This window comes from Micromonospora musae, assembly GCF_003626635.1.
GTDB classification, from domain to species: domain Bacteria; phylum Actinomycetota; class Actinomycetes; order Mycobacteriales; family Micromonosporaceae; genus Micromonospora; species Micromonospora musae.
Genome location: NZ_RAZT01000001.1, coordinates 569,933 through 667,345, shown reverse-complemented (window position 1 = coordinate 667,345; position 97,413 = coordinate 569,933). Strand labels below are relative to the sequence as shown.

Sequence of the window (97,413 nt, the reverse complement as noted above, 5' to 3'; positions counted from 1 at the left end):
ACGGGGTGGGATTCTGGGACGGGGGGTAGACGGGGTGGCTTTCCCGGTTGGGCGGGGGCGGCCCCCGGGGGGCCCCCGGGGGGGCCCGGGGGCCACCCCCAAAAAGGGGGGGCCGGCCCCAGGGGGGGCGGGGCGCCCCCCCCCCCCCCCCCCCCCGGGCGGACCGGTGGCGGCGGAGTGTCGTCCGGACCCTGCTGCGGGTCGGCCGAACGGATGGCTTTAAAATGAAAACCGTTGTTGTTAAGCTTGGTCACCGCGGAGCGAATCGGTCGCGCTCTCGGGACCGCCTCGACCGGCACACCCACGTCGTGGCACCGGCCGGTGTCATCGGCCCGGTCCCGCGGGGGTGGCGTCAGGGCCGAGTTGTCGGGCGCCCCTGCGGCGACCCGGTGAGCACGCAGAGCACGTACACCGGCGACCTCGCATCCTTCCTGTTCGGTCAGATTCTCGGGCTCTCCTACGGCGACGTCATCACCGTGGCGGTGGTCGGCGCGCTGCTGATCGCGGTGACGCTGCTGCTGCGCAAGGAACTCGTCACCGTGAGCCTGGACCGGGAGACCGCCGCCGCCTCGGGTCTGCCCGTCTTCTGGCTCGACACCGTGCTGTACGTGATGGTGACCCTGGCGATCGTCATCTCCCTGCAGGCGGTCGGCAACATCCTCGTCCTCGCGTTGTTGATCACCCCGGCCGCCTCGGCCCGGATGCTCACCGAGCGTCTCGGCGTGATGATGCTGCTCGCCGCCGGCATCGGCGTGGTCTGTGCGGTCGCCGGCCTGTACGTCTCCTACTACTACAACCTGGCCTCGGGTGGGCTGATCGTGCTCTGCCTGACCCTGGTGTTCGCCGGGTGCTGGCTGGCCGCGCCTCGGTACGGGCTCTTCGCCCGGCGACGCACCGGCCGACCGCCCGCGGCCGTAGCAGCCTGACGAACGAGTAGTTCTCGCGCCCGCAGCCGTCTGCCACGGCTGCGGGCGCTGCCGTCGTCAGGTCTTTCGCAATCTAACGAAAACGACTATCGTTTTCATTAGACGGTCCGACAAGGACCCAGGAGAGGAGCATCTTCGTGCGTAAGTCCATCCGGCTGTTGCTCGCCTCGGGAGTGACGACCGCGGCGCTCGTCGCCACCGCGCTCCCGGCGCAGGCCGCCGCGGTCACGTTGAAGGCCGGGCACCTCGACGTCGTCGACGTCGCCTACGAGGACGGCGATCTGGAGATCGGCGTCCACGACGAGGAGAACGACGTCGAGTACGCCACCGACGAGGTCAAGCTCGTCGTCAAGCGCCAGGCCAAGGTCACCGTCCCGGACAATCCGGCCTTCGCCTTCCTCGGCCGTCCCGGCGTGGCGGAGGTCTGGATCCTGCCCGAGATCCAGAACAGCGAACTGATCTGGCCCGGAATCGCGGCCGAGGAGATCGAGGCGGGCGTCGTCGCCGCCGACTCACTGACCCTGAGGCTCCAGTCGGTGGCGGGCCCGGGTCAGCTCGCCATCTACACCGAGGACGCCGTCGGGCAGCCGACGATCCTCGCCGACAGCGGCGACGGAGTGCCCGACGCCATCACGCTCGCCGCCGGGGACCACACCCACGCCAACTGGGCCTTCGACCGCTCCGGCGACTACCGAGTGACCGTCCAGGCCACCGGCACCCTCGCGGCGACCGGCCAGAGCGTCACCTCCGCCCCGGCCACCCTGCGCCTCGTGGTCAAGGCGTGAGCGCCGTGCGTACCCGCAACCAGCTCCTCGCCGGGCTCGCCCTGACCGTCGCGCTGCTCGCCGGCGCGTCCGCCCCGGCCGTGGCGGCTCCGATCGTGCTGTCCAGCGGCCACGTGGACGTCATCGACGTGGACTACACCGGCGGCGCCCTCACCGTCGACCTGCTCGACGGCACCGGCACGACCGACGTGGAGCGCAACCCCGCCGACGTGGTTCTCCAGGTGCCGAGCGCCGCCCGGCTCACCGTTCCCGCCGGCGGCGCCTGGTCGTTCCTCGGCTCGGGCGGCCAGGCCTGGGTGCTGCCACAGGCCAGCACCGCCGGCCTGCTCTGGGCGGGCTGGAACACCACCGACGTGCCCAGCGGCGTGCTCCAGAACAACCGGGTGTCGTTCCGGCTCACCAACGTCACCGGGCCGGCCGGCTTCAGCATCTACACCGTCTCCGGCGGTACGCCGACCGTCCTGTTCGACAGCGGCAACGGACTGCCCGGCACGTTGAACGTCAACCGAAACACCCACGCCCACGTCAACTGGGGCTTCGACGCCGCCGGCACCTACACGGTCACCTTCGAGGTCACCGGCACCCGGGCCGGCGACGGCAGCACGATCAGCTCCGGCGCCAAGACCTGGACCTTCGAGGTCCTCGCCTGACCGCCGCCGAGGCGTCACCGCCCCGATAGGCGACGCCCCTGCACGAGCGACACCGGCGGTACGGAGCCGGCCGGCGCGATCTGATCCTCGCGTCGGCCGGCCCCGGCGGCAGCCATGGACGGGACCTTCGACGCACCTTTCGTCGGAGGCGGACAGGAGACGTTGGTGCGACGGGCGAAAGCATCGACTCGCGTCATCGGACGGGCTACCCTCCGGAGCAGACGACCATCGATGCGTGGGGGTGCCGTGTCCCGCCGAACCGGAAGACCCTCCTATCTCACCACCCCGCCCACCCGGCGACCGAAACCGGCGGTGGTCGCGGCCGCCGTCGCGGTCGCACTCGCCCTCGGCCTGCTCGGCGGGGTGATCGGCTTCAACGTCGGGCGGCCGACGCAGGTCGAGTCGACCGTCGACCAGCTGCGTAGGGCGGAGGCCGAGCGCGACGTCCAGCAGATCATCGAGCTGACCGCGGCGGCACGGGGGATCGGCGAGCAGCTCACGCCGATCCTGGAGTCGATCCAGCAGGCCGCCGAGACCGGGCGTATGCCCGAGGCGTCGCAGGCCCGACAGTGGCAGCAGACCGTGCGGCAACTCGTCGAGACGTTCGCCGACCCACCGTCGGGCACGACCGCCACCAATGTGGCGCGTGGCAGCCTCAAGGGCGCGGTGGAGCAGACCGGGGTCGCGGTCGACACCGTGGCCCTGGCCGTGACCAAGCCCGTCCCCGCCCGCAACGAGTACCTGGGGCTGGCGGCGCGGCAGGCCGCGCTCGCGTCGACCGCGTGGTCGGTGGCCGCGACGCAGCTCGACCAGATCAACATCGACTCGGGGCAGGGGCACCAGCACGTCCACCTCGGGCCAGGGGAGGCGGACGGCGCCTTCGCTCCGGACGGTGCCGCCGAGGGCTCCGGCGGCTTGACCGGGCGGTGATGCGGACGGGCGCCAACCACGGCAACGGGTTGAGGTCCCGCTTGCGGTGCTAAGCCGTGTTCAGAAGCGTTCGTTGCCCTCGTTGCGGTACGCCGCCACGGCCAGCTGAGTGGCTGTGTGGGAGGATCTGAGGCGTGACCTTCCGCAGAAGGGGTTGTGCCTCGTAGGCGCCCAGGATCGCTACGTCACCGGGCGTCGATCACGCGAAGCCCGTGGATCCGTTATCGGGACGTTCCTGGACTGTCCGGTCCCGCGAACGCTGCTGTCCGCCTCTTGGAGGGGCGGCGGTGGCTGCCGGGCATGGTGGCCGTCGCGGTCAGCGTGTGGGGCGTGCACGCATACGACAATCGGCGACGGTGGAGACCGTGGGAAGCCGAGTTCACCTGTTCCTGCTGTGGTGAGGGCTGGGCACGAATGCGCTTGGAAGAGGCAATCGCCATGCATGCCTGGTCATGCCGCGCGAGAGCTTCGAGCTTTAGTCGACGGCCTGGATGAGGCCCTGTTGAGGCGCACTCATCACGATCCTCAAACGCCGGGTGACGATCCTTGGTGGCTGCGCCGCTGCTGAGTGCCAACGATCGTGTCGATGGTCGATACGCGGCGAGATCTCCGGTAGATGGTTCATCGACCAAGACAGACCATCAGCGCGGAACCCTCCTGGCCAGGGTACCGGTGACGAGGCGGTTCGACCTGACCGACGTGCAGTGGGCGGTGCTACAGCCGCTCCTGCCGAAGGGCAAGAAGCCAGGACGGCCGCCGAAATGGAGTAAACGGCAGCTCATCGACGGGATTCGGTGGCGGGTCCGGGTGGGCTACCGTGGCGGGACTTGCCGGAATGCTACGGGCCCTGGTAGACGGTCTACGGGCTGTTCCGGCGCTGGCAACGGGCAGGAGTCTGGCAGCGGATCGTCACCGGGCTGCAGGCCCGCGCCCACGCGGCCGGGCTGATCACCTGGGACGTCAGCGTCGACTCCACCATCACCCGGGCCCAACAGCACGCCGCTGGCGCCCGAACTCAGCCGCATTTGCAGAAGGAAACACCGCGCGGGGTTGAGATGGAACCTACCCACCACGCGCTGGGCCGCTCACGCGGCCGCTGGACCACCAAGCTGCACCTGGGCTGCGAGCAGGGCCAGAAACCCCTGGCCATGCTGCTGACCGCCGGGCAACGCGGTGACAGGAGCACGGCGAGCGTGGCCAGGGCGAGCACGGAGAGCACAGGCCGCGCCGCCAGGTCGTTGAGCCAGGTCTGGGGTACCGCCACGTTGATGGTCGCGGCGGCCATGGCGCCGAGCACGAGGAAGCCGCCGGCGTGTACGACGTCGTGCCGGCAGGCCACCCAGAACGCCTCCCACTTCGGCAGCCTGTCGAGGTGGGCGCGGTGGGGTAGGCGGATCCACTCGACGCGGCCGAGACGCAGCCACAACCAGCCCATGAGCAGGGCGACGGCGAGGCTGGCACCGGCGCGGGCGGCCACCATCTCGGGGTTGCGAGGAAAGGCCACGGCGGTGGCGGTGAGCACGATCGGGTTGATCGCCGGCGCGGCGAGCAGGAACGCCAGCGCCGCGGCGGGCGTCACACCGCGGCGGATCAGCGACCCGGCGATCGGCACGGAGCCACACTCGCAGCCGGGCAGGACCACGCCGGCCACTCCGGCGACCGGAACGGCGAGGGCCGGCCGGCGGGGGAGCGCGCGAGCCCAGAACGAGCGAGGAACGAACACCGCGATGACGGCGGAGAGCACCACGCCGAAGACGAGGAACGGCACCGCCTGCACCAGCACCGACACGAACACCGTCAGCCAGGTCTGCAGCCGCGCGTCGGCCACCAGCTCGGAGATCTGCCGATGCAGGACGGCGACCAGAATGAGCAGGACGCAGAGGATCTCGATCGAGCCGAACGCGTGGCGGTGCGCCTGCGGAGCGGATCCGCCGCCGTCGGCCGGGGCTGGTTGGCCGGGGCGTGCAGGTGCCGGGGGGACAGGACCGTGCCGGTTGCTCGTACGCAGCGCAATCACCTACTCCGATGCGGGGAGGAACAGCCTGGAGCGACCGGCGCGGGTGCCCGGCGAGGTCGAAGCGTGCACATATGCGCAGCGCATAATGGGTCGGGCTCCCCGCGTATGCGGGCCGGGTCGGCAGTCAGCGACCGCGCCACGAGCGGCGCGTCCGAGAGCGGAGACGGCGGTACGGTGAACCAGGCGATGCCGAACGTAACCCGCAACACGCGTCAGCGCGGCGAGGTGCTGGCGCTCCTGCGCGAGGTTGACGGTTTCCACACCGCGCAGCAGCTGCACCAGATGCTTCTCGCCCGCGACGCGCGGGTCGGCCTGACCACCGTGTACCGCACCCTGCAGCTGCTGGTCGACGCCGGTGAAATCGACTCGACCCGGCTGCCCGGCGGGGAGCAGCTCTTTCGCAGGTGCAGCCAGAGTCGACACCACCATCACCTGGTGTGCCGTTCCTGCGGCCGGACGGTGGAGGTGGCGGGGCCCGCGGTGGAGCGATGGGCCGAACGGGTCGCCGGCGAGAACGGGTTCACCGATGTCGACCACACCCTGGAGATCTTCGGCACCTGCGCGGAGTGCGCCCGCTGACGTCGGGTGGACGGCGGGCATCGGATCAGACGGTCGCTGCCGCCGGCGGGCTCGACCCGTACGACTCCATCCGGAGGTCAGGACCGATCCGCGCCGTCAGGTAGAAAATGGCAACCGTTTCCATGAGCGGTACTGTAGCGGGCGGATCGGGCGATGGAGGCAAAAGGCGACGCGTGTCGCCGCTGCGCGCTTCCGGCCCCGCCGTTTGAGGTGGGGGCGCTATCGGAAACGAAAACCAATTGCATTAAGCTGCGGTGGCCCCCTCACTAAGGAGAAACCGGTGGCCGTACCGAAGCGCAAGATGTCCCGGTCCAACACCCGGCACCGACGGGCGAACTGGAAGGCGAGCGCCCCGCAGCTCACCCCGTGCCCCTGCCCACGGAAGGAAGCGGTGATGCCCCACCGCGCCTGCCCCCACTGCGGGCTCTACAAGGGACGTCAGATCGTGGACGTGCCGTGACCGGACGCCTGCCGGTCACCGTGCTCTCCGGCTTCCTCGGTGCCGGCAAGACCAGCCTGCTCAACCACGTTCTGCAGAACCGGGACGGGCTGCGGGTCGCGGTGATCGTCAACGACATGAGCGAGGTGAACATCGACGCTTCGCTGGTGCGCGAGGGTGGTTCGCTCTCCCGGACCACGGAGCGGCTGGTCGAGCTGACGAACGGCTGCATCTGCTGCACGCTCCGGGACGACCTGCTCGACGAGGTTGCTCGTCTGGCCCGACTGAACCGGTTCGACTACCTGCTCATCGAGTCGAGCGGTATCTCCGAGCCGATGCCGGTCGCCGCCACCTTCGCCTTCGGCGTCGAGGGCGGCCACGTGCTCGACGACCTGGCCCGGCTCGACACCACGGTGACCGTGGTGGACGCGGCCGGGGTGCTCAACCGGATCGAGGCCGGAGAGTCGCTGGAGGAGCGGGGACTCTCGGCCTACGAGGGCGACGACCGAACGATCGCCGACCTGCTGGTCGACCAGATCGAGTTCGCGGACGTACTGGTGGTCAACAAGACCGACCTGGTCGACTCCGAAGACCTGGCCGTGGTGCAGGCACTGCTCTCCCGCCTCAACCCCAACGCCCGGCAGATCCGTGCCACGCACGGCCGGGTGCCGCCGGCGGAGATCCTGAACACCGGCCTGTTCGACCTGGAGCGCGCCGAGACCGCACCCGGCTGGGTCGCCGAACTCAACGGCGAGCACGTTCCGGAGACCGAGGAGTACGGCATCGGCAGCCTCGTCTTCCGGGACCACCGACCGTTCCACCCCGACCGGCTCTGGGCGCTGCTCTCCGACGGCCTCGACCGCTTCGGGGTGATCCGCTCCAAGGGCTTCCTCTGGTTGGCCAGCCGCCCACATTTCCAGGCGCTCTGGTCCCAGGCCGGCTCCTCCGGGCGGTGCGAGCCGGTCGGAGTGCCGGTCGTCGTCTCCGGTCAGTGGCCTGAGGATCCGGCTGAACGGGCCGAGTTGGAAGCACGCTGGCATCCGCTGTTCGGCGACCGGCAGCAGGAGATCGTGCTGATCGGTGTCGGACTGGACGCGGACGGCCTGCGGGACAGGTTGACCGAATGCCTGCTCACCGCCGCCGAGCTCGCCGCCGGCGAGGACGCCTGGCGCGAGCTTCCCGACCCGTTCCCCGGATGGGACGTCGACGACCTCGTGGATCACCGTCACCAGCACGAGGAGCTGTCGGCTGGTGCTGGGCGCCGACCAGCGCCCATCTGATCGGCGACAGGCGCCCCTCCGGCGACACGCCCCGGACGCTCAGGATCGACGCTCCGACGCGGCCCCGCGAGGCACATGCACAGCATTCTTGGGGTTGTCTCGCGGCACAGCCCGAGCAGAGCGTGCGCTGGTGCCAAGCTCACGCGGACCGAACCGGAGCGCCGGTCCGCGTGAGCTTGACTCGGGCTTCTCCAGCGTCGAGCACCGGGTAGACGTCCCACCCCGGCCTGCGCGGCGCGCATCCCGGCGTAGATGACAGTCGCCCATCAAGGGCGTCGATCCGCCGGACCGGAGGTCATGGTGTGGACAGGGTGGCGATGAGATCAGCGGTACGTCCGAAGAGCGTCGCCATCGCGATGGGATCGATGTAGTCGTCATAGGAGACGATTTCGCCGTTGCGGACCCGGATCACGCCGAGCAGACGGAACCGGTACGGCCTGCCAGTGGCGTACGAGTGCCCGTAATGCTCGACCTCGGCGATCACGATCTCCGGGTCGTCGGTCGCCCGGACGATCACATCGGCTCCCTCGACGTCGAGCATCCGGCTCCGCCGGAGCTCAACGGGGTCGTGGAACGCGCGGATCGCATCGCGACCCCTCAGCTCCCGAGGCGTCCCGGGTGGTGCGAACGGGTAGCGCAGCACGCCGTCGGCGGCGAAGAGAGCGGCGAAATCGACGCTCTCCCCGGCCGCCATCCGACCGACCTGCTCAACGATCTCGCGCGGGGTGCGGATCATGACTTGCCTCCTCGGGTTCGCTAGGAACGAACCATGGCCAGAGACGCGTCCCACAACCGCGCCGCGTCGTCATCGTCGAGGGCGTGGGGCAGGACGGTGGACGCTTCCTCGGGCCGCAGCAGGACGCTGAGGTCCGTACTGAGGTCAGTCGTCAACTCGGCCTCGTTGCAATCCGCGAAGTACCGGCCGGAGACGCCCTCGACCAGTGGCGAGGCCGCGAGCAGGACGGAGGTGGCAGCGCCCTGCTCAAGGGTCTTCCAGGGTGCGTTGTCGAAGTGGGCTTGGGTCTCCGGGGTCATGCCTGCCAGCTGGTGACGCTGGAGGTTGGTCCGGATCGTGCCCGGCATCAGCGCGTTCGCGGTGATGCCGTCATTCGCCCAACGCTTGGCCGCTTCCACCGCGAGGAGCACGTTGGCGGTCTTGGACTGCCCGTAGGCGAGCCAGGGGTCGTAGGCGCGCCGCTCGAAGTGGATGTCGTCGAACATGATCGGCGATGTGCGGTGGCCGCTCGAGCTGACCGAGACGATGCGCGCTCCGTCGGCGGCGGCGAGCGCCGGATGCAGCCCGAGCGCCAGGTCGAAGTGCCCGAGATGGTTCGTCGCGAACTGTAGCTCCCACCCCTCGGGGGTGCGGTGCAGTTCGGGCAGCGCCATGACCCCAGCGTTGTTGACGAGGATGTGCAGCGGGCCGGTCCACTCGGCGGCGAATCGGGCGACCGAGGCGCGATCGGTCAGCTCCAGCTCGGCGGCGACCACCCTGGGATTGCCGGTCTTCTTGGCGATGTCCGAGGCCACCTGAGCGCCGGCTTCCATGTTTCGGACCGCGATCACCACCTCCGCGCCGGCTGCCGCCAGTGCGCGAGCTGTCTCTACGCCGATGCCGGAAGCCCCGCCGGTCACGATCGCTCGCTTGCCGTAGAGGTCGACGCCCGCGATGACGTCATCAGTGGTCGACGTCGCCCCGAAGGGGGTGGTGAGTCGAGCGTTGTACTTCATGCTCCTGCTCCAATAGATGCTGGTAGGCCAGTCTCCGTCTCGACCCCGATGTGGGCCCGGCGCGGGCCACGTGCAGCCTGACGCCGGGCCCGCCGGGGCGCCGCGTCTACTTCGCCAGCCCGAATCCACCGATGGTCGTCGTGAGGTTCTCGGCCAGGAGCTTGCGAATCTGCGCGCCCTGCGGGGTGGCCCAGTCCTTCGCGAGCTCACCGAGGACCGCGGCGGTGGTGATCAGGTTGACGCCGGCCTGGATCATGCGCAGCCGCGCCACCTCTTCGGAGTACTGGAACACCGATCCTCCGGCGTCGAGCACCGCGTACACGTCGTACCCGGCCTGCTTGGCGCTGAGGGCGGTGTAGACCAGGCAGCCGTCGTTGGTGGTCCCGGCCATGATCAGTGTCCGGCGGCCGGTGGCCTCGACGGCCCGCACGAACTCCGGGTCGTCCCAGGAGTCGACGATGCCGGTTCGCTTGATCCGGCTCGCGTAGGCCTCCGGGTCGACCTCCGCCAGCTCGGGGATCCACCAGTCCTGGTTGTCGTCCTCGGTGCTGCTGGTCCAGACGTTGGGGATGTCGAGGACCTTCGCCGCCTTCACCATCGTGACGCTGTTCAGCTTGGCGATCTCGGGCGGTTGGGTCTTGATGAATCCCATCGAGATGACCTGGTGGTCGATCAGGATAAGCGCGCTGTCCTGTGCCTTCAGGTTTGTCATTGTCCGTAACTCCATATCGGGTTCGGTGGGCCCTCGTGGGTCCACTCCTGGTTTCTGGGCGGTTTGGCAGGTGGTGCCGGGTTCGGTTCGGGCTAGACGCAGCCGTCCGGGGTGCAGACGCCGTCGGCGCCGTCGACGACCGGCAGCGACCAGGCCTTGGGGTGACTCTCGTCCCACGCCTTGGTGATCACCGCCAGCAGGTCGTCGGTGCCGATGGCGCCGGGGACGGCGAAGCGGCCGTCGAAGACGAGGAACGGCGCGCCGCGGGCGCCGAGGCGATGCGCCTCACGCTGGTCGGCCGCCACCCGGGCCTGGTAACGGCGGCTGCGCAGCGCCTTGGCTGCCTCCGCGCGGTCCAGACCCACCTCGGCGGCGAAGCCGAGGACCTCGTCGGTGGTCCACAGCTTGCGGGCCTGCCCGAAGTGGGCACGGAACATCGCCGTCCAGATCTCGTTGCCCCGGCCCTGGTCCGCCGCGTAGGCGAGCAGCTCGTGGGCCAGGTCGGTCGGGCCGAGCGTGCGGTCGACCGCGTGGTAGGGCGTCAGCCCCTCCGCCTTGGCGGCTCGCTCGATCGGCCGCAGGACCTGGTTCACGGTCGACGCGGGCGCCCCGGCCATCTCGATCAGCTTCCGCTGGGTCACGCCCGACCGCGGCAGGTCGGGGTGCAGCTGGAACGACCGGTGGACGACCTGCACCTGGTCGCCGTGGGCGAACCGGCCCAGGGCCAGGTGCAGCCGATGATCCATCAGCCCGCAGTACGGGCAGACGATGTCCGACCAGAACTCGATCTTCATGGCACCTCCTCCTAATTCTTACTTCCTGTTCGTAGCCCCATCATGCATTAGAATTTGAGAGCCACAAAAGGCACATTCGTGTGCGTAGCGACCGAGTGACGGAGTAGGCGGAGATGATGAGGGCAGAGGATCTTCGGCGGACCCGAACCAACGTCCGGGCGAACGTCCGGAACGTTCCAGGGCCCTGTGCGCACTGGAACGACGAGGACGCCGACTTCATCCGCGAGGTCCTGGATCTTGTCGGCGACAAGTGGAGCGTGCTGATCATCGGCACGCTCGCCGACCATCCCGTCCGCTACTCGGATCTGGCCGACGCGATCCCCGGCATCTCCCAGCGCATGCTCACGCTGACCCTCAAGCATCTGCAGCGCACCGGGCTGGTCAGCCGGACCTCCTACCCGGAAGTCCCGCCCCGCGTCGAGTACGCCCTTACCGAACTCGGCAGATCGCTGCTCTCCACGGTCCTGGCCCTGGCGGCCTGGTCCGCCGACCACCACGGCGAGATCCGCCGCCACCAGACCGAGTACGACAGCGCCGACGAGACATAGCCGCGCGGGGCGGCCGATCCCCCTGGGGCGCCAGCACTCGGCGATCGACCGGATTTGATCGGTTGGTGTTCGAATCTGGTGGGATCATGTTGACTTTAGATCGATGATGATGGTTGATTGTTACTCATCGATCATTGGCGGCTGTCTACCCGAGCGCGCCGGCTCCTGCCGGCCACCGTCCCGGTTCTCCGGCCCGCCACACCTCCGTCGTGCGAAAGGGACCCTGACGCATGAAGGTATTCACCGCGCTGTTGGCCGCCGCCCTCGTGGCCACCAGCGCCCCCACCGCCGCGCGTGCCGACGCCACCTGGCAGCCGGGCACACCACCGATCGCCACCCCATGGACCGACGAGGTCTCCGCCGACAACGCCCTCCCCGAGTACCCCCGCCCCCAACTCGTCCGCGCGAAGTGGCAGAGCCTCAACGGCGTCTGGCAGTTCGCCGGCGCGACGCAGGGCGAGGCCCCGCCCTTCGGTGAGCAGCTCGGCGAACGGGTGCTGGTGCCGTACCCGATCGAATCGGCGCTCTCCGGGATCCAGCGACACGAGGACCGGATGTGGTACCGGCGCACGTTCCAGGTGCCCAGGAACTGGCAGGTCGGGGAGCGCGGCGACCGGTTGCGGCTCAACTTCGGCGCGATCGACTACGAGGCGACGGTCTGGGTCAACGGCATCGAGGTCGCGACCCACCGCGGCGGCTTCGACGGCTTCACCGCCGACGTCACCGACGCGCTGCGCGGCCGGGGCGCCCAGGAGCTGGTGGTCGGGGTCACCGACCGCACCGACCAGACATGGCAACCCGTCGGCAAGCAGCGCAACGTCCCGGACCGGGGCATCTTCTACACCTCGGCGTCCGGCATCTGGCAGAGCGTCTGGATGGAGCCGGTGTCGGCGAGCCACGTCGAGCGGTTGCAGATGACGCCGGATCTCGACGACAAGAGCCTGCGCCTCACCCCGCACGTCGCCGCCGGCAGCGGTCGGACGGTCGAGGCCGTCGCGTACGACGGCAAGCGGATCGTCGGCCGGGTCTCCGGTCCGGCCGGCACCCAACTGCGGCTCCCGGTGTCGAAGCCGAAGCTCTGGTCGCCCGACTCCCCACACCTGTACGACCTCAAGGTTCGGGTGCGTCAGGGCGGGAAGGTCGTCGACCAGGTCGACTCGTACTTCGGCATGCGCGAGGTGGGCAAGGCCAAGGGCGCCGACGGCAAGCTCTACCTCACCCTCAACGGCAAGATCCTGTTCAACATGTCCACCCTGGACCAGGGGTACTGGCCCGACGGCATCTACACCGCGCCGACCGACGAGGCGCTGCGGTTCGACATCGCCGAGACCAAGCGGCTCGGGTTCAACACGATCCGCAAGCACATCAAGGTGGAGCCCGACCGCTGGTACTACTGGGCCGACAAGCTCGGTCTCATGGTGTGGCAGGACATGCCCTCCATGCGCACCGGCGGCACCCCGCCCGTCGACGCCCAGCAGGAGTTCGAGCGGCAGCTGCGCGAGATCGTCACGGAGCACCAGAGCTGGACCTCCATCACCACCTGGGTGCCGTTCAACGAGGGCTGGGGCGAGTGGGACCGTACGGCGACCGGACGGATCGCCGACGAGCTGCGCGTGCAGGACCCGAGCCGGCTGGTCAACGCCCACAGCGGCGTGAACTGCTGCGCCTCCCGGGGCGACTCCGGCCGCGGCGACATGATCGACTTCCATCAGTACGTCGGCCCGGCGTCACCGGCGCCGACGGCCGACCGGGTGGCCGTCGACGGCGAACACGGCGGGTTCGGCCTGGAGGTCGACGGTCACATGTGGTTCGGCGAGGGCCACGCCTACGAGATGACCCCGGACAGCGCCACCCTCACCCGCCGCTACGTCGAGAACCAGCAGGACCTGCTGACCGTGGCCAACCGGTGCGGGCTCTCCGGCGGCGTCTACACCCAGACGACCGACGTGGAACACGAGGTCAACGGCTTCTACACCTACGACCGCCAGATCAAGAAGATGGACTTCGCCCGGGTACGGGAGATCAACCGGGCCATCGTCCGCTCGGTCGACGGCACCGGCGCGGACCTGCCGCCGCCAGGGTCCGGCACGCCCGGGCTGACCGGCGTGGGCTACTGGCCGCTCGACGAAGGCACCGGCACGGCCGCCGAGGACCTGGCCGGCGACCACGACGGGACCCTGGTCAACGGCGCGAGCTGGACGGCGGGCCGGTCCGGTGGCGCGGTGCAGCTCAACGGCGTCAACCAGTACGTCGACACCGGCGCGGCGATCCTCGACACCACCGGCAGCTACACGGCGTCGGCCTGGGTGCGGCTGGACAGCCTCGGCGGATTCGCCACCGCCGTGAGCCAGGACGGCAACACCAACAGCGCCTTCTTCCTCCAGTACTCCGGCGCGGACAACCGGTTCGCGTTCAGCTTCGCCGGGGTACGGGCGCTGGCCGCCACCGCGCCGGAGGCGGGGCGCTGGTACCACCTGACGGGCGTGCGGGACGCCGCCACCGGCTCGCTCACGCTCTACGTGGACGGCCAGCCGGCGGGTACGGCGAGCTCCTGCGTCGGCGACGCGTCCAGCGGCCACACCGTGATCGGCCGCGCCAAGTTCAACGGCAACCCGGTCGACTACTGGCGCGGCGCCGTCGACCAGGTACACGTCTACGACCGGGCGCTCTCGGCGACCGAGGTGGCCCAGCTGCACACCTCCGGCCAGTGACGCGACGGCCCCGACGAGCGCGCAGGTCGTGACCGGCATCCCCTAGTGGGGTGTCCAGGAACGTTCACCGGGCCGCGCCGGGCCCAGACGACGACCGGCGGCGTTGGAGTCGGGCCTGGATACAACACCGGTATCCGGGCCCGACTCCGCCTTGCCGGATCGCCGCCTGGACCTCGCCGCGACACCGCCAACGTTCCTGGACACCCCACTGGCCGGAACGGGCGGCACGCACAAGGTAGGTCCGGATCGATGTCGGTCCGGACCTACCTTGCGTTCCGGGGTAGGAGACTCGCCTCCGCGCCGGCTGCTCGCCGCCGGCCAGGCTCAGGCGAGGCCGGCGTCGTGGGCGAGGAGCGCTATCTGGGTGCGGTTGTCGAGGTCGAGCTTGGTCAGGATGTGCGACACGTGGGTCTTCACGGTGGCCAGGGTCATGTCGAGCGCGGTGGCGATCTCGGCGTTGTTGCTGCCGTGGCCGATCGCCACCACGACGTCGTGCTCGCGCGGGCTGAGCGCCGCGAGGATCGCCCTGGCCCGGGCGTACGCCCCGGCCTGGACGGCGACCCGGTCCATCAGCCGGCGGGTGATCCGCGGGGAGAGGATCGGCTCGCCGGCCGCGACCTGCCGCACCGCCTCGGCGATCCGGGCCGGCGGGGTGTCCTTGAGCAGGAATCCGCTGGCCCCGGCGCGCAGTGCGTGCAGGATGTTCTCGTCCGTGTCGAAGGTCGTCAGCACGATGACCTCGGGCGGCCGGGGGCGGGCCCGCAGCCGGCGGGTGGCGGCGATGCCGTCGACCCGGGGCATCCGTAGGTCCATCAGCACCACGTCGGGGGAGTGCCGGTCGGCCGCGGCCGGCACCTGGTCACCGTCGGCGGCCTCACCGACCACGGCGATGCCGTCTGCGCCGTCGAGCATCATGGTCAGTCCGGCGCGCACGAGCGCGTCGTCGTCGACGACGAGCACACGCACCAACGGGTTCACGCGGGCCATGGTATCGACGCGCGCAGCCGGAACTCGCCGCCGGCCACCTGATGGTCGAGCTGCCCGCCGGCCAGGTGCACCCGCTCGGTGAGCCCGACCAGCCCGGCGCCGCCGGACCAGCCGGGCGGCGTGGTGCGGTGCGCCGCGAGCGGGTTGCACACGTCGATCTCCAGGCCGACGCCGGGCCCGCCGCGCAGGGCGACCCGCACCGGCCGCCCGGCAGCGTGCTTGCGGGCGTTGGTCAGACCCTCCTGGATCACCCGGTACGCCGTGCGCGCCACCACCGGGGGCGCCTCGGCCGGTTCGTCCACCGCCTCGCGCAGCAGCACCTCCGCGCCGGCGTCGCGGGACTCCTCCACCAGGCGCGGCACGTCGGCCAGCACCGGCTGCGGTCGCCTCCCCTCCGGCTGCGGTGGGTCGTCGTCACGCAGCAACGAGATCACCTCGCGTAGCTCCTCGAGCGCCTGATGCACCCCGTCGCGGACCACCCCGGCGGCCCGCGACAACTGCTCGGGCGAGGAGTCCGGCCGGTACTCCATCGCTCCGGCGAACGTGGCCAGCAACGACAGGCGGTGGGCGAGCACGTCGTGCATCTCCCGGGCGATCTGGCGCCGTTCCAGCATGCGCGCCTCGGCCACCCGGCGGCCCTGCTCCGCCTCGGCGCGTACGGCCCGGTCGTGCAGCGAGCGGATCAGCGCAGTGCGGGCCTGCGCCCACGCGCCCCAGCCGAGCAGCGCGCCGTAGCCGATGGTGACCAGCACCAGCCACCAGCCGTACGACATGCCGCCGTGGGACCGCCAGGCACCCTGCACGGCGTGCGCGGCGAGCCCGGCCACCGCCACCGCGACCGCGACCGGGAAGCGCCGACGCCGGGCCACCTGCAGCGCGCCGATCGTGGCCGGCGGGGTGGCCGCCGGCGACATCGCGGCCAGCACGGTGAGCACCGCCGTGGTGGCGACCGGCCGCCACAGCGCCAACGGCGTCAGCAGCCAGCTCAGCGCCCCGGCCGCGAGGTCGACAGCGAAGAGCGAACCGAGCGGGTGGTCGACCCACCAGGCCAGCAGCGTCGCCGCGACGAGCACGCCCGACGCCCCCAGGACGGCGGCGATGAGCGGCGTGCCGGGGCGTCGGTCGCAGTCTTCCGGGCCGAGGGAGAACCTGTTCACGCGGGAAGGCTAACCGGCTGCCAGCGGCGGCCGACACCTTCCAAAGTTGGTGGTCGACCTCTCCTAGGAGGGGCTCGGCGCGGCTCTCGGTCCGATGTGGGCACCAGGGCCGGACCGCGACGCTCATCGGCATGACGAACGACAAGTTGACCCGCACGACCAGGACCACCGCCCGGCGTACCGGCCGGGCGATCACCGTCGGCGCAGGGGTGGCCGGCGCTCTCCTGCTCTGGGTCGTCAACGACCCCTGGGCCGGTGCCGACCTCACCGTCGGGCAGGGCGACGCCGTCCAGCACATCGGCCCGGACGCCGTCGTGTTGGCCGCGCTGATCGCCGGGGTGGCCGCCTGGGTTCTGCTCGCGCTGCTGGAGCGCACGGTCAGTCACCCGGCCCGGACGTTCCGGATCATCGCGTCGACGGTGCTGCTGCTCTCGCTCGCCGGGCCGCTGGCCAGCGGCGTCGACACCGGCAGCCGGCTGGCGCTGCTCGGCATGCACGTCACCGTCGGCGCGGCGCTGATCCTCGGGCTGCCCGGCCGGCGCGACTGCCGATAACCGCAGGTCCGCAAGGGCGGGTGCGCCGTGGCGCGCCCGCCTTTCGGGTTGGTGGAACAGGAACGACGGCCGGCGGCGGCTCGGGCGTCGCAGACGGAAGCGTCCTCGGCAACAGGTAAGAACCCTTGCCGTAACAAACCATCTGGATATTACGATGTGGCGCTTCTGTTGATCAACTTGAGGAATCCCGTTGCTGCTCTCGCATCGTCGCGGGTACGGACTGACAGCGCTCTGCACGACTCTCGCGCTGCTCGCCCCGTCACCCGCCCTGGCCTCGGCCCCATCCACCGAACCTCCGCCCGGCTCCCCGGCCACGCCGTCGAACTCCCCGGCCGAGCCCACCGTCACCCTGATCACCGGGGAGAAGGTCACCGCCACCAGAACCGCGGACGGTGGCCTCAGTCCCGAGGTGCGCGACGCCGACGGCCGGCTGACCGGATTCACCTCGTCCCGCGACGGAGCGGACACCTACGTCTACCCGCACGGCGCGCTGCCGTACGTCGCCGCCGGACTGCTCGACAAGCAGCTGTTCAACATCACCGAGCTGCTGGCGGACGGCTACGACGACGCCCACCTCGACCGTCTCCCACTGATCGTCACCTACACCGACGCCGCCGCCCGGTCCCGCACCGCCTCGACGCCCCAGGGTGCACGCAGCGTGCGGACGCTGGACAGCATCCAGGGCGCCGCTCTGAACGTCGACCGCTCGGACGCCTTCTGGTCCTCGATCACCGGTGGCGGCGGCGACGTGGCGGCCCGGTCCGTGGGCGGGCAGCTCGCGCTCAAGGGCGGGATCGCCAAGATCTGGCTGGACGGCAAGGTCGAGGCCACGCTCGCCGACAGCACCGCCCAGATCGGCGCCCCCGAGGTCTGGAAGTCCGGCAACACCGGCCAGGGCGTCGACGTCGCCGTCCTGGACACCGGCATCGACGCCACCCACCCCGACCTCGCCGGCCAGGTCGCCGCCGCCGAGTCCTTCGTTCCCGGCGAGACGGTGAAGGACGTCTTCGGCCACGGTACGCACGTCGCCTCCACCATCGCCGGCACCGGAGCCGCCTCCGACGGCAAGGAGCGGGGCGTCGCCCCCGGGGTACGACTGCACGTCGGCAAGGTCCTCGGCGACGACAACTCCGGCCAGGAGTCCTGGATCATCAGCGGCATGGAGTGGGCGGTCCGCGACCAGCACGCCAAGATCGTCAACATGAGCCTCGGCGCCGACCCCACCGACGGCACCGACCCGATGAGCGTCGCCGTCAACGAGCTCAGCGAGGAGACCGGGGCCCTCTTCGTCGTCGCCGCCGGCAACCTCGGGCCCGCCGCCTCCACCATCGGCACCCCCGGCGCCGCCGACGCCGCCCTGACCGTCGGCGCTGTCGACGGCAGCGACACCCTCGCCTTCTTCTCCAGCCAGGGACCACGCGTCGGCGACCACGCGCTCAAGCCTGACCTCACCGCCCCCGGCGTCGGCATCCTGGCCGCCCGCTCCCAGTACTCCACGGGCGAAGGCTTGTACCGGCTGTCGGACGGCACCTCCATGGCCGCCCCGCACGTCGCGGGAGCGGCCGCGCTGCTGGCCGCCCGACACCCCGACTTCACCGGGAAGCAGCTCAAGGAAGCCCTGGTCAGCACCGCGAAGGGCACGCCGGGGCTCACCCCGTACCAGGGCGGCAACGGCCGGCTGGACATCGCCACGACCACCACGGCCTCCGTCTTCGCCACCACCAGCGCCGACTTCGGCTACCCGGACTGGCCCACCGCTCCCGAGGAGCCCGTCCAGCGGGAGGTCCGCTACACGAATCTCGCCGACAGCGCCGTCACCCTCGACCTCGCCGCGACCGTCGACGGTGGCCCGGAGGACCTCTTCACCCTCTCCGCCCGGCAGATCACCGTCCCCGCGCGCGGCGCCACCTCGGTGACCGTGACCACCGACTTCGACCGCGTACCGGCCGACCACCCCTTCTCCGGCCTGCTCACCGCGACCGACGCCGCCGGCACGGCCCGCACCCGCACCGCGCTCGCCGTCGGCCGCGAAGGTGTGCGCCACCGCCTCACCCTCCAGGCCAAGGACCGCAGCGGCAGACCGACCGGGGGAGAGCTCGTCCTGCTCGGGCAGGACAACACCGTCCTGCAGCAGCAGATCGACCAGACCGGCAGCCTGGACCTGCGGCTGCGGGCGGGAACGTACGCCGCGTGGCTCAAGACCGACCTCGAAGGCACCAACGGGCAACACTCGCGGGGACTCGGCCTGCTGCCGGTACCCGAGATCACCCTCGATCGGGACCGCACCGTCGTCTTCGACGCCACCAAGGCCCGCCGGGCCACGGTGAGCACGCCGCAGCCCTCCACCGTTGACGGATCCCGCTTCGAACTGTTCCGCGACTTCGGCGGCAACCCCTGGGTCTCCGCGTGGTACCCGGAGCCCGAGTACGACAGCGTCTGGGTGCTACCCACCAGCGGGAAGGTCACGAAGGGCGACTTCTCCTTCAGCACCCGGTGGCGTACGGCGCAGCCCGCGCTGACCGTGGCGGCCGGAAGCCGCGACTACGACGACCTGCGGGTGCGGCGCGCCGGCACGCCCCTGCCGCGAGGCAAGCACCACCTCGACGCCGTGTACGCCGGGGCCGGCGGCAGCGACGCGTACGCCACGCTGAACGCGCGCGGCAAGGCCGTCGTGGTGCGCCGCGACGACTCCGTACCCGTGGAGCAGCAGGCCGCCGCGGCGGCGACGGCCGGTGCCCGTCTCCTGCTCGTGGTGAACGACGGCATCGGACGCCTCGCGCCCTGGCCGGGTTCGGTGTGGGTGCCCCAGGACCCACCGCCGGTGACCGTGGCGACCCTCACCGCCGACGAGGGGGAGCAGCTCATCACCCGGATCCGGCACGACCGGCGGGTCCGGCTCGACGTCACCTCCCAGCCGGAGACCGAGTACGTCTACGACCTGGTCCGCGACTACACCGGCGCCGTGGCGGCGGATCTCACGTACCGGGTCAGCCTCCGCGACCTGGCCCGGGTCGAGATGTCGTTCCGCAACTGGCATCCCGCGCGGGCGCTGGAGACGCGCGCCAGCCTCGCCCCGTCCGGATCGTCGACCGGAATCGACTTCCACGAGGTTCCCGCGCGCGGCGAGCGCATCGACTGGGTCACCGCCGGGGCGCAGTGGACCACGAACGTCTCGATCCCCGACGAGCAGAACCAGCAGACGGCCCCGATCGCCTACCGGGCCGGCTCGGTGCAGGAGGAGCGTTGGTTCGGCCCCGTGCAGCGGCCCCGGCTGCTGACGAACTACACGGTCTTCCGGGGTGACGGCGACGGGATCACCGCCGTGATCCCCGGCTGGGGAGACTCGGGCACCGCGCACGAGGGCAACACCTCCGGCAACTTCGCCGTCGACAACGTCCTGCGGCTCTACCAGGGCGACAAGCTCGTCGGCGAGACCGACCGTTACCGGACGATGCTCAGCAGCGAGCCGCTCAGCCGGGAGTCGCTGCGCTACCGTCTTGTCTCGGAGAACAGGCGGGACGCCTGGGCCGGGCCGTACTCCACCACCACCCGGACGGAGTGGGGCTTCACCTCCGGCGCGGTCAGCTCCGGAGTGTGGAACCCGTCCCTGATCCAGCTCGACTACGCAGTCGACACCGACGTCGACGGGAAGGCGAAGCGCGCCGCCGACCTCACCGTCACCGCACTGCACCTGCCGACGGCGACCGAGGCGTCCACCATCCGTACGGTCACGCTGGACCTCTCCTACGACGACGGCGCCACCTGGCACCACGCCAAGCTTCGGCGCGACGGCGACGGCTGGCGCACCCGGATCGACGCGCCGCGCACCGCGCGGTTCGTCACCCTGCGCGCCACCGCCCGCGACAACCGGGGCAACAGCGTGGACCAGCTCATCACCCGGGCCTTCGGCCTGCGGTGACCGCACGGAGGACGGGGACCGTCCCGCACGACGGTCCCCGTCCTTCAGGTGCGTGCTCGACGGCTGTCAGCTCGCCCCTCGGACCGGCCGCTGTCGGCGCGTCAGAGATTGTCGATGTAGACCACGACAGCGCCGGCTGGCTGCGGCGATTCCAACTCTGATGGCTTGGCATCGACGTACAGCCACATCTGGTGCGCCGTCCAGTTCAGGATTCCGCCGGGCTCGTGGCGCCCGGAATAGACGGCGCCTTCGGGCCGGAGCGGCCAACCCCGGTTGTGAAGGTGCCCCACGAGTCGGGTCACCGTCATTGCTCGATCGGCACCGTCGGCCGCGGCCACCACGAACTCGGCCGTGCAGTTGCCGCTGCTGCCGCCTGAGGCGCACGACTCGACCGAGACCAGACGCAGCGACGGCGGCAGTGGAAGGATCTCCTCGTCGCCGACTGCGATCCGGAGCGAACCGTCGCCGTCGGCCGCGACGAGGCCGAGCCCGCAACCGCAGAACAGCAGCACGATGCTCAGGGCCGTGACAGAGACGACCCATCGCGCTCGGGCCGCCGTCCCGTTCCATCCGGCAGGAAGGTGGGCCGGAACGGCGCGCACGGCCCGATCGATGATCAGCGCAGCCAGGCACACACCGCCGAGCAGAAGCCAGACCGCGAACCAGTCGAACCACGGCACGGCAATCAGGCCGCGAGGCCATTGCGAGACGGCGAACGTGGCGGCCAGCACAGCGGCGAGGGCGGTGCCGACAGTTAAGCCGAGGCCACCGCCACTACGGGTGCCCCATGCCCAGGCGGCGACCACGATGACGCCGAAACCGGCCGCCACCACGGCGACCAGGGGCGCACCCTGTGCGAGCGGTAGCGCGATCAGCCCGGCCCCGATGGCGCTCAGCCACCAACGCCAGCCATTACCCGACACCACCGCCACGACGGTCCATGAGATCACCACGCGCCGTGACCGGCAAGCGCCCTCGCAGGTCTCTGCAGACCGCCTTGGTGCTCGGCGCCTTGATCGCTGTGCGGATGCCCGGCCGTCAGGTGCGGCCGGAGGACGACGGCCGCCGCATAGGCCACAGCACGGGCCCACCGTCGGGCAGCGGCAGCGGCCGGCCGTGGTCACGGAAGCCGTGGCGCAGGTAGAGCCGGCGGCTGCGTTCGGTCGACGCTTCCAGGTAGGTCGGCAGGTTCTCGGCGTCCGCCACCCGCAGGCCCTCGGCGAGCAGCACGCCACCGACGCCACGGCCGCGCAGGTCCGCTCGGACGCCGATCGACGCGAGGTAGAGGTGAGGCTCGGCGGGCCGGTGCGCCGCCACCAGTTCACTGACCGCCGCGAACCGGTGCGCGATGAGACCGTCGACGTGCCCGGCGGGCGCCGGTGGCGGGGCCGGACGCCGACGCGTCACGTCGTCGACTGGTGGCAGCCACAGTGACATCCCGCCGAGGGAGCCGTCAGCGAGCTCCGCGACGATGACCTGGTTGGCGCCGACCGCGGCGTGCAGCACTTCGCGCACCAGGGGCACGGCACTCGCGGCCCGCTCCACCGGGTCCGGAATCACCCAGGACAGCACGGCCTCGTCCGCGAAGACCGCGAGGTAGGCGGGCAGGAGGGCGTCGAACTCGGCGGGTACGGCGCGACGTGCGCGTACGGCGAGGGCAGCGGACACGGGCGCTCCTCGGATCGCGGGTGGTCAACTCCGAGGCTGTCCGCTCGGGTGCCGTGACGGGGAGTGCTTTCGTCACAGCGGATGCGGTGACGAAAATGTGCCGGCTTCGCCGACGGGTGCCTACCGGGATCCGCCGCGGGCGTCGTGCGAAGGGGCCTGGACCGACCCGGAGACCGTCAGTTGGCCGAGGGGCGACGGTCGACCCAGTCGGTGATGAGCCGACGCTCGGCAAAGAACCACCGACCGCCCTGCCGGACGAAGGTGTCGTGGTAGCGGATCGACATGACCATGAGGGTGCGCTGTCCCTCGTCGGTCCAGAGGTGGTGCGCGAGGCAGTACGTCTCTCCGGTGGCGCGGTCCCCGTCGAGGGTCACGCTGCTCTGACCGTTGAAGTGGGTCGTCTTGTCGTAGTTGCTCAGCGAGCCGAAGGCGGCGGCCAGGTCCGTGCGACCCGTGAGGACCTGCGCCGGCTCGGTCAGGTCGGGGTCGCCGTCGTACACCGCCACGCGGGCGTCGTCGGTGAAGAGCGCCGCCTGCCCCTGGGCGTCGCGTCGGTCCGCCAGGTGGGCGTAGGCGTCGACCAGTTCGCGGATCGCCAGTCGATCGGCGAGCTGATCAGCGAACGTCGTGGGATTGCTCATGGTGCTTCCTCAGGTCAGTGGGGTGGCGGCTCCCTGCGCATAGCCAGGGACGATACTGGCCCGGGCACGTCCGGGCAGGCCAACATCGATTACCTGGCACGGCGGCAGCCGCAGCCTGTGGCCGCGGGTCCTCGGCGGGGGCGTCAGCCGGTGGCGGTGAGGTCGGTCGTGGCGGCCAGCTCGGTCACCACGTCGACGACCCGGCGCAGCGCGGGCGAGGTGTTGTCGGGCCGCCAGATCATCTCGGTCGGCGTGACCTCGCCGGCGAGCGGTACGAACACCACACCGGTACGGCGCAGGTTGTGCGCCGACCAGCCGAGCCGGGTGATCCCGACGCCGGCCGCGACGAGGCCGAGCAGCCCCTGCACGCTGGCGTCGCGGGCGACGATCTCCGGGCTGAACCCGGCGGCGCGGAAGTTCTCGTCGAATGTCCGGTGCCAGGGCTCCCAGGAGCTGCGCGGGGTCATGACCCAACGTTCGTTGACCAACTCGGAGAGGGTCAGCTCGGTGCGGTCGGCGAGTGGATGCCCCTCGGGCAGGACGACGCACACCTGTTCGGTGACGATGGTCCGTGCGGCCAGGCCCGGGACCTGCGGGGGTCGGGTGAACGCGAGGTCGAACTCGCCGCTGAGCACGCCTTCGACCAATGGGGCGATGCTGGTCTCCTCGGTGATCAGCTCCAGGCCGGGGAGGTGTTCCCGGGCGGCCCGGACCACCGGCGGCAGCAGATGGTTCGCGGTCGTGGCGAGGAACGCGAGGCGGAGCCGACCAGTCTCGCCCCGTACGGCCCGCCGGACCACGGCGACGGCCTCGTCGGCGCGGTCCAGAACCGCGCGTGCCTCGGGTAGGAAAAGCGACCCGGTATCGCTCAGCGTGGTGCCTCTGCTGTCCCGGTGGAAAAGTTTCGCGCCGAGAATCCGTTCCAGCGCGTTGATCTGCTGGGAGAGCGATTGTTGCGTGATCATCAGTCGGCTGGCGGCCCGGGTGAAGCTCGACTCCTCGGCGACGGCGACGAAGTAGCGGAGCTGCCGAAGATCAGGGTTCACAGGCCGAGACTACCGCCGTGGCAGGTAACCGGTGTTGGCCGCGCCGGACTGCCTGCGAGCAGCATTGCTCCTGCCGACGAGGACACGAAGTGGAGTGGGGAGCCCCGCCGGGCGGAGAGCGGACGCACCTCGGGCGGGACGACTCATACCGGCTCGCCGACGAAGACTCTGGTCTTCGAACAGGTGACCCGGAATTGTTTGGTGGCACGGCTGGGAATGGATTCCTGGGCGAAATACCTCAGGTGCCGAAGAGCCAGGGTCACAGGAAAATCCTGCCACCACGACAGGCGATAGGTGTTGGACGTGTTCGGTGCGCCAAAACCACTATTGATTTCGGCAAACACCCCATTGAAAGGCACGGAAATGACGAACGAAACGCAGGATCGCGTCTGGTTGATCACCGGCTGTTCGAGCGGGTTCGGCCGGGAGGTCGCGCTCGCCGCGCTGGCCGCCGGCGACCGGGTGATGACCACCGCGCGTCGTCCGGAAGCGCTCGCCTTCCTCGCGGAGATCGGTGGCGACCGGCTCAGCACAGCGGCGCTGGACGTCACGGACCCGGCGTCGGTCCAGGCCGCCGCGAAGGCGACGCTGGCCGTGTTCGGTCGCATCGACGTCCTGGTGAACAACGCTGGTTTCACCATGATCGGCGCCGTCGAGGAGACGTCGATGGAGCAGCTGCGCTCGATGATGGAGGTCAACTTCTTCGGCGCCGCGGAGGTCACCAAGGCGATCGTTCCGCTGATGCGCGAGCAGGGCAGCGGGACGATCGTGCAGATGAGCTCCCTGGGCGGTCGGATGACCTACCCGGGGCTGGGGGCCTACGACGCCGCGAAGCACGCGCTTGAGGCCTTCAGCGAGGCGCTGTCGAGCGAACTGGCGCCCCTGGGCGTTCGGGTGCTGCTGGTGGAGCCGGGCATGTTCCGCACCAAGATCACCAACAACATGCTCCTGGCCCCCGAGAACCCGGCCTACCAGGCGAGTTCGGGAGGTCTTCGGCAGATGGTCGCGGGGATCGCCGGCATCGAACCGGGCGACCCGGCGAAGGCCGCGGCCGCCATCATCAAGGTGCTCGATGCCGAGAACCCGCCACTGCGCCTCGTGCTCGGCGGCGACGCGGTCGACGCGTTGCGTGCCCACCACGAGTCCCTGCTGGCCGACATGGTCACCTGGGAGGCGGTCAGTCGCTCGACGAACGTGTCGTGACGCGCCACTCGCCCACCCCTGAACGGGGCGTCGACCCCGCTGCCACGGCGACGCGCCCGAAGCGGGACGCCAGTCAGCCCCGCAACACCCCTTCTCCTTCAGCCCGCAACACCCCTTCTCCTTCAGGAGGATCTGACATGCCCACTCCACAATCTCCGATCGGCTCCGGCTTCGGCGCAGCCGCCACAACTGCCGACGTCATCAAGGGGATCGACCTCTCGGGCCGGACCGCGATCGTCACGGGCGGCCACTCCGGCCTCGGCCTGGAGACCACCCGTGCGCTGCGCGGTGCCGGCGCCACCGTGGTCGTCCCGGTCCGCTCCCCGGACCGCGCCCGGGACCTGCTCGCCGGCATCGACGGCGTCGAGGTCGAACAGTTGGACCTGATGGATCCCGCTTCGATCGACGTGTTCGCCGACAGGTTCCTCGCGACCGGACGGCCGCTGCACATCCTGGTCAACAGCGCGGGCATCCAGAACGTGCCGCTGACCCGGGACGCCCGCGGCTACGAAGCGCAGTTCGCCACGAACCATCTCGGACACTTCCAGCTCACCACCCGGCTCTGGCCCGCCCTGCACCGGGCCGGGGGCGCGCGGGTGGTCTCGGTCTCGGCATGGGCGCACAACCTCTCGCCCGTGGTCTTCGACGACCCGAACTTCGAACGCCGCGAGTACGACGGCTGGCTGGCCTACGGCCAGTCGAAGACCGCGAACATCCTCTTCGCGGTCGGGCTCGACCGGCGCGGCGAGGCCGACGACATCCGCGGCTTCTCCCTGCACCCGGGTCTCATCATCGGCACGAACCTCAGCCCGTGGACCACGCCGGAGTACCTGCGAACGAACAACCTCGTCGACGAGTACGGCAACCGCGTCGTCGACCCGGAGTCGGGTCGCAAGACCGTCGAACAGGGGGCATCCACCATCGTCTGGTGCGCCACCGCCCCGCAGCTCGACGGGATGGGCGGCGTCTACTGCGAGAACAACGAGATCTCCCCGCTGCTTACCTCGCACGACGAATCCATAGACGTGATGACGGGTCGGGTGGAGACGGCCGTCGGCGTGATGTCCTACGCCGTCGACGCGCAGCTCGCCGACCGCCTGTGGGACCTGAGCGAACAGCTGACCAACAGCGAGATCCAATAGTCTCGGCGTCACCCAGGACAGCGCGGGCTCTCCGAGGCTGACCGTCCGACCGGCCGGGGAGTACGTTCGGCACAGCGGATGCGGGACGAAGAGGTGGTGCCGGGTGGACGGACCACGATGCGTCGAGTGTGGGGTGGGGCTGCCCCCGAGTGCCGGCCGCGGGCGGCCCCGGCGTTACTGTTCACGCGGCTGCCAGGCCCGGGCGTACCGCCGCCGCCAGGATCGGGGCCGCACCGCGCCGGCACGGCGACGGCCGTCGGCCCGCGGCGGCGACCGTGCCGTCACCCGGGACGAGTTGGTCCGCGTCGCGGTGCGACTGGCCGACGCCGACGGTCTCGACGCCGTGTCGATGCGCGCCGTGTCCCACCACGCGGGGCTCAGCACTGACGCGGTCTATCGGTGGGTACGCAACCGCGACGACCTGCTCGCCGCGATGGCCGAGCAGGTGCTCGGCACCGAACGGGCCGGCGACGGAGCGGGCCGGTCGCCGCGTGAACGCCTCGAACGGCTCGCCCGCGCGGAGTGGTCGCTATACCGGCGGCATCCGTGGCTGCTGGCCGTCCTCGCGAAGACCCGGCCGCCGACCGGCCCGGCGGTGCTGGCGCTGGTCGACGGCGCGGTGGACGTGCTCACCGGCGTCGGGTACGACCCGCCCGACGCGTTCGCCGGCTATCTCGCGATGAGTGGCTTCGTGCAGGGCATGGCGCTGCTGCATGTGGCCGAACGCGCGGAGCGCGACGCCGGCGGCGCGGCGTGGGGGAGTTGGTCGACCCGTACCTTCGCTCGGCTGGAGCGCACCGGGCGTACCGCCGAGCGCCCCTGGCTGGCCGCCGCCGGGGCCGTCCCGGCGGACCCGGACCGGGAACTGGAGCGGTGGTTCGAGTTCGGTCTGGCCCGCCTGCTCGACGGCGTGCTGCCGTAACGAGGCGAGGCCGACCGAAGACCGTCGGCGTGGGCGCGCTGCCGTGGTCAGTCGTCGCGGCGGGACACGACGAACTCGGCGGACGGCTGCGGCGTCCTGCCGGTGACCTGCGTGATGATCTCCGCAGCGACGTCACGCAGTTTGCGGTTGCGGTGCTGCGACGCCTGCCGGAGCAACGCGAAGGCCTCCGTGGCGGTGCACCGTTGTTGACCCATCACCACCCCGAGCGCCTGGTCTATCACGCTGCGCGAGGCCATCGCGTCGGTGAGTTGCTGATGTACGAGGGCCTGCTCGGCCTGACGGAGGATGACGGTCAGCGCCGCGGTGCTCTGCTCGGCGAAGGCGACCGCCTGCCGGCGGGCCGTGGCGTCGAAGGCGGTGGCCTCGGTGGCGTAGAGGTTCAACGCGCCCAGGGTCTCGCCGTCGATGGTCATCGGCAGCGACAGCGAGCAGACGATGCCGAGCTTGAGGGCGTGTTCGCGGTAGCGTGGCCAGCGGTCGTCCCGGCGCAGGTCGGGGACCTCGACGATTCCTCCGCTGTACAGCGCATGCAGGCAGGGGCCCTCGTCGGCGCCGTACTGGATCTCGTCGGCCCGCACGGCGAGGTCGTTGCTGGCGGCGACGGTGAAGGCCGGACCGTCCCGGCGCACGGTCATTCCGCAGCCGACCGCGGGGGTGACGACCTCTGCGGCGACCCGCACGACCTGGTCGAGGAAGACGTCGACGTGAGGTGAGTCGGCGAGCAGGGTCAGCAGTCGGCCGTACGCGGGGGCCAGATGCGACTCAGTGGCTTCGGACATCATCGCTACCTCCTCAAGGTGCAGTGAAGGTGGGGGTGACCGTCCTGGCTCGTCCCTCTCGGGGGCGCCGGCGGTGCGTCTCGTTGCCAAGGGGGCCCAAGCTCTGGGCTGGGCAGGGTGCGGATCGGGTGATTCCCGGCTAAGGTCGACGTGGGTTCGGACATGAGCCCAGGACCAGTGCCGCCCACCGCAGGTGGTGGGGCATCGACCCGGTCCGGAGATCCTCACCGAGGAGCAGACTCATGTCCGTTCATCAGGTGCCGCATCCGGCACCGCCGCTCGCCACCGACGAATCTGTTCTCTCCGTCGTGCTCACCACGGAGGGCCCGGATTCGGTGGTCGAGGTCCGGGGACCACTCGACATGGCCACCGTGGAGCTGCTTGTCGACTTCACGATGACGGTTCTAAGCGGTGTGCCGCCGCCGGTGCTGGTGCTCGACCTGAGCGGAGTGAGCTTCTTCAGCGCCGCCGGAATCACCGCGCTGCTGACCGTACGCGAGCGGGCGGCCACGAGGGGTTGCGGGCTGGTGGTGCGCAGGCCGTCCCGGATCACTGTCACCGTTCTGAGCCTGGTCGGCCTCAGCGACGAGTTCATCATCGAGTGACCTGCCTTTCGTTCCCGGTCCGTGCTCTGCGCGAGTTCTCCACCCGTACCGAAGACATTCCCAAAGTTGATCAACCTAAACCTGTGACGTCGGCTCCTCGGCCCCTTGGCCCGTCGGCTGAACGGCCGATGGCTGCGGAAGTTCCATCAGCTGTCTGGTGATTCCTGAGCGGACCCCGCACTAGCTTCTGGTGGCCGGAGAGTGATGCCGGCTGATGAAGGTGAGGTGGGAGTTCGTGAGACTCAAGGTTGCGACCCTGGCGGCGGTGGCCCTGGTGGCCAGCCTGCTGACCGGGGTCGGCCCGGCGAGCGGCGCTCCGGCGGATGGTCCGCCGATGCCGCTGCCGAACCCGAAGGTGCACCCGATCCAGGTCACCGGCCCGGCGGCCGAGCGGCTGAATCTGATCATCATGGGTGACGGCTACCAGTGGGACCAGCAGCAGCTCTTCCTCCAGGACGTGGACCGCAACCTGGCCGTGATGTGGGCCACGGAGCCGTTCCGCACCTACCGCGACTACATCAACGTGTACGCGGTGGAGATCGCCTCGATCGACTACGGCGTACGGTGCGATCCGGACGGTCGGGTGCGCCATGCGGACGGCACGATCCGGGACACCGGTGAGCGCGAGGGTCCGATCAACGCCAAGAACACCGCGTTGCGGATGATCTACCAGAACGGCTGCGCCGACCCGCTGTCGCGGGGCACCGTCTACGGCGGCGCGCCGGAGAACTGTCAGGACTTCGCCGCCTACTACCCGGCCGGGGTCAACCCCTGTGAGACCGGCAACCAGGCGCACAACCGGATCCTCGACAACTACGTGGCGCCGGTGCTGGGCATTCCGCGCACCTCGCAGAACGTGCAGACGCTGGCGATCTTCAACACGTTCACGTACGGCGGGATCGGCGGCACCAACGCGACGACCTCGGGCGGCTCCCCACAGGGCCCGCTGATCTCGCTGCACGAGATCGGCCACTCGCTCGGCACGCTCGCCGACGAGTACCCGTACTCCTCCCGTGACGTGGTCCGCCCCTGCTACACCGGCGGCGAGCCGAACAGCTTCCACCACAGCACCTACACCGACCCGCAGAAGATGGTCGAGGACCAGCACAAGTGGTGGCGCTGGGTCGGCGAGGAGAGCCTCTCCGGCGGCACGATCGGGCTGCACGAGGGGGGTGGCAGCTACCCGTGCGGGCAGCGTCGGCCCAGCGAGCACTCGATGATGCGCTGGATCGGGTTCGACTTCGACCAGATCGGCCTGGAGCACATGGTCGCCCGGGTGACCGGGATGCGTAACTCCGGGCAGATGAACGTGCGGAACACGCCGACCGGCACCGTCGCCTCCGACGCCGTGCTGTGGGTCGAGCCGGGTCAGCCGCGCTACCACGAGCTGCAGGTGACCTGGCGCGTGGGCGGCCCGGAGGGCACCGTACTCGACACGAAGAACAGCCGCGATCTCGACCTCGGCTCGCTCAACCTGCCGGCCGGGACCGTGGTGCACGTCGAGGTGCGCGACCCGGTGGGGCCGGAGGGCACCGACTGGGTACGCAACCCGTCCACCGGCAACACGGCCACGAACTCCGGCTACAACGGTCCGCGGTTCGTGCAGACCCGGCAGTGGACGGTGGGGGAGACCAAGGTGACGCCGTCGTCGCCCGCCGCAACCATCACCAGCCACACCATGAACAGCCAACCGGTCGCCGGTGACGAGGTCGTGTACGTGCGGACCAACCACCCCGACGACCGGATCCTCGACGTGGCCTGGTCGCTGAACGGCAAGCCGGTGTCGAACCCGCACAACAGCCGCAACCTCGACCTCGGGTCGTTGAAGCTCGCCGCGGGTACCCACAAGCTGACCGCGACGGTGACCGACCCGGCCGACCCGGGTGGCGTCTCCGACCAGGTCGAGTGGACCGTCGACAACGCCCGCCCGACGGCGCCCCGCACGCTGTCGCAGCCGCTGACCCGGCTCGCCGGCAACCTGGAGCACCCGGTCTACTTCAACGGGTGGGACATGCGCCTGGATCCGCGGGACGACCAGAGCGGCTACGCCGAGCAGCGTTACGTCGTCGGTCAGCTCCGGCTGGACAAGGACGGCTGGTACAACTACTTCGGCTTCCCCGAGAAGCCGATGCCCGAGTCGCCGTTCCAGTTCCGCCACTCCGGCACCGATGTCAAGGCGCTGACCTACGGCAACCTCGGTACCGGCGGCCTGTCGAAGGCCGCGTTCGAGCAGACGCTGCCGGACGACCACCCCGGCGGTGGGTTCGTGCCGGGGTTCGGCACGCACCTCGTCGAGCACCGGGCCATCGACCCGGCCGGCAACGTCGGCGAACCGAGCTCCTACCGGGCCACCGTGCTGCCGGGCTCCTCGCCCGACTGCACGAGGACGCTGACCGGCACGCAGTTCCGCGTCGTGGCCAGCGAGGGCGTGACCTGCCTGAAGAACGCCCAGGTGGTCGGTGCGGTCTCGGTGCGGCCCGGCGCTTCGCTGGTGGTCAGCGACAGCACGATCACCGGCACGTTGGCGGCGACCGGCGCGCAGGCGGTGCAGATCTTCGGCAGCAAGGTCAACGGCTCGACGCAGATCGCCGGCACCACCCGGGACGTGACGATCGCCGGTAGCACCTTCAACGGTGCGGTGAGCCTGGCGCAGAACGTCCAGGTGACCGCGAACGAGCGGTACACCCGGCTGGCCGGCGCCTACGGGCCCGTCCTGGTCGGTAGCCGGATCAACGGAGCGCTGAGCTGCGCCGGCAACAGCGCGGCGGTCAAGGACTTCGGCGCGCCCAACACGGTCAACGGCGCCAAGGGTGGTGACTGCGCGGCTCTGTAGTGCGCGCACACGGCTCGGCGGAGCAGGTGGCGGGTCGGTGACAGCCGGCCCGCCACCGGCCGTGCCGTAAGGACCGAAAGGCATTTAGATATTTACATCGATGGTGCAGCCGATTACGGTGATCTCAACTCGAGTACCCACAGGGTGGCCACCCAATTACGCAGAGTAATTGCCCTGCCTGTCGGCGACGGGCAACCGACGTGACACCGGGAGATTTGCCTTGGGCTCCGAAGTTTCACCCCGCTCGTCTGATCAGCCGGAATCCGACCACCACGACGTCGTGCCCGCGCACGCGTCGAAGAAGAAGCGCCCTACAGCCATGTTGGCGGTCCTGACAGCGGGTGTCCTCGCCGTCGGGACGGCACCGCTCTGGGGTGCCGGCGGAGGCGCTTCGCTCGACGACGCCGCTCTCTCCGCCACCCCCACCTTCACCGTCGGCCTCCAGCAGGCGCAGGACCCGGGGCCGTTCCCCAGCAGCGTCACCCCGACGACCCCCACCATCACGATCGCCGGCCAACGCGACGGGGAGAGCACCTTCAAGGTCGTCGAGTACGACCAGGTGCAGCCGACGAACCCGGGCCAGATGGACTTCGACCACTTCCACACCGGCATCGAGATCCAGTGGTGGCTGAAGAAGTGGGCCCACGAGCGCCCCGACATCGTCGACCTGTACATCGTCGGAGAGAGCTACAGCGGTCAACCGATCTACCAGCTGACCATCACCGACAAGTCCACCGGGCGGGACACCGACAAGCCGGCCGCGTACTTCGAGGGCAACCGGCACTCCGGGGAGACCTCGTCGGCCGAGAGTTCGCTGTGGTTGGCTCACCACCTCATCACGAAGGCCGGCAAGGACCGGACCGTCGACAAGATGCTCGACGACAAGACCGTCTACATCCGTCCGGTCAACAACCCCGACGGCCACGACATGTACCTCTACACCGCCCAGACCAACCGGTCGACCGTCCGCCCGTACGACAACGACGGTGACGGCAAGCGTGACGACGACTCGGGCGAGGACATCAACGACGACGGCTACCTGAGCCAGATGCGCCAGTACGTGGGCATCGGCAAGGGCACCCACGTCGTCGACGCACGCGACCCGGCCGGAAACGCGATGCTGAGCGTCGGCGCCGGCAACGGCGACTACCTCATGTTCTCCGAGGGCATCGACAACGACGGCGACGGCCGCCTCAACGAAGACGGCGTCGGCGGCCTGGACCTGCATCGCAACTACCCCTACAACTGGCACCCGATGGCCGAGGACGACGCGACGGGCCGCAACCTGACCCAGGGCGGCGCCGGTGAGTACCCGCTCTCGGAGCCGGAGACCAAGCACGTCTACACCTGGCTGATGTCGCACACCAACATCGCCGCGGTGAACAGCATGGACACCCGCGTGCCGATGCACCTGCGCGGCCCGTCGACCTGCGACCCGGTCGAGTGCATGTACACGCCCGACCGCAAGCTCTACGAGCACTTCGACAAGGCCGGCGTCTCGTTCACCGGATACCGCAACGCCGGCAGCGTCTACATCGACTACGCCACCCGCAACGGCGGTGAGCCGGAGGCGCTCTTCGGACACGGCCCGGACTTCGGCTACTTCCAGTACGGCGCGGTCTGGTACGGCGACGAGATCTGGAACGGTGGCGACTTCACCGACTACGACAAGGACGGCCGGTACGCCGACTGGGAGCGGTCGCGGTGGTGCGCCGAGAACGGCAAGACGAAGTGCTTCCTGCCCTGGACGAAGGCGCAGCACCCGACGCTCGGGGCCGTCGAGGTGGGCGGCATCAACCCGAAGTTCTGGTCGCAGAACCCGTCGGACGACCTGATCGGCGAGTGGGCCGCCAACCAGGCCCGGTTCAACCTCTACCTGACCGAGTCGCTGCCGCAGCTCGACCTCACCCGGGTCCAGGTCAAGAAGCTCAAGGGCGGGCAGAGCGACGGGGCCACGCACGAGATCACGGCGACGGTGAAGAACACCGGCCGCATCCCGACCGCCCTGGAGCAGGCGAAGGAAATCAAGATCGTCGCGCCGGACACCATCACGGTCGAGGGCGCCCGCCGGGTCGGCGACGCCCCGCAGTTCTACCTCGACGGCGGTGACGACCAGAAGGTCCGCCTCCGCGTCGCCAAGGCCGACAGCGACACGGTCACGGTGAACGCGGTAAGCGTCCGAGGCGGTCTGGACTCCGCCGCCGTACGCCTGGGCTGAACTCGTGAGGTGGGCGTCGCCCGCGCCCGCGGCGACGCCCACCTCCCGGCCCACAACCGTGCACAACCCCCCGGAACGGAGAAAGTGAACCAGCTCATGAACGACGTGCAGAACGGAAGGCTCAGCCGACGCCGGGTGCTGGGCGGAGCAGCCGGACTGGCCGCCGCAGCCGCGGCCGTAGCGACGGGCCTGCCGTCCGGCGGCGCCGTCGCCGCCCCCAAACAGAACACGTCCGACCTGGCCCGCTGGCGTAAGCAGGCGGCGCGCGTGACGATCACCCGCGACGACTGGGGCATCCCGCACGTGGTGGGCAGGACCGACGCCGACGCGGTCTTCGGGATGATCTACGCCCAGGCCGAGGACGACTTCAACCGGATCGAACGCAACTACCTGGTGAGCCTCGGCCGCCTCGCCGAGTCCGAGGGCGAGAGCGCGATCTGGCAGGACCTGCGCCAGCGGCTCTTCATCGACCCGGGCGTGCTGAAGCGGTACTACGCGGACAGCCCGGCCTGGCTGCGCAAGCTCATGCAGGCCTGGGCCGACGGGCTGAACTACTACCTCGCGACGCACCCCGAGGTGCGGCCACGCGTGATCACCCGCTTCGAGCCGTGGATGCCGCTGAGCTTCTCCGAGGGCAGCATCGGCGGCGACATCGAGCGGGTTCCGCTCAGCCAGCTCGAAGCCTTCTACGACAACCGGTCGGTCGAGATGACCGACGAGGAGCTCGGACTGGTCTTCCGCGAGCCCTCCGGATCCAACGGCATGGCCATCGCACCGAGTCACACCCGCGACGGCCACGCGCTGCTCCTGATCAACCCGCACACCAGCTTCTTCTTCCGCTCCGAGCAGCACGTGACCAGCGATGAGGGGCTCGACGCCTACGGCGCGGCCACCTGGGGGCAGTTCTTCATCTACCAGGGCTTCAACGAGAACACCGGCTGGATGCACACCTCCAGCGGCGTCGACAACGTCGACGAGTTCGCCGAGACGATCGTGACCAAGGCCGACGGCCGCCACTACTACCGCTACGGTGACGCGCTGCGACCGGTCACGAAGAAGACCATCACGCTGTCGTACCGCACGACCGACGGCGGGCGGGCGAAGCGCACCTTCACCACCCTCGCCACCCACCACGGGCCGATCGTGCGTGAGGCGGACGGCAAGTGGATCGCGTTCGCGTTGATGAACAAGCCCGTGGAGGCGCTGCTGCAGAGCTTCCTGCGCACCAAGACCCGCGACTACGCGGACTTCATGCAGGTGGCTGGCTACAAGGCGAACAGCTCGAACAACACGCTCTTCGCCGACTCGAAGGGCGAGATCGCCTTCCTGGTGCCGCAGTTCATGCCGGTCCGCAACGACCGCTTCGACTACCGCAAACCCGTCGACGGCAGCGACCCGGCCACCGACTGGCGCGGACTGCACAGCCTCAAGAGCCTGCCGCAGGCGGTGAACCCGAGAAACGGCTGGGCGTTCAACACGAACAACTGGCCGTGGACTGCCGCGGGCCCGTACAGCCCGAAGCCGGAGGACTACCCGCGCTACTTCGACCAGGCCGGCGAGAACCCGCGCGGGCCGCAGGCGATCCGGGTGCTGACCGCGCAACGCCGCTTCACCCCGCAGAGCCTGATCGACGCGGCCTTCGACACCTACCTCACCGCCTTCGCCCGGCTCGTGCCGCAGCTCGTCGAGGCCTGGGACAAGCTGCCCGAGGGCGACCAGCAGAAGGCGGACCTCGCCGAGCCGATCGACCTGCTCCGCCGCTGGGACTACCGGTGGGACGCCGAGTCGACGGCGACGTCGCTGGCCGTGTTCTGGGGCGAGGCGCTCTGGGCCCCCCTGTCCCAGGCCGCCCGGGACGCGGGCATGTCGATGTGGGACTACCTGGCCGAGCGGGCCACCGACGCGCAGCGGCTCACCGCGCTCACGGAGGCCGCGGCGCGGCTCACGCAGGACTTCGGCAGCTGGCAGGTGCCCTGGGGGCAGATCAACCGCTTCCAGCGCAACGACGGCGCGATCACCCAGACCTTCGACGACACCAAGCCGAGCTTCCCGGTGCCCTTCACCTCCGCGCAGTGGGGCTCCCTCGCCTCGTTCGGCGCGCGGCGCTACCCGGGCACGAAGCGCTACTACGGCACCAGCGGCAACAGCTTCGTCGCCGTGGTGGAGTTCGGCCGGAGGCTGCGCGCCTGGGCGGTGACGGCCGGCGGCGCGAGCGGCCACCCCGAATCGCCGCACTTCGACGACCAGGTCGACCGTTACGCGAGCGGCGACCTGCGGCCGGTCTACTTCTATCCGCAGGACCTCAAGGGCCACATCGAGCGGGTCTACCGCCCGGGTAGCTGACCACCGGCGGCGGGGCCGGCGACCACGCGAGAGACGTGCCGCCGGCCCCACCGCGAGCACCCCGCCGACGCCGAGGCGCAACCGGCCGACCGGTACGCGCCTCGGCGTCGTCGCCTGCGCCGTACCGGAATCGGCCAGCCGGGCGACCCGACCCGCGTGATCCCACGCCGGATTGTCACCGCCGGGCGCTAGCCTGTGCCGATGCGGGAGCGGACATCCGAGCGAGACCTCCGTGGCTGACGCCGAAGACGTACGTCACCTGGCGCTCGCGCTGCCCCACGTCGTCGAGATCGACAGCGACGGCTTCGACTTTCGGGTCGCCGACAAGGGCTTCGTCTGGTCCTATCCCGAGCCGCGACCGGGCAAGCCGCGCCTGATCCGCAGCGACATCGCGGTGCTCTACGTCGGCGACGAGGCGGAGAAGCAGGCCCTCCTGCTCGGCGAGCCGGAGCGCTTCTTCACCACCCCCGCCTACGACGGCCTGCCGCTGGTCATGCTGCGGCTGGACCAGGTGACGGTCGAGCGCCTCAGCGAACTGGTCACCGACGCGTGGCGCATGCGAGCGCCGGGGGAGATCGCCGACGAGCTCGACGATGACGCCGGTTCGTTGAGCTCTTCGCTCGGCGCCGAGCAGTAGCTCCTCGGGCCGAGGGCCCCTCCGGGTCGCACCAGGCGAGCCGGACGCGTCGACGGCCGCGCCGACGCGTCCGGCGTCCGGTCACGACAGCCGCAGCCGAGGCTCCAGGATCACCTCGAAGAGCCGGTCCCACGGGAGCCTGACCCGGGCCGACTCGAAGCAGGCCAGGGTCGCGGTGAACACCCGCTTGCCCCGCCGGCCGAGCACGACGCGGTGCCCGACGAAGTGGTCGGCGAAGTAGCGCTCGGTCAGCGGGACCAACCGCTCGCGCACCCAGCCGTCGAAGTAGGTCTTCTGCTCGGCGGTGAGGGCGAGTGGGTCCCAACCCTGTGCCCGTGCGTGCGCGTACGCCTCGACCTGCACCACGTTCTTCCACGGGTCGTCCTTGACGAACCGGTAGAGCAGGTACTCGGCGTGCGCCAACCCCGGCCCCCGCATCTCCGGTACGCCGTAGCCACTGCCCGAGGAGCGCAGGTAGGCCCACCGGGCGGTGCCGTGGCCGAGGGCCAGGCCGAGCGCGTTGCCACCGGTGTTCCACCCCGAGTACGACAGCAGCGCCGCGAGGTCCAGTCGGGCCTCCATCCGGGTGACCAGTTCGTGGTCCGCCTTGTTCACGATCAGCGGGTCCACCACGATCACCGGGGTCCCGGCGGAGAGCAGGCCGCCGATCGAGTCGACGAAGGCGTCCAGGTCGGCGGCCCGTTGTGTGGCCGCCGCCGAGGGGGTGTTGACGGCGAGCACGATGTCCGCGTCGCCCGTCACGACCCGCCCGCCCACCGCGGTCACATGCCGCCGGATGTTCTCCGCGAACGGGATGCCCTCGAGCTGCGCGGTCCACTCCTCAACCGAGACGCCGGCGTACTGGACCCGGTAGGTGGGCGCCGTCCCGGCGGCGAGCACCCGGGCGACCAGCAGCGCGTCGACCTCGTCGGCGCCGGGGAAGATCTCCACCCGATCGCCCACGTCGAGCTGCTCCACCAGGGCCTCCAGCTCGACCCGCTCAGCCCGAGCCAGGCCGACCGGTGCGGTGTCGTCCTCGGAGAGCACGAGGTGGGTGATGGTCCCGTCCGCGACCCACTCGACCATCAACCGGTTGACCTGGTGGTTTCGCGCCCGCGCGGCCAAGTAGTCCTCGACGACCTGGTCCGGGATCTGGGCCCGGACGGCGTCGAGTTGGGCCCGCAGCTCCTCCTGCCCGAGGTTGACCACCTGGTCGTAGAGTTTCGCCCAATCGACCAGAAGCGTCCGGTAGTTGTCCAGGTCGGTGCCGGTGCTGGTGATGGCCAGCCGCTGGATCGTGTCGTGCACCTCGATCACGGCGTCCGGCCGGGTCGAGCGCAGCGTGCGGATGGCGCCCACGTTCTCCAGGGCGGAGGCCAGGGTCGGGCCGGCGGTGCGGGAGGCGATCAGGCCGCCGTAGGCGAGCATGCTGACCGAGACGACGTATCCGTCGACCCCCTCGACGGCGGTGAGCCAGCGGGCGATGGCAGCGCCGTCGCCGGGGACGAAGAAGCGACCGAGCAGGTCCCGGGGCGGCAGGCGCACCTGGGCACCTGCGCTCGCCGCGGTCATCTCCGGGCAGTAGGTGTTGACCGGCCGGTCGTCCAGCGGCACCAGGGCCACCGTTCGCTGCCGCCTACCGGGCCCGGCCGACGCGGGTCGGCCGATGGCTGCGGTGGTCACGCCGGCCACACCGGCGGCGAGCAGGGCACGTCTTCTCATGTCTCGTCCTCTTCTCTGGATCGCCCGCCGTGCGGAGACGTGCCAGCACGAGCCGTGCGTGACTCACCACAGGGAAACGTCGGTCCTCGCCGATCAGGACCGCGTGCGCGTCGGCCCCGGAGGGCCGCGCCGACCTGCTTCCCGGTGTGGTGCGGCCCCTCGGCCGTTGCCGGAACCGGTCTCAGCGCGGCGGGTCGCGTCACGAGCGTGAGACCGGGCCAGGCGGTCTGCCGGCCGGCGTGGAGTGGTCCCGGTGGCGTCCACGGTCGACCGGTCCATCCGGACGAGCGCACGGTGACGTGTGCTCTGACACGACGTGGTGCGCTCGGCACGGCGGGGCATCCTCCTGCTGGCTAATACGTATTAGCACGCGGGTTGCGTTGGGATGCTGCTCGGTTCACCGGAGCAATGTCAAGAGCCGGCGAGGAGCGATCCTCATCGGGGCCTCAGTTGGCTCAGGCGCCGAGGGATCCTCCGCCTCGCCGGACCGTCGCCTGGCCTCGGCTCGCTCGGGCGAGCCTCATGAGACCGGCCCCAGCCGGTCGAGGAGCGCGACGGTCACCGTCCGAGTGTCGGCGGTGCCACCGAGGTCGCGGGTCCGGGTGCCCGGTTCCCGCAGCGTCGCCTCCATGGCGGCTACCAGGTCCTGCGCGGCCGGAGTATGGCCGAGATGGTCGAGCATCAGGGCCGCCGACCACACCGCGCCGAGCGGGTTGGCCACCCCCTTGCCGGCGATGTCCGGCGCGGACCCGTGGACCGGTTCGAACATCGACGGATAGCTCCGGGTCGGGTCGAGGTTGGCCGACGGGGCGATCCCGATCGAGCCGGCCACCGCCGCGGCCAGGTCGCTGAGGATGTCGCCGAAGAGGTTGGAGGCCACCACCACGTCGAAGCTCACCGGCTGGAGCACGAACTTCGCGGCGAGCGCGTCGATGTGCTCACTTCGCCATCGCACGTCCGGGAAGGCCGCGGCCCGTTCGGCCACCACCTCGTCCCAGAACGGCATGGTGTGCACGATGCCGTTCGACTTGGTCGCCGAGGTGACGTGCCCGCGGCGGGTGCGGGCCAGCTCGAAGGCGTAGTCGGCGATCCGGCTGACCCCCGCCCGGGTGAATACCGCCTCCTGCACCGCCAACTCCTCGGGGTGGCCGCGGCCGAGCCGGCCGCCGATCTCGCTGTACTCGCCCTCCACGTTCTCGCGTACGACCACGAAGTCGACCTCGCCCGGCAGCGCGCCGCGTACCGGGCTGTCGACCCCGTCGAAGACCCGCACCGGCCGCAGGTTGACGTACTGCCGGAAGGCCCGCCGGATCGGGATCAGCAGGCCCCACAGCGAGACGTGGTCGGGTACGCCGGGCGCGCCGACCGCGCCGAGCAGGATCGCGTCGTACGGCCGGAGCACGTCGAGCCCGTCGGCCGGCATCATCGCGCCCGTGCGCAGGTAACGCTCGCACGACCAGTCGTACTCGTCGTAGTCGAGCTCGATGGCGTGCCGTTTGCAGACGGCGTCGAGCACGGTGCGGGTGGCCGAGATGACCTCGGTGCCGATGCCGTCGCCCGGGATGACGGCGATGCGGTGACTCATCGGCCGACCCCGGTCAGGCTGAGCATCACGGGTAGCAGCAGCAGGATGACGATCGCCCCGATGACGTCGAACGAGGCGCCGGATCGGATCATCCGGGTGATCGGTACGGTCCCGGAGCCGTAGACCACCGCGTTCTGCGGTGTGGAGACCGGCAGCATGAACCCGAAGGAGGCCGCGAAGGTGGCCGCGAGGGCGGGTACGAACGGGTCCACGCCCGCGGCGACGGCGACCGGGATGATGATCGGTACGACGACCGCCGCCGAGGCGGTGTTGCTGGTCGTCTCGGAGATGACGATCGCCAGCAGCACGGCGAACGCGGTGATCGCGAAGACGCTGGTCAGGCCGAGCCAGTCGGAGCTGGCGTTGCCGATGGTCGCGGCGAGGCCGGTGTCGTCGAGCAGCGCCCCGAAGATGATGCCGGTGCCGAAGAGGAGGATGGTGCCCCAGTCGATCCGCGCGGCGTCGCTCCAGTTGAGGGTGTACTCCCGGTTGCGCCAGTCGGTGGGGAGCAGGAAGAGCAGGGACGCACCGAGCACCGCGACGACACCCTCGTTGAGCCGGCCGCTGACCGTCTCGTAGACGCTGGAGTCGGTACCCGCGATCAGCGCGACGACGCCCGGGAAGATCCAGAGTGTCACCGTCACGGTGAAGGCGATGAGGGTGTTCTTCTCGGCTCGGGACAGCTTGCCCAGCCGGGCACGTTCGGCGGCGACGTACTCCTCGACCCCCTCGATCCGGCGGATCTCCGGCTTGTTGAGCAGCAGCAGGATGGTGGCCAGCGCCACGAACATGACCAGGCAGATCGGGAACGCCGTGGCCATCCAGCCGGCGAACGAGATCCGCTCGCCGGTGGCCTCCTCGATGAGCGCGCGGCCGATCAGGTTGGGGGGCGTGCCCACCGGGGTGAGCAGGCCGCCGACGCTGGCTCCGTAGGCGAGCATCAGCATCAGCGCGAAGCCGATCCGCAGGCGGGTCGGGTCCCAGCCGGGCTTGGCCAGGCCGCGGCTCTGCAGCAGCTTGGCGATGACGGCGAGGATGCCCAGCGCGGTGGGGAGCAGCATCGCGACGGTCGCGGTGTTCGACACGAACGCCGACAGCAGGCACGTGATGACGCCGAAGGCGACGACCACCCGGCCGGTCGTCTTGCCCACGCCGGGCAGCGACAGGACGCGGAACGCGAACCGTTGCGCCAGGCCGTGCTTGAGCATGGCCTGGGCGAGGATGAACGCGCCGATGAAGGTGAAGACGGTCGACGAGCCGAACGGCGCCAGCACGTCACCGGCCGGGGCGACGCCCATCAGCACGATCACGCCGACGCCGATGAGACCGCCGACCGGGATCGGCACCGCCTCGGTGATCCACAGGGCGATGACGCCGATCAGGATTCCGGCCAGGGTCTGCTGGCTGGGCGGAATGTCGAGCGGCAGGGCGAGGAAGATCAACGCCAGTGCGGGCGCGAGGATCAGGCCCGACGTCCGCCGCCGCTTCTCGAAGCGTTCCTCGGCGGGGGAGAGGCGCTGCTCGGCGAGGCCCCGGTACGTGGCACCGCCGAGAAGTGCCTGGTCGACGTCGACCTGGGCCGGATCGTCCGGCTGGCCGTCGCGTCGCTGCTCCGGCACCGCCGTACGTGAATCACGTCCATCAGCATCGATGTCTGCCATCGTCCGATGATCCGACCAGTGACCTGGCTCACGCAAGCCCCTTGGGCCGACCGGCTCCGCCGGGTCGTCGTCCACCCGGGTTCCCTCGCCGAGTGTCACTAGAGCTGCGCGAGCTACGCGACCTCCTGGAGCAGGCGATCGCCCACCCCGCCTGACGCGCTGGTCAGGCGCTGTTCCAGCCCTCCGACACGCCGTCGCACCCCGAAGGCGCTGTTTCGTCGTACCCTCCGGGTACGACTGACATCGACCGATGAGTCTTCGGCGTCGTGGAGGGTGTCACCCGAGGCCACCGCCGAACCGAGCGGAAGGAATCGGCATGAGTGGCGTACGAGTGCTGGTGGGAACACGCAAGGGTGCGTTCGTGCTGACGTCGAATGGCAGACGCGGCGACTGGACGGTCGAGGGGCCGCACTTCGGTGGCTGGGAGATCTACCACCTCACCGGATCGCCGGCCGACCCGGACCGGCTCTACGCCTCCCAGTCCGGCGGCTGGTTCGGGCAGTTGATCCAGCGTTCGGACGACGGTGGTAGGAGCTGGACCACGGTCGGCAACGACTTCGCCTACGACGGTGACGTCGGCGAACACCTCTGGTACGACGGAACCCCGCGCCCGTGGGAGTTCAAGCGCGTCTGGCACCTGGAGCCGTCCCGCGACGACCCCGACACGGTCTACGCGGGCGCCGAGGACGCGGCCCTCTACCTCTCCACCGACGGCGGCGCGAAGTGGACGGAGCTCACCGCCCTGCGTACGCACCCGACCGGGCCGTCGTGGCAGCCCGGCGCGGGCGGCCTCTGCCTGCACACGATCATCCTGGACCCGGCGCAGCAGGGCCGGATCTACACCGCCATCTCGGCCGCCGGCGCGTTCCGCAGCGACGACGGTGGCGTCAGCTGGCTGCCGATCAACAAGGGCCTGCGCTCCGGGGAGATTCCCGACGACGACGCCGAGGTCGGCCACTGCGTGCACCACATCACCCAGCACCCGTCCCGTCCGGACACCCTGTTCATGCAGAAGCACTGGGACGTCATGCGGAGCGACGACGCCGGTGCGAACTGGCGCGAGGTCAGCGGCAACCTGCCGTCGGACTTCGGCTTCCCGATCGCTGTACACGCGCACGAACCCGAGACGATCTACGTGGTGCCGATCAAGAGCGACTCCGAGCACTACCCGCCGGAGGGGAAGCTGCGCGTCTACCGCAGCCGCACCGGCGGCGACGAGTGGGAGCCGCTGACCCGGGGCCTGCCCCAGTCCGACTGCTACGTCAACGTCCTGCGTGACGCGATGGCGGTCGACGCGCTCGACCCGTGCGGGATCTACTTCGGCACCTCCGGTGGTCAGGTCTACCACTCGGCCGACGGCGGTGACAGCTGGGCGCCGATCGTCCGGGACCTGCCGCCCGTACTCTCCGTGGAAGTCCAGGTGCTGCCGTGATCCGGGTGGTCCTCCCGGCCCATCTGAAGACCCTGGCGCACGTCACCGGAGAGGTGAGACTGGAGGTGGCCGGGCAGGACAGTCCGGTCACCCCGCGACGGGTGCTGGACGCTCTCGAGACGCGGTATCCGATGCTGCTCGGGACCATCCGGGACCGGCACAGCGGCGAGCGCCGACCGTTCGTCCGCTTCTACGCCTGCGAGGACGACCTCTCCAACTCCTCGCCCGACACGCCGCTGCCCGAGCGGGTCGTCGCCGGCGAGGAGCCGTTCATCGTGCTCGGCGCGATGGCCGGGGGATAGCCCCAGCTGAACGCCCCGGGCCGGGGGTTAGCCCCCGGCCCGGCCGGGGGTAGACCGGCGGGCCGGTCGGGGGTAGACCGGCGGGCCGGTCCGGGGGCGCATCGGATGGTTGCCCGGCGCGCGCTCGATGAGGCTGATGGTCATCGTCCAAGGCCGTCCAGCGGAGCTGGGAGCGGCCGATCCTCGTGGGGAAGCCGATGACCATCCTTGCCACATCTCTCCGCGCGATGCGGGGCTGGCACCGCCCGCTCGTGGTGAACGCGACGCTCATGTTCACCCTGACGCTCTTCTCCGCCGCCGCGTTGTTCGTCGACGATCGCCTGCTGCTGGGGGAGTCGGTCTGGGTGAAGCCGATGAAGTTCGGCTTCGCCATGGGGGTGTACGGACTGACCCTGGCGTGGCTGCTCAGCAAGCTGCATAAGGGCCGACGCCTCGGCTGGTGGCTCGGCACCATCTTCGCGGTCGCCGGCCTGCTGGACGTCGGCGCCGTCGTCCTCGCCGCCGCGCACGGCACCATCAGCCATTTCAACAACAACGCCGAGCCGGTCGCGGAGACCGTGCGTACCGTGTTCTCCTTCGGCGTCGCGCCGCTTCTGCTGATCACCCTGGTCATCGCGATCCTGGTCCTGATCCAACGCACCGGCGACCGCGCCATGACCAGTGCCCTCCGCGCCGGGCTCGGGCTCGCCGCCGCCAGCATGGTGGTGGCCCTCTGGCTCAGCAATTCCGCGGGACCCCGCACGGTGACCGACGCCGACGGCGATCCGGTGTCGATGAACGGCGGCCACGGCATCGGCGACCCCGACGGCAACGGCATGTTCCTCACCAACTGGAGCACCACCGGCGGGGACCTGCGCGTACCGCACTTCGTCGGCCTGCACGCGATCCAGGTGCTGCTGCTCATGACGGCGATCCTGGGTGTGCTCGCGACCAGCCACGGTTGGCTCCGCGACGAACGGGTCCGGGCCCGACTCGTCCGCATCGCCGGCCTCGCCTACACCGGTGTCTTCGCCGCGCTCACCTGGCAGGCGAAGCGCGGCATTCCGGTGACCCAGCTCGATCGGCAGACCCTGATGGTCTTCGCCGGCGTGGCGGTCTTCACCATCGTGACGGCCGCCGCGGTGGTCGCCGGTGCCCGTCGGCGATCTGCCTCGCCCATCGGGCGGGAGCAGCGCTCCGAAGCGCGGGCGAGGGTGTGACTTCGCGTCGGAAGTTCCGAGTGTCCCGTTCCGGCGGGACTGGCGTCCCCCGGCCTGACTCGTCCCGTCTCGCCGGCGGGTCTCCCGTGGCAGCCGCTGTGACACCACGCCGGTGACGGGTGCCGGCCCCGCCCGGCACCCGTCTGCCCGGCCCGCTCCGGCCCGTCTGCCCGGCCCGCTCCGAAACCGAATCGATCATCGGCGGGCGCAGGGCGATGAGCGCACCGTGTCCGGTTTGCGGGCCTGGAGGGGCGGCGGGTGGTGCCAGCGACCGGGCTCTGCCCCGGGGGTGCCAGCCCGATCCGCGCGAACGTCCATTCGAGGGCCGCGCGGGCCGCAAACCGGGCATCGTTCGCCAACCACCCCGGCCGCACCCGGTGATCGACTCGGGTTCCTTGAAGTCGGGTCATCACACGGCCGGGACACCCCGACATCAAGGAAACCGAGTCGATCATCGGCGCGCATGAGGGCCGCCGGCCGCCCGGTTCGTGCGGTGCTCCGCTCGCTGCACGGTGCCGGGCGACCCGCGTCAGCCCCGCGTTTGGTAGCTCTCCGTAGCGGATCATGAATGTGACTCATTCCACGATTTTTCCGACTTGGAAACTTTGCCGGTCCGGAAGGGCGCGCGGATAGTTGTGCCGTGACCTCGGACGTTGGCCTTCGTGAGCGGAAGAAGCGCGCGACCCGCGCGGCGCTCAGCGATGCGGCGTGGTCGCTGATGACGGAGCGTGGCATCGAGGCGGTCACCGCCGAAGCGGTCGCGGCGGCGGTGGACGTCTCACCCCGGACCTTCCGCAACTACTTCGCGAGCCGCGAGGAGGCGATCCTCGACGGGATCCTGCAGCGGGCGAAGACGTTCGTCGAGGCACTGCGCGCCCGACCGGCCGGCGAACCGGTGTGGGACTCCTTCGCGCACGTCCTGCCCGACATGATCATGGGACTGCTCGGTGAACGGGAGCGCGACGCCGACGCCATGGCGCGCGCCTGCGCCGAGAATCCGGCGATGTTGGCGCAGCAACTGGCGGTGCTCGGGCGCGTCGAGCGAATGATCGCCGAGGTGATCGCCGAGCGGACCGGCGCCGACGTCGAGCGCGACCTCGCCCCGCACCTGCTGGCCGCCGTCCCCGCGATCACGATGCGCGCGGTCGTCACCCGCTGGGCCGGGGGAGCCACCGGCGACGCCCTGCCCGACCTGGTCCGGATGAGCATCGCGCAGCTGCGCGACGGCCTTCCCCTCGGCCGTGCCGCACCGCCCACCTGACCTCGGGCGGGAGGCGGCCCGGCCTGCTCTGATCGATCCACTCCGCCTGCGGCTCGACCTCGAGCCGGACCTCCGGGGCGCGTCCCCCCACCTGACCAGCCGGCCGGTGGAAGGGCCGCCGCCGCTCGCAGGCGACGAACCAGTCCTGTCGCCCGCCCGAACCTCGTCGCGCGAAAGGAAAGCTGTGGGTGCCGACGACCGCGGGAAGCGCCCGCACCCCCTCCGGGAACTGCTGCTCGTGGCCGCGCTCTTCCTGGCGTACAAGATCGGCCGGCTCTTCGTCGTGGGCGACCTGTCCACCGCGTACGACAACGCCACGCACATCTGGGCGCTGGAGCGCACGCTGGCGCTGCCGGACGAGGCGACGTTGCAGCAGGGCGTCCTGCCGCACGACGGCCTGGTCCGCGCGGCGAACAGGTACTACGCCTCGGTGCACTTCCCGGCCACCGGGGCGCTGCTGCTCTTCACGTACCTGTTCCGCCCCGCCCTGTACCGGTGGGCGCGGACGCTCCTGGCGGTGCTGACCGCCGTCGGGTTCGCCATCCAGGCGCTCGTACCCATGGCCCCACCGCGCCTGCTCTCCGCCACCGGCGTGCTGGACACCGGACAGCTGGTGGGGCCGCGCGCCTACGGCGACCCCGCCACCGACACCCTCTCCAACCAGTACGCCGCGATGCCCTCCCTGCACGTCGGCTGGGCCACGGTGGTCGCCATCGTCCTGATCGCCGCCGGCCGCAGCCGGTGGTGCTGGCTCTGGCTGCTGCACCCGCTGCTCACCCTCAGCATCGTGGTCCTCACCGGGAACCACTACTGGCTCGACGCCGTGGCCGCCCTGGCCCTGCTCGGCGTGATCGTGCTGGTGGTGCCGCGTCCACGCACGGCGCTCGCCAGGGCGACAACGCCCGCGGCGACGCGAGCCGGCCCCGTGCCGGTGCCGGCAGCTGTCCCTGTCGCGGGAACCCGGCTCGCCCCGGACGGGTACTGGCCCACCTCACCGGTGCGGCAGGCTGGCCGGTGGCAGAGCCGCGACGATCTGGTCGTCGGCGTGCGCGCAGCTGATCGAGCCGCGCCGACCGTCGACCTCCCGGCGCTCGCCGAACTCGTCCGCCGGACCGGCCCGCGCCGCCTCGACCTGCGGCAGGGCGACCTGGAGCGGGGCATCGTCGTCGCCGGCGACCACGAACACCGGCAGTACCTCGGCTAGCGCGGTCGACGGCCGCGGGCGCGGGCCGTCACTGGTGCGGATCGCGGGCCTGGACGTCCCGGAGCCAGGCGGGACGCGTACCCCCGAGGTCGAGCGACACGCCCCATTCGCACTCCGGTCCGAGGTCCTGATCGATCGTCAACGTCGAGCTGTCGGGATCGGCGGCGAACAGCTCGAGATCCTCGGCGTAGCGCACGAGCAGCTGAGTCCAGGACGGCGCCAGCACGTCCCACGAGGCGCATTCGATATCGACCCGAACCACCTGTCCGGGCGTGCCTCCCGGCGCTGGATCAAGGTCGAGCAGCCAGTGCACGTCGCCGTTCATGTCGCCCACCACCACCGCGCCCGGCGCACCCACGACCGGCCGCACCGGCCCGTTCAGAAGGAGCGTCCCCTTGTCGACCAGGTGCGCCCAGACCTGCGGGTCGTCCCAATCCGGCTCCGGATGATAGCCGTCGCGCCACATCCGGGTCGCCTTGATGATCTGGTCGGTGTCGTAGAGGTGATCCAGCGGTACCGGGCTCGGCTGGCCGGAGCCGGAGTGGGGCCACCCCGTTCCGTCGTGGATGCGGAGACTGGCGCGGAAATCCTCCGGCAGCGACACGGCCAAGGCGACCTCCACCGCGTCGATCGCCGGCAGCTCGGCCGGTGCCGCAAGCTGCGGTAGGGAAGCCGGCAGGACGCGACCGAGCCCACCCTCGACCCGCATCCACGCCTCGCGAACGCGCTCATCGGCGCCGATGCCTGTCACGACGCGAAGTCTAGACATCGTCGTTCCCTTCTTCTCACCCGTGTTTGAGCTCGCGCTCGACGGTCGTCCCTGAACTGCGGAGAAAGCGCTCTCACAAATGGCGATAGACCGCTTGACGCTCGCCACGCGTATCGCAACGATGCAGCTAAATGTCTCAGGCTCGTAGTGGCGTCGGCGCGCCGGGCGAGCGGCAATCAAGGCCCCGACCATCACCCCCTCCACACCACCGAGGCGTGATCGGCGCACGCCGTCCCCACCGCGCGAAAGGACCCACCGTGCGCAGACCCCTGAGAGCGTGGCTCGGTGCCGCGCTGAGCGCGATCCTCGTGCTCGGCGGCATCACCGCCCTTCCGCCCGCAGCCAGCGCCGCACCCTTCACCGTGCTGGTGTTCAGCAAGACCGCCGGATTCCGGCACGGCTCCATCGGCCCCGGCATCGCCGCCATCCAGCAGCTCGGCGCCGCCAACGGGTTCACCGTGGAGACCACCGAGGACGCCGCGCAGTTCACCGACGCCAACCTGGACCGGTTCGCCGCCGTGATCTGGCTCTCCACCACCGGTGACGTACTCAACGCCGCCCAGCAAGCCGCGTTCGAGCGCTACATCCAGGGCGGCGGCGGCTACGTCGGCGTGCACGCCGCCTCCGACACCGAGTACGAGTGGCCCTGGTACGGCGGGCTGGTCGGGGCGTACTTCGCCTCCCACCCGGCCAACCAGACCGCCACCGTCAAGGTCGCCGACCACGTGCACCCCTCCACCGAGACGCTGCCGCAGCGGTGGAGCCGGCTCGACGAGTGGTACAACTACCGCACCAACCCCCGGGGCAGCGTGCACGTGCTCGCCACGCTGGACGAGAGCACCTACACCGGCGGCAGCATGGGCTACGACCACCCCATCTCCTGGTGCCAGAACTACTCCGGCGGCCGCGCCTGGTACACCGGCATGGGCCACACCGACGAGTCGTACACCGACCCGAACTTCCGGCAACACCTGCTCGGCGGCATCCGGACCGCCGCCGGCGAGACCGAGGCCGACTGCGGCGGCACCGTCGACACCAACTTCCAGCAGGTGGAGCTGGCCAAGGGCGTGGCCGAGACCGGCGAGCCGATGAGCCTCACCGTCCTGCCCGACCGGGGCGTGCTGCACACCGCCCGCAGCGGCGTGATCCGGCACACCGACGCGGCCGGCAACACCAAGGTCGCCGCCACCCTTCCGGTCTACACCGGCGACGAGGAGGGCCTGCAGGGCATCAAGGCCGACCCGAACTTCGCCACCAACCGCTGGGTGTACGCCTACTACGCGCCCCCGCTGGACACCCCTGGCGGCGGCGCTCCGGCCACCGGCACCCCGGCGGACTTCGCCCGCTGGGACGGCGTCAACCGACTCTCCCGCTTCACCGTGAACCCGGACAACACCATCAACCTGGCCAGCGAGACGCTCATCCTCGACGTCCCCACCAGCCGGGGCATGTGCTGTCACGTCGGCGGGGACATGGACTTCGACGCCGCCGGCAACCTGTACCTCTCCACCGGCGACGACACCAATCCGTTCGAGTCGAGCGGGTTCACCCCGATCGACGAGCGGTCCGGCCGCAACCCGGCCTTCGACGCCCAGCGCACCTCGGCGAACAGCAACGACCTGCGCGGCAAGGTGCTCCGGATCAGGCCGAGCGCGGCGGGCGGCTACACCATCCCCGCCGGCAACATGTTCGCCCCGGGCACCGCGCGGACCCGCCCCGAAATCTACGCCATGGGCTTCCGCAACCCGTTCCGGATGAGCGTGGACAAGGCCACCGGCATCGTCTACCTCGGCGACTACGGTCCGGACGCGGGCACCGCCGACCCGAACCGGGGACCGGCCGGGAACGTGGAGTTCGCCCGCATCACCCAGCCCGGCTTCTACGGCTGGCCGTACTGCACGGCCCGCAACGACGCCTACAACGACTACACCTTCCCCTCCGGCCCGTCCGGGCCGAAGTTCGCCTGCGCCGCCGGGCCGGTGAACAACTCGCCGAACAACACCGGCATCACGCAGCTGCCGCCGGCCGTTTCGGCCTGGCTGCCGTACGGCGGCTCCGGTTCACCGCCGGAGTTCACCGGTGGGGGGCTGTCCCCGATGGGCGGCCCGGTCTACCGGTACGACCCGGCCAGCACCTCCGACGTGGCGTTCCCGGAGTACTTCGACGGCACCTACTTCGCCGGCGAGTTCGGCCGCCGCTGGATCAAGAACATCAAGCTCGACAGCGCCGGCCAGCCGTTGAAGATCAACCCGTTTCCGTGGACCGGTACCCAGGTCATGGACATGGAGTTCGGCCCCGACGGCGCGCTCTACGTCCTCGACTACGGCACCGGCTGGTTCAACGGCGACGCGAACTCGGCGCTCTACCGCATCGAGTACGCCCGCGAGGGACGCGCACCCCGCGCGGTCGTCTCGGCCAACCCGACCAGCGGCGTCGCACCGCTGACCGTCCAGTTCTCCTCGGCCGGCACCCTCGACCCGGACGGTGACCCGTTCACCTACGCCTGGGACTTCGACAACAACGGCAGCACCGACTCGACAGCGGCGAACCCGAGCTTCACCTACACCACCAGCGGAACCCGCACGCCGACCCTGACCGTCCGGGACAGCACCGGCAAGGTCGGCACCGCGAGCACCGTCATCACGGTCGGCAACAGCGCCCCGGTGGTCACCGTGAACACCCCGTCGAACGGGCAGACGTTCAACTTCGGCGACGCGGTGCCGTTCACCGTCACCGTCACCGACGCCCAGGACGGCCCGATCAACTGCGCCCGGGTGAAGGTGAACTACGTCCTCGGCCACGACTCGCACGGCCACCAGCTCAGCAGCGTGCAGGGCTGCTCCGGGGTCATCCAGACCTCGGTCGACGGCGAGCACGGCACCGCGGCGAACATCTTCGGCATCATCGACGCCGAGTACACGGATCTGGGTGGGGGCGGCCAGCCGCCGCTCACCACGCACGCCCAGGCCGTTCTGCAACCGCGGGTCCGCCAGGCCGAGCACTTCGGCGACTCCTCGGGCGTCCAGGTCGTCAACCCGGGCAGCGCGCACGGCGGGGCCGCGATCGGCTACGTCGACAACAACGACTGGATCTCGTTCCACCCGTACAACCTGGCCGGCGTCCAGTCGTTCAGTGCCCGGGTCGGCGCCCCGCCCGGCGGCGGTGGAACGCTGGAGCTGCGCGTCGACTCGCCCACCGGTCCGCTGGTCGGTCAGGCGACGGTGGTACCCACCGGCGGGTACGCCACCTTCGCCACGGTAACCGGCGCGGTCACCGCCCCGACCGGCGCCCGCACGCTCTACCTCGTCTTCAAGGGCACCGGGCCGTACTTCGACGTCGACGAGTTCACCCTCTCCACCGGCTCCGGGCCGGGACCGGACCCGGGCGGCAACCTGGCCCGGGGTAAGCCGGCGCGGGCGTCCAGCGTCGAGGGGGCGTTCGTCGCCGCCAACGCGTTCGACGGCGCGCTCGGCACCCGCTGGGGCAGCGCCTTCGGCGACCCGCAGTGGATCGACGTGGACCTGGGGGCGACGTACGACATCGAGCGGATCAAGCTGACCTGGGAGGCGGCGTACGGCAGCGGGTACCAGATCCAGACCTCACCGGACGGAGCCAACTTCACCACGATCCGGACGGTGACCGGCGGCGACGGCGGTGTGGACGACCTGACCGGGCTGACCGGCAGCGGCCGGTACGTCCGCCTCACCGGCACGACGCGGGGCACCGCCTGGGGTTACTCGCTCTTCGAGTTCGAGGTGTACGGCGACAGCGGCGGCCCGACCGGTCCGCCGGGCGGCAATCTGCTGCTGAACAAGCCGACGTCGACCTCCAGCGACGAGGGGGCCGGCATGTCCGGCGCCCAGGCGGTCGACGGCAGTCTCACCACCCGCTGGTCGAGCGCCTTCTCGGATCCGCAGTGGATCCGCGTGGACCTGGGCAGCCCGACCGCGATCGGCCGGGTCAAGCTGACCTGGGAGGCGGCGTACAGCAGCTCGTACGTCATCCAGACCTCGAACAACGGCACCACCTGGGTCGACGTGAAGACCGTGACCGCTGCCGACGGTGGCGTGGACGAGCACTCCGCACTCGCCGCCAACGGCCGCTATTTGCGGATCTACGGCACGGCCCGGGGCACCCCGTGGGGGCACTCGCTCTGGGAGTTGGAGGCGTACACCAGCTGAACCATCTCCGACGTGGCCGGCGCGGATCCTTCCGCGCCGGCCACGGCCGTTGCTGCGCGCCGACGCCGCCGGGTATTGATCGGGATTGGTAGACCGGAGTGGGGCCGCGTACGAAGGGACGCCATGACCGAGGAGATGCAGAACCGAGCGTTGACCGCCGCGTTGGCCGACGCCGCGGCGATCCGCAGCACCATCGAGCGCAAGGCGAACCACAACCAGAACGTGATCGGCCTGCACCTCACGGTCGTCGCGGCGCTGGCCGGCTTCATCCTCGTCGAGCGGGCCGACCTTCGGCTGCTGCTGCTCCTCCCGCTGCTCAGCACCGCGTTGGGGCTCAACGTGGTGTCGCAGTACCGGGACATCCGGATCGCGGGCGAGTACATCGAGCAGGTCCTCGGCCCGGCCATCGCCCGGTACACGGGCAACGCGAGGGTCTTCGGTTGGGAGACCTTCTACTGGAAGCGCAAGCACGACGGCCACTTCGCCCAGGCCCTGGCGATGGGCCTGATCTTTCCGGGTGTCTCCACGGTGGCGCTGGCGATCACCCTGCCCGCCGTGCGGAACCCGGCCGACGTGATCGCCTGGTCGCTCGGGGCGGGGCTGCTCCTGCTGCTGCTCGCCGCCTGGTCCTACCGGCTCCGGGAGATGGTGCGGGCCCGGCGCGGGCGGTCAACCCAGGAGCACCCTCCGGTGGCGGAGCCGATGGTGGCGCAGCCGACAGGGTCGGATCCGCCAACGCCCGCAGGGCACCGGTGATCGGCGGGTGAGCGGAGTCTCGGCGATCCCGGTCGCCTCTTCGGTGACCGGAGCCCCCTGTCAGATCGGGTGAGGTCGAACCGGTCCGACAGGTGACCTTCACACGAGATCTTGACACGCCTCGAGTGAAGGCAGAACATCCTTCGTTGGCTTCCGACAACGTTGTCAGAACGGTGCGGTACGGCCCTCCGGTGTGGATGGAGCACCGGAGGAGCGCCGTATCCGCCGTGCTCACAGCGCACACGGTCCGTCAACTGAAGGGCATCTACTGTGTCAGACCCACTGGCGCGTGCGGCGCACACCGCACGGCGCCGAACCCTCGCCGGAGTAGCGACCGCGGCCGTGGTCGCCCTCGCGACCGCCGCCGCGGGCACCCCCGCCTCGGCCGCCCCGGCCCCACGACTGGTCAGCGACCCCGTCTCCTACGTCAACCCGCTGATCGGCTCCACGAACCTCGGCAACACCTACCCGGGGGCGGTACGCCCCTTCGGCATGCTGGCCTGGAGCCCGCAGACCACCCGGGGCAACCAGGTCTCCACCCCCGCGCCGGGGGGCTACGAGTACGGCGCGACCCGGATCCGCGGCTTCAGCCTTACCCACCTCAACGGCGTCGGCTGCAACGGCGGCGCCGGCGACATCCCGATCATGCCGTACGTGGGTGACGTCGACTCCTCACCCACGGCCGACACCTCCGACGCGAAGTACGCGAGCGACTTCTCGCACGCCGACGAGACGGCTCGGGCCGGCTACTACCGGGTGGGCCTCGCCAACGGCGCCTCGGCGGAGCTCACCACCACCGAGCGCACCGGAACGGGCCGCTTCGGGTTCCCGGCCGACCGGCCCGCCAGCATGCTGTTCCGCACCGCCAACTCGGAGACCGGCAGCACCGACGCCACCGTGCAGGTGGACGCGAAGGCCCGGACGGTCACCGGCTCGGTGACCGCGGGGAACTTCTGCGGCCCGCAGAGCCCGAACAACCGCAAGGGTCTCTACACCCTGCACTTCACCGCGCACTTCGACCAGCCGTTCGCCCGCTTCGGCACCTGGCAGGACGGCACCGTGACGCCCGGCGGCTCCTCCGCCACCGGCGGCACCGGCTTCGACAACGGCTACCCGGTGGCGGGTAAGGGCTCCGGCGCCTACGTCACCTTCGCCGACGGCACGAAGCAGGTCGGCGTCAAGGTCGCCGTTTCCTACGTCAGCCTGGACAATGCCGAGGCCAACCTGCGGGCGGAGAACCCGCAGCAGAAGACCTTCGAGGCGGTCCGCGCTGACGCCAGCAAGGCGTGGCAGCGTGAACTGAGCAAGATCAAGGTCGGTGGTGGCACCGCCGACCAGCTCAGCACCTTCTACACGGCGCTGTACCACTCCATGCTTGAGCCCACGCTCGCCAACGACGTCGACGGCCGCTACCTCGGCGCCGACGGCAAGCCCCACCAGCTGGCCAAGGGCCAGAAGGCGCAGTACGGCACCTTCTCCGGCTGGGACGTGTACCGCGCCCAGGTGCAGCTGATGACTCTGATCAACCCGAAGGCCGGCAGTGACTTCGCGCAGTCGCTGTTCAACTACGCGTCGCAGCGCGACGGCGAGTGGGACCGCTGGCTGCTGGGCAGCGGGAAGACGAGCGTCATGTCCGGTGACCCGGCGGCGCCGGCGCTCGCCGGCATCTACGCCTTCGGTGGCCGGGACTTCGACGTCAAGGGCGCCCTCCGCTCGCTGATCACCGCCGCGACGGTCCCGACGGCGAACGACTCGGACAGCGCCGGCTGCAACGTCGCCTGCGTCGGTCAGCGTCCCGCCCTGGACAAGTACCTCGAACTCGGCTATGTCCCGGCCGACGGCTGCTCCTGCTGGGGTGGTACGGCCGAGACGATGGAGGACGCCGTCGCCGACTTCGGCCTGGCTGAGCTGGCCGGGCGGCTCGGTGACCACGCGACCCAGAAGACCTTCCTCGACCGCTCGGGGAACTGGAGCAACGTGTTCGACCTGACGGCCACCCCGCAGGGCGGGTACCCCCGCGCCCGCAAGGCCGATGGCGCGTGGGCGGAGCGGTCCTTCAGCCCGGCGACCGAGAACGGGTTCGTCGAGGGCAGCAGCGCCCGCTACACCTGGATGGTCTACTCCGACGTGGCCGGTCTCGCCCGTGCGATGGGCGGTGACAAGGCGGCGGAGCAGCGGCTCGACGCCTTCTTCCGTACGCCGGACGGCAGCTTCGACTTCTCCGCCCGGGATCTCACGCGCTACGACCCGACCAACGAGCCGGACATGAACGCGCCGTACGTCTACAACTACCTGGGTGTCCCGCACAAGACGCAGGAGACGGTCCGGGCGGTGCTCGACCAGCTCTGGGGCAACACCCCCGGCGGCATCCCCGGCAACGACGACGCCGGCACCATGTCGTCGTGGTACGTCTTCTCGGCGCTCGGCCTGTACCCGCAGAACCCCAGCCGCGCCGACCTGGTGCTCTCCGCGCCGCTCTTCACCCGCGCGGTGATCGATACCGGACACGGCCGGGGTATCACGGTCAACGCCCCCGACGCCTCGGCGAAGAACCTGTACATCCAGTCGCTGCGGGTCGACGGCAAGAAGTCGACGAAGACCTGGGTCCCCGCCTCGCTCGTCGAGAAGGGCGGCAAGCTGGACTTCGCGCTCGGCGCCAAGCCGAACCGATCCTGGGGCAGCTCGCCCGCCGACACGCCGCCGTCGTTCGGTCAGGGCCGGCAGCCGTACCTGACCGGTGTCAGCCCGCAGGCCATGAAGGTGGAGCCGGGCAGCAAGGCGGAGACGACGTACAAGGTGCAGGCGCTCACCGACGACCCGGCGAAGGTTCGCTGGCACGTCACCGCGCCCGCCGGGCTGACCGTGACCCCCGGCGCGGGTGAACTCCGACTCTCCGGCGACGGCTCCGCCGCCATCACGCTGACCGTCTCGGCCGACGCCGGCGTGAAGCCCGGCGCCTACACCGTTTCGGTCACCGCCGCCACCTCGTCCGGGCGGGCGCTGCCCACCGTGACGCTCCCGGTGACGGTCGCCGTACGCGACAGCGTGCTGTGGAATTTGAACAACAACGGGATCTCGGCCGACGACACCAACCCGCAGGCCAACTTCGACACCGGCGGCTGGAGCTACTCCGCCAAGGCGCTCGAGGCGGCCGGGGTGACGCCGGGCTCCACCGTCTCGGTCAACGGGTTCGACTTCACCTGGCCGAACGTGGCCCCCGGCGACCCCGACAACATCCTCGTCGGCGGCGGCAACCAGGTGCTGCGCGTCGCGTCGGCCGAGGGTGACACGAAGCTGAGTGTGCTCGGCAGCGCCGCCTTCGGCGACGCGAGCGGCACGGTGACGCTCACCTACGCCGACGGCACCACCCAGCAGGCGGAGATCGGCTTCAGCGACTGGACGTTGAGCGGCGGCTTCCAGCAGCCGTCCTTCGGCAACCTGACGGCCGTGCACACCGCGTACCGCGACGTGCTGGGCAACGGCATCGACCCGGTGGGCACCTACGTCTTCGCGACGACCCCCATCGAGCTGCAGCCGGGCAAGCAGCTGACCAGCCTGACGCTGCCGACCAACGCCAACGGCGGCGTCATCCACGTCTTCGGTGTGGCGACCGCCTGACCGAAGCCGGGGCGAGGGCCCGTTCCACCCCACGGGGCGGAGCGGGCCCTCCTCCGTCTGCGGGGGAGGGGGCCGCCGAACGACAGACTCAAATATTGCTCAATTTCCATGCTCTCCGCGCTTTCAGATCATCGGGTCGGGCCTAGGTTCAGATCATTTCGCGCAACGCCACCCCCACCCGTGAAGCACTTGGAGGAGAGCGCATGGCCCCTACTCCACCGACGGACGCCGAGCTGAACACCCTGATCCGGGCCCGGCTCGCCGCGCTCGGCATCGACCTGGACCAGCTTCCGCCGGGTAGCACCCCGGATCCGGAGACCGGCTCGCCGGGTCAGGACTCCGTACTCGCGTCGCTGCGCTCGTTCCTGCGGGGCACCGTGGCGACGCTCGCCGCGTACCAGTTGCCCGTGACCGGCGCCACCGACCCCGAGGTGGCCAAGGCGCTGTCGCAGCAGCACGCCCCGGTCCTCTACCCCGCGAACAGCACCGAATGGCGGAAGGCATGACTGGCGAACCACTCGACCGTTCGATCGACCGTAGGGCCTTTCTGACCCGCGCCGCCGTACTGGCGACCGCCTCCGCCGCGGGCGCCACCGTCGCGCTCCCCGCGATCGCCACGGCGGGCACGCCTGCGGGCAAGCGGGAACCCGCGCTGGACCGGCCCAACGCCTACACGAAGCCCCGGCCGGAGGCGCTCGCCGATCCGACCGAACTCACCATCGCCGAAGCGGCCTGGCTCATCCGCGCCGGCAAGCTCACGCCGCAGCGGCTGGTCGAGGCCATGCTGGCACGGATCTCCACGTACGACGGCGTCTACCAGGCGTTCAACGTGGTGCTCGCCGACGCGGCGATCGCCGCGGCACGGGACGCGGCCCGGCGACCCCGGCGAGGCGCGCTGCACGGCATCCCCCTGGCGATCAAGGACAACTACTACACCGAAGGGGTACGCACCACCGCGAACTCCTTCCTCTTCGAGAACTTCGTGCCGCCCTACGACGCCACCGCGGTGGCCCGGTTGAAGGCGGGCGGCGCGATCCTGCTGGGCAAGACCCAGATGGGGCCGCTGGCCACCACCCGGGCCACCACCCCGGCCGGCGTGGTCACCACGGTGAACGCCTGGGCGCCCGCCAACCGCAACGTCGACCCCGGCGGGTCGTCCACCGGCACCGCCACGGCGGTGGCCGGCCGGATGGCCACCTCGGGTATCGGCACGCAGACCGGTGGCTCGATCACCTCCCCGTCGAACGCGCAGAACCTGACCGGCCTGAAGCCGACCATGGGTCGGGTCTCGGCGGCCGGCATCATTCCGCTCACGTACACCCGCGACCATCCCGGTCCGCTGGCCCGCGACGCCAAGGACGCCGCCATCATGCTGACCGCGATGGCGGGCGAGGATCCGGCGGACCCGCGCAGCCAGGGCCTGCCCGAGGTGCCCGATCTGATCGACGCGGCCACTCCCGTGTACCGGCGTAACCGGGTCAGGCTGCGCTGGGACACCCGCGTCGGCGTGCTGCCCGGATTCGCGGACGGCACCTCGGCCACCGCGCTGGCCCGGCAGGTGTACCTGACGCAGCTCGCCGCGATCCCCGGTGTCACGCTGGTCGACGTGGCTCTGCCCGAGGGGTGGAGCCAGCTGACCGGAGGCACCTTCAACAACGTGCGCCTGCCCGAGCGCAGCGAGCCGTTCATGCCGTACCTGCGCAGCGACCTGCGCGGTTTCGGTGTGTCGGTGACCAGCTGGTTGCAGGGCGCGTTGATGGGCGGCAACGAGTTCATCACCGGGCAACGGGCCAGGCTGCTGTTGATGGAACGGGTCCTGCACGAGCTCTTCGACGGGTGTGACGTCGTCGTGCAGACCGACCCGGTGCCCTTCGACATCCTGGGTCTGCCGGAGATCGCCTTCCCCATCGGGTTCACCGCCGCGGGAGTGCCGATGGGCACCATCCTCGGTGGCCTCCCGTACGGCGAGGACCGGCTCCTGTCGGTGGTCGCCGCCTACCAGGCCACGACGGACTGGCACCTGCGCCGCCCCGCCGACCCGTCTCCCGCGGCGCTGCGCACGCGAGCTGCCGACGCTCCCCGGTTGACGGCCGAACAGGTCGCCGAACTGACCCAGTGACGCGCGTGCAGGGCGGGAGGCGTTCCCGCCCTGCACCCGCACCGTCGGTGCTCGCGGCGGCCGGCTCTCCTCAGGCGGCGAAGCCGCCGTCGACGTTGATCGTGGCCCCGCTGATGTAGGCGGCGTCCGGACCGGCGAGGTAGGTGACGAGGCTGCCCACCTCGCCCGCGGTGCCGTAACGGCCGACCGCGATGTGCGGTCGGGTGATCTCGGCGAACGGGCTGTCGGCCGGGTTCATGTCGGTGTCGACCGGGCCCGGCTGCACCGTGTTCACGGTGATGCCCCGGCCACTGACCTCCCGGGCGAGCGCCCGCGTCAGACCGGCCACACCGGCCTTGGTCAGGGCGTAGACACTGCCGCCGCCGAAGTGGATCCGGTCGGCGTTGATGCTGCCGATCGTGATGATGCGCCCGCCGTCGCCGAGGTGCCGCAGCGCCTCCTGACTCGCCATGAAGACGGCCGTGAGGTTGACGGCGAGGTTGCGGTCGTAGTCGGCTTCGCTGATCGATTCGACGGGGCCGACGACGGTGACGCCGGCGTTGTTGACGAGGATGTCCAGCCGACCGAAGCGTTCCACCACCTCCGCGACGCCGGCACGCACGGCCTCCCGGTCGGCGGCGTCGACCCGCAACGCCACCGCCGTGCCGCCGGCCTCGCCGATCGACTTCGTCACCGTCTCGGCCCGCTCGGCGGAGGAGTTGTAGGTGATCGCGACCGTCGCGCCCGCCGCCGCGAGCCGCTGGGCGATGCCCGCACCGATGCCGCGGGAGCCGCCGGTGACGATCGCGACCTTCCCGGCCAGAGTCTTCGTCGTCATACTTGCCTCCATCTTTGTTGAATGCCCATTCAAGATGTCATGCGAGGTCGGGACGGCCAAGTGATATCTTGAATGAGCGACCAAAAAGTGTGGGAGGTCACCATGGCGATGGGCAGGCCACGCGAGTTCGACACCGGGCGCGTTCTGGAGTCGGCGCTGCACGTCTTCTGGACCAAGGGCTACGAGGGCGCCACCATGGCCGATCTGTCGACCGCCACCAACCTCAAGCCCGGCAGCATCTACGCCGCCTTCGGCTCCAAGGCAGGCCTGTTCAAGCAGGTCGTCGACCACTACAGCAGCACCGTCTTCGGCTACGGCGCCGAGGCGATCGAGGCCGACACGGCCCGGGAGGTCGCGCGACGCTGGCTGCTCGGGGCCGCCGACGCCACCACCGGAACCGACACCCCACCCGGCTGCCTGCTGGTCCAGGGCGCGCTGGTGGCCGGCGACACCGCCGCCGAGGCCAAGGCCGACCTCACCGCCCGCCGGCGCAGCGCCGAAGAGCTGCTCACCGAACGCTTCGCCCGCGCCCGGGCCGCCGGCGACCTCCCGCCGGCCGTCGAGCCACGTGACGCCGCGGCCTACGTCATCGCCCTCTCCCAGGGCTTCGCGGTCCAGGCCGCCTCCGGCGCCGGCCGCACCGAGCTGCGACGCCTGGCCGAACTCGCCCTGCGCAAGCTCCCCTGGGAATAGTTCCTCCCTGATCGACCGTTCCCGTCGAATCGTCGGCGCGGAATCCGCACACTCCACCGGATATCGCCGCCCGGGCGGCCCGGGTGCCGCTCCGGCGAGGCTCAAGATTTGCTCTAGTGCGGGCCCGGCCGTTCCTCAAATCGATCGAAGCTTGTTGAATCGATCGAGTCCGATGTGGCGCGGCCGCCCTCTCGGTCCCTTTTTCGTCGTTCAACGTGAAGGGATGTCTGGTGAAACGAAGACTGTCTCGTACCGCGGTTCCGGTCGCGTGCGTACTGGCGATGATCGGTGCGCCGGTGCTGACGTCCGGATCCGTGGCCACCGCCGACAAACGGGTACCGAAACCGGAAGCAGTGCTCGGCTGGGTGCCCTGCGCCGACTTCAAGCTCGCCACCTACGAGCAGATCGCCGACTACTACCGGAAGCTCGACAAGGCCAGCGACCGGATGAAGCTGGTCGAGATCGGCAAGACCAGCGAGGGTCGGCCGCAGTTGATGGCCATCGTCTCCTCCGAGAAGAACCTCAAGGACGAGAACCTCGAGCGTTACCGGGAGACCTCCGTACGGCTCTCCCAGGGCGACAAGCTCTCCGAGAAGGACGCGCGTGACCTGGCGAAGACCGGCAAGGCCGTCGCCTGGGTCGACTTCGGCATCCACTCCACCGAGGTGGCGGGACACCAGACCGCGCCGCAGTTCGCGTACGACCTGGTCACCAGCGAGACCCCCGAGGCCCAGGCGATCCGGGACAACGTCGTCACCCTGCTGGTGCCGAACGTCAACCCGGACGGCGGGACGAAGGTCGCCGAGTGGTACCGCAAGAACCTCGGCGGCCCGTACCAGGACGCCGGCTATCCGGAGCTGTACCAGAAGTACGCCGGCCACGACAACAACCGTGACTGGTACATGTTCAACCTGCAGGAGACCCAGAACGTCGGTCGCCAGCTCTTCCACGAGTGGATCCCGCAGGTCATGCACAACGTGCACCAGACGGCGGTCTTCCCCGCCCGGATCAGCATCCCGCCCTACGAGGACCCGCTGAACCCGAACATCCACCCCCAGGTGGTCCGGGGCGTCAACCTCGTCGGTGACGCGATGGGCCAGCGGCTGGAGCGCGAGGACAAGGGCGGCGCGCTGGCCCGCCAGTCCTACGACATCTGGTGGAACGGCGGCGCCCGCACCGCGCCGTACTACCACAACCAGATCGGCATCCTGACCGAGACGGCGCACGCCTCGGCGACGCCGCGCTACTACGACCCGGCGAGCTTCCCGAAGACGTTCGCCGACGGCACCTCGACCAGCGAACCGTCGGTCTTCTACCCCAGCCCCTGGAAGGGTGGGGAGTGGCACCTGTCGCAGAGCTGCGAATACATCAAGACGGCGTCGTGGGCGATGCTGCGGGTCGCCAGCGACGACCGGGAGGCCCTGCTCGCCGGCGTGGCGAAGATGGCCCGGGACGGTGCCAAGAACGGCGCCAAGACCACCTACGTGATCCCCGCCGACCAGGCCGACTTCCCGACCGCCACGAAGCTGGTGGACAAGCTGCGGTGGAACAACGTCCGGGTCGAACGCGCCACGGACTCGTTCGTCGTGGGGGAGCGCACCTACCCGGCCGGCAGCTACCTGGTGCGTGAGGCCCAGCCCTACCGGGCGGCGGTCCTCGACCTGCTCAACGCGCAGAAGTACCCGGACCGGCGGCTCTACCCCGGAGGCCCGCTGGAGCCGCCGTACGACATCACCGGCTACACCCTGTCGTTCCAGATGGGCGTGACCGTCGACAAGCTCGACGAGAAGGTGCGCGCCAGCACCGTCGACGTCGACTGGCCGACCGTGCCGGCGGGTGTGGTCGCCGGCGCGCCGAAGCACGCGTACGCCCTCGACCCCCGGGTCAACGACAGCGCGACCGCGGTGAACGCGCTGCTCGCCGCCGGGGACAAGGTCTCCCGTAGCGACGGCGAGGTGAAGACCCGAACCGGCAAGCTGCCGGCCGGGACCTTCCTGGTCACGCCCGGGGCGGGCACCGACACGCGGGTGACCGAGCTGGCCACCAGGTTGGGCCTGAGCATCGCGGCGGTGGACGCGAAGCCGAAGAAGGTGACCAAGATCGCCGCGCCGCGGGTCGGCCTGTACGACGGGTACAACAACTACGACGAGGGTTGGACCCGGCTCATCCTGGAGCAGTTCGGGTTCGGGTACGAGAAGTTGACGAACGCGACGGTCCGCGCCGGTGACCTGCGGGCGAAGTTCGACACCATCGTGCTGCCCGACGCCACGTACAACTCGATGCGCAACGGCCGGGCCGCGGGCTCCCTGCCCGCGGAGTACACCGGCGGGATGACCGACGCCGGCGTGGCCAACCTGAAGGCGTTCGTCGAGGCCGGCGGCACCGTGGTGACCTTGAACCGGGCCGCCCAGCTGCCGATCGAGGCGTTCGACGTGCCGGTCAGGGACGTCACGCAGGGGGTGGAGGAGACCCAGTACAACATCCCCGGTTCGGTGCTGAACCTGAACGTCGACGGCAGCGACCCGGTCGGCTCCGGATTCGGTTCGAACACGGCGGCGTTCGTCGCGGACGGCCCCGCGTTCGAGGTCGAGGAGGGCGCGAAGGGCGTCTCGGTGGCGGCCACCTGGCCGGAGTCGAACCTGCTCAAGAGCGGTTTCCTCCTCGGTGAGGACGTCATCGGCGGGAAGGCCGCCGTCGTGACGGCCAAGGTGGGCGACGGCCAGGTGGTGATGATCGGCTTCAAGCCGCAGCACCGGGCGCAGTCGCACGGCACCTACCGCCTGCTCTTCAACGCGATGTACCTGGGAGGTCAGAGCTGACCTGACAGCCCGTGGCGGCCGGGCGCGCACGCGCCCGGCCGCCACGCCGTCCCCGGGTCTGACCGACTGTCCGATCCGGCCACTCGTCGGGCAATAAGCTGCGGGCATGCCCGAATCGCCAGAATCCGGAGGGAATCTCCGCACCGTCGTGCTGGCCGGCCTGGTCAACCTCGGTGTGGCGGTGGCGAAGGGCATCGTGGGGTTCGTCTCCGGTTCGGCGGCGATGCTGGCCGAGGCCATGCACTCGCTGGCCGACACCGCCACCGAGGTGCTGCTCTTCGTCGGCCTACGCCGCGGCGCCCGGCCACCCACCGAGGAGCGGCCGTTCGGGCACAGCCGGGAGACGTACGTCTGGGCGCTGCTCGCCGCCGTCGCCACCTTCCTGATCGGCGGCGGCCTCTCGATCGACGAGGGCGTCGAGGCGATCCGGTCCCCCGACCGGCAACAGCAACAGCTCCTCGCGTACCTCGTGCTCGCCGTCGCCGCCGTGCTCGAGTCCATCTCGCTGGCCCGGTCGGTCCGCCAGATCCGGGCCCGGGCCCGGCGCTTCGTCGTCCACCCGCTCCTGCTGGTGCGGCAGGGCTCCGACACCCCGACCAGGGCCGTCTTCTTCGAGGACTCCGCAGCCCTGGTCGGCCTCGCGCTGGCGGCCGCCGGAGTGGGCCTCACCCACCTGACCGGTGATCCGCTCTGGGACGGCCTCGCGTCGATAGCCATCGGCGTGCTGCTCATCTGCGTCGCCGGGATCCTGGGCTACAGCAACATCACCCTGCTGATCGGCCGCTCGGTGCCGGCGCGTGGACGGGCCAGGATCCGGCACGAGCTGCTCGCCGTGCCCGCCGTGGAGCGCGTGCACGAGCTGCTCACCCTCCACCTCGGCCCGGAGAGCATTCTCGTCGCCGCGAAGGTCGACTTCGTCTCGACGGCGAGCAGCACCGACGTCGAGGTCGCCGCCGACGAGGCCGAGCGGCGCCTCCTTGAGCTCTTCCCGACGATCCGCTACGTCTTCCTCGACCCGACCGGAGGCGGCGGATCCGAGGTACGCCCCACCTCGCCGACCTGACCGGACGGGACGTGGGTCGCGGCGGCGTCGCCTGCGGACACCTGCCAGCCCGGCTACCGAGAGGCGGGGCCGGGCCGGCAGGTCGCTACCAGGCGTGGACCAGTGGTTCGTTGAAGATGCGCTCGCCGCGGGCCAGCTCCCGGAGAGGTGCCGACGCGAGGAGTGCGCCGGTGCGGTCCAGCGCGCGTAGGGTGACTTCCGCACCGACATCCAGCGTGAGTACGGCCGCACCGCTTCGGACCTCTGCCGAAGCCCGCACCCCGCCAGGAGCTTCGGCGGCGACGGCATCGACGCGGGCCGCCCCGGGTGGTGGGACGACCAGCAGCCGATTCGTCAACACGGCGTGCCCGCCGGAGGCAGCCGGCACCCGGACCGCGGCCAACTTCGCCGAGGTTGCGACCGCCGTTGCGACCAGTGAGACCTTGGCGCTGGAGAGGTCTTCTCCCGCAGCGTCCTCCGAAGCGATGTTGCCGGGCCCGGCGAGTGCCAGCAGGCTTCCCTGGGCTCCCACGTGCAGCACGAGAGGGCCGGTGCCCGAGGCCGGGCCGACGACGGCGGCCTCCGGATGGCCTTCGCCGTCCAAGCGTCCGGACCAGCGGACCACGGGGTCAGGGGTGGACGGCAGGCCGGTCATGTCCATCAGCGTCCGGTAGGAGACGCCGCCAAACCGCTCGGCCCGCCACGCGTCCATTCTTCTGGAGGTAGTTCCGGCAGGCAGGGCGTCGGCCAGCTCGGTCGGCTGGTACCGGCCACCTTCGCCACGGATGACGTCGCTGCGGTCGCCCACCGGCTCTTCCACCCGGACCTGCCCCTCACACTCGACCCGCCACCACCCGCGAACCCGCGACGCATCCAGGACGACGTAGTCACCCGTCGGCGACGGTTCCCACCGCCGGCGTACGGCTCCGTCCGCGCCCACGACGGCTCCGTCCGCCACCGAGACGATGCAGCCGGCCGGAGCGAGACCCAGGAATGCCTGTGCCTCCGGCCCCTGCAGGTACGCGGCATCGATCACGCTGAACGGGCTCACCCGCCCGTTGACGAAGCCGGTGTGGTTGCGCAGGGCCTGCTGAGGCGGGGTGCCCGCCGGAACCTTCTGGTCGACCAGAGCAGCGGCCGTGTCCGAGTGATAGACGACCAGTATCTGCCGGAACCCGGCCGACTCGTCGGCGTAGAGCACCTTGACCTGCGGCAGTGACTCGGACACCCGAAGCTCGGCGCGGTTCCGGTCGAACAGCCTGGTCAACTCCTCGATGAGATCCCCGTCTGCGGCCAGGCTCCCTCGCGTCGGTGAGTTGATCAGCCGCCACTCCCAGTCCGAGGTGATCGGATAGCCGGTGGCCACCCAATCGCCTGACGGGTCTTGGCCGCCCGATCCGGCACCGAGTGTGACCGGGCCGAGCAGCGCCGCGGCGATAACGCCGGCCACCGCCGCTCCCAGGCCGGCGAGTCGGCGGCGCTTGCGCCGTCGGGCGTGACGCAGCAACCGGCCGTACGGATTTTCGTCCGGCACCACCGATTCCGCGATCCGTGCCAGCCCGGTACGCAGTTCGTCCACGCTCATGCCCGATCCCCCATCAACTCGCCACCGAACCCCGGCCGAGCAACCGGGGCCGGCTGCAGCACCGCACGCAACCGAGCCAGCCCACGCGCGGCCTGGCTCTTCACCGTCCCGACGGAGCAGCCCATCGTCGCCGCGACCTCAGCTTCGGAAAGGTCCTCCCAATACCGCAGTACCAGCACCGCCCGCATCCGCGCGGGCAGCTGATCCAGAGCCGCCAGCAGTTCGTCCCGAACAACGACCGCCTCGGTGGAGTCCGGGCGAGACCGATCCGGCACGGCCGCGGTCAGCAGCTCGCGCATCCCGAATCGCCGCCACCGACTTGTCCGCTCGTTGACCATCGACCGGCGCACGTACGCCATCGGGTCATCGACCGTGCGCCAATGCCGCATCGCCTTGAGCAGGGCGTCGTGCACCAGGTCCTGCGCCGTGTCCCGGCTACCGGTCAACAGGTACGCCGTTCGCAGCAGATCGCCGTAGCGCACCTCGACGAACTCGCGAAAACCGCCGTCATCCACCCGCCGCCCCCTCGCCGTGACCGCCCATCCTGCCGCTCCCTCCCCGCCCGCCGCGCTGTCACCGAAGACGACGCGGAAGGGGGCCCGAAGGTTGACAGGCCTCGACGTACACCGACCACTGCGAGCGCGGCTACGGATGGGAGGGGCCCACCGGTGGGCACGGCCCAGGCCGGCGAGGGCGACGCGATGAGCAGGTCAGCGGCGGTCTCCGGCAGCGGGCAGCGGAGCAACCGGAGTTCCCGAAATGGGATATGGAGGCTCTCGAGGGCCGGGCGCGCCGAGACCTCGGTCGACGGCGAACCGCCCGACGCGGCGCGTGCCGCGTCGGGCGGGCCCGAGTCATGCGCAGGGTCGACCGGCGCAGACGTCGATGACCTTGCCGGTGAGCAGGAACGTCGCCTTCTGTTGCTGCGCTCCGGGCTGGGCGCGCGGGAACTCGTGCGGGTCGTCGCCGTACTCGGGACCGGCCGGGGCGAGGTTCGTCGTCGGTGGCGCGTACGCCGCGCCGCTGTTCCAGATCACGATCGCCGAGCCGGTGTACGGGTACCTCGCGATCGGCCTGATGCCCCAGTAGGGCTTCACGTCGGCCGACCAGCCGGCGGCGAGGGCAGGTCTGTGCAGTCGAGCGCCGATGGTGCGCGCCTGGACCTCGGCCGCGGCGGGGGAGACCTGCTGGTCGCCGAAGGCCACGTGCATGAGCACCTGATGTGCGGGGGTGCGCGGCAGCGGCCGTTCGGTCATGTGCTGGGCGTACCCGTTCGCCTCCGACCGGTCCCAGAGCATCTGCAGCAGGGCGAAGATCAGCTGTTGGTCGGCGCGATCCGGGTAGGAGCCGTCCATGATCTGCTGGAACGGGGCGAAGTCCACGCTGCGCTGCAGCAGCGTGGAGTAGTTCATGGCCGGAACGCCGAGCACCGAGCGGGTCCAGTCCTGGGCGATGGCGGTGAGCGCGCCACCGTTGATCCCACCCTGACTGTTGCCGTCGTAGTGCAGGCCGCCCGCCACGTCGATCAGCGGCCGTCCGTGAGCGTCCTGGAACGCCGGTTCGGCGGCGAACCCCTTGCGGTGGATCATCGCCCGGCCCAGGAAGAGGAAGTTCAGGTAACTCTGCTGCAGGCGGTCCACCACGGCGGGGAAGGCGCTGAGGTCGGCGAAGGTGTCGGCCACGTAGGGAACGTCGGCGTCGGCCATGCCGATCCAACTGGTGGCGCAGAACGTGAAGTCGTAGGTGGCCGACATCGTCTTGACGTTGCCGGCGTTGATCTCGGTCGGCTTGCCGAGCAGCCCGTGGCCGTAGAGCGACAGGTGTGCCGGGCGGGACGCGGAGGCGCTGCGCGGGATGTTGCAGACGAAGTCCGCCTGCACCGTCGCACCCGACGGCGTGGGCAGCGCGTACCTGGTCGGCGGCGTCCCGTCGCCGCGGGTCGGCCCGTAGTGCAGCCGCGAGCCGGGGCCACCGTCGCCGGTCAGGTACGACGGCACGCCGACCGTGCCGACCACCTGCCGCGCGATCCGCGGGTCCTGCTCCGGCGTGTAGTCGGTGACCTGGCTGACGGTGACCGGCGGTGCCGCGGCGCGCAGAGCGCCGAACGCGCTGTCGCGGATGCTCAACATCCGCCCGGTCAGACCCTGCCGGCTGGCCACGGTGAAGTCCCAGGCCAGATAGAGGTTGTGACGCTTGACGCCGGCTCGGCTCAGGTCGGCGAAGACTCGCTTCAGTTGGGGCACGCGGGGATCCCGGCGGCCGAGACCGGCGCCGGTGAGGTAGGACTTGAACGCCTTCGGCGTGGGGATCACCGACCGCTGCGCGTCGCGCATGCCGCGCAGGCCCACGACGTACCGGGTGCCCTCGGCGAGCGCCACCGCCGGGCGGATGATGAGCAGCTGCCGGTCGGGCTGACCGGTGCCGTGCGCGTCCAGCTCCGCCCAGTACGGCGTGCGTTCGCCGGTGGCGCTGTTGACGAGCACGATCGGCGCGTCCGGGGCGAGCGAGCGGCCGATGTCGGTGACCGGGGCGATCCCGGTGGCCGCCGCGTCGAGGCCGGGCACGTGCACGAGGATCGGTGAGCCGGGACTGAACCCGTCCTGCCGGTTCCACTCCGTCGGGTCGATCGGGACGCCCTGCACGTTCGACGGCATCGCGTCGGCCGTGAGCCGCACCCGCTTGCCGGTCGGGCTGGCCGGATCGGGCACGGTGAAGTAGTCGTTCGGGAACGGCAGCAGGCAGGCGGTCGGGTCGATCGGATCACAGTCGCCGTTGGTGGCGGGATGCGTCGGACCGCCGGGCGGGGTCGCGGCGGCGGCCGTGCCGAGCAGCACGACACCGGCGGTCACCAGCGCGGACACGGAAAGACGGAGCCGGCTGCGGATCGTCACACGCATCTCCTTCGACGGTGGACTCAGTGGATGGACACCCGGTGAGGTGCGAGGCGGAGGCGGGCGCGGACCGGGTGCGGGGTGGTGTTCTTCCTACGCCCGGTACCGGCCATCGGCAAGAGGTGATCCAACTGCGAGGCCGTCGGTTCCGACGTGCCGGTGGAACCGACGCAAACCCGTCTCCTGCAGGTGTCGGAACGCGACCCGGTCCACGTGCCGACATCTGCACAGTGACCGGGGACGGGTCGACTCCTAGATTCGAAACTTGGAGTGATCATGTGGACGGTGAGCGTCATCGGCCGTCGATCGCCCCGCCTTCTCCAACCCCCGACCTGAGAGGTGATCTGATGCACCTTCTGCCCTCCAGGCGCGCGGTGTGGCGTTCGGTGATGGCCGCTTCAGTCGCGACCGTCCTCGTCGCGACCGGCGCCACCGGGCCGGCCACCGCCGCACCAGGTGGCCATCCGCCGGACGGTCCCGCGCCCTTCCAGGCCATCGATCCGCAGAACTGGCAGAACCCGGACTCGATGACCTGGGACGACTACAAGCGGGTTCCGGGCAAGAACTGGGCCGACCCGAACGTGCGCGGATCCGTCCGCAACTTCAACATCGCCCTGGTCACCCTGGACTACGTCGACCAGCCCTTCGTCATCACCCAGCCCGCCGGCTCGACGGTCTTCGGCAACCCGCAGGCGAGCGCCACCAACGTGCCCCGAACCCAGGTCTCGCAGTTCTACACCGACTTCCTCAACAAGCCGGGCGACCTGAACAAGGGACACACCCTGCACGAGTACTGGATGCAGGACTCCAACGGCCGCTACGGCGTCGACCTCACCGGCTTCGGCCCGTACGAGATGCCGGCGAAGTCCTACCAGTACGGCATCGACAACGGCTTCAACCCCGGCGCCTGCCCGGCGGGCGACACGTGTGCGAAGAACATCCGCACCGACGGTCTGGGCGCCTGGCGCGCCGCGGTCGGCGAGGAGGTGGCCGACAGCTTCGAGCTGGTCTTCATCCTCTCCGCCGGCCAGGACGAGTCCTCCACCTGGCAGGAGTTCGGCCAGATGATGTTCCAGACCAAGGAGGACGTGCCGGACGCCTGGGGCCCGCCGGACCCCGCGCTGCCCAACTGGGCGTCGACCCGCTACGTCCCCTGGACGTCCTGGAAGGCGGCGGCCACCATCTGGCCGAACGCGGGCGGCGGCTCGTCGACGCAGGCGGAGAGCTCGGGCATGGGCGTCTACGCCCACGAGCTGAGCCACCTGCTGAGCATCGGCGACAACTACAACAACCCGTACGGCACCCCACTGCGTCGCGCGTACACCGGCATCTGGAGCATGATGTCGCGCGGCTCGTTCAACGGCCCCGGCGGCCCGCACACCCGCTGGCAGATCCCGCCGGTGAACGGCGGATCCATGGGGTCGCTGCACACGCTGCGGGACAAGTTGAAGATCGGGCTGCTCGGTGAGGAGCACGCGCTGCGGCTCTCGCGGGAGGCGCTCGGCACGTCGGGCATGGTCGTCGCCGACGTGACCGCCCGCGCGGTGGACGCGGGTGAGAACGGGCTGACCGGCATCAACATCGCCATGGACGCCGACCGCTCACCGGCGTGCACCGTGGCGACCGACCCGCTCTGCGACGGTGGCCGCTACAACAACTACACCGTCGAGGTCGTCGACCGGATGGGCGCAGACTCGTTCACGCCCGACAACGGCGTACTGATCAGCAAGACGAAGAACGCCGACAGCGCGCCGTTCGTCTGGGTCGTCGACGCCAACCCGCAGGACATCGACATGGTGGACTTCTACCAGCCGGACGGCACCCCGCAGAAGATCACCATGGGTGACTACCGGCAGCTCTCCGACGCGCTGTTCCACGCGGGCGCCAACTCCGGCAGCGAGTACGAGTACGTGGACGAGGCCAACCGGCTGCACTTCTACGTGCTCAACCTCCGCCGGGACCGCGCCGGCGTGCTGTCGTACACGGTGGCGGTCCGTTCGCTGGACGGCGCCGGTCCGAGCCGGCACGGCGTGAAGCTGTCCAAGGGCCACCTGGAGACCCGGGGCAAGCCGAGCGGCAAGGGCGCGACCTGCTCGTTCGACCTGACCAACACCGGTCGGTACGTGGCCGGCGGGCAGCCGCACCCGGAGGACGCCAGCGCGTACCTGAAGTCCGACGTGTACCGGCTCTCGGCGAGCGTCGGAGGCAAGGGCTGGCAGGTCGAGCTGCCGAACGAACTGGCCACGGCCGAGTTCGGCGACAAGACGTCGGTCGACGTGTCGGTGGGCGCCAGCAAGAAGGCGAGCCCGACCACCCTGGTGACGCTGACCGCCACCTCGGAGAGCGACCCCAGCAAGACCGTCACCAGCCAGTGCCGGGTCGAGCGGCCCCGCGCGCAGCTCGGCTGACGCCCCAGGGCGCGACGGGAGACCTGCCCGCAGGCCCGGGGCGGTGGGATGATCACCTGCCCACCGCTCCGGGCCTGCGGCCACCGAACGATCTGGAGGACTGATGCGGCGTCTGCTCGCAGCGCTGTTGCTGCCGTCGCTGGCGACCGGCGCGCTGACCGCGTGCGGCGACGCCGAGGAGGCCCGTTCGGCGACGACCGTGCGGGTTCTCGTCCGGGACATCAACATCCGGCCGGAGGGCGTGGAGTGCGCCGGCACCGGCCCCTACACCCACTTCCACAACCGGTCGCCGTTCCAGGTGATCGACGCCGACGGCCGAACCCTGGCCGAGGGCGCCCTGCCGCCGGGCACCTCGGTGGCGACCTTCAAGGAGGACCTGGAGGTGGAGCGCGTGCCCACGTACTGCGAGTTCGCCGTCCCCGTCACGGTGGCCGATCGCAGCGCCTACCAGCTGGTCGTCGACGGGCACCCGCCGATCGCGCTCACCCCGAACGACAGCGAAGGGCCGGCGCTGGTCGCGGTGGTGCCCTCATGACCCGCGGGTACGCCCGGCTGGCCGCCGTCGTACTGGCGCTGTCGGTGGCGCTCTCCTCGGCCGCCTGCTCCGGTGGTGAGGACGCGCCGGCCCAGCCGGAGTCCGTCGCCGGTGGGGCGGCGGCGCTGCCCGGCCCGGCGCCGGCGAACCTCGCGCTGCGCCCGGCCCCGTCCGGGCTGCCCGGCGCGCCCGCCGTCACCGGCGCGCTCACCGACGGAAGCCCCGTCACCCTCGCCGACCTGTGGGCCGACCGTCCGGTGGTGCTGACCTTCTTCAGCTCGTGGTGCACCCTCTGCGCCCAACGACAGGACGCCCTCAGCGAACTGGCCCGCACCCACCGGGACAAGGTCGTCTTCGTCGGGGTGGCCACCGAGGACGAACCGCAGGAGTTGCAGCAGTACCTGCGGGAGCACCGGGTGGAGTATCCGGTCGTGCTCGACGAGGACGGCGCCATCGCGCGGTCGTACGCCGTGCGTGAACCTCCGACCGTGGTGGTGATCGCCAAGGGCGGCGCGCTGCTGCGGGGCTGGCCCGGCGGGGTGGACGCGGCGGCGCTCGACGGCAAGCTCCGCGAACTGGTGCTGGCCTCGTAGCCGGTGCCGAGACGACGGATCAACCCCCACATCGAATGGGTGAGACTTTCGCGTTCGCTCGTCGCCGGGGCCTGGGTGGGTCGTAGCGTGCGGTCGTGGACAGAGTGCGTATGCCGCGCCGGTTGCTGCTCGCGGGAGCCGGCTCGGCCGCCGTGGCCGCGCTGACGGCCTGCCAGGCCAGCCAGTCCACCACGCCCCCCACACCACAGCCGACCCACCCAACCACCAACGGACAGCTGGATGAGGCAGCGCTTCGCCGGAAGATCGCGAGTCTGCTCGTGGTGGGCTTCCGCGGCGACTCCGTGGGTCGCGATGACTGGATCATCAGGGCGATCCGCAACGGCCTCGGCGGGGTGATCCTCTTCGACCGCGACCTGCGGACGGACACCGAACGCAACATCCGCTCACCGCAGCAGGTCACGACGCTGATCCGGGACCTGAAGAACGCCGCGCCGGGCCGCCGGTTGATCGTGTCGATCGACCAGGAAGGTGGACGCACCTCCCGCTTGAAGCCGGACAACGGCTTTCCCGCCACCAGGTCCGAGGCCGAGATCGGTGCCGAGAACTCGCCGGCGGCGACGCGCGAGTGGGCGCGGGGACTGGTCGCGAGCCTCACGCGAATCGGTGTCAACCTCAACTACGCGCCGGTCGTCGACCTGAACGTCAACCCCGAGAGCCGGGCGATCGGACGGCTCGACCGCAGCTTCTCCGCGAACCCCGACGTCGTGGTCAGCAACGCCACCGAGGAGATCCACGCCCACCGCACTGCGGGCGTCAAGACCTCGCTCAAACACTTCCCGGGCATCGGCAGCGCCGCCGGCAACACCGACTTCGAGGTCGTCGACGTCAGCTCCACCTGGAAGCCCGTCGAGCTGGAACCGTTCCGGCGACTGATCCGGGCGGGCGCGGCGGACTCGGTGCTCGTCGCGCACGTGCTCAACAAGCAGCTGGATCCGAACCTGCCCGCGTCACTGTCGCCAGCAACCGTCACGAAGCTGCTGCGCGGCGAACTGGGCTGGCAGGGCCCGGTGGTCAGCGACGACATGCAGGCCGCTGCCATCACCCGCCGGCACGGCTCCGCCGACGCCGTCCGCCGGGCATTGCAGGCCGGCGTCGACCTGCTCGTCTTCGCCAACCAGCAGGTGTTCGACCCGGGCATCGTCGACAAGACGGTGAACGCGGTGGTCGACCTGGTCCGCCGCGGGCAGCTCACTCAGGAGCGGATCGACCAGGCGGTTGCCCGGGTCGACGCGCTCCGCCCGAAGGGCTGAGCCGAGGCTGCCCGCTGGTTCCCGCCGCGCCCGACGCGACGATGTGTCCCGGGTGAAGAGAGCGTCGATGAACAGTATGAACGCAATGATCACGTTTGCCGGAGACCCTGCCTAACCTCGCAGCGAGGCGCATCGATGCGCCGGTGAGGACGAGGAGCCCTGCCGTGATCACGTCGAGAACCACCCGACCTGCCCGCCGGTCCCGCCGCCCGCTCGGGCTGGTCACCCTGCTCGGCGCGGCGTTGGTCGGCGCCCTGACCGTCGCGCCCGCCGCCCAGGCGGACGCGCCACCTCCGGCGGTGACCGAGTGTCCCGCGAACCTGACCGGCAAGGCCACCTGCTACACCGGCCAGGACGTCAACGGGGCCTACTACGCGATCGCCATCCCCAACCGGTGGAACCGCTCGCTCGTCGTGCACGCCCACGGCGGGCCGGACCTGGGCGACACGTCCGACCCGCAGCGCAGCGTCGAGGACCTGGACCGCTGGGCGGTCATGGTGGACGAGGGCTACGCCTGGGCCGGCTCGTCCTACCGCCGAGGCGGCTACGGCACCCGGATGGCCGCCACCGACACCGAGAACCTCCGCCGCCTCTTCGTCACCGAGTTCGGCAAGCCGAAGCGGACGTACGTGCACGGGCAGTCGTGGGGCGGAGACGTCGCCGCCAAGGTCGTGGAGACCTACGCCGGGGCGCGCGGGCCGTACGACGGCGCCCTGCTCACCAGCGGCGTCCTCGGCGGCGGCTCGCGCGGCTACGACTACCGGGTCGACCTGCGCGTCGTCTACCAGTACTACTGCCAGAACCATCCCCGACCCAGCGAGCCCCAGTACCCGCTCTGGCAGGGCCTGCGAGCCGACTCCACCATGACCACCGACGGGCTGCGCGCCCGCCTGCAGGAGTGCACCGGCTACGCCTCCGACCCGCTGGAGCGTACGGCGTCGCAGCAGCGCAACCTCGACGACATCCTGGCCGTGACGGGCGTGCCGGAGCGCACGCTGGAATCGCACCTGCGGTTCGCCACCTTCACCTTCCGCGACATCGTCCACGCTCGGCTCGGCGGGCGTAACCCGTTCAGCAACGAGGGAGTCCGCTACGCCGGCTCACACGACGACGCGGCGCTCAACGCCGGCGTGCAGCGCTTCTCCGCCGACCCGACCGCCCGACGCGACCTCTCCTACGACAGTGACCTCACCGGCAAGGTCTCCATTCCGGTGCTGACCCTGCACGCCATCGACGACCCGACGGCGTTCGTCGAGCACGAGGCCGCCTACCGCGCCAGTCTGCAGGGCGCCGGTCGGGAGGAGCACCTGGTGCAGACCTTCACCCGGGAGTCCGAGCACAGCGAGCTGAGCAACGCCGAGTACGCCGCCTCGATCTCCGCGCTCGACGGGTGGGTGCGCACCGGCCGCAAGCCGACACCCACCTCGATCGCGGCCTCCTGCGCCGGCTTCGACCGCAGCTACGGCACCGGTTGCTTCTACGAGCCGCGGTTCCGTCCCGCCCCCTACGCCTCGCGGGTCAACCCGCGCCCGGGCGGGCTGCGTTGGCCGGCCATGACCGCCGGCCAGGAGCGGAGCTGGAGCCGGATCGAGAACGTCGGGATCGCCCCCTGACCATTGCGACGGGTCGGGTCGCGGCGTCCGGTGGTACGAGTGCCACCGGACGCCGCGAGGCAGCGCCGACACCGGCCCGCTCGGTATCGTGTGCGTCGATGGCTCCGGGAGCACGCCGAGGATGGGATCGCCTGTCGTGACTGAGTTCTGGCCGCCGCCCGCGAAGCGACCCACGGTGACGTACGCCAACTGCACGGTCTCCGCACCGACGGGCTTTCGACCGCTGCACCTCGACCTGCATCTCCCACCCGGAGCGGGTCCCTTCCCGGTGGTGTTGTGGGTGCACGGCGGCGGCTGGCAGGAGGGCAGCCGCGTGGGGTTGCCCGATTCCGTCGCGCCGTTCGGCTTCCACGAACGGCTGCTCGCTCGTGGCTACGCGGTCGCCGACGTGGACTACCGGCTCTCCCTCGAGGCGCAGTACCCGGCCCAGCTGATCGATGTGCAGTCGGCGATCCGGTGGTTGCGCCACCACCGGCGCCAGTTGCGGCTGGACCCGGGCAGGTTCGCCGTGCTGGGTGAGTCGGCCGGAGGTCACCTGGCCGCGATGGCCGGACTGGTCGGCGAGGGTGACACGGCGATCCAGGCGGTGGTGAACTGGTACGGCGTGATCGACCTGGTCACCCCTCCCGGTGACCCGTATCCGTTCACCCCGCCGGCGCTGCTGCTCGGTGGGCCACCCGCCGAGCGGCGTGACCTCGCCGCCTGGGCGAGTCCGCTGCACCGCGTGCACGCGGGGGCGCCGCCGTTTCTCAACATGCACGGCACGAACGATCAGCTGGTCCCGTTCGAGCAGAGCGAACGGCTGGCCGAGGCGTTACGCGCCCAGGGCGTGCGCTGCGATCTGCACCCGGTGCCCGGCGCCGACCACTGCTTCGTCGGCTGCTCGGACATCGGTGGCCTCATCGAGGCGAGCGCCGATTTCCTGGACGACGTGTTCAAGGGGCACTGAACGAAGTCAGGCGTCGACGTGCCGCACCGGCTCGGCGAGCCGGGTCAGCGCGGCGTCGATCATCCGGGTGAGCCGGCGTGGGTCCCGCTCGGCCTTGACGACGACCTGTAGGCCCTGGAGCAGGGTCATCAGCATGGTCGCCTCGGTGGCGACGTCCGTGTCGGCGGGGATCTCACCGTGCCGCGCGGCGGCTTCCAGGCCCTGCCGGAACCCGTCCTCCACCAGCGCCAGGATCTCCTGGACGATCCGCCCGGCGGCTTCGTCCCGGGGCAGCCGTTCGCCGACCGTGTTGACCGCGATGCACCCGCGCGGCACGGACTCGTCGGCGGCGGCGTCGAGGTAGTCGATCAGGACCTTGCGGATGCGGGGCAGGACCGGGCCGCCCGCGAGCAGCGTCGGCGCCAGCTGGCGGGTGTGGGTGTCCCGGTAGTGCTCGAGTGCCCGCAGGAAGAGGGTGTGCTTGTCGGTGAAGGTGCGGTAGAGGCTGCCGGGATGCAACCCGAGGTGTCCGGTGAGGGCGCTCATCGAGGTCGCTTCGTACCCGTTTGTCCAGAAGTACTGCATCGCACGTTCGAGGACGTCGGCCTCGACGAAGCCCCGTGGTCTGGACATGAGCGCCAGGATAGCTCTTATTTGAACGCGCGTACACATTGCGCTACGGTGGGCGACGCATTGAGAACGCGCATTCACATTCTGGGGGAAGCAGATGCTCGTCGGGTTCGAAGAGGGCTACGCCGAGGTCAACGGCGTCAGGCTGCACTACGTCTCGGGCGGAACCGGCGAGCCCCTGCTCCTGCTGCCCGGCTGGCCGCTGACCTGGTGGGAGTTCCACAAGGTCATGCCGCTGCTGGCCGAGCGGTACCGGGTGATCGCCGTCGATCTGCGCGGCATGGGCGACTCCGGCAAGCCGGAGACCGGGTACGACAAAAAGACCATGGCGCGCGACGTGGCGGAGCTGGTCCGCAAGCTCGGCTACGAAAGCGTCAACATCGCCGGTACGGACATCGGCGCGATGGTCGCCTTCAGCTTCGCCGCCAACCACCCCGACCTCACGCGGAAGCTCGCGATGATCGAGGTGCCGCACCCGGACACGTTCTTCTACCAGTTCACCGTGCTGCCCCAGGCCGGGCAGCCCCACCTGTGGTGGTTCGCCTTCAACCAGGTCAAGGAGCTGCCGGAGCGTCTGCTCGCCGGCCGGGCCCGGCTGCTCATCGACTGGTGCGTCGACCAGATGGCCCGAGACCGGGACGCCATCGACGAGCAGAGTCGGGCGGTCTACGCCGCGGCGTACGACCAGCCCGGCGCGATCCGCGCCGCCAACGGCTGGTACCAGGCGTTTCCGCAGGACATCGAGGACATGCAGACGTACGGCGCCCTCTCCGTGCCGGTCCTCGCCCTCGGCAGCCTCTACTACCAGGCCATGCCGTTGGCGCTGGCGGGCAAGGCGACGGACATCCGGTTCCTGGAGATTCCCGACGCCGGTCACTATCTCGCCGAGGAGCGCCCCGACGACCTCGTCCGGGCGCTCACCGAGTTCCTCGGCTAGGCGGATCCGCGGTTGGTTGCCGGGCAACAGGGTGTCCGGCAACCAACCGGTCGGACCTATCGCTGCACGAGCCGGAACGACTGGGCGGCGGTGCCGTTGCAGGCGTACTGGACCAGTTGGACGCTGTCGGCGGTGGACCCGCCGGGCACGTCGAGGCACTTGCCGCTGTGCCGGTTGACGAGCCGGTAGTAGCCGTCGGCCTCCGGCACCGCCTGCCACTGCTGGTTGTTGCCGCCGCTGTAGGTCCAGAGCTGGATCGGGGCGTTGTCGGCGGTGGACACGTTCGTCACGTCGAGCACGCGACTGCTGTTGTTGCGGTTGTTCACCCGCAGGTAGCCGCCGCTGGTGGGCTGGAACTGGTACTGCTGGGCGAAGGACGCGTTGCAGGTGTACTGCTGGATCGCCGTGCCGTTGGCGGTGCCCGCCGCGCGGGCGTCGACGCACTTGCCGCTGACCTTGCTGGTCAGGCTGTACCAGGCGGTCGGGGAGATCGGGTCGGTGGGCGGGGGAGTGCTGCCACCGCCGCCGAGCCAGCGCAGACCGTCGATGAGGAACCGGTTCTGCACCTCGCTGGCGAAGGTGGACGACAGCGGCACGTCCCGGGCGTAGTCCATCGCGTTGTGGCCGAAGTTCGCGTACAGCATCTTGTAGTTGGTGTTCGTCCAGATGATCGGGTAGTAGCCGCCGTACCAGGTCTGGTTCGGGTCGGTGCCGAGCGGGAAGCTGCTGGGGTCGACCGAGGCCAGGACGTCGATGGCCGGGTTGGTGCGCAGGTCGCGGCTCCAGCTGTACCACTCGCTCACCGACGAGGTGAAGGTGGCGGGCAGCCGGGAGGTGGACGGGTGGCTGCCGTTCTCGACCCGCAGCACGGCGGTCGTCGGCCCCCAGGTGTTGGTCTGGAACGCGCCGCTGCCGAGGAACTGGTTGTGGTACCAGTCCCAGCCGCCCGGGTTGTCGGTGTACGCGGAGACGTGGAAGCCGAGCCACGCCCCGCCGCCGCGCATGTACTGCTCGAACGCCGGGCGTTGGGCGGCCGGCGGCAGGTCGTCGAGGAAGATCACCACCTGGTACTGGGCCAGGTTGGCGGTGTTCAGCCGGCTCCAGTCGTTGGTGGCGGTGTACGAGAAGTTGTTCTGCGCGGCGATCTGCGGGAACCACTGGTTGGCTTCCCGGACGAAGCTGATGTGGGCCGGGTCCCAGGTGCCGTTGTAGAAGGCGATGACGTTGAAGTCCGGGGCCGCGGCTCGGGCCGCGCCGTGGGCGGGCGGGGCGAAGACGGTCACCAGCGCCAGGCAGAGCGCGAGGAGCTGGGCCGACCTTCGAATCACGGTGCGGCGGGTACGGGCGATCATAGCGCGTCCTCTCGGTTGTCGTCGCGCTGGCCGGGGCGCCGGGACGCGGCGCATCGATCGATGACAGGCTATGTCCGAATAATTCTCAGGTCAATCTCGGACGTGAACGAATCGGGCAGCTTGCGACCTGCCGACCGGGGCGTACCGGTGGCGGGCGAGCGCCCTGCCGCAACGCTGCTGTCGGAAACGCGACCCGCACGCCGGATCCGCCCGACGGTGCCGACATCATCGTGGGCACGTGCCGCCCCCGCTGCGAGGAGATCGATGCCCGCGACCGTGTTGGGAGTCGTGATCTTCGTCGCCCTGCTGCTGCCCGGATACCTCTACGAACGGCGCCGCGAGCGGGACATCCCGCAACGGACGAGGTCACCGCTTCGCGAGACCATGTCCGTCCTCTTCGTCGGCGTGGCCGCCGACGGCTTCGCTGGTCTGATCCTGGCCTCGGTCTGGTCGACCCTGCCCGTGCGGGCGCCGGACCTCGCGGCGTTGCTGCGTACGCCGAGGGAGTACGTGATCGCGAAGCCGTGGCTCGTCACCGGGTGGGCTGTGGGAGGAATGGCGCTGGCCTGCCTCTGGGCCTACTTCGTGGCGGCGCGTCCGTGGCACCGCTGGCTGCGCCCGAACACCCGCCTCGGCAACCTGCGGCGGAACGCCGATCCACAGCAGTCCTCCTGGTGGTTGCTGCTGCGGGAGCACTCGGATCTTCCGAAGTACGTGGGCTGCTACCTCGACGACGGCTCGTACGTCGCCGGGCGGCTGCACAGCTTCAGCCGCGTCTCCGACGAGATCGCCGACCGGGATCTGTCGCTGCGGCACGATCCGGACCACCCCCTGGTCTACCGCCCGAAGGGCGCCCAGCAGACGTACCCGTTGACGAACATCGGCGCGGTCGCGATCAGCGCTCGACGGATCGTCCTGCTGACGGTCACGTACCGGACGGCACCGGAGCCGGCGACCCCCGAGAGCGTGAACCTGCCCGCCCAACCGACCCCCACCCGAGAGGAGTAGTCGTGGAACCCGACGCTCGTGGAACTCCCGGCTTCAACGATGACCCGGACGCGGGCTTCGCCGACTTCTCCGACTTCGATTTCGACGACTTCCGCGGCGGACAACAGCTCGTCGACCCCGAGGTGCCCCCACCGACCGCCACCGAGCTGCCCGAACCGGTTCCGCCGCCGGTCGACGAGTAGGCGGGATGCGCTCGGCCGGTCTGCTGATCCGGTGGACGCCGATGCTCCTCCTGGCCTGGGCGACCTGGCGGGCCGCCGGTTGGCTGCCCGCGATCCCGGTGGTCGCCAGCGTCGTGATCGGCCAACGGCGGCCCACGAAGGCGTCGGCGCAACGCCTCGAACTCTTCCTCGCCGCAGGGCTGCTGGGGGTGGCTCACCTGCTCGACGCCCCATGGTGGGCGCTCGTCGCCGCCTTCGGGTACACCGTCGTACTGATCGGGGCCGCCGGCGTCGGGAGCGACCGGCTGCTCGTCTCGGCGCTGGTGGCGTTCGACAACCTGCGGTACGCGGAGGCGGTCGACGCGGGGGCGCACGCCGCGCAGGACGGTGAGCGCCGCCGTCGGTACGTGGACGCGGCGATGGGCTGGATGGTCTGCGCCCGTGCCCAGGTGCTGCTCGGCAGACCGCAGGACGCGACGGAATCCGTGACGCGAGGTCTGGAGCTGCTGCGCAGGACCCGGGCGCCCGAGGCGGACGTGGTCGGCGTCCAGCTGCACTTCATCGAGGGAGAGCTCTGCGCGACCCGTAGCGATCTGGCCGGCAGCACTCGGGCGTACCGCACGGCCATCGAGGCGGCGACCCGGTTGCGCCAGCGGGTCGGCGGCTTCGGCATGAACCTGACGAAGGAGACCGATCACTACCGCGACCAGGCCGTGCTCGGGTTGGCGTGGCTGGACATGCTGCGGGGACGCCTCGCCGAGGCCGCCGCCGGTTGTGACTCCGTCCTCGAGGCCGCCGGGCAGCGGCAGGACCTGTCGGTCTTCATCGCGGCCGCCGCCACCCGAGCCGGTCTGCACCACACCGTCGGCGAGCGGGACGACGCCCGGAACTGCGTCGACGCGGTGATGACGCTGGCCGGGGACGAGCGGTACCGCGAGGTCATCCTCACCACCACGCACGTGGCGTACCTCGTCAAGGTCCTGGCCCTGACCGTCTTCGAGGTGGCCAAGATCCGCGCGGCGGACGGGGACCTCGACCTCCTGGTGGAGGAGCTGACGACGATCCGGGAGATGGGAGAGGCGGCGCACGCGCTGAGCGTCGCGCAGGCGACCTCCACGCTGCTCGCCGATGTCGCGCTCACCCGCGGCGACGTCAGCGAAGCGCTTCGGCAGCTCTCGATCGCCGGTGGCCAACCGTTCACCGACCCGCTGGCGGACCTCCAGATGCGGCAGGTGGAAGCGGCGGCTCTCTGCGCGGACGGTCAGCTCGACCGGGCCGACGCCGCCGCCGACGCGATGGTCGCGCTGCTGGCGAACATCGGGACGCCCGAGGTCGCCGCCGACGTGTACGGGCTCGCCGCCGATGTCGCGGCCCGAAGCGGCCACGTGACGGTCGCGGTGGCCCGGGTCCGGGCCGCGGTGCGGGACCTGCATCTGCTCAGTGGGCACGTCGGTCGGCTGGCTCAGCGACGAGGACTGCTGGCCACCAAGCGGAGCAGCTTCGCCGGCCTCATGGAGACGCTCGCGGCCAGCGCGGCAGCCAGTCAGGCGGGGCTCGCGGGGATCGAGGTCGCCGAGGCCCAGCGCGAGGACACGTTGGTGGGCGTACTCTCCGCGACGAAGACCGCGATGCCGCCGCAGCTGCGGGAGGTGGCCGACCGGGCCGACGAGGTGCGGCACACCCTCGCCCACATCGCAGACCCCGCGCACGCCGGACAGCTCGGCGAGATCGACGTCCTGACCGGCACGCTCAAGGACGAACAGGTGACGCTGACGAGCCGGCTCACCGACCTCATCGGCGGCACCTTCGCCGAGCTGTACGTGCCGACCCCCATCGCCGGCACCGATCTCCTCGACCGCTGCGGGCAGGACGGCCTGCTGTCCCTCACGGTCGCCGACAGCGGCACCGCCGACTACGCGGGACACCTGGTCTTCCGGGTGCCGGGTGAGGCCCCGAGGATCCAGGAGTTCCAGCTGGTCGGCGCCGCGGCGACCGTGCTCGACCAGCTTCGCAGCGGGGCGGCCACCCGCAGCGCGGACTCCGCGAGAGCCTTCGGGGAACTCTGGGAGTCGACCCGACACGAGATCGCCAAGACCTTGCTGCCCGAGCAGCTCCGGGATTGGATGCGGTCCACACCGGTGGGCGCACCGGATCGGCACCGGTTGGTCATCTGCGCCGACGGACCGCTGCGCGCGATGCCCTTCCCCGCCCTCCCGCTCGCCGACGGCGTCGCCGTGATCTCCAACGCCACCGTCAACCGGCTTCCCCTGCTCCGCTTGATCGGTAACCCGCCGGCCGAGGCTCCTACGCGGCCCGCGCTGCTGGGTTACTTCCATCCGCGGCTGGCCGGGGCGCAGCGGGAACGGCAACTGCTGACGAGGATGCACGAGTCCGGCGAGGTCGACCTGACCGTCGCGGGCAGCCGGGACGAGCTGCTCAACGAGCTGGCCACCGGCCGCCATGACGTGCTGATCCTCGCCACCCACGGCCGAGGACACGGCCTGGAGTTCGAGTTCCAGCTCCACGGCGAGCGCGGTATCTCGTCCGCACGCCTGCTCACCGCCCGGGTACCGCGGACCGTCCTGGCCCCGGCCTGCTACTCCGGCGCCGACGCGGGCAGCGACGCCACCGGGATGATCGCGGCGTGTCTGGCGGCCGGCGCCACCACCGTCCTGTCCGGGCTGTGGCGTCTACCGGACGGGCCGACGGGGCGGCTGATGAGTCACATCTACCGGCGTCTCCCCAGCGGAGCCGCCCTCCGGGACATCGCCGCCGCCGCACCGCTCGCCGTCGGCGTCGATCCGACCCGGGTCAACCCACTCGCCTGGGCGGGGCTCATGGTGACCGACACGACGACAGGTGACGCCTCCGCCGGGGTTGCCCGCATCCCGTCGGGGGAGTAGGCAGAGGGTCCGCGTGCGTCGATCCCCGGAGGCCACATGAGACCACGACTCCTCTTCACCGCGACCATCGCCCTGGCCACAATGGCCGCCGGAGCGGCTGTTCCCGCCCAGGCGGCGAAGCCGGCCGAGCCACCGAAGGAGCCGGTGGCCGTCGGCTACGGCGGCGCGGTCTCCACTGTCGACGAGACGGCGACCGCCGTCGGGCTGGACGTGCTGCGCCGCGGCGGCAACGCGGTCGACGCGGCGGTCGCGGCCGCGGCGACGCTCGGCGTGACCGAACCGTTCTCCGCGGGTGTCGGCGGCGGTGGCTTCTTCGTCTACTACGACGCCAGGACCAGACGGGTGCACACCATCGACGGCCGCGAGGCGGCGCCGGCCTCGATGACCGCCACCAGCTTCACCAACCCGGCCACCGGGCAGCCGTACGCGTTCGACGAGGCCCGGATCAGCGGCCTCTCGGTCGGCGTGCCCGGCACGCTGCTCACCTGGCGGGATGCGCTGGCCCGCTGGGGCAGCCGGTCGCTGGCGCAGCTGCTGACCCCCGCCGCACGGGTGGCCGAGAAGGGCTTCACCGTCGACGAGACCTTCGCCAGCCAGATCGCGGCGAACCGCAACGCGTTCGGCCAGTTCAGCTCCACCAGCGCGCTCTACCTGCCCGGCGGCCAGCCGCCGGCGGTCGGCAGCACCTTCCGCAACCGGGACCTCGCCGACACGTACCGGCTGATCGCCAAGCGCGGCACCGACGTGTTCTACCGGGGCGAGGTCGGGCGCGACCTGGCCGCCACGGTGCAGCACCCGCCGCTCTCGGCGCGGCCGGTCGGGGCGTGGCCGTACCCGATCCGCCCGGCCGGGATGACCACCGCCGACCTCGCCGGCTACCGCACGCGCTTCCCCGCGCCGACCCGGTCGGAGTACCGCGGTCTCGAGGTGTACGGCATGTCCACCCCCTCCAGCGGCGGCGTCGCGGTGGGGGAGGCGCTCAACATCCTCGAGCGCTACGACCTGCGGTCGATGTCGGTGGCCCAGGCGATGCACCACTACCTGGAGGCCAGCGCGCTCGCCTTCGCCGACCGTAACCGTTACGTGGGCGACCACACCCCATCGGGCGTCCTGCGCGAGCTGCTCCGGGACGGGTACGCCAAGGAACGGGCCTGCCTGATCGACGCCGCGGCGGCGCTGCCCAAACCGGTCGCGCCCGGCGTTCCCGACGGCGCCTACGGCGGCTGCTCGGCCGCGCCGGCCGCCGACACCCGCGACGACCGCAAGAGCACCACGAACCTCACCGTGGCCGACCGGTGGGGCAACGTCGTCGAGTACACGCTGACGATCGAGGCGACCGGCGGCAACGGCATGGTCGTACCGGGCCGAGGCTTCCTGCTCAACAACGAGCTCACCGACTTCAACTTCGCGCCGACCCAGGGCAGCGCGCCGGACCCGAACCTGCCGGCGCCGGGCAAGCGGCCGCGCAGCTCGATGGCGCCCACCATCGTGCTGGCCGACGGGCGGCCGTTCCTCGCCGTCGGCACTCCCGGCGGCGCGACGATCATCACCACCGTCCTGCAGATGCTGGTCAACCGGATCGACCTCGGTATGAGCCTGCCGCAGGCGCTGGCCGCGCCGCGGGCGTCGCAGCGCAACGGCGCCAGCACCCAGGCCGAGCCGGCCTTCATCACCGCCTACGCCGACGATCTGCCGCCGGGGCATGTCCTCGCCTCCACCGCGGAGCTCGGCGCCGCGACCGGGATCGAGCTTCTGCGCAACGGTCGGATGGTCGCCGCGGCCGAGCCGGTCCGTCGTGGTGGCGGCGCCGCGGCGGTCGTCGGGAGGTGGCCGCAGCACTGACCCGGGGGGCCGCGGCGACGGTGTCTGCCGTCGCCGCGCCCTCGCGGCCCGCTGTCGTCCGGCTGCGGCGGGTCACGCGTGGTGCCTGCTCTTGGCAGCGACTGGCTTTCACATTAGGGTCAGTGCAATGGCACACCCTACTGCGAGCGCTGCCGACCCCGCAGCGGCGCATGTAGGGCCCGTGCCCCCAGGTCGGCGCGGTGCCGCACGAGGCGCAAGCCGCCTCGTCGAGGGCCGTCCACGGTCGACCGGCACCGCGGAAGAGAGAAGCCGATGACCGTCACCGCGACCTACACCCTCCCTGGCATGCGCGTCCGGGACCACGTCAGCGACGCTCCGCTGGACTGGTCCGATCCGGCGCGCGGCACCATCCAGATCTTCGCCCGGGAGATCGTCGACCCGGTACGTAACGGCGAGGACCTGCCGTGCCTGGTCTACCTGCAGGGCGGGCCCGGCGGAAAGGGCCCCCGCCCGCTCACCCGGTCCGGGTGGCTCGACCGGGCGCTGCGCGAGCACCGCGTCGTCCTCGTCGACCAGCGCGGCACCGGCCGCAGCACCCGCATCGACGGCCGCCGGATGAGCGCGTTCACCAGCGCCGAGCAGGCGGCCGCCTACCTCGCCTGCTTCCGGGCCGACTCGATCGTGGCCGACCACGAGCACCTGCGGAAGACCGTCTTCGGCGGCCGGCGCTGGTCCACCCTCGGGCAGTCGTACGGCGGCTTCCTCACCCTGACCTACCTGTCGAACGCCCCCGAAGGCCTGCACGCCTGCTACGTCACCGGTGGCCTGCCCGGTCTCGACCCGTCGGCGGCCGAGGTCTACCGGCGCACCTACCCCCGCGTCGAGGGCAAGAACCGGCAGTTCTTCCAGCGCTATCCGCACCAGGTCGCGCAGGTCGCCCGGATCGCCGACCGGCTGGCCGCAGGGGACGTCCGGCTGCCCGACGGCGACCTGCTCACCGTCCGCCGGTTCCAGACGCTCGGCCTGGACCTCGGCATGAAGCCCGGCAACGAGCGGCTGCACTGGCTGCTCGACGAGGCGTTCTCCGCCGACGAGCTGTCGACCACGTTCCTGCACGAGGTGCTGGCCCGCACGTCGTACAGCGACAACCCGCTCTTCGCAGCCCTGCACGAGAGCATCTACGCGCACGGGAACACCGCCACCGGCTGGGCGGCCCAGGCCGAACACGACAGGCACCCGCAGTTCGCCCAGGACGCCAGGCCCCTGCTCTTCACCGGCGAGATGATCTACCCCTGGATGTTCGAGGAGATCGCCGAGCTGCGCCCGTTCCGCGCCGCCGTCGAGCTGCTCGCCACCCGGGCCCAATGGCCGCCGCTCTACGACCCGGACCGGCTGGCCGCCAACGAGATCCCGGTCGCCGCCGCGGTCTACCACGACGACATGTACGTCGACGCCGGCCTGCAACTCGACACCGCGTCCCGCGTCGGCAACATCCGGACCTGGATCACCAACGAGTACGAGCACGACGGCGTCCGCGAGGACGAGCGGGTCTTCGCCCGGCTGACCCAGCTGGTCCGCGAGAGCGGCGGAGGCATTCCCGACCAGCGCGGCGCCGCGACCGCCCCGCACGACACCCGGCAGGAAGGAACCCCCGATGCGCACCGGTAGACCGCCGAAGCTCTCCGAGATCCCGGCGTTCACGCAGTACCTGGCGACGGGATGGGACGTACCCGACCGGACCCCACCGGTCGTCGCGGGCGCCGCCGAGGCCGCCGCCGCCCACCGGGCCCGGCTCGCCGAGGCGCTGCCCGGCCGGACCATCGTGCTGAGCGCGGGGGAGGCGCCCGTACGCAGCAACGACACGGCGTACGACTTCCGCCCGGACAGCGACTTCTACTGGACCACCGGCTGCGCGGTGGAGAACGCCACGGTGGTGCTCCGCGACGGCCACCCCACCCTCTACCTACCGCCGCCCGCCTACCCCGGCGACCCCCGATTCTTCTCCGACGCCCGCTACGGGGAGCTGTGGGTGGGGGCGGCGCCCGGCCTCGACGACTGGGCGCGGGCGCTTGGCGTCGAGGTCCGGCCGCTTGAGGAGCTCGCCGAGGACGTGACCCGCGACGACGAGGTCGCCCGCACCCTCGCCGAGCTGCGCATGTACAAGGACGAGTGGGAGATCGGCCAGCTCCGCGCGGCGGTGGACCGCACGGTCGAGGGCTTCGCCGCGGTGGTCCGCGAATTCCCCACCGCGATCGCGGGGCCGGGGGAGCGGTGGCTGCAGGGCACCTTCGACCGGTACGCCCGGGCGCACGGCAACGGACCCGGCTACGCCACCATCGTCGGCAGCGGGCCGCACGCGCCCACCCTGCACTGGGTGCGCGCCGACGGCCCGGTACTGCCGGACGAGCTGCTCCTGCTCGACATGGGCGTCGAGGTGAACAGCTACTACACCGCCGACGTCACCCGCACCTTCCCCGCCTCCGGACGGTTCTCGTCGGCCCAGCGGCAGGTGCACGACCTCGTCGAACGTGCCCACCGGGCCGGGCTGGCCGCGGTGGGCACCGGTCGCCGCTTCACCGAGTTCCACCACGCGGCGATGGAGGTGATCGCCCACGGGCTGGCCGACTGGGGACTGCTGCCGGTCTCCGTCGACGAGGCGCTCTCCGACACCGGGCAGCACCACCGGCGCTACCTGGTCTGCGGCATCGGCCACCACCTCGGGCTGGACGTGCACGACTGCACCCGCGCCGCCAAGGAGGCGTACCAGGACGCGGCCATGGCGCCCGGCATGGTGCTCACCGTCGAACCCGGCCTCTACTTCCACGCGCACGACACGACAGTGCCCCCGGAGCTGCGCGGCATCGGCGTGCGGATCGAGGACGACATCCTGGTCACCCCGGACGGCTCCGAGGTGCTGTCCCGCGCGCTTCCGCTCGACGCCGACGGCCTGGAGAAGTGGATGACCGCCGCCCAGACCGTGTGACACCCCCACCATCGACGCGTTCCCCCTACGACGCTGAGGAGAAACAGCATGACCACCCCCACCAAGCCGTGGCGCGGCGTACACGTCGCGACGGCGCTGCCCCTGCACGACGACCTCTCGGTCGACTACGACGCCTACGCCGAGCACGTCCGGTTCCTCGCCGCCGGCGGCTGCGACGGCGTGACCCCCAACGGCTCGCTCGGCGAGTACCAGACGCTGACCCCGCAGGAGCGGGCACGGGTCGTCGAGACGGCCGTCCAGGCCGCCCCGGCCGGATTCGGCGTCATGCCCGGCGTCGCCGCCTACGGCGCGATCGAGGCCCGCCGCTGGGCCGAGCAGGCCGCCACCGCCGGCGCCACCTCGGTGCTGCTGCTGCCGCCGAACGCGTACCGCGCCGACCACCGGGCGGTCGTCGAGCACTACCGGGAGGTCGCCCGCGCCGGCCTGCCGGTCGTCGCCTACAACAACCCGATCGACACCAAGGTGGACCTGACCCCCGCGCTGCTCGCCGAGCTGTTCCATGAGGGCCTGATCGTCGGCGTGAAGGAGTTCACCGGCGACGTCCGGCGGGCGTACGAGATCGGCGAGCTCGCACCCGGCCTGGACCTCCTGGTCGGCGCGGATGACGTGCTGCTCGAGCTGGGGGTCGCCGGCGCGGTCGGCTGGATCGCCGGCTACCCGAACGCCATCCCGGAGAGCACCGTGGAGCTCTACCGGCTGGTCACCTCGGACGACCCCGCCGACATCGCCAAGGCGGTGCCGATCTACCGGGACCTGCACCCGCTGCTGCGCTGGGACTCGAAGACCGAGTTCGTCCAGTCGATCAAGCTGTCGATGGACCTGGCCGGCCGCAAGGGCGGCGCCTGCCGGCCGCCGCGGCTGGCGCTGCCGGCCGAGGTGGCCGCCCGGATCACCGCCGACACCGAGGCCGTTCTCGCCAAGGGCTACAAGTGAGGTCCCGGCGCACCTTCCACGCCGTCGACTCGCACACCGAGGGCATGCCCACCCGGGTCGTCGTCGGTGGCATGGGCACGATCCCGGGCGCGACGATGGCCGAGCGTCGGCTGTGGTTCATGGAGAACAGCGACGACATCCGCACCCTGCTGATGTACGAACCCCGTGGCCACGCCGCGATGAGCGGCGCGATCCTGCAACCGCCGACCCGACCCGACGCCGACTACGGCGTGCTCTTCATCGAGGTCTCCGGCCTGCTGCCGATGTGCGGGCACGGCACCATCGGCGTGGCGACGGTGCTGGTCGAGACCGGGATGGTGCCCGTCGTCGAGCCGGTCACCACGATCCGGCTCGACACCCCGGCCGGGCTGGTCGTCGCGTCCGTGGCGGTACGCAACGGTGCGGCGGAGTCGGTCACCATCCAGAACGTCCCGTCGTTCGCGTACGCGCTGGACCGCAAGGTCGAGGTCCCGGGCTTCGGCACCGTCGAGTACGACATGGCCTTCGGCGGGAACTTCTACGCGATCGTCGACCTGGCGGCGCTGGGCCTGCCCTTCGACCGTTCCCGCGGCGACGACCTGCTCGCCGCAGGCCTGGCGATCATGGAGGCGGTCAACGAGCACGACCGGCCGGTGCACCCCGAGCGCGACGACATCAACGGCTGCCACCACGTCTACCTCAAGGCCCCCGGCTCGACCGCGCAGCTGTCGCGGCACGCCATGGCCATCCACCCCGGCTGGTTCGACAGGTCGCCCTGCGGCACCGGCACCAGCGCCCGGATGGCGCAGCTGCACGCGCGGGGCGAGCTGGCCGTCGGCGACGACTTCGTCAACGAGTCGTTCATCGGCACCCGGTTCACCGGGCGGCTGCTCGGCGACACCACTGTCGGGTCGCGGCCCGCGGTGCTGCCGTCGATCACCGGCCGGGCCTGGATCACCGCGACGTCGCAGCTGCACCTCGACCCCACCGACCCGTTCCCGGCGGGGTTCCTGCTGTGAGCCCGACGCCCGTGCCGGACCTGCCGGACATCGGCCCCAGGGAGAATCTCCGCGACCGGATCGGGAAGGCGCTCCGGGCGGCGATCATCTCCGGCAAGCTGGAGCCCGGCGTCGTCTACTCGGCTCCGGCACTGGGCGCGCAGCTCGGCGTCTCACCCACCCCGGTACGTGAGGCCATGCTCGACCTGGTGAAGGCGGGCCTGGTCGTCACGCACGCGAACAAGGGGTTCCGGGTCACCGAGATGTCCGAGCAGGACCTCGACGACCTCGCCGCGGTCCGGCTGCTCATCGAGCCGCCGACCGTGCGCGACGTCGTACCGGTGATCCCGAAGGAGGACTTCGGTGACCTGCGCGCCCTCGCGCAGGCCATCGTCGACGCGGTGGAGTGCGGCGACCTGGTCGGCTACATCGAGGCCGACCACGTCTTCCACCTGACCCTGCTCGGCTACAGCGGGAACCGCTTCCTGGTCGACGTCGTCTCCGACCTGCGGTCCCGGACCCGGCTGCTCGGCCTGACCCCGCTGCTCGAGAGCGGACGGCTGGGCCGCTCCGCCGCGGAGCACCACGAGCTGCTGGACCTCGTCGAAGCCCGCGACCCGTCCGGCGCCGAACTGCTGATGCGCCGCCACATCGGCCACGTACGGGGCCTCTGGGCCGGCGGTGTCGAGGAGACGCCGTGAGCGTGGACCTCGTGGTCGTCGGGGCGGGCGTGGTCGGTGCGGCCAGCGCGTACTTCGCCACGCTGGCCGGGCTGCGGGTGGTCGTCGTCGAGCGCGGTGCGATCGCCGGCGGCACCTCCAGCGCCGGCGAGGGCAACGTGCTGGTCTCCGACAAGGAGGCCGGCCCCGAACTCGACCTGGCCCTCTACTCGCAGCGGATCTGGCGCGAGGACCTCGCCGAACACGGCGACCTCTGGGAGTTCGAGTCCAAGGGCGGGCTCGTCGTCGCGGCCTCGGAGCAGGGCGTCGCATCCCTGCGCGCCCTCGCCGTGCACCAGCGCCGCGCCGGGGTCGAGGTCCGCGACGTCACCCGGTCCGAGCTGCCCGACTACGAACCCCACCTCGCCCCGCAGCTCGCCGGGGGCGCCTTCTACCCGCAGGACGCGCAGGTCCAGCCGATGCTGGTCGCCGCCCACCTGCTGCGGCTGGCGCGGGCCGGCGGCGCGCAGGTGCGTACCCGGACCGAGGTGACCGGGTTCCTGCGCGCCGGCGACCGGGTGACCGGGGTGCGGACCTCATCGGGCGACATCACCGCCGGCGCGGTGCTCAACGCCGCCGGCACCTGGGCCGGCGGCATCGCCGACCTCGCCGGGGTGCACGTGCCCGTACTGCCCCGGCGCGGGTTCATCCTGGTCACCCAGCCGCTGCCGGCCCGGACGATCCGGCACAAGGTCTACGCCGCCGAGTACGTCGGTGACGTGGCCAGCTCCGACGCGGCGCTGCAGACCTCTCCCGTGGTCGAGGGCACCGCCGGCGGCACCGTCCTCATCGGCGCGTCCCGGGAACGCGTCGGATTCGACCGGAGCATCTCCGTTCCCGCCATCGGCACGCTCGCCGCGAAGGCGATAGCGCTCTTCCCGATGCTCCGGGAGGTCCGGGCCATCCGCACCTACCTCGGCTTCCGCCCGTACTGCCCGGATCATCTTCCGGTCATCGGTGCGGACCCGCGCGCGCCCGGCCTCTGGCACGCCTGCGGTCACGAGGGCGCCGGCATCGGCCTCTCCGCCGGAACCGGGAAGCTGATCAGCCAGGCCCTCGTGGGGCAGCGGACGGACCTGGACCTCACGCCGTTCGCCCCGGACCGCTTTCCGCCGGCCGAGGAGGCACCCCGATGACCCACCATCTGAGCTTCCGCGGCGTCACCGTCGCGGCCGAGCCCGGCCAGAGCGTCGCCGCCGCCCTGATCGCCGCCGGCATCACGGACTGGCGCACCACCGGCAAGGGCGGCCGGCCGCGCGGATTGTTCTGCGGCATCGGTGTCTGTTTCGACTGCCTGATCACCGTCGACGGGATTCCCGACCAGCGCGCCTGCCTCGTCGCCGCCGCCGACGGCATGCGACTCGGCGACGCCGAACCGGGCGCGGACGTCGAGCCGGGCGCGGACTTCGAGGAGGCCGGTCGGACGGGAGGCGAGGATGTCGCACGTGCATGACGTGGCAGTGGTGGGCGCCGGCCCGGCCGGACTCGCCGCCGCGGTCGAAGCCGCCGAAGCGGGACTCGGCGTCCTGCTGATCGACACCGCCGGGCAGCCCGGCGGGCAGTACTGGCGGCACTACGACCGGATCCACGCCCGCCCCGAGGACCGGATCGGCCACCACGACTGGCCGGTCTTCACCCGGCTGCGCACCCGTCTGGACGAGCTGGCGGCGGAAGGCCGGATCCGGTACCTCCCCGGACACCAGGTGTGGCTCATCACCCGCGACGCCGAGGGCGCGTTCACTCTCCGGGTCACGGCCGCCACGTCCACGTCGGCCACCGCGGGTCGACGCTCCGGCGACGCGGACCCGACGACGCTCGCCGCGCACGCGCTGATCCTCTGCGCCGGCGGGTACGACCGGCAACTGCCCGTACCCGGTTGGGACCTGCCCGGCGTACTCACGGCGGGAGGTGCGCAGGCTCTGCTCAAGGGACACCGCACCCCGGCCGGACAGCGGGCGGTCGTCGCCGGCACCGGCCCGTTCCTGCTGCCCGTGGCGACCGGCCTGGCGCGGGCGGGGGTGCGCGTCGCGGCCGTCATCGAGGCCAACGCGACAGTGGGCTGGCTGCGCTCCCCGGCCGGCGCCGTCTCCGCGCCGGGCAAGGGCGTGGAGGCCCTGCGCTACGCCGCGTCGATGCTCCGGCACCGCATCCCGTACCGGACGAGGACCGTGATCCGTGAGGTGCTCGGGGACGGCCGGGTCGAGGCGGTCCGGGTCGCGCGGGTGGACGGCGACGGCCGCCCGACCGGACCGGACGAGGAGATCGCCGTCGACCTCGTGGCGCTCGGCTGGGGCTTCACGCCCTCGCTCGAACTGCCGCTCATGCTCGGCGCCGAGACGGCGCAGGACACCGACGGCTCACTCGTGGTGGCCGTCGACGACTCCCAGCGCAGCAGCGTCGACGGGCTCTACGTCGCCGGTGAGGCCACCGGGGTGGGCGGCGCGACGCTGGCCGTGCAGGAGGGGCGGCTCAGCGCGCTCGCCGTCGCCGCGGACCGCGGCCATCCGGCCGACCCGGCCCGGACGAGACGGCTGCGCGCCGCCGTCCGGCGGGCACGCCGCTTCGCCGCCGCCATGCACCGGACCTACCCGCTGCCCCGCGCCTGGCCGGACTGGCTCACGGAGACGACCCTCGTCTGCCGCTGCGAGGAGGTCCCCTACGCTGACCTGCGCCGGGCCCACCACGATCTCGGCGCGGAGGACGCGCGCACGCTGAAGATGCTGGCGCGACCGGGAATGGGCTGGTGCCAGGGGCGGGTCTGCGGTCTCGCCACCGCCGGTATCGCCGCCTGGCTGGGCGGACGCGAGACAGGTGTGGACGACCTGCGTCCGCTGGCCACCCGCAGCCTCGCCGTGCCGGTGCCCCTGGGCGAGCTCGCCGCACTGGCCGAGGAGACGACGCCCGCAGAGGCGCTGGATGAAGGAGGACGAAACGGTGACTGACGTGCTGAGCCGCGACCCGCGTACCGGCCGGTCGCGGGAACGCGTGGCGACCGAGTCGACGCCGCAGGAGGTGGATCGGGCGGTACGCGCCGCCGCGGCCGCCGGAGCCGCGCTGCGGGACCCGGTTCGGCGCGCGGACCTGCTCCGTACGGCCGCCGCGCTGCTCGAGAAGGGCGGCGAGGAGATCGTCGCGACCGCCGACGCGGAGTCGGCCCTCGGCCGGGTGCGGCTCACCGGTGAACTCGCCCGCACCTGCTACCAGCTCCGCGCGTTCGCGGACGTGGTGGAGACCGGCGCGTACCTGGACGTGATCATCGACCACGCCGACCCGTCGGCGGCGCCCGCGCCCCGTCCCGACCTGCGGCGTTACAAGGTGCCGCTCGGGGTGGTCGCGGTCTTCGCGGCGAGCAACTTCCCGCTGGCCTTCAGCGTGCCCGGCGGCGACACCGCGAGCGCCCTAGCCGCGGGCTGCCCGGTGGTGGTGAAGGCCCACCCGGACCATCCCGCCACCTCCGTCCTCTGTGGCCGGATCCTGCGGGCGGCGGCGGCCGAGGTCGGGCTGCCCGAGGACGTCGTCGCCGTGGTGCACGGCTTCGACGCCGGCCCGGAGCTCGTCCGCCACCCGCTGACGGCGGCGGTGGGGTTCACCGGCTCGGTGCGGGGCGGCCGCGCGCTCTTCGACATCGCCTCCTCCCGGCCCCGGCCGATCCCGTTCCACGGTGAGCTGGGCAGCCTCAACCCGGTGGTGGTCACCGAGCGGGCGGCCGAGACCCGGGCGGAGGAGGTCGGAGCGGGGCTCGCGGCCTCGTACACCCTGGGCATGGGCCAGTTCTGCGTGAAGCCGGGTCTCGTGCTGCTCCCCGAGGGGGCGGCGGGCGACGCCGTCGCCGAGGCGGTGGTGTCGGCGGCGGTCCCGTCCGGCCCGCTGCTCGACCCGCGCATGCGGGAGGCGTTCCTCGCCGGGGTTCGTGCCCGCGCGGGGCTGCCGGGGGTGTCGGAGCCGCTCGCGGCGGGCGAGGCCGGCGACGACGACACTCCGCTGGCCGTACGCCCGGGGGTGCTCTCCGTCGGGGCGTCGCGGCTGGCCGACGGTGGGCCGTACGAGCAGCTGCTGGAGGAGTGCTTCGGGCCGGTCACCGTGCTGGTCCGCTACGGCTCGACGGCCGAGCGGGACGCGCTGCTCAACGCCTTGCCGGGCAACCTGACGGCGACCGTTCAGCTGGGCGTCGACGAGCGGGACGGCGCGGCGGCGGAGCTGGTCGCCGGGTTGGGCGAGATCGCGGGGCGGGTCGTGGTGGACGGCTGGCCGACCGGGGTGACCGTCGCTCCCGCGATGCAGCACGGTGGGCCGTACCCGGCCGCCACGACCGGTTCGACCTCGGTGGGGAGCACCGCGATCGAGCGGTGGCTGCGCCCGGTCTGCTTCCAGAACGTGCCGGACTCGTTGCTCCCGCCGGAGCTGCGGGAGGCGAACCCGCTGCGCCTGCCCCGCCTGGTCGACGGCGTTCCGACGACCTGATCGCCCTCCTCGTCCGCGGTCGGTGCGGGACCACCGATCGCGGACGGTGGGTGACGCCGTCGTGACCACAGAGCTGCATTCGGCAACGCTGACGCTCGATAGTCGACACCGTTACGAGACCGTGACGGGTGTATTTCGAGAACAAGTGTTGACGCCCTCTTTGTGAGCGCTAACACTACGGCAGTGTCACCCGCGTTTCCGGCGAGTCCGGAGAGGAGAGACTGCTTGTGAGTAAACGATTTCTAGCCGTTCTCGGTGCGACGGTGTTGGCGTTGGGCCTCACGGCCTGCGGCGGTGAAGGAGCCGGAGGTGGCGGCGACACCAGCGGCAACAAGCCGGCCGATCTGACCATCGGCGTCGCCATGCCGACCCAGACGTCGGAGCGGTGGATCGCCGACGGCAACTCGGTCAAGGAGAAGCTGGAGGCCAAGGGCTACAAGGTCGATCTCCAGTACGCGGGAGACGACATCCCCACTCAGTCCCAGCAGGTCGACCAGATGATCACCCAGGGCGCCGACGTCCTGGTCATCGCGGCGATCGACGGCACCGCCCTCAGCAGCCAGCTGCAGGCGGCCGCGGACGCGAAGATCCCGGTCATCGCCTACGACCGGCTGATCCGCGACAGCCCGAACGTGAACTTCTACGTCAGCTTCGACAACTACAAGGTCGGCGTCGCCCAGGCCACCGCGCTGCTCGTCGGTCTCGGCCTGCAGAACAAGGACGGCTCGAAGGGCACCGCGAAGGGGCCGTTCGACATCGAGCTCTTCGCCGGCTCGCTCGACGACAACAACGCCCACTTCTTCTTCGACGGCGCCATGGACACGCTCAAGCCGTTCATCGACGACAAGTCGCTCCGGGTGAAGTCGGGCCAGACCACCATCGAGCAGGTGGCGATCCTGCGGTGGCAGCAGGAGACCGCGCAGCGGCGCATGGAGGACCTGCTCACGTCGAGCTACAACGACGGCACCCGGGTCCAGGGCGTGCTGTCGCCGTACGACGGCCTGTCCCGGGGCATCATCACCGCCCTGCAGAACGCCGGCTACGGCGCCAAGGGCGTCAAGATGCCCGTGGTGACCGGCCAGGACGCGGAGATCGCCTCGGTCAAGCTCATCAACGACGGCGTGCAGAACTCGACGATCTTCAAGGACACCCGGCTGCTGGCCGAGCAGGCCGTGGTCGCGGCCGAGGCGTTCCTTCAGGAGAAGGAGCCGCAGGCCAACGACACCAAGACGTACGACAACGGCGTCAAGGTCGTTCCGTCGAACCTCCTGCCGGTCCAGACCGTCTACAAGGACGACATCAAGCCCGTCCTGGTCGACTCCGGCTACTGGACGGCCGAAGAGGTCGCCAGCGGTCAGGCCAAGGGCTGACACGTCCGTCGGGCCCGGCGCCGGCCGCACCGCGCCGGGCCCGACGGGATCCCTGAACCCTCGTCCCTCTCGCCTGCGGTCCGTCGTGGCGGCAGGTACCGGAGCGCGGCCTATGTCGCGGCCCCCGATCGACAGGGTTCGTTCACGACAGGTACGACCAGGACGGTGACCATGTCCGACAACATCCTCGAGATGCGTCACATCACGAAGACCTTCCCCGGGGTGAAGGCCCTCCAGGACGTCTCGCTCGCCGTGCGGCGCGGGGAGATCCACGCCATCTGCGGGGAGAACGGCGCGGGGAAGTCCACCCTGATGAAGGTGCTCTCCGGCGTCCATCCCACCGGCTCGTACGACGGTGAGATCGTCTTCGACGGCAAGCCGGTGCACTTCCGCGGCATCAACGACAGCGAGGCCAACGGCATCGTCATCATCCACCAGGAGCTCGCCCTGGTGCCCTACCTGTCGGTCGCGGAGAACATCTTCCTCGGCAACGAACGCCGCGGCGCCGGCGGCCTGATCGACTGGAACCGGACCAACGCCGACGCGGCGGAGCTGCTGGCCTCCGTCGGGCTGCGGGAGAACCCGGTCACCCCGATCATCCAGCTCGGCGTCGGCAAGCAGCAGCTGGTGGAGATCGCCAAGGCGCTGTCGAAGCAGGTACGGCTGCTCATCCTCGACGAGCCGACCGCCGCGCTCAACGACATCGACTCCGCGCACCTGCTGGAGCTGCTCCGGCGCCTGCGCAGCGAGGGCGTCACCTGCATCATGATCTCCCACAAGCTCAACGAGATCACCGCGATCGCCGACTCCACGACGGTGATCCGCGACGGGCGGACCGTCGAGACGCTCGACATGAGCTCGGGCGAGGCGACCCAGGACCGCATCATCCGCGGCATGGTGGGCCGCGACCTCTCCAGCTTCTACCCGGATCGGGTCTCGGAACCGGGGGAGGAGGTCCTGCGCATCGAGGACTGGACCGTCCGGCACCCGACCCAGGACCGGCTGGTGGTCGACGGCGCCAACCTGAACGTCCGCGCGGGAGAGGTCGTCGGCATCGCCGGCCTCATGGGCGCCGGCCGCACCGAACTCGCGATGAGCGTCTTCGGCCGCTCGTACGGCCGTGGCGTCACCGGCCGGCTCCTCGTCCGCGGCAAGCAGGTCCGCGCCCGCAGCGTCGCCGAGGCCATCGAGAACGGAATCGCGTACGCCACCGAGGATCGCAAGCGCTTCGGGCTCAACCTCATCGACGACGTGCGGCGCAACATCTCCGCCGCCGCGCTCGGCAAGCTCGCCCGCCTCGGCTGGGTCAACGGCAACGAGGAGATCAAAGTCGCCGAGGACGGCCGGCGCGACATGAACATCAAGGCGCCGAGC

76 protein-coding genes and 1 pseudogene (1 of these 77 running past the window's edge) are annotated in these 97,413 nt (G+C 70.9%); 55 read left to right on the top strand and 22 right to left on the bottom strand.

The window, feature by feature from the left end:
- Window positions 1-407 precede the first annotated feature (407 nt).
- The 5 genes and pseudogenes from D7044_RS02970 to D7044_RS33375 all read left to right on the top strand — a co-directional run.
- A pseudogene (locus D7044_RS02970) lies at window positions 408-926 on the top strand (iron chelate uptake ABC transporter family permease subunit); the annotation flags it as partial.
- A gap of 137 nt (window positions 927-1,063) precedes the next feature.
- Window positions 1,064-1,711: a choice-of-anchor M domain-containing protein gene (locus tag D7044_RS02965; RefSeq protein ID WP_120687877.1), complete on the top strand. Its 648-nt coding sequence runs from the start codon at window positions 1,064-1,066 to the stop codon at window positions 1,709-1,711.
- 5 nt (window positions 1,712-1,716) lie between these two features.
- Window positions 1,717-2,361 carry a choice-of-anchor M domain-containing protein gene (locus D7044_RS02960; protein WP_411710961.1) on the top strand — a complete coding sequence of 215 codons (645 nt, stop codon included), beginning with the start codon at window positions 1,717-1,719 and terminating at the stop codon, window positions 2,359-2,361.
- A gap of 246 nt (window positions 2,362-2,607) precedes the next feature.
- Window positions 2,608-3,291 (top strand): hypothetical protein, encoded by a 684-nt coding sequence (locus tag D7044_RS02955; RefSeq protein ID WP_120687875.1) that lies wholly within the window; start codon window positions 2,608-2,610, stop codon window positions 3,289-3,291.
- Between the two features lie 549 nt (window positions 3,292-3,840).
- A complete protein-coding gene (locus D7044_RS33375) occupies window positions 3,841-4,239 on the top strand; it encodes a transposase (RefSeq protein ID WP_199716423.1) in 399 nt (132 codons plus the stop codon).
- A 67-nt stretch (window positions 4,240-4,306) separates the two neighbouring features.
- On the opposite strand, the gene D7044_RS02945 is transcribed toward D7044_RS33375, so the two are convergent.
- Complete coding sequence (locus D7044_RS02945; protein ID WP_199716450.1) at window positions 4,307-5,299, bottom strand: permease; 993 nt, start codon at window positions 5,297-5,299, stop codon at window positions 4,307-4,309.
- A 114-nt stretch (window positions 5,300-5,413) separates the two neighbouring features.
- On the opposite strand from D7044_RS02945, the gene D7044_RS02940 reads away from it, so the two are divergent.
- From D7044_RS02940 to D7044_RS02930, 3 genes are all read left to right on the top strand, one after another.
- A complete protein-coding gene (locus D7044_RS02940) occupies window positions 5,414-5,887 on the top strand; it encodes a Fur family transcriptional regulator (RefSeq protein WP_120675878.1) in 474 nt (157 codons plus the stop codon).
- Between the two features lie 280 nt (window positions 5,888-6,167).
- On the top strand, window positions 6,168-6,347 hold the full coding sequence (gene rpmF / locus D7044_RS02935; RefSeq protein WP_120675880.1) for a 50S ribosomal protein L32: 180 nt from the start codon (window positions 6,168-6,170) through the stop codon (window positions 6,345-6,347).
- Window positions 6,344-7,606 (top strand): GTP-binding protein, encoded by a 1,263-nt coding sequence (locus tag D7044_RS02930; protein WP_120687874.1) that lies wholly within the window; start codon window positions 6,344-6,346, stop codon window positions 7,604-7,606. Before rpmF ends, D7044_RS02930 begins: the two co-directional genes overlap by 4 nt.
- A gap of 295 nt (window positions 7,607-7,901) precedes the next feature.
- Here D7044_RS02930 and D7044_RS02925 read toward each other — a convergent pair whose 3' ends face one another.
- From D7044_RS02925 to D7044_RS02910, 4 genes are all read right to left on the bottom strand, one after another.
- On the bottom strand, window positions 7,902-8,342 hold the full coding sequence (locus D7044_RS02925; protein ID WP_120675884.1) for a nuclear transport factor 2 family protein: 441 nt from the start codon (window positions 8,340-8,342) through the stop codon (window positions 7,902-7,904).
- A 20-nt stretch (window positions 8,343-8,362) separates the two neighbouring features.
- Complete coding sequence (locus tag D7044_RS02920) at window positions 8,363-9,337, bottom strand: SDR family NAD(P)-dependent oxidoreductase (protein ID WP_120687873.1); 975 nt, start codon at window positions 9,335-9,337, stop codon at window positions 8,363-8,365.
- Between the two features lie 106 nt (window positions 9,338-9,443).
- Window positions 9,444-10,049, bottom strand: coding sequence for an isochorismatase family protein (locus D7044_RS02915; protein ID WP_120687872.1), 606 nt, complete (start codon window positions 10,047-10,049; stop codon window positions 9,444-9,446).
- A 92-nt stretch (window positions 10,050-10,141) separates the two neighbouring features.
- Window positions 10,142-10,843 (bottom strand): DsbA family oxidoreductase, encoded by a 702-nt coding sequence (locus tag D7044_RS02910; protein ID WP_120675890.1) that lies wholly within the window; start codon window positions 10,841-10,843, stop codon window positions 10,142-10,144.
- Window positions 10,844-10,956: 113 nt separating this feature from the next.
- Between D7044_RS02910 and D7044_RS02905 the strand changes: the two genes are divergently transcribed.
- Together D7044_RS02905 and D7044_RS02900 are read left to right on the top strand one after the other, a co-directional pair.
- Window positions 10,957-11,391, top strand: coding sequence for a winged helix-turn-helix transcriptional regulator (locus D7044_RS02905; RefSeq protein ID WP_233563054.1), 435 nt, complete (start codon window positions 10,957-10,959; stop codon window positions 11,389-11,391).
- Between the two features lie 230 nt (window positions 11,392-11,621).
- Window positions 11,622-14,102 (top strand): LamG-like jellyroll fold domain-containing protein, encoded by a 2,481-nt coding sequence (locus D7044_RS02900; RefSeq protein ID WP_120687871.1) that lies wholly within the window; start codon window positions 11,622-11,624, stop codon window positions 14,100-14,102.
- A gap of 324 nt (window positions 14,103-14,426) precedes the next feature.
- Here D7044_RS02900 and D7044_RS02895 read toward each other — a convergent pair whose 3' ends face one another.
- The gene (locus tag D7044_RS02895) at window positions 14,427-15,089 is read right to left on the bottom strand and encodes a response regulator (protein WP_120675894.1); all 663 of its coding nucleotides are present in this window, start codon (window positions 15,087-15,089) and stop codon (window positions 14,427-14,429) included.
- Window positions 15,077-16,246 (bottom strand): sensor histidine kinase, encoded by a 1,170-nt coding sequence (locus tag D7044_RS02890; RefSeq protein WP_233564847.1) that lies wholly within the window; start codon window positions 16,244-16,246, stop codon window positions 15,077-15,079. The genes D7044_RS02895 and D7044_RS02890 overlap by 13 nt, the downstream gene beginning before the upstream one ends.
- Before the next feature lie 131 nt (window positions 16,247-16,377).
- On the opposite strand from D7044_RS02890, the gene D7044_RS02885 reads away from it, so the two are divergent.
- On the top strand, window positions 16,378-16,800 hold the full coding sequence (locus D7044_RS02885) for a DUF6069 family protein (RefSeq protein ID WP_120687870.1): 423 nt from the start codon (window positions 16,378-16,380) through the stop codon (window positions 16,798-16,800).
- A 190-nt stretch (window positions 16,801-16,990) separates the two neighbouring features.
- The gene (locus D7044_RS02880; protein ID WP_199716422.1) at window positions 16,991-20,719 is read left to right on the top strand and encodes a S8 family serine peptidase; all 3,729 of its coding nucleotides are present in this window, start codon (window positions 16,991-16,993) and stop codon (window positions 20,717-20,719) included.
- A 101-nt stretch (window positions 20,720-20,820) separates the two neighbouring features.
- Here D7044_RS02880 and D7044_RS02875 read toward each other — a convergent pair whose 3' ends face one another.
- From D7044_RS02875 to D7044_RS02860, 4 genes are all read right to left on the bottom strand, one after another.
- The gene (locus D7044_RS02875) at window positions 20,821-21,672 is read right to left on the bottom strand and encodes a hypothetical protein (protein WP_120687869.1); all 852 of its coding nucleotides are present in this window, start codon (window positions 21,670-21,672) and stop codon (window positions 20,821-20,823) included.
- 85 nt (window positions 21,673-21,757) lie between these two features.
- A complete protein-coding gene (locus D7044_RS32545) occupies window positions 21,758-22,387 on the bottom strand; it encodes a GNAT family N-acetyltransferase (protein ID WP_199716421.1) in 630 nt (209 codons plus the stop codon).
- A 176-nt stretch (window positions 22,388-22,563) separates the two neighbouring features.
- Window positions 22,564-23,028, bottom strand: a complete 465-nt coding sequence (locus D7044_RS02865) for a nuclear transport factor 2 family protein (RefSeq protein ID WP_120687868.1) — start codon at window positions 23,026-23,028, stop codon at window positions 22,564-22,566.
- 143 nt (window positions 23,029-23,171) lie between these two features.
- Window positions 23,172-24,074 carry a LysR family transcriptional regulator gene (locus D7044_RS02860; protein ID WP_120687867.1) on the bottom strand — a complete coding sequence of 301 codons (903 nt, stop codon included), beginning with the start codon at window positions 24,072-24,074 and terminating at the stop codon, window positions 23,172-23,174.
- Between the two features lie 294 nt (window positions 24,075-24,368).
- On the opposite strand from D7044_RS02860, the gene D7044_RS02855 reads away from it, so the two are divergent.
- From D7044_RS02855 to D7044_RS02845, 3 genes are all read left to right on the top strand, one after another.
- Window positions 24,369-25,277 carry an SDR family NAD(P)-dependent oxidoreductase gene (locus D7044_RS02855; RefSeq protein ID WP_233564846.1) on the top strand — a complete coding sequence of 303 codons (909 nt, stop codon included), beginning with the start codon at window positions 24,369-24,371 and terminating at the stop codon, window positions 25,275-25,277.
- 137 nt (window positions 25,278-25,414) lie between these two features.
- On the top strand, window positions 25,415-26,419 hold the full coding sequence (locus D7044_RS02850) for an SDR family NAD(P)-dependent oxidoreductase (protein ID WP_120687865.1): 1,005 nt from the start codon (window positions 25,415-25,417) through the stop codon (window positions 26,417-26,419).
- A 310-nt stretch (window positions 26,420-26,729) separates the two neighbouring features.
- Window positions 26,730-27,341 (top strand): TetR/AcrR family transcriptional regulator, encoded by a 612-nt coding sequence (locus tag D7044_RS02845; protein WP_158609951.1) that lies wholly within the window; start codon window positions 26,730-26,732, stop codon window positions 27,339-27,341.
- Window positions 27,342-27,388: 47 nt separating this feature from the next.
- Here D7044_RS02845 and D7044_RS02840 read toward each other — a convergent pair whose 3' ends face one another.
- A complete protein-coding gene (locus D7044_RS02840; protein ID WP_158609950.1) occupies window positions 27,389-28,141 on the bottom strand; it encodes a GAF and ANTAR domain-containing protein in 753 nt (250 codons plus the stop codon).
- Window positions 28,142-28,383: 242 nt separating this feature from the next.
- On the opposite strand from D7044_RS02840, the gene D7044_RS02835 reads away from it, so the two are divergent.
- The 5 genes from D7044_RS02835 to D7044_RS02815 all read left to right on the top strand — a co-directional run bounded on the left by D7044_RS02835 (window position 28,384) and on the right by D7044_RS02815 (window position 36,777).
- Window positions 28,384-28,746, top strand: coding sequence for an STAS domain-containing protein (locus tag D7044_RS02835; protein ID WP_120675910.1), 363 nt, complete (start codon window positions 28,384-28,386; stop codon window positions 28,744-28,746).
- A gap of 235 nt (window positions 28,747-28,981) precedes the next feature.
- Window positions 28,982-31,579 carry a M64 family metallopeptidase gene (locus D7044_RS02830; RefSeq protein WP_147434569.1) on the top strand — a complete coding sequence of 866 codons (2,598 nt, stop codon included), beginning with the start codon at window positions 28,982-28,984 and terminating at the stop codon, window positions 31,577-31,579.
- A 280-nt stretch (window positions 31,580-31,859) separates the two neighbouring features.
- A complete protein-coding gene (locus D7044_RS02825) occupies window positions 31,860-33,797 on the top strand; it encodes a M14 family metallopeptidase (RefSeq protein WP_199716420.1) in 1,938 nt (645 codons plus the stop codon).
- A 96-nt stretch (window positions 33,798-33,893) separates the two neighbouring features.
- A complete protein-coding gene (locus tag D7044_RS02820; RefSeq protein WP_120687914.1) occupies window positions 33,894-36,140 on the top strand; it encodes a penicillin acylase family protein in 2,247 nt (748 codons plus the stop codon).
- A 232-nt stretch (window positions 36,141-36,372) separates the two neighbouring features.
- A complete protein-coding gene (locus D7044_RS02815; RefSeq protein ID WP_120687861.1) occupies window positions 36,373-36,777 on the top strand; it encodes an MmcQ/YjbR family DNA-binding protein in 405 nt (134 codons plus the stop codon).
- 81 nt (window positions 36,778-36,858) lie between these two features.
- Here the strand turns inward: D7044_RS02815 and D7044_RS02810 are convergent, their stop codons facing one another.
- The 3 genes from D7044_RS02810 to D7044_RS02800 form a co-directional block, all read right to left on the bottom strand.
- Window positions 36,859-38,499 (bottom strand): DUF4127 family protein, encoded by a 1,641-nt coding sequence (locus D7044_RS02810; RefSeq protein WP_120687860.1) that lies wholly within the window; start codon window positions 38,497-38,499, stop codon window positions 36,859-36,861.
- 520 nt (window positions 38,500-39,019) lie between these two features.
- Entirely contained in the window at window positions 39,020-40,084 is a 1,065-nt protein-coding gene (locus D7044_RS02805) for a tartrate dehydrogenase (RefSeq protein ID WP_120687859.1), read from the bottom strand.
- Window positions 40,081-41,745: an SLC13 family permease gene (locus D7044_RS02800; protein WP_120687858.1), complete on the bottom strand. Its 1,665-nt coding sequence runs from the start codon at window positions 41,743-41,745 to the stop codon at window positions 40,081-40,083. Before D7044_RS02800 ends, D7044_RS02805 begins: the two co-directional genes overlap by 4 nt.
- 316 nt (window positions 41,746-42,061) lie before the next feature.
- Between D7044_RS02800 and D7044_RS02795 the strand changes: the two genes are divergently transcribed.
- The 5 genes from D7044_RS02795 to D7044_RS02775 all read left to right on the top strand — a co-directional run bounded on the left by D7044_RS02795 (window position 42,062) and on the right by D7044_RS02775 (window position 47,143).
- Window positions 42,062-43,177, top strand: a complete 1,116-nt coding sequence (locus D7044_RS02795) for a WD40/YVTN/BNR-like repeat-containing protein (RefSeq protein ID WP_120687857.1) — start codon at window positions 42,062-42,064, stop codon at window positions 43,175-43,177.
- The gene (locus tag D7044_RS02790) at window positions 43,174-43,479 is read left to right on the top strand and encodes a MoaD/ThiS family protein (RefSeq protein ID WP_120675923.1); all 306 of its coding nucleotides are present in this window, start codon (window positions 43,174-43,176) and stop codon (window positions 43,477-43,479) included. The genes D7044_RS02795 and D7044_RS02790 overlap by 4 nt, the downstream gene beginning before the upstream one ends.
- A gap of 197 nt (window positions 43,480-43,676) precedes the next feature.
- Window positions 43,677-44,678: a hypothetical protein gene (locus tag D7044_RS02785; RefSeq protein WP_120675925.1), complete on the top strand. Its 1,002-nt coding sequence runs from the start codon at window positions 43,677-43,679 to the stop codon at window positions 44,676-44,678.
- A gap of 640 nt (window positions 44,679-45,318) precedes the next feature.
- A complete protein-coding gene (locus D7044_RS02780) occupies window positions 45,319-45,939 on the top strand; it encodes a TetR/AcrR family transcriptional regulator (RefSeq protein ID WP_120687856.1) in 621 nt (206 codons plus the stop codon).
- Between the two features lie 184 nt (window positions 45,940-46,123).
- A complete protein-coding gene (locus D7044_RS02775; RefSeq protein WP_120687855.1) occupies window positions 46,124-47,143 on the top strand; it encodes a phosphatase PAP2 family protein in 1,020 nt (339 codons plus the stop codon).
- A gap of 28 nt (window positions 47,144-47,171) precedes the next feature.
- Here D7044_RS02775 and D7044_RS02770 read toward each other — a convergent pair whose 3' ends face one another.
- Window positions 47,172-47,894, bottom strand: coding sequence for an SMI1/KNR4 family protein (locus tag D7044_RS02770; protein WP_158609330.1), 723 nt, complete (start codon window positions 47,892-47,894; stop codon window positions 47,172-47,174).
- Between the two features lie 275 nt (window positions 47,895-48,169).
- Here D7044_RS02770 and D7044_RS02765 point away from each other — a divergent pair, with 275 nt between their 5' ends.
- The 5 genes from D7044_RS02765 (at window position 48,170) to D7044_RS02745 (ending at window position 58,586) form a co-directional block, all read left to right on the top strand.
- Window positions 48,170-52,093 (top strand): ThuA domain-containing protein, encoded by a 3,924-nt coding sequence (locus D7044_RS02765; protein WP_158609949.1) that lies wholly within the window; start codon window positions 48,170-48,172, stop codon window positions 52,091-52,093.
- Window positions 52,094-52,216: 123 nt separating this feature from the next.
- Window positions 52,217-52,849 carry a hypothetical protein gene (locus D7044_RS02760; protein WP_120687853.1) on the top strand — a complete coding sequence of 211 codons (633 nt, stop codon included), beginning with the start codon at window positions 52,217-52,219 and terminating at the stop codon, window positions 52,847-52,849.
- 342 nt (window positions 52,850-53,191) lie between these two features.
- On the top strand, window positions 53,192-56,467 hold the full coding sequence (locus D7044_RS02755; protein WP_233564845.1) for a GH92 family glycosyl hydrolase: 3,276 nt from the start codon (window positions 53,192-53,194) through the stop codon (window positions 56,465-56,467).
- Between the two features lie 203 nt (window positions 56,468-56,670).
- Complete coding sequence (locus tag D7044_RS02750) at window positions 56,671-56,973, top strand: hypothetical protein (protein WP_120687852.1); 303 nt, start codon at window positions 56,671-56,673, stop codon at window positions 56,971-56,973.
- Entirely contained in the window at window positions 56,970-58,586 is a 1,617-nt protein-coding gene (locus D7044_RS02745) for an amidase (protein WP_120687851.1), read from the top strand. Before D7044_RS02750 ends, D7044_RS02745 begins: the two co-directional genes overlap by 4 nt.
- 70 nt (window positions 58,587-58,656) lie before the next feature.
- Here D7044_RS02745 and D7044_RS02740 read toward each other — a convergent pair whose 3' ends face one another.
- Window positions 58,657-59,403, bottom strand: coding sequence for a 3-oxoacyl-ACP reductase family protein (locus D7044_RS02740; RefSeq protein ID WP_120675941.1), 747 nt, complete (start codon window positions 59,401-59,403; stop codon window positions 58,657-58,659).
- Between the two features lie 72 nt (window positions 59,404-59,475).
- Between D7044_RS02740 and D7044_RS02735 the strand changes: the two genes are divergently transcribed.
- The 3 genes from D7044_RS02735 (at window position 59,476) to D7044_RS02725 (ending at window position 63,978) form a co-directional block, all read left to right on the top strand.
- On the top strand, window positions 59,476-60,096 hold the full coding sequence (locus tag D7044_RS02735; protein WP_199716419.1) for a TetR/AcrR family transcriptional regulator: 621 nt from the start codon (window positions 59,476-59,478) through the stop codon (window positions 60,094-60,096).
- A gap of 230 nt (window positions 60,097-60,326) precedes the next feature.
- Entirely contained in the window at window positions 60,327-62,915 is a 2,589-nt protein-coding gene (locus D7044_RS02730; protein WP_147434568.1) for a M14 family metallopeptidase, read from the top strand.
- A gap of 106 nt (window positions 62,916-63,021) precedes the next feature.
- Window positions 63,022-63,978: a cation diffusion facilitator family transporter gene (locus D7044_RS02725; RefSeq protein WP_120675945.1), complete on the top strand. Its 957-nt coding sequence runs from the start codon at window positions 63,022-63,024 to the stop codon at window positions 63,976-63,978.
- 85 nt (window positions 63,979-64,063) lie between these two features.
- Here D7044_RS02725 and D7044_RS02720 read toward each other — a convergent pair whose 3' ends face one another.
- The 3 genes from D7044_RS02720 to D7044_RS02710 all read right to left on the bottom strand — a co-directional run bounded on the left by D7044_RS02720 (window position 64,064) and on the right by D7044_RS02710 (window position 68,433).
- Window positions 64,064-65,542, bottom strand: coding sequence for a hypothetical protein (locus D7044_RS02720; RefSeq protein ID WP_147434567.1), 1,479 nt, complete (start codon window positions 65,540-65,542; stop codon window positions 64,064-64,066).
- Entirely contained in the window at window positions 65,539-66,057 is a 519-nt protein-coding gene (locus D7044_RS02715; protein ID WP_120687848.1) for a SigE family RNA polymerase sigma factor, read from the bottom strand. Before D7044_RS02715 ends, D7044_RS02720 begins: the two co-directional genes overlap by 4 nt.
- Before the next feature lie 339 nt (window positions 66,058-66,396).
- Window positions 66,397-68,433 carry a hypothetical protein gene (locus tag D7044_RS02710; RefSeq protein WP_233564844.1) on the bottom strand — a complete coding sequence of 679 codons (2,037 nt, stop codon included), beginning with the start codon at window positions 68,431-68,433 and terminating at the stop codon, window positions 66,397-66,399.
- A 389-nt stretch (window positions 68,434-68,822) separates the two neighbouring features.
- Here D7044_RS02710 and D7044_RS02705 point away from each other — a divergent pair, with 389 nt between their 5' ends.
- The 6 genes from D7044_RS02705 (at window position 68,823) to D7044_RS02680 (ending at window position 75,802) form a co-directional block, all read left to right on the top strand.
- A complete protein-coding gene (locus D7044_RS02705; protein WP_199716418.1) occupies window positions 68,823-70,841 on the top strand; it encodes a M6 family metalloprotease domain-containing protein in 2,019 nt (672 codons plus the stop codon).
- Between the two features lie 103 nt (window positions 70,842-70,944).
- On the top strand, window positions 70,945-71,376 hold the full coding sequence (locus D7044_RS02700) for a hypothetical protein (RefSeq protein WP_120675956.1): 432 nt from the start codon (window positions 70,945-70,947) through the stop codon (window positions 71,374-71,376).
- Window positions 71,373-71,969, top strand: coding sequence for a TlpA family protein disulfide reductase (locus D7044_RS02695; RefSeq protein ID WP_120687846.1), 597 nt, complete (start codon window positions 71,373-71,375; stop codon window positions 71,967-71,969). The genes D7044_RS02700 and D7044_RS02695 overlap by 4 nt, the downstream gene beginning before the upstream one ends.
- 95 nt (window positions 71,970-72,064) lie before the next feature.
- Window positions 72,065-73,240, top strand: a complete 1,176-nt coding sequence (locus D7044_RS02690; protein ID WP_233564843.1) for a glycoside hydrolase family 3 N-terminal domain-containing protein — start codon at window positions 72,065-72,067, stop codon at window positions 73,238-73,240.
- Window positions 73,241-73,404: 164 nt separating this feature from the next.
- The gene (locus tag D7044_RS02685) at window positions 73,405-74,853 is read left to right on the top strand and encodes a hypothetical protein (RefSeq protein ID WP_199716417.1); all 1,449 of its coding nucleotides are present in this window, start codon (window positions 73,405-73,407) and stop codon (window positions 74,851-74,853) included.
- A gap of 136 nt (window positions 74,854-74,989) precedes the next feature.
- Window positions 74,990-75,802, top strand: coding sequence for an alpha/beta hydrolase (locus tag D7044_RS02680; protein WP_120687843.1), 813 nt, complete (start codon window positions 74,990-74,992; stop codon window positions 75,800-75,802).
- 6 nt (window positions 75,803-75,808) lie between these two features.
- Here D7044_RS02680 and D7044_RS02675 read toward each other — a convergent pair whose 3' ends face one another.
- Window positions 75,809-76,414 (bottom strand): TetR/AcrR family transcriptional regulator, encoded by a 606-nt coding sequence (locus D7044_RS02675; RefSeq protein WP_158609331.1) that lies wholly within the window; start codon window positions 76,412-76,414, stop codon window positions 75,809-75,811.
- A 94-nt stretch (window positions 76,415-76,508) separates the two neighbouring features.
- Here D7044_RS02675 and D7044_RS02670 point away from each other — a divergent pair, with 94 nt between their 5' ends.
- Window positions 76,509-77,348, top strand: a complete 840-nt coding sequence (locus tag D7044_RS02670) for an alpha/beta fold hydrolase (RefSeq protein ID WP_120687842.1) — start codon at window positions 76,509-76,511, stop codon at window positions 77,346-77,348.
- 56 nt (window positions 77,349-77,404) lie between these two features.
- Here D7044_RS02670 and D7044_RS02665 read toward each other — a convergent pair whose 3' ends face one another.
- Window positions 77,405-78,700 (bottom strand): RICIN domain-containing protein, encoded by a 1,296-nt coding sequence (locus D7044_RS02665; protein WP_120687841.1) that lies wholly within the window; start codon window positions 78,698-78,700, stop codon window positions 77,405-77,407.
- 264 nt (window positions 78,701-78,964) lie between these two features.
- Here D7044_RS02665 and D7044_RS02660 point away from each other — a divergent pair, with 264 nt between their 5' ends.
- From D7044_RS02660 to mmsA, 15 genes are all read left to right on the top strand, one after another.
- Window positions 78,965-79,708: a DUF6338 family protein gene (locus D7044_RS02660; RefSeq protein WP_120687840.1), complete on the top strand. Its 744-nt coding sequence runs from the start codon at window positions 78,965-78,967 to the stop codon at window positions 79,706-79,708.
- A gap of 2 nt (window positions 79,709-79,710) precedes the next feature.
- Window positions 79,711-79,890, top strand: a complete 180-nt coding sequence (locus tag D7044_RS02655) for a hypothetical protein (protein ID WP_120675972.1) — start codon at window positions 79,711-79,713, stop codon at window positions 79,888-79,890.
- Window positions 79,891-79,895: 5 nt separating this feature from the next.
- Window positions 79,896-82,772 carry a CHAT domain-containing protein gene (locus D7044_RS02650; RefSeq protein WP_120687839.1) on the top strand — a complete coding sequence of 959 codons (2,877 nt, stop codon included), beginning with the start codon at window positions 79,896-79,898 and terminating at the stop codon, window positions 82,770-82,772.
- Window positions 82,773-82,808: 36 nt separating this feature from the next.
- Window positions 82,809-84,614, top strand: coding sequence for a gamma-glutamyltransferase (gene ggt, locus D7044_RS02645; RefSeq protein WP_120687838.1), 1,806 nt, complete (start codon window positions 82,809-82,811; stop codon window positions 84,612-84,614).
- A 273-nt stretch (window positions 84,615-84,887) separates the two neighbouring features.
- Window positions 84,888-86,243, top strand: a complete 1,356-nt coding sequence (locus D7044_RS02640; protein WP_120687837.1) for an alpha/beta fold hydrolase — start codon at window positions 84,888-84,890, stop codon at window positions 86,241-86,243.
- The gene (locus D7044_RS02635) at window positions 86,230-87,558 is read left to right on the top strand and encodes an aminopeptidase P family protein (RefSeq protein WP_120687836.1); all 1,329 of its coding nucleotides are present in this window, start codon (window positions 86,230-86,232) and stop codon (window positions 87,556-87,558) included. Before D7044_RS02640 ends, D7044_RS02635 begins: the two co-directional genes overlap by 14 nt.
- Before the next feature lie 48 nt (window positions 87,559-87,606).
- On the top strand, window positions 87,607-88,512 hold the full coding sequence (locus tag D7044_RS02630; protein ID WP_120687835.1) for a dihydrodipicolinate synthase family protein: 906 nt from the start codon (window positions 87,607-87,609) through the stop codon (window positions 88,510-88,512).
- A complete protein-coding gene (locus tag D7044_RS02625; protein ID WP_120687834.1) occupies window positions 88,509-89,510 on the top strand; it encodes a proline racemase family protein in 1,002 nt (333 codons plus the stop codon). Before D7044_RS02630 ends, D7044_RS02625 begins: the two co-directional genes overlap by 4 nt.
- A complete protein-coding gene (locus D7044_RS02620) occupies window positions 89,507-90,190 on the top strand; it encodes a GntR family transcriptional regulator (RefSeq protein ID WP_120675991.1) in 684 nt (227 codons plus the stop codon). The genes D7044_RS02625 and D7044_RS02620 overlap by 4 nt, the downstream gene beginning before the upstream one ends.
- Window positions 90,187-91,344, top strand: coding sequence for an NAD(P)/FAD-dependent oxidoreductase (locus D7044_RS02615; RefSeq protein WP_120687833.1), 1,158 nt, complete (start codon window positions 90,187-90,189; stop codon window positions 91,342-91,344). The genes D7044_RS02620 and D7044_RS02615 overlap by 4 nt, the downstream gene beginning before the upstream one ends.
- Window positions 91,341-91,661, top strand: coding sequence for a (2Fe-2S)-binding protein (locus D7044_RS02610; RefSeq protein ID WP_199716416.1), 321 nt, complete (start codon window positions 91,341-91,343; stop codon window positions 91,659-91,661). Before D7044_RS02615 ends, D7044_RS02610 begins: the two co-directional genes overlap by 4 nt.
- Window positions 91,645-93,150 (top strand): FAD/NAD(P)-dependent oxidoreductase, encoded by a 1,506-nt coding sequence (locus tag D7044_RS33215; RefSeq protein WP_120687832.1) that lies wholly within the window; start codon window positions 91,645-91,647, stop codon window positions 93,148-93,150. Before D7044_RS02610 ends, D7044_RS33215 begins: the two co-directional genes overlap by 17 nt.
- Window positions 93,143-94,669 carry an aldehyde dehydrogenase (NADP(+)) gene (locus tag D7044_RS02600; RefSeq protein WP_233564842.1) on the top strand — a complete coding sequence of 509 codons (1,527 nt, stop codon included), beginning with the start codon at window positions 93,143-93,145 and terminating at the stop codon, window positions 94,667-94,669. Before D7044_RS33215 ends, D7044_RS02600 begins: the two co-directional genes overlap by 8 nt.
- A gap of 227 nt (window positions 94,670-94,896) precedes the next feature.
- Window positions 94,897-96,039 (top strand): multiple monosaccharide ABC transporter substrate-binding protein, encoded by a 1,143-nt coding sequence (gene chvE, locus D7044_RS02595; RefSeq protein ID WP_120687830.1) that lies wholly within the window; start codon window positions 94,897-94,899, stop codon window positions 96,037-96,039.
- A gap of 171 nt (window positions 96,040-96,210) precedes the next feature.
- On the top strand, window positions 96,211-97,413 hold the 5' portion of the coding sequence (gene mmsA, locus D7044_RS02590; protein ID WP_120687829.1) for a multiple monosaccharide ABC transporter ATP-binding protein. 336 nt of this gene lie beyond the right edge of the window; the window shows 1,203 of its 1,539 coding nt (coding positions 1-1,203); it begins with the start codon at window positions 96,211-96,213; its stop codon lies beyond the right edge, outside the window.

Coding starts and splice junctions, on each gene's coding strand:
- D7044_RS02630 (WP_120687835.1), top strand. CDS start 87,607: ATGACCACCCCCACCAAGCCGTGGCGCGGCGTACACGTCGCGACGGCG.
- D7044_RS02640 (WP_120687837.1), top strand. CDS start 84,888: ATGACCGTCACCGCGACCTACACCCTCCCTGGCATGCGCGTCCGGGAC.
- D7044_RS02850 (WP_120687865.1), top strand. CDS start 25,415: ATGCCCACTCCACAATCTCCGATCGGCTCCGGCTTCGGCGCAGCCGCC.
- D7044_RS02700 (WP_120675956.1), top strand. CDS start 70,945: ATGCGGCGTCTGCTCGCAGCGCTGTTGCTGCCGTCGCTGGCGACCGGC.
- D7044_RS02810 (WP_120687860.1), bottom strand. CDS start 38,499: ATGAGAAGACGTGCCCTGCTCGCCGCCGGTGTGGCCGGCGTGACCACC.
- ggt (WP_120687838.1), top strand. CDS start 82,809: ATGAGACCACGACTCCTCTTCACCGCGACCATCGCCCTGGCCACAATG.
- D7044_RS02760 (WP_120687853.1), top strand. CDS start 52,217: ATGACCGAGGAGATGCAGAACCGAGCGTTGACCGCCGCGTTGGCCGAC.
- D7044_RS02705 (WP_199716418.1), top strand. CDS start 68,823: ATGGCCGCTTCAGTCGCGACCGTCCTCGTCGCGACCGGCGCCACCGGG.
- D7044_RS02610 (WP_199716416.1), top strand. CDS start 91,341: ATGACCCACCATCTGAGCTTCCGCGGCGTCACCGTCGCGGCCGAGCCC.
- D7044_RS02635 (WP_120687836.1), top strand. CDS start 86,230: ATGCGCACCGGTAGACCGCCGAAGCTCTCCGAGATCCCGGCGTTCACG.
- D7044_RS33215 (WP_120687832.1), top strand. CDS start 91,645: ATGTCGCACGTGCATGACGTGGCAGTGGTGGGCGCCGGCCCGGCCGGA.
- D7044_RS02665 (WP_120687841.1), bottom strand. CDS start 78,700: ATGATCGCCCGTACCCGCCGCACCGTGATTCGAAGGTCGGCCCAGCTC.
- D7044_RS02725 (WP_120675945.1), top strand. CDS start 63,022: ATGCCCGAATCGCCAGAATCCGGAGGGAATCTCCGCACCGTCGTGCTG.
- D7044_RS02650 (WP_120687839.1), top strand. CDS start 79,896: ATGCGCTCGGCCGGTCTGCTGATCCGGTGGACGCCGATGCTCCTCCTG.
- D7044_RS02720 (WP_147434567.1), bottom strand. CDS start 65,542: ATGAGCGTGGACGAACTGCGTACCGGGCTGGCACGGATCGCGGAATCG.
- D7044_RS02670 (WP_120687842.1), top strand. CDS start 76,509: ATGCTCGTCGGGTTCGAAGAGGGCTACGCCGAGGTCAACGGCGTCAGG.
- D7044_RS02820 (WP_120687914.1), top strand. CDS start 33,894: ATGAACGACGTGCAGAACGGAAGGCTCAGCCGACGCCGGGTGCTGGGC.
- D7044_RS02865 (WP_120687868.1), bottom strand. CDS start 23,028: ATGAGCAATCCCACGACGTTCGCTGATCAGCTCGCCGATCGACTGGCG.
- D7044_RS02745 (WP_120687851.1), top strand. CDS start 56,970: ATGACTGGCGAACCACTCGACCGTTCGATCGACCGTAGGGCCTTTCTG.
- D7044_RS02695 (WP_120687846.1), top strand. CDS start 71,373: ATGACCCGCGGGTACGCCCGGCTGGCCGCCGTCGTACTGGCGCTGTCG.
- D7044_RS02840 (WP_158609950.1), bottom strand. CDS start 28,141: ATGTCCGAAGCCACTGAGTCGCATCTGGCCCCCGCGTACGGCCGACTG.
- D7044_RS02910 (WP_120675890.1), bottom strand. CDS start 10,843: ATGAAGATCGAGTTCTGGTCGGACATCGTCTGCCCGTACTGCGGGCTG.
- D7044_RS02800 (WP_120687858.1), bottom strand. CDS start 41,745: ATGGCAGACATCGATGCTGATGGACGTGATTCACGTACGGCGGTGCCG.
- D7044_RS02885 (WP_120687870.1), top strand. CDS start 16,378: ATGACGAACGACAAGTTGACCCGCACGACCAGGACCACCGCCCGGCGT.
- D7044_RS02805 (WP_120687859.1), bottom strand. CDS start 40,084: ATGAGTCACCGCATCGCCGTCATCCCGGGCGACGGCATCGGCACCGAG.
- D7044_RS02795 (WP_120687857.1), top strand. CDS start 42,062: ATGAGTGGCGTACGAGTGCTGGTGGGAACACGCAAGGGTGCGTTCGTG.
- D7044_RS02785 (WP_120675925.1), top strand. CDS start 43,677: ATGACCATCCTTGCCACATCTCTCCGCGCGATGCGGGGCTGGCACCGC.
- D7044_RS02925 (WP_120675884.1), bottom strand. CDS start 8,342: ATGATCCGCACCCCGCGCGAGATCGTTGAGCAGGTCGGTCGGATGGCG.
- D7044_RS02920 (WP_120687873.1), bottom strand. CDS start 9,337: ATGAAGTACAACGCTCGACTCACCACCCCCTTCGGGGCGACGTCGACC.
- D7044_RS02660 (WP_120687840.1), top strand. CDS start 78,965: ATGCCCGCGACCGTGTTGGGAGTCGTGATCTTCGTCGCCCTGCTGCTG.
- D7044_RS02750 (WP_120687852.1), top strand. CDS start 56,671: ATGGCCCCTACTCCACCGACGGACGCCGAGCTGAACACCCTGATCCGG.
- D7044_RS02895 (WP_120675894.1), bottom strand. CDS start 15,089: ATGGCCCGCGTGAACCCGTTGGTGCGTGTGCTCGTCGTCGACGACGAC.
- D7044_RS02900 (WP_120687871.1), top strand. CDS start 11,622: ATGAAGGTATTCACCGCGCTGTTGGCCGCCGCCCTCGTGGCCACCAGC.
- D7044_RS02915 (WP_120687872.1), bottom strand. CDS start 10,049: ATGACAAACCTGAAGGCACAGGACAGCGCGCTTATCCTGATCGACCAC.
- D7044_RS02835 (WP_120675910.1), top strand. CDS start 28,384: ATGTCCGTTCATCAGGTGCCGCATCCGGCACCGCCGCTCGCCACCGAC.
- D7044_RS02735 (WP_199716419.1), top strand. CDS start 59,476: ATGAGCGACCAAAAAGTGTGGGAGGTCACCATGGCGATGGGCAGGCCA.
- D7044_RS02905 (WP_233563054.1), top strand. CDS start 10,957: ATGATGAGGGCAGAGGATCTTCGGCGGACCCGAACCAACGTCCGGGCG.
- D7044_RS02675 (WP_158609331.1), bottom strand. CDS start 76,414: ATGTCCAGACCACGGGGCTTCGTCGAGGCCGACGTCCTCGAACGTGCG.
- D7044_RS02940 (WP_120675878.1), top strand. CDS start 5,414: ATGCGGGCCGGGTCGGCAGTCAGCGACCGCGCCACGAGCGGCGCGTCC.
- D7044_RS02740 (WP_120675941.1), bottom strand. CDS start 59,403: ATGACGACGAAGACTCTGGCCGGGAAGGTCGCGATCGTCACCGGCGGC.